Raw genomic sequence first — 115,343 nt, 5'->3', positions numbered from 1 at the left:
CGGCACAACCCGACCCGGTCACACCCTATACTCCCCCTACCACAACCAATGTCATGAAAATTCATTTTTTGCATACTTCTGGTCAATACGATGTATGGGGCTTACATTTGTGGGGTAGTGCAATTTCAGCAGAAACCGCGACAACATGGCAAAGCCCTCGCCCATTGACACGTGTTGAAAACGACTATGCGGTATATGAAGTGCCGTTTGTTGATGGCAGCGAATTTTTCAACTTTATTGTTCATTTTGGTGATATCAAAAGCCCGGCTTTTGATTTACGTGTTATTCCTGATAACTTCGGGACGGAAGTGTGGGTAGTACAAGATACCGCTATCAATATTAATGGTGTGAATGCCGAACCATTCGCTGATGAAACCATCGCGAGATCGGCCTTTGCTGAAGTACAAGCACGTTCAGGCAATGCAATCGCAGTTATCGATATGAGTCCTGTCAGTGTGTCAGTACCAACTAACGAATTAGCTGATAACTGGCAAGACAACGCCAATTTTATGGAGATTTATGTCCGCGGTTATAAAGACTCTGACGGTGATGGGATAGGTGATATTAATGGATTAATTGAGCAACTCGATTACCTAGACACATTAGGTATCACCGGATTATGGCTCATGCCAATCATGGAAAGTTCAGACAATGACCATGGGTATGAAACCCAAGATTATCGTAGTATTGAATCTGACTATGGGACGTTGGCAGATTTTGACCGTCTGATCAGCGAAGCCAATCGTCGAGGTATTGCGATCGTGATTGATTATCTGATCAACCACACCAGTTTTTTAAATCCCGTCTTTTTAGATGCCAGTTCCAGTCCCAACCACCCATTACGTGATTGGTTTATTTGGCGTGACACTATACCAACTAACTGGTCTTTATGGGGGAACAATCCTTGGCGCACTGGTGTGGGCGGCAACTTTTATGGTGCGTTTACCTCACGTATGCCTGATTTTAATTTATTAAACCCACAGGTCATCGAGTTCCATCAAAATAACCTCGCGTTTTGGTTGAATCGCGGTGTGGATGGTTTCCGTTTTGATGCGGTCGGGGTATTAGTCGAAAATGGGCCTGATGGCTTAGAAGATCAGCCACAAAATCATCCCGTCATGCGAGCGATGCGCGATATCATCACACAATACCCTAAAGCTTATATGGTGTGTGAAGCGCCAAGCGGATTTGCCACTTTCGCGCTAGATAGTTCGTGTGGCAAAGCTTTTCACTTTAGTGCCGGTCATGCAATCTTAGACAGTGTTAAGCAAGGCCGCAGCAATCACACATTAATCAATGTCATTAATGACACAAACTTAGCCAATATGCCGCTGATTTTAGCCAATCATGATTTTTTTGCCGGTAACCGAGTGGCCAATCAATTGAATCAAAACCCTCAACAAACCCGCCTAGCGGCCGCTGGTTACCTGTTGCTATCTGCTAATCCATTTACTTATTATGGCGAAGAAATTGGTATGCTAGCAGGCGCCAACTTACAAGCGGATGCTTCATTGCGCACCCCAATGAGTTGGACCAATGATGCCGTGAATGCTGGGTTTAGCGTGAGTAACACGCTATTTAGAAGTCTCTCAGCGAACGCGACCACCAATAATGTCGCTGCTCAAATTGCAGATAACGATAGTCTTTATTACTTCTACCAAGACCTATATCGGTTGCGCCAAGCATATCCCGTACTCGCAAAGGGGGTAAAACAGGTATTAAGTACAGTCAATGAACCGGTATTAATCTGGGAGTCGGTGTTGAATAACGAGCGTGTCGTCGTCGCGCTAAATTTATCAGCAGACTCTGTTACCAGCAGCGTAAATCAACAGCTCACTGACACGTCATTTAGCCTGGTATGGTCAAAAGAGGTGTCGAACGAGTCGTCTACATTAAGTGATAATGCAGGTGAGTTAACGCTTACCTTGTCGGCATATGATGTGCAGGTCTGGCAGTTTGCAGAATCGACCGATTAAGGGCGCAGACACATGTCGTGACCTCGCACGCATTACCCATGCAAAATGCATGCAAGACGGGAAGATCGTTGCTTGTGGCTAGACGAAGTTCAATAGTAGACGGTATGCTTATTCGACTTGCGCTAAATTACCTTTGCTTTCTAGCCATACTTTGCGATCGCCAGAGCGTTTCTTCGCAAGTAGCATATCCATCAATTCAAGCATTTGCTCAGCATCACCGACTGTCAGCTGGACTAAACGACGCGTATTAGGATCCATTGTTGTTTCACGCAGTTGTAGTGGGTTCATTTCCCCTAACCCTTTAAAGCGTTGTACGTTTACTTTTCCGCGTTTATTCTCTGCTTCAATACGATCCAAAATACCCTGCTTTTCACTTTCGTCCAGCGCATAATAAACCTCTTTACCAATATCAATACGAAACAGTGGTGGCATAGCCACATACACATGTCCCTGCTCTACCAAGGTACGGAAGTGCTTCACGAATAACGCACACAACAAGGTAGCAATGTGCAAACCATCGGAATCGGCATCCGCTAAGATACATATTTTACCGTAGCGTAAGCCAGATAAATCTTCACTATCAGGATCAATACCTAGCGCCACTGAGATATCATGAATTTCTTGTGACGCGAGCACTTGAGAAGAATCAACTTCCCATGAATTAAGAATCTTTCCACGCAGTGGCATTATCGCTTGAATTTCACGATCTCGAGCTTGTTTCGCGGAACCACCAGCAGAATCCCCCTCAACCAAAAACAACTCCGAACGGCTATTATCTTGAGAAGAACAATCGGTCAGTTTACCGGGTAGCGCAGGTCCTTGAGTGACTTTCTTACGCGCCACTTTTTTGGTCTGTCGTAAGCGTTTTTGCGCATTATTAATACACATCTCAGCCAATAATTCAGCAATATCAGTATGTTGATTTAGCCATAAACTAAACGCATCTTTAACAATACCTGATACAAACGCAGCCGCTTGACGAGAGGATAAGCGCTCTTTAGTTTGTCCAGCAAATTGAGGATCTTGCATTTTGGTCGAGAGAATATAACTACAACGATCCCAAATATCATCAGGGCTAAGTTTCACACCACGCGGTAACAGATTTCTAAACTCACAAAACTCACGCATGGATTCTAACAGTCCTTGACGCAAGCCGTTTACGTGTGTACCACCTTGCGCTGTAGGGATGAGGTTCACATAAGACTCGGTGACCATATCGCCACCTTCCGGTAGCCACATCACCGCCCAATCAGCGGCTTCATGATTACCTGAATATGCACCTACAAACGGCTCATCTGTAGGTAACGTTTCAAATTCTTTGACGGAATCATAGAGATAATCACGCAAACCATCTTCGTAATACCATTCTGTCGTTTCTTTGCTAATTTTATTATCAAAGCGAATGCGTAATCCTGGACATAACACCGCTTTGGCGCGTAACACATGCAGTAACTGGCGTACTGAGAAATTGCCCGAATCAAAATAACTCGCATCAGGCCAGAAATGGACGCTAGTGCCAGTATTACGTTTTCCACACGTATCAATCACGGCAAGCTCCGAAATCTTATCGCCATTGGCAAACACAATTTGATGGACTTGGGCATCGCGACGAATAGTCACTTCAACACGCTTGGACAAGGCATTAACCACGGAGATACCAACACCGTGTAACCCACCAGAAAACTCATAATTTTTATTAGAAAATTTACCACCGGCATGGAGTTTGGTCATGATCAATTCTACGCCAGAGATCTTCTCTTCTGGGTGAATATCCACCGGCATACCACGACCATCATCAATCACTTCTAATGATTGGTCATCATGTAAAATGACTTTAATTGAAGATGCATGACCTGCCAGGGCTTCATCAACTGAGTTATCGATGACTTCTTGGCTTAAATGGTTCGGTCGTGTGGTGTCGGTATACATCCCTGGGCGACGTTTAACAGGATCCAACCCGTTAAGGACTTCAATGGCATCTGAATTATATTGTTCTGACATGAATACTTGCGCCTTGGTGGTGTTACTCAAGTGCCCGCATCATTAACTTGGCTGGCTCAGGTAACGTATTTATTATCATTTGATATTACCAAGTACGGTGCTATTGAGCAAACCTTTCACATGCCAGAAACGCACAAATATTAGGTAGCGCATTCGAAAATCCTTGAAAGCTGTGATCGCCTCCTTGGGTGATCCGCAAATCACTGTCAGCATAGAGTGTTTCAGCCAGACGATAATCGAGCACTTCATCTTCGGTTTCTAACCATACTTGATATTGGTCAGTGCGCTGAATTGTAGGCATATATAACGCTTTTATCGCATGGACATCGGTATCCGATAACGTAAATGCTTGTTTTGTGTAAGGATTAATATGTTCACCTAAATAGTTGGGGAACAAGATATGTGGTGCCACCGCAGGATTAATTAACACGCCTTTAGGTTTGTAATTCGGCGCGCTGATATTTTCTAATAAGTGAGTCGTTAAAAACCCGCCCATTGAACTACCTATCACACCCAGAAAACGCTCACCGTAAGCATTTTGTAGTGCACTGAAGCGCTGTGATGCTTGCTCAACCGCTTCGCTAGGCACGCCAGATAATTGCGGAGAATGCATTTGTACATGCGGAAAATGTTGAGCTAAATAGGTACGCATTTGTTGTGCTTTAGCAGACATGGGTGAGCTTAAGAAACCATGTAAATATAGTATGTGCGCTTGTGGTGCAAAACTCATGAGTTATGTGCCGTCATTTTATTTTGATACGCAATACAAAATTGTAACCACTCAGATAAGAACACATTCACCATAAACTTTTCATTTTTCTGGTGCATATGTAAGTTGGGATATTCGTAACTAGCCTTTAAATTACCCACATGTTGACAGCTGATCACCTCAGCTGACTTAGCATCATGGTATAACCGTACTGTCATTGCAGGTTTCAAAAAATTCGGTAACGATTCAGCAATCTGCTTAACGTCGACTGTCGTGGTATAACGGGCACAATCGGTGATCTCAATGGAGTAACTGAGTAACTCTTCGACACAAAAATGATAGGTCATGTCTTGGGTATCACAATCAGGTAATAAGCGCATAAACCGCGCATAATTGTGATCGCCTAAAGCTAACAAGCTTGGTAAATGGGGGACATATTTTTTCTTGTGTATCGTATGATCGTTCACGGTTTATTGCCAACTATCTAAAATCTGTTGTTTGTGTAAAAAGAAATACTGCAACGCAATAATAGCAGCTGCGTTGTCAATGCGTCCGTTGGCTAACCATGCTTTTGCTTGTTTTTCAGCAACGCGGTGCACTAGTATATCTTCTGATTCATGCTCAACCCCATGAATGCCTTGTGCTTTAGTTGCATCAGTATGTGCAATATAGATGTGTAACCGTTCGGTGGTGCCACCTGGACTAGACAAATAACTGCATGCTTTAGTTAAATGTTGCAACTCGATACCGGCTTCTTCTTGAGCCTCTTTATGACATACATCCTCAGGGGTGTAACCGTCATCTATCATACCGGCTATCACCTCAATCAACCAAGGTGAATCTGATGTTGCCATCGCACCCAAGCGAAACTGTTCTATTAATACAAACTCTTGGGTATTCGGATCATAAGGTAATAACGCCACCGCATGACCGCGCTCAAACATTTCTCGCGTCACCTCACCAGACCAACCGCCAGCAAACAGTTTATGTTTGAGTTTATATTGCACCATTTTAAAGAAACCGTCGTATAATGGTGTGGTGGTCACCACTTCCACGTCTTGGTTGTTAAACTGTGGTTTGATTGACATAGTTTTCCTAGAGAAATTACATTCTGTTACACATAACCGCTACTCGTTACGTGATAACTATTTATGTATGCGGTTGAATTTCTTACACTCTACTATATTTGATTCATTTTAACTGATTGAAAGGCAGCAATATGAAAAAAACACTGTTAAGTGTCATCATAAGCATAGGATTTACCGGTTCGCTTTATGCGCAAGATCTTACCACGATTTACCAACAAGCCCTTGATAAAGATCCTGTAGTTAACCGCGCAAAAGCCTTGCGTGATGTATCACTTGAGGGCGTGACCTTAGCACGCGCGCCATTATTACCTCAAGTTTCCGGCTCAATTGGTTATTCTATGTCGGACACGAATGATGTCGATACTGATACCCTTAATTACCGCGTCGGTTTATCGATGTCACTTTATGACCACGCCAAGTGGGTTGGTATGGACCGTGCAGAGAAAGTTGCACAACAAGCCGAAGCTTCTTATTCCGCCACCCTACAAGATCTTATCGTCCGTGTCGTCGATGCCTATTTGAATATTTTACGTGCCAAAGATAATGTTGAATTTGTGCAAGCAGAAAAACGAGCTATCGAACGTCAGTTAGAACAAACTAAACAACGCTTTGAAGTGGGTTTGATCGCGATTACTGATGTCCATGAAGCGCAAGCAAACTTTGATACAACCATTGCCCAAGAAATCCGTGCGCAAAACACATTAGAGCTTCGTAAAGAACAACTGCGTGAAATTACTGGTTTGTATTACCAAGAAGTAAACGTCTTAAATACAGAGACATTTGCCGCTCAAGCTCCTGCCCCACAGAATGTAGAAGAGTGGCTAGACTTAGCACAGATGAATAACCTAGATTTACAAGCCCAGCAGTTTGCCGTGGATATTGCTAAAGATGATATCAGTGCCAATCAAGCGAGTCATTTACCCACGTTAGGTTTATCCGGTTCTATGTCACGTTCTGATTTTGATACTAATGGTATTGACAGTGATTCAGATTCGAGCAGCTTAGGTATTACTCTCAATGTGCCTATTTATTCGGGTGGTGCAACATCAGCACGAACTGAACAATCTCGCTCACGATTTGTCGCAGAAAGTGAAACACTAGAACAAATCTACCGCGGCACGGTAAGAAGTGTCCGTAACTCATTCAACAATATTGGTGCCAACATCTCTACCATTAACGCATTTGAACAAGCTGTAGTTTCTGCTGAATCAGCATTACGCGCTACTGAAGAAGGCTTTGATGTAGGTATTCGCACGATTGTCGATGTCCTGAACTCAACACGAAACCTGTTCAATGCGCGTAAAAATCTGGCTAATGCACGCTATGATTTTATTACTGCAGTCATTAATCTTAAGCGGGCTGCTGGGACACTGACAGTGGCAGATATTGAAGCGCTAAATAAAGGGTTAAAACCCGCACAATGATTAATGCGTAGATATTGTAAGAAGAGCTCATGGCGCGTAAATGTCATTGAGCTCTTTTTTTATGAATGATGTCGACTCACATTGGGTACTAGTACGAAAATAGCCCCACACATAACTAATTAGGTTTTAGTTTCCCGACGATTAGCCACAATTAGCGCCTTAATCTCTGCTATTTCACTTTGCAGCTCATCAATTTGGGCGTGAAGCTCTGCATTGACTTCTCGATTAGAGATATCTTGTTTTTCAGGGTCAGCGGCTAGTTCTCTTTCGCGTGCCTCACGCTGTTCTTGCTCCATGACGTTAATGACGATCCCGATGACCATGTTTAAAAACGCAAATGCCGTCAAGAATATAAAGGTCATGTAATAAATCCAAGAGAACCCATAAACTGCTTGTGTCTCATACATCACGTCGGTCCAATCTTCAAATGTCATGACCCTAAATAAAGTCAGCATTGAAATCGCAATATTCCCCCACAACACTTCATTTATTGGTGCAAATAAATAACTGCCTATTGCAGCGTAAATATAGAAAATGATAAACATTAACAACACGACATAACCCATCTGCGGCATCGCTTTGAGTAATGAATTAATCAGCACTCGCAGTTCAGGGATTATCGATATCATTCGTAAGACACGGAACACTCGAATTAAACGGGCGAGTAATGCCATTTCCGATTCGTTGATCGGGATCAAACTAATCACCACAACGAGTGTGTCAAAAATATTCCAACCCGATTTGAAGAAGTCTTTTTTGCGAGGTTCTGCTATAAATCGAATCAGGATCTCAAAGAGGAAAAAGATCGTAATGGCCCGGTCCATAATCTTGGTGACGAATACCGCAGAATCCGAAAGTGGGAATGTTTTCGCACCTATCTCAAGTGCTGAGATAATAATAACGGTAATGACAACAATTTCAAAAACACGATTATGACGTAAGCGTGATAGTGCAGAGACAATATTAGAGTACATATTTATTGATTAAAAAAGACCAAATTCTGAAATGTATTGTACATGCATTCTTCCATTCTGCACACGATAAGCGACACCTTTAGGGCGAGTTAAAACATACATGATGAATGACTCTCAGAATAGGTCATTTGATTATCCAAACTTATATTTTCTTTTGCCAAAACTCAGCGACACCTGCACCAGGCGCTAATTCATAAGGTACAAATCCCATATCCGTATAGGCTTTGCGAGCAGGTGCATTATTTTGTAATACTTCTAACGTGACTTTACAAGCACCTCGAGACTGAGCCACTTGTTCGACTTCTGCTAATAGGGCTTTACCAATACCTTGATAGCGGTGACTGTCTATCACAACTAAGTCATGTACGTTGACCAATTCACGCGCTGCAAACGTTGAAAACCCCACAAAGCAATTTGCTAAACCTATCGGGACGTCAGCATCCCATGCAATGATACTAAACGCGTCATCGCGCTCTGCTAACAGTTCAGGGAGTGCATATAGGATCGCATCTGCAATAGGGGTATTGCCCCCCATAGGATCGGTCGCATATGCATTCATTAGCAAACACAATGCATTAGCATCCGTCTTGGTTGAAAAATCAGCTTGTCTGTAGGTAATCATTGGATAATTCCTATGTTGTAATGAGTAACTTGACGCTAACTGTACCATCATAAATATGTGTACATCAGCAAACTTCTACCAATATGAATTACACTACCATATTGAAGCTCAAGCAGTAGGCACAAATAGGACACAATATTGATGGTGAAATAAGCCTATGCATATTTTATTTCATTCAAAGCCACCTTTGATGGTTAAATTTTGAACAATTTATCTCTGACTGTGGGTTGGAACATGATGTCAGTAAATCATTTAAATAGCCCGAATCGATATTATCGTTGTGACATTTACATATTATATCATTGTACATTTTACATACATCTATCATCAGATTAACAGCGAGTCTGTGATATACATTTAACATGCCCATAACAAATTACATGACATAAAAGATAGGTGTAATTTAGCCAGTCACACCATGAATAAAATGCTATTCATCCATCACTCCCAAGAAATATCATAAGTTAAATGGTATAAACGGACATTTACCCTTATAATTGGGTTTTAAGTAATATCTTCATCACTTTAATAGGTCATACTGACTCAACAAAGTGCTCTACATCAGGATCCTCCATGACCGATACTGTCAATATGACATTTAAAGACCTCAATCTACCCTCTGAAATTTTACAAGCACTAGAAAAAGTAGGTTACGAAACTCCCTCTCCCATTCAAGCTGAGAGTATACCATTGCTTTTAGAAGGGCATGATTTATTAGGCCAAGCTCAAACCGGTACAGGCAAAACTGCAGCATTCGCATTACCAATGCTAGCAAACATTGATGTAGAGGAAAGTTTCCCGCAGTTATTGGTGTTAGCACCAACGCGTGAATTAGCGATTCAAGTCGCTGAAGCATTCCAAGTATATGCAAGCTTTTCGAAAAAGATTCGTGTTTTACCTATCTACGGTGGTCAGTCATATGACAACCAAATTCGTCAACTAAAACGTGGCGTTCAAGTAGTAGTCGGAACTCCAGGACGTGTGATTGATCACATCCAACGTAAAACATTAAAGCTTGATCGTTTGAAGTTCTTAGTGCTTGATGAAGCCGACGAAATGTTACGTATGGGTTTTATCGATGATGTTGAACTAATTTTGTCGCATTCTCCTAAAGAAAAGCAAACGGCTTTGTTCTCGGCAACAATGCCAGGACCAATCAAAAAAATTACTGAGCGTTATTTACATGAGCCAAAACATGTAAAAATTGCATCAAAAGTATCGACGGCTTCCACGATTCGTCAACGTTACTGCCAAGTTGCCGGCCATCATAAATTAGAAGCTTTAACACGAATTTTAGAAGTCGAACAATTCGACGGTGTGATCGTTTTCGTACGTACAAAAACGGCGACGCTTGAATTAGCCGATAAGTTATCTGCACGCGGTTATGACGTAGAGCCATTAAATGGTGATATTCCACAAAAATCTCGTGAACGTACTGTTGAGCGCCTTAAATCTGGTAGCATCGATATCCTCATTGCGACCGACGTTGTTGCACGTGGTCTTGATGTTGAACGTGTTTCGCACGTCATTAACTTTGATATTCCTTACGATACTGAATCCTATGTACACCGCATTGGTCGTACTGGTCGTGCTGGCCGTCAGGGTGATGCAATCTTATTTATTTCACATCGCGAAAAACGTTTGTTATTCCAAATTGAAAAAACCACCAAACAATCAATTGAGCAGATGCCTATTCCAAGCATCTCAGAAATGAATGAATCACGTTTAGTGCGTTTTAAAGAGTCAGTGGTTGAAGCAATTGAAGATGACTCAATTCAATCTTTGATCCCTATTATTGAAATGATTAAAGCAGAAACAGAAGCTGATCCTGAAGTATTAATGGCTGCCCTAGCAAAAATTGCTCAAGGTGATGAACCATTATTACTCAAAGAAGGAGACCGACCTGATCTCAATGCGAAACCTGAGCGTCGTGAACGTAGCGAGCGTGACTTTGGTGGACGTGAGCGTGGTGGACGTGATCGTGGACGCGGTGGTGAAAGAGGCGACCGTGGTGGTCGTGGTGGTGAACGCGGAGAACGTCGTCCTCGTGAACGCACAACTCCAGATGCAGGGATGAAGCGCTTCCGAATTGATGTTGGACATGTACATCATGTTAAGCCAGGTAATATTGTAGGTGCGATTGCGAACGAAGCTGATATCAGCTCTAAGAATATCGGCGCGATTGAAATTTATGACACCTATTCAACAGTCGATTTACCCGCAGGTATGCCAGCAGAAACGCGTGAACAACTTCAAGGGACTCGTGTTGCAGGACAACGCTTGAGTCTTCGAGAATGGTCTGATAAGCCACCTGCACGTGGCAATCGTGAAGGCGGTAAAGGCAGAGATGGCGGTCGTGGTGATGATCGCGGTGCAAATCGTGCTAAACCTAACTTTGCTAAAAAAGAACACCGTAAGGGACCTAAAAAACCACAAGAGTAATCTTGTGGTGTTCATCTAAGTATTCGAGCGCAACACACAGGACTTGCGATAATGCAATATTTCCCAGTATTTATTGATGCAGAACATTTATCTGTACTTATTGTCGGTGCTGGGGAAGTAGGCGCTCGAAAACTTGAACTAATATTAAAAACTCCTGCAAAGGTCACTATTGTCTCTCCTTGGGTCAGTGATACAGTGAAACAACTCGTTGCTCAGCACTCACTCACCTTGCATGAACGTAAATTTGAAGATGCCGACATTTTTACACATAACATGGTCTTTGTAGCCACCGACGATCCTCAAGTAAACCAACATATTCATGATCATGCGACGGCACATAATATTCTTGTGAATGTCGTGGACAACACTCCGCTGTGTAAATTTATTACGCCATCGATTGTTGACCGCTCACCGATCATTATTGCGATGTCTAGTGGTGGGGTTGCACCGGTATTATTACGCTATTTACGACAAAAACTGGAAAGTGTGATTCCCGCGCAAGTTCAACGCTTAGGCCGGTTTTCAGAGAAATTCCGCAGCGAGGTGAAATCACGTTTAGGTAGTGTGACCGAACGCCGTTATTTTTGGGAATCCGTATTAGATGGAGATATTGCTGAGACCGTGATGCAAGGCAATGAAGCTAAAGCAGATATGGACTTTGCTAATGCATTAGATGATTTTACCCAACAAGACAACACTCAAGGTGAGGTTTACTTAGTCGGTGCTGGACCTGGTGATCCTGATTTACTCACATTTCGTGCACTGCGTTTGATGCAAAAAGCGGATATTGTTGTGTATGACAGGCTCGTATCTCCAGCGATTGTCGAACTCGTGCGACGTGATGCAGAAAAAATTTATGTGGGTAAAGCTAAATCAAAGCATACCATCCCTCAAGATGAAATTAATCAGCTGCTTGTAGATAAAGCGCTTGAGGGCAATAGGGTCGTCCGACTTAAAGGCGGAGACCCATTCATCTTTGGACGCGGTGGTGAAGAATTAGAAACACTTGTAGATAAAGGGATCAGTTTTCAAGTGGTCCCTGCGGTGACCGCTGCAAGTGGCGCAGCCTCTTACGCTGGCATACCTCTAACACACCGTGACCACGCTCAATCTGTTGTCTTTGCGACGGGCCATTTACGTGACGATACCATTAATCTAGATTGGCCTGCGTTAGTGCAGAAAAATCAAACTACGGTCTTTTACATGGGCATGACAGGTTTAGGGATTATATGCCGTGAACTGATAGCACATGGTATGTCTCCAAATATGCCGATTGCGATTGTTGCATCTGCGACATTACCTCATCAAAGAGTTGTCATTGGTACATTAACGACTATTGAAGAATTAGTAAAAACAGCAGAAATTAAACCGCCAGCATTGATCATCGTCGGTACCGTGGTCTCTTTACATGACGATTTACATTGGTTTAAGCCACAACTAGATTAATCTTCAAGAACATCAGCAGCATCCAATCTCCATTATATATGTTGTGTCGCCTTTTGATTATATTGGGCTTCGTCCTGCATAGTGCTATGATGGTGTTATCATTTTACGAATTTTACTCAAATGAATTCAGACACGACACTGCGCAGCGCCTTATCCACATATAAAGATAAACGACTCCTCTCTATTTTCTGCCTCGGTATGGCCAGTGGTTTTCCCTGGGTATTGATTGGATCAGCATTAACAGCTTGGCTCAAGGAAGAAGGTTTATCCCGCAGCGCCATCGGTCTATTTGGGGTAATCTTCGTCGCTTATTCTATTAACTTTTTATGGTCACCTCTATTAGACCGCGTACAGCTGCTAAAAATGGGACAACGGCGAAGCTGGATCTTAGTCACTCAACTTTGCATTATCAGCTTATGTCTTGCTATGGGCTTTGTGAGTATGCCTAATCAAATTTATTGGGTTGCTGTTATTGGTTTAGGTATTGCCATAGCTTCAGCAACACAAGATATTGCGATTGATGCGTTTCGTGTTGACACCATTATGCAACATGAAAAGGCAGCTCTTTCAGGTGCTTCTGCCATGGCGACAGCGGGTTGGTGGACAGGCTACGGTGGACTCGGTGCTATTCCGTTTTTCTTGGTGGATTTACCCGGATTTACTTGGCAAACCTTATACTTTGCCATGGCAGGGATCATGGTCTTACTTACCACTACGGTATTTTGGGTCCAAGAGCCTGTAACCCACCGACAATCATTCCAAGCCGATGCAAGTGCTCACTATGCTTCCAGTTTATCCCTCGATACTCAAAAATTATCACATCGAATAGTAAGTTGGCTTGCTGTGTCGTTGATCGAACCTTTTCGTGAATTTTTCCAACGCAACGGCCTCAAGCTTGCATTATCCATTTTACTCTTTATTTTCTTATTCAAAATTGGCGAGGCTTTCTTAGGGCGTATGTCGATTGTATTTTATAAAGAGATCGGGTTTTCTAATGCCCAAATCGGTACTTATTCAAAATTACTCAATTGGTGGGTGACTATTATCTTCGCCGTTATCGGTGGTATGGTGAATATGCGTTATGGCATCTATCGTGGATTAATGGTGGGTGGTATTGCAATGGCATCGAGTAATATTATGTTTTCTTTGATGGCGTTAGCTGGACCAAATACTGCATTGTTTGCTGCCACTGTCTTTGTAGATGGGTTTACCGCAGCGTGGAGTTCAGTGGCTTTAGTTGCCTTTATATCATTGCTATGTAACCAGGCTTTTAGTGCTTCACAATACGCGCTGATGGCTTCTCTAGGCGTCTTTGGCCGTACCTTGTTAGCGTCTAGTAGTGGTGTTATCGTCGATGGTTTACATGGGAATTGGGCGTTGTTCTTTTTATTGACTGCGATTATGGTCATCCCTAGCTTGCTGTTTTTACGAATGATTCGTGACCCTATTATGCAGATGGAAGCGCGTCAGTAATCACTGACGCCCACTTTACTCAATCAACTAAAGAGAGATAGGAGATCATAGCGACTTATCATCGTTTAGATAAGTATTAGCATTATACCGCAAATGGATATTTAATCGGCTCGTGACACTCATATCCTTCCACTTTAAAGTCATCAGTGGTCACCCAAGTTTCAATATCCGCTAATGTTTTTATCTTGGGGTTAATCGTCAGTTTAGGTGCAGGGAACGGTTCACGTTTCAACTGCACATCACGCATCAACTCTAATTGATCTTCATAAATGTGCGCATTTACAATCTTATGATATGCCTTACCAGGTTTATGACCTGTAATCTGAGCCATAAGCGCTAGTAATACAAATACCTGCACCTGATTAAAATTAATCCCTAGAGGGATATCAGCACTGCGTTGGAAACTGTTTAAATATAGCTTCCCACCTAGCAAAGAAAAATGGTGTGTATGCATACACGGACGTAAACACCCGTATTCAAATTCACCTGGATTATAAAATGTGAGGATCTCACCACGTGAATCTATCCCCTTAGATAAGTCATCCACGATACTCTTAAGCTGATCTATTTCACGACCATCAGGTGTCATCCAGCGACGACCTTGAACACCGTAAACTCGGCCCATATCGTCTTCACCTTTACGATGCGGATTATTTAACCATGCGCTATTTTCATTCGCATTCGCATTCCATGTGTTACAGCCAATCGCTCTAAAATCAGCGGCATTATCATAGCCACGTAGATACCCTAGTAACTCAGCAATCGCCGCTTTATAAAAGCTTTTACGCGTCGTCACAAGAGGAAATTCATTATCTGCAACATTGTACTCCAGATCAGCATTGATTAGCGTTAAGCAGCGTTTACCGGTTCTTTCATTGTAAACCCACTCACCTTCATCAATGATCCGTTGACATAAATCTTCATACTGTCGCATATATTAACCCCCTTGTTTACCGCTAGAATAAGCACGCACCATCACAAACACCCCAAGTAAAATCATCGGGATACTCAGCATTTGTCCTTGTGATAGGCCTAATGTATTGAGTCCTAAATGAGCATCTGGTTGACGGAAGTACTCGACAACAAAGCGCTGAATACCATAGCCAACTAAAAATAAGCCGCCCACCGAACCTACTGGTTTAGGACTGCGTGAAAAGAACCAAATTAATGAAAATAACACGACACCCTCTAATGCAAATTGATATAACTGCGAGGGGTGACGAGGTAGACTTTCAGGATCAGTCGATGCAAATATCACCGCCCATGGCACGTCTGTAGTGCGCCCCCACAGTTCGCCATTAATAAAGTTTCCTATACGCCCGGCACCTAGGCCTAAAGGTACCAATGGTGCTACAAAATCCCCCACCGTGAGAAATGATACCTGTTTTTTACGAGCAAATAAGTATATAGCGGTTATGACGCCAAGCAAACCGCCATGAAACGACATACCACCGGTCCAAATCTTGAAAAGATATAAAGGATCATTTAAAAAATATTCAAATTGATAGAAGAACACATAACCCAAACGCCCACCTAAAATGACGCCTAAAAAGCCCCAAAATAATAAATCACTTAAGTCTTCCTCACTCCAGCTTGTTCTTGCTAATCTGGCCTTCGCAATCAAATAAGCGGCAACAAATGCGACCAAATACATCAGCCCATACCAACGCACCGCTAATGGACCAACTGAAAAAATAACCGGATCAATATTTGTAAACACCCAATACTGGGCTTCAGAAATAGACTGCATGTATTATAAGATCCCTATTAACATTCGAATACTTACTAAGACTAGGAATATCGCAAAAATTCGTTTTAACTTTTGAGTATCCATCGTTTGACCCATTTTAGCACCAATTGGTGCAGTAAACACTGAGCTTAATACGATCCCTACCGTAGCAGGTAGATAAACGTACCCCATAGAATATGGAGGTAAATCAGGTAACGACCAACCTGCTATGACAAAGCTAGCCGTACCAAATAGCGCTATGATTAATCCACTGACCGATGCACAACCAATCGCTCTTCGCATATCAATCTGAAAAAACATCATCGCTGGCACTAGTATTGCGCCGCCGCCAATGCCCATCATCGCTGAAATGAATCCAGTTTTGAGTCCTATGAACGATAACAAAGGACGGTTTACACTAAATCTCGATGCGGTTTTCTTCCCAAATATCATATATAAAGCGACGAGTATCACCAATACCGCAAATATACCTTTGAGTAGTTGACCATCAATACTAGTTGCAAATAACCCACCAGCAACCGCCCCAACAGCAATCCCTAACCCGGTGAAGAAAATTGTCTTGAACTCTAAATTACCCAATTGATAGTGAGCGCGTGATGAAGATAGACCGGTTAAGATAATAGTAGAAAGTGATGTGGCAATCGCAATAGTTATTGCATCAAACGGAGTAATACCTAAAAAATAACTTAACAGATACGTCAGTGCCGGCACAACAATTAGACCACCACCAATGCCTAATAAACCAGCACTTAAACCCACCACTGATCCCAACATAATACAAATCAAAAATATACTGACTTCTGGAGCTAACATATAACGAACATACCTCGTTTAAGCACCTGCACGAACCAAACCACCCAGTCCATGCGTTTCAAGAAAGGTGTCGACGTAGGTCTTCACTTCATTGGGATTATCCAACATCATGACATCTGCTAATAATTGTTGGGAATGTTTAAGCTCAATACTGCGTATTACCCAATTAATTTTACGAATATTATGAGCGTTCATACTCAGTTTTTCATAACCCATTGCCATCAACAGTACTGCACCCGCTGGGTCACCAGCGAGCTCACCACAAACCGTGATAGGTCTATTTAATTGATACGCTTGTGTGACAATCTCCTGTAAAACCGCAAGGACAGACGGATGAAAACTATTATACAAGGAAGATACTCGTGGATTATTTCGGTCAACCGCCAATAAATATTGGGTTAAATCGTTACTCCCTACAGAGAAAAAATCTACATGCTCGGCAAATTTAGGAAGCTGATATACGACTGCAGGTACTTCCAACATGATCCCTAATTTTGGCATCATCATAGAGTGTGGATCGTTAGATTCTTCTTTCACTTCAAAGAAGGCCTGTTGTAATAGGCGTTTGGCCTCTTTAACCTCAGAAATTGTCGTGATCATCGGCAACATTATTTGCAGGTTAGTGTAATCTTCACTGGCACGGATCATCGCCCGAGCTTGGACCAAAAATATCTCAGGCTGATCCAGTGTAATACGGATCCCACGCCAGCCTAAAAAAGGGTTATCTTCCACAATAGGCAAATAAGATAAAGGTTTATCACCGCCTACATCTAACGTACGCATAGTAATATCTTTATCAGGACTTGCCTGTAAAATACTACGATAGAGTTCATATTGGGCTTGCTCCGGCGGAAAATGGTCACTTTGCATAAACGGAATTTCAGTTCTAAATAACCCTACGCCTTTGATATTGGTATTATCTGCAAGTTCTTGTTTCACAACTAACCCAGTATTAACATATAGATGCATGTCATGATGATCTAAGGTAATCGAAGGCTCATTACTCAAAGCGTCAATGCGGTCATTAAGGTTTTGTTCTTCTGCAATGAGTTGTTTAAATTCGCGCGCTTGTTGAGGTTCAGGGCTAATCGTAATTGCCCCTGAATAACCATCAATTAGTAATGTTTTTTGATCTAATAAGGACGGCAATATTGAGGCGATCCCCATGATCGCGGGAATACCTAACGCGCGGGCGAGGATCGCAGCATGAGAGTTTTGCGAGCCGTTAATTGAGATGACACCTTGAAGCATATCACTGGGACACTCTGCTAACATCGATGCCGTAATTTCATCCGCGACGAGAATAAACGGCTTGTCAGGAAACTGTCGTGGTTTTTTTGTCGGATTTAAAATATACCCTAAAATACGATTAGATAAATCGATAATATCAACTGCACGTTCTTGCATATAAGGATCTTGCATCGCTTTAAAGCGAGCCGCATAATCCTCGACCACTAGCTTTAAACTTGTCGCTGCATTCCACCCATCTTTGATTCGTTTTTCAACCTCACGACCTAAACTATTTGCATCCAGAAGCTGGTCATACATAGTAAAAATGGCTTTAATATCATCCGGTAATGACTCATCTAACCCTAATGATAACGCCTTCACCTCTGCGCGTGTTATCTCGACCGCATCCCGATAAGCGATGATCTCATATGCTTCGTTTTGATGTCGTCGATTCACTAAAGTACTCAACAACACTTGTTGATTCCAAGTCACCCCGATGCCCATAGCCAGCCCACTTGCACCTGGGACACCATTAACCATTTGCGGCCCCGAGGGTTGCGCCATACTTTCAGATTGAATCAGCTCTCCAAGCATATTTGCATTGGCAATTTCTAACGCGATTTGTGTTGCTAACGTGACCAAAAATGCTTCTTCATCTGGCGAGAAACGGCGCATCTGCGTCTGTTGTATGGTCATGACACCGAGTACTTTACGCTGATAAATAATAGGTGTGCCCAAAAAAGCGTTATAGTTTTCTTCTTTGACTTCGGGATAGTGTTTAAAATGAGGATGTTGATGGACGTTTTCTATATTCAGCGGCTCTTCTCGCTGTCCTACTAAACCAATAACACCTTCATAAAATCCAATACGAACTTTACCAACTGCGCCTTGATCAAGACCGTTAGTCGCAGCCAAAATCAATTGTTGCTTGTCATAATTAGCCAAATAGATAGAGCATGAATCTACTTCCATTGCCTTTTTGACTAACGTCACTAACCGATTCAAAGCGGCATCCAGCTCAGGTGTACGGCTAACTTCTTGTACAATTTGCTTTAAAGTGGTGAGCATCCTAATCCAATCTCCAAGTAATACGTCGATTATTATTGGTTCGGGTTTTTCCGTCTACGTGCTTTGTGACGCCGTGAATGTTTTTTATGGTCTGGTTTATTATTGGATTTTTGTTCCGGCTTTTGTTGTGATCTTAAGCCATTAAAGAGCATCGGCAGTAATTCTTTTAATGCTCGACGATAAACTTCACGCTTAAACGAGACGACATTGCGAATGGGATACCAATAACTGGTCCAACGCCAATCATCAAACTCTGGATGAGAAGAATGCAGTACATCCACATCTTTATCATCACATGTTAGACGTAATAAAAACCATTTCTGTTTTTGTCCAATACACACAGGATGTGTGCCTGAACGGATCAAGCGTTTGGGTAAGCGGTAGCGGATCCAATTACGGGTCACTCCCAATAATTCGACATCCGTAGGCTTAAGTCCTACTTCTTCATGCAATTCACGATACATTGCCTGCTCAGGGTTCTCGCCTTGATCAATTCCCCCTTGTGGAAATTGCCACGAATGTTGGCCGTAACGACGCGCCCAAAACACCTGCCCCTGTTTATTGCAGATAATAATACCGACATTGGCACGGAATCCTTCAGCATCAATCACTTGGAAACCAATTCGGTGAAAATTTAATATGTTGACATTCTTTCACAAACCTCTATCTTTTCCTAGCAATAACTTACACTTATCTAACAAATAAATCATGCCTAAGCTTCCTATCACACCTCCAGAAAATATTTCACACCTACTTGAGCGTGCAGAGCAAATTGCAGGGTTAACTTTAGGGGAATTAGGAGATGCTGCGAATATTCATGTACCTCCTCATTTTAAACAGCATAAAGGCTTTACTGGGCAGTTAATTGAATTGTGGCTTGGGGCCAGTGCTGGGTCTAAACAACAACAAGACTTTCCTGATTTAGGCGTCGAGTTAAAAACTATCCCAATTGATCAAAACGGCAATGTTTTGGAGACCACATATGTTTGTTATGTACATTTGCTGTCGCACATAGCAGAACAATGGGACACTAGCGCGGTGAAAAATAAACTCACCCAAGTGTTATTTATTCCCGTGGTAGGTGAGCGTGACATCCCACCACGAGAGCGGCAACTGGGTATGCCGTTATTTTGGCAACCCAGTGAAGATGAATTGGATATACTGCAACACGACTGGGAAGAGTTAATGGAAAAAATCAGCTTAGGTCACATCGAATCCATTAACGCACGCATGGGGGAAGCCTTGCATATCCGCCCCAAAGCCGCTAATGGAGCAGCGTTAACTGATGCTAGAGGGCTAGACGGACAAATCATCCAAACTCGCCCACGCGGATTTTACTTACGTAAAACCTTCACTCAACAGATAGTGAATCGCGCATTTGGTCGTTAATACTGACTTAAGCGTTAGTGCTTACCAATATATCTCAGCATTTAACGCCACATTGCGCGTCATTTCCATCACATTGAGCAAAGCGTCGGTTTTATCACGTGTCCACGTTAATAAATCTGATTTATCATCCAGATCGGTTTCTTGAAGAATATGTTTGAGTAATGCCAAGGCATTTAGCTCTTCCATCCCCATTGCTAAATCCAGCCAAGGCGCACGAAACCTTTCACGATCTTCATCAAATAGCCCAGCTAACATAAAACCGTTCAACAATGTTTGTCTTAATAAAACTTGTGCAGAAAGATATTGAGGCGCTTTCATGGTTTGATTAGGCATTGCTTGAAGCAAGGTTTGCCAACCTTGTGATAACCATCCATGTGCATGCTCAATAACAGGCGTCTCATAACCATGGGCACTTTCACGCCAAGGACGGTTAAGTAGCAGTGCAGCTGTATCTAATTGGATAGTGGCAGAGGCGGTTGAAAAAATAATATCTTGAGGCGCATGGGCATTCAAGATACCTTCTTTACGACCTTGTAAGTAGCTCATTAACGCCGCGTCTCTGTTTAGACGTTTACTAAATGGACCTTTGCGTGATCGCAGATAACGGATAGCATGGATCTCGTCTTGCCAATGCAACGATTGTAAAAATTTTATCAAATCACGATGTAAGCTTAATAATGCTTTGCACTGTAATACCGGTAAATAGAGTGAAAACACTTGTAACAATAATCGTATCGCCCGCACCATTTCAGTCAGTGCTTGTAACTTGTAAGTCTCAACGTATACCGTTTGATTATGCTGCCAGTGTTTTAACGCATATGCTGCGGCCGTCTCAAACGCTGCTTCCGTGCTGGCTTTTTGATTAATAGGTAAAACATATGCCATTTTTTTAGGCTGTAAAGATTTCCCACTCACCAGTGCATAACCATATGCGGCTTTCGTCAGATTATTCACCCGCACATCACAATGTTGAGCTATGCTATTTGCCAGTTCAAATAATGCATTAGGCAGACCTTTAACCAGTTCTAACTCAATTTCATTAATAGGATGCTGGTCGTTGTCCGTCGCAACTTCTCCTACATCAAACACCACTTCAAACTCATTATCGTCTGCATCAGTAATATGATAGGTCGTGCGATGAAAATGCGTAGTAAATAATGGTGATAACGCCTCTTGAATGCCATTTATATCGAATGTCACTGGCCAAATATCGGCATCAAACAAACGAATATCAACATTCGCCGTTGATAATGGCAGATTATACTCTGGGCGTTGATGTAAACCGCCTACTGTAGAACCTTTCAATTTGAGGGTTTGTTCATGCTCATCATTCGCACTGCGCACTCGCAATCCCATTTTGTGCTGACGCAACAACTGATCTGGCGTATCAAAATATTGATTTTTCAGTGTTTTCTTTGAAACATGCACCTGCCCATTCAAATTTGGCAGGACATGTTCTTCAAACGCTACAAGTGGATCATGCAGCGCTATGAGTTTTAATTCAACTTCCAATGGTGTCTGTGATGGCACAGATGAATCGCGTGTTGGCACACTATTTCCCTAATTACTCATCATCCACCAAAGTCATCAACGAAGTATTCCCGCCTGATGCTGTGGTATCGATGCTGATAGTTTTTTCAGTCACTAATCGTTGTATTAGATTATCATTATATTCAGCTGTGATCACCGGTAATATCGCCCCACTGCGATCGGCAAGCATGGCAGCAATATATGCACTACGATCAGTATTACTATCCACTACGACACCTGCAAGGTCTTCATGTTTTAACAACGCATCGAGGTGACGCAGATTCGCCACCTGAAGTACCGCTTCATTAGTCCCTGTAGCGACTAATTTATCACGAAAGGCTAATGCCTCTGGGTAGAAGATATCCGACACTACTGCTACAACCACATTCCCGGTAGCGAGTGCTGTTACAATCGATAACGTCCAATACTCAAAATTCACATCTTTATCTGCAAAACAAATCAACGTGCCACGCGGCTCATAAGATAGTGCATTGTATTCACCTGTTGGCCCCGGTAGTTCAAGCGGCTTGCTTAGGCGTTTTTCAATATGAATCAACTGATCACGCGCAGCCGCTAACGTATGGTTCAAATCATCCGCGAATTCATCCACTGAATCCACCGTAGAAATTTTGGCTAACAATTGACGTACCATAGAAATACGGTCGTTCAAAGATGTTAAGCGCCACATCGCTTCAACCTCATGTGCTTGTGTCATAAAGTGCTGAGCTTCAGCGGATGCTTTATCATCCGAGACTAATGCAGGATCGATAGCATCAGGTACCTCAACCGTCGGTTTAGGCGTCGCGACCTCTTGCAGTAATCGTGGTAAGTAGTTTGGACCACCGGCTTTAGGACCAGTACCGGATAAGCCTCGACCACCAAAGGGTTGCACACCGACAATCGCACCAATCATATTACGGTTGATATAAACATTACCCGCGCGTGACAAACGGGCTAACTCATAAGCACGCGATTCAATGCGCGTATGGATCCCCATAGTCAGACCAAAACCTGATGAGTTAATTTGTTCCACTAACCCAGCCAAATCATTTCCTTTAAAACGAATGACATGCACCACAGGACCAAACACTTCTTGCTTTAAGACATCAATATGATCAATTTCATATAAACGAGGTGCAAAGAAATGCCCTTGTTCAGGCAAAGTACCCAGTTCACATTCAAACACTAGCGACGCACGTTTTGCATCAATTTGCGTTTGCATATAGTCAACGTGAGCGTTCAATGCATTGAGGGCTTTAGTATCTATGACCGGCCCTACATCGGTTTCTAATTGAGCCGGATTCCCCACATGTAATTCTGATAAGGCACCGGTGATCATGCGGATCACATCATCGGCAATTTTTTCATGGACATACAACACGCGCATTGCCGAACAACGTTGACCAGCAGATTGGAAGCCCGATGCAATCACATCGTCTACAACTTGCTCAGGCAAAGCCGTAGAATCAACGATCATACAGTTTTGACCACCCGTTTCTGCAATTAATGGTACTTGCTCGGCACCGCGTTGAGCGAGGATCTTGGAGATTAATGACCCTGTTTGCGTAGATCCGGTAAACATCACCGCTTTAATGCGATGATCGGGTAATAACGTCTCACCCACACCTTGACCAGGTGCGATGATCAATTCCACCACCCCTTCTGGTAACCCCACCGAAAGCATGAGATTTAAGGCATGTAGAGCAATCAGGCTGGTTTGCTCAGCCGGTTTTGCTAACACCGTATTCCCCGTCGCTAGCGCCGCTACGATTTGTCCCAAAAAGATCGCCAGTGGGAAGTTCCATGGACTAATACATAAAATCACGCCGCGTGGTTGCAGGCGCGCATCTTCAGCTAGTGTTTGTGCTTGGGCCGCATAGTACCGACAAAAATCCACCGCCTCACGAATTTCATCCACGCTATCTTGAGTGACTTTACCCGCTTCTTTGATACACAGCGCAATCAATTCAGGCATATGACGTTCTAACGCATCGGCAATTCGATTGATAATAGCAGCACGTTCGGCCACATCTGTGTTAGACCAATCTGTAAATGCATGTTCAACTAAATCGAGTTTTGCCAGCATTTGCTCTTTAGTTTGATAATTCAATTGCCCGACTAATTCAGCAATATTTGCAGGGTTATAAATAGGCGTTAAGTCATCACCACTGCCTACCACTGGTAAGTTTTCATCAAGCCAGCGATTCATATCTAACTGCATGTGAATCAAGCTTTGCGGATCGTTGATGTCCAGCCCCTTAGAATTAGGACGTTCCTCACCAAACATGGCATATGCAGGGACAATATGAGGGTTCGTTTTGCGCTTTAAGCGTTGTGTACGTTCTACTGGATCAGTCAGTAACGATTCAACCGGTAAGTCAGGATTCACAATGGCATTAACAAATGAGCTGTTTGCGCCATTTTCTAATAGTCGACGCACCAAATAAGCGAGGAGATCTTCATGCTCGCCCACCGGCGCATACACGCGACATTGCACGCCCACTTCAGTGACGACTTGGTCATATAATGAATCTCCCATGCCATGGAGACACTGAAATTCAAAACCGGCATCCCCGTTTTTAATCGTATCGCCGCCAGCAAGTTCAATGATCACCGAAGCTGTATAAGCATTATGCGTCGCAAATTGCGGAAAAATAGTATCGCGGTAATCTAACAGTTTATTGGCACACGCATGATAAGATACATCGGTGGATGATTTACGCGTGAATACCGGAAATTCATCTAGCCCCATTTGCTGAGTGTGTTTAATTTCACTATCCCAATACGCGCCTTTAACCAAACGTACCATTAAGCGACGACCGACAGTCTGAGTGAGCACTCGCAACCATTCAATCACATGAATAGCGCGTTTTTGATAAGCTTGCACGGCTAAACCAAAACCTTCCCAATCGCCTAAATCCGGATCACTAAACACCGCTTCGATAATGTCCAACGAAATGTCTAAGCGTTCTGATTCTTCAGCATCAACAGTCAAACCAATATCATATTGTTTTGCCAGTAAACACAACGCCTTAAGTTTGGGTGGAATTTCTGCTAGTACACGTTCGCTGTGGGTAAATTCATAACGCGGGTGGATCGCAGATAATTTCACTGAAATACCAGGAGATTTTACGGGTCCTTTCCCAGCAGCAGCCTTACCAATCACATGAATCGCAGATTCATAGGATTGATAATAACGGTCTGCATCCGCTTGCGTGCGCGCCCCCTCACCTAACATATCATAGGAATACACATACCCTTGTGATTCTTTGTCTTTGGCCCGTTTCACCGCCGCCTTAATCGTCTCGCCCATGACAAATTGACGCCCCATGACTTTCATGGCGATATTCATCGATTTACGAATGACCGGTTCACCTAAACGGCCTATCGTCTTTTTCAATAAACCAAATTGCGCTTTTTTCTTTTCATCCGCATACTCGACCATGTTTCCAGTAAACAATAAGCCCCATGCAGAGACATTCACAAACAGCGAGTCACTATTACCTAAGTGCGGCGTCCACTCGCCTTGGGATAATTTGTCGCGGATCAGTTCGTCTTGGGTATCTTTATCGGGTACACGTAACAAGGCTTCCGCTAGACACATCAATACAATGCCTTCGGCTGTGGATAAGGAGAATTCATTGAGAAGTGCATCAACACCACCATGACGCTCTTGCTCACGACGAATTTGCAATACCATATTACGCGCACGTTCCCATGCTCGGCTCCGAGCACGCATATTCACTTCCGCTTGAGGCAGGATATGGTCGACCGCTTGATCTTCATCAATTCGATAAAAATCACGGATTTTCTGGCGCAATGGGCATACTGGATTTGCAATGTGAGCGAGCAACATAATCAACCTCTTTTCAAGACATAAATTTTGAATATAACAAAGGCGTGTAATGTATCGCTAAATAAAGACAATGACTAGAATAAATGTTAAGTTTTTATTAACGCTGATGGTATGTTTTCGTTACTCGAGGACTGATCCGGGTAACCAGTTCATAATTAATAGTATTAATATGCGCTGCGACTGTCGTCACACTTAAATTTGCCCCCCATAATTCAACCATATCTCCAATATTTGGCACCTGAGATAAATCCGTCACGTCCACTGTGATCATATCCATCGATACGCGCCCTACTAGAGGAACGGTTTGACCTTGAAGAAACACAGGAGTACCGCTGGGAGCATGACGTGGATAGCCATCTCCGTAACCAATCGCCACGGTCGCAATCATAGAAGGGCGTTGTGCTTGCCAAGTTTGCCCGTAACCTACAGCGTCACCAGGTTGAATCTGACGTAAACCAATGATTGCCGCAGTGAGCGTCATAACAGGTTTTAACACCACATTGGATTGAACTGCACTGGAGCGATTTAATGGTTCAGCCCCATAAAGTGCAATACCTAGCCGATTCCATTGTCCATGAGAATCAGTATCTGCCACAATCGCTGGGGAATTGGCCATAGAGATAGGCAGTTGGTATCGATTTGCTAAGTCATTGAGCTGCGTCAATTGGTGTGCATTCATTGGATTAGATAAATCATCAGCGCACGCAAAATGCCCCATCAATACGGCATTATCTAAATACTCTGAAGGTACCCTACGCAAAGCCGTTTCCAGTTCGTTGGGTGAGAGACCCAAACGATGCAGGCCGGTATCACATTTGAACCACACCGTAGGCTTTGTCTCATCCACTGATAGTGTTGCATCAAACTCAACTAACCAATCAATTTGTTCAGGTTGATGCATGACTAACCAAAGATCATAATCGACTGCAAGCACAATATCCTCTGGAGAGTGTGCACCTTCAAGTACTAAGATAGGTTGTGTCAATCCAGCATCACGACATGCTATCGCTTCGTCAATGAACGCCACCGCAAAGCCATCAGCCACATCGGCTAAGCATTGAGCTATTTTTAACATACCATGTCCATAACCATCTGCTTTAATGACCGCCATCGTTTGACTTTGAGGCGCAGCATTTTTGGCTTGATGATAGTTATGCAACAACGCATTGATATCAATATGGGCGATGGTTTGACGTGGCACTAACAGTCCTTAACAAATGCAATGATGGTAGAAGTCGGCTGACAAATTTCTATAGTAATGCAATGTATAGAAAAAACGCTTATTTTGCCAGTGAATTTGCTGATACTACTCATGTAATCGACTGTAAATTATCACTCCTGAAATGTGTTAATTAATCCTTTTGCCAGCCTTTATCGTAACTAAATTATATTATTTAGGAGTGCAACATGCGCTGGTTAGGAATATTACTCATCATGTCATCACTTTCACATACCGTGTCGGCTAACAATGACCAAACAGCGTTTACATTGGCTCTAGAAGATACTGCACGCTGGTATAGCGTGGATGATTCCGTCATGGGTGGCATCTCCAGAAGCCTATCGGGTGTAATATCAACGGGTGAATTTGCGTTTGTCGGGCAGCTTTCCACAGCCAATAACGGCGGCTTTGCCTCTATTCGTCGGGAACTAACGCTACCTCGTGATTTAGCGCCTGACAGTAAAGTACGTATTAGTGTGCAAGGCGATGGCCGAGCCTATCAACTCCGGTTTCGCACCGCATCACGTATGGATGGCATTGCGTATGCGACGTTTTTCCAAACCGAACCCGACCAAATTCTAGAGTATGAATTTTCGCTAGCAGATTTTAAACCCGTTTGGCGCGGTCGCACCGTCCCCAACCAGCCGGCACTCACTTGGCCAGAAATCGCGCAAATGGGACTGATGCTTACGAGTAAAGATAATGGCGAATTTGTCTTAATCGTTCATGCTATCAGCTGGACAAAATAATTTCTTTATCAACTATTTAGGTTGTTTTACAGGCCAGTTTATAATATTCATTATGATTAAAACTGAATGTTTTGATAACGTCGAGATCTACTTTCCCCGTATGCGCTGCAAATGAACGGCGGTTGATTTGATTAATGAATGTCACTAAAAACGGATAACGTCGTGACATTTGTTCCAGCGCGAACGCAAATATCTGTTCGAATACACCCTGCCCACGCACACTTTTATCAACACAGACTGGCCCATATTGATAAGAGTTGTCGATGGTTAATGTATTTCCTTGGCATGTTGAGTCATCCAAGTGTTCAACCATGTAAGCAAACATCGGCCATTGACACCAAAACTGCCACGACGCAGACATCGCATATGCGACTATTTTGTTGTTATGCTTTGCGATGAACAACCCTTGTTCTATTTGGATCAAATCGCGCAAATGCTGTTCAGTAAATGCCGTAGTGATAAAACCATCGGCTTTATCTTCTTCAGCTATGCTATCGACTTGATATCGATAGTGGAGGGCTAATACCTCAGACACATCTTCAAGTGTCGCGACTTTCAATTCTAGTTGCACTACTGCACACCTTATAAGTTAAGACACTGATTTTGTTTTGAAATGTTACGTCAAAGTAGTCATAGCTACAATGCTGTAGAGAGAAATTTCATTCATTTCTTTGTGAATATGGTGTATGGTCGAGTCCATTATTAGTCAATTAGGTCGCATTGCGAAAACACCTTATGTCATCACGTCATTCACTTATCTCCTTAGCCGTTGTGTTAGGATTAACCGCGTGTTCTCCTGCATCAGAAAGTATCACTGCCACTCAACAGGCCACAGCACAATCCGAAGCAGCACCGATCACCCATGCTGAAATTGTCGCTGAATCGGCAAGATTAAATGCATGGTTTGAAGCCAAGTTCGAAGCAGAACAGCTACAGAGCCCTATCGGATTGACCTATATTGGTCGCAGTGAACGCAAAGGCGAAATTGATGACTTTTCTGCTGAAGCCTATGACAAGAGCATTGCCCGTCAAAAAGCCAATCTAACCGAATTACAAACCCAGTTTGATTATGCAAAATTAGATGCCAATACCCAACTCTCTTATGATTTTTGGGTCTATTTAGCGCAGCAGTCGATTGCTGAGTATGAATATCGTGACAACACTTATGTATTTGATCAAATGTCCTCTATTCATAGTTTCTTTCCACAATTATTGATCGCGTTGCACTCTGTTGAAACAGAACAAGATATACAAGACTATTTGTCCCGCATTAGTGGCAGTGCCAAAGCATTGGATCAATTAATCCACAATTCACAAGCGATTGCAGCAAAAGGTGTTCGTCCTCCTTATTTTGCTTTTGAAGCCGTGATTAACGAATCTCAAAAAATTATTACCGGTGCGCCTTTTACTGCCGGAGAAGACGCTGCTATTTGGGCGGATGCTCAAAGTAAAGTGGCCAAGTTAGTGACCGATGAGTTACTTACTCAAACCGATGCAGACGCTATCCTTACCAAAATAAAAACGGCGCTGGTGACTGAATTTAAACCTGCCTATGAGCGTTTAATTGCTTGGCAGAAAACGGATCAGGTCAACGCTACAAAAACAGCTCAAGGTGTCAGTGCACTACCTAATGGTATCAATTATTATAATGAACGCTTGGCGAACCAAACGACCACGACATTAACAGCGGACGAAATCCATACCATTGGATTATCTGAAGTTGCACGCCTTCGCGCAGCTATGGAAACTGTCAAAGCTGAGTTTGGATTTGCAGGTACATTACAAGAATTTTTTGTCTTTCTTCGTGATACGAAAGACGATGAGCGCTTGTATTATCCCGATACAGACGCCGGTAGACAAGGCTATATTGATGATGCCACAGCTGCCATCGATAAAATAAAAGCAGTCCTACCTGAGTATTTTGGCATCTTACCTAAAGCAGATATGGTAGTGAAACGCGTTGAAGCCTTTCGTGAACAGCCAGGTGCTGCACAACATTATTCTCCTAGCACACCAGATGGATCTCGCCCAGGTGTTTATTATGCCCATTTATCCGATATGACAGCCATGCCAAAGCGTGAACTAGAGGTTATCGCTTATCATGAAGGCTTACCTGGCCATCATATGCAAATCGCCATTTCATTGGAGCTTGAAGGGATCCCAACTTTTAGACAACAATCTTATCTTAATGCCTACGGAGAAGGCTGGGCCTTATATTCAGAATGGTTGGCTAAGGAAATGCCCGGGACTTACCAAGACCCATTATCTGAATTTGGACGTCTAGGTTCAGAGATGTGGCGTGCGATTCGCCTAGTCGTCGATACTGGCTTGCACGCTAAAGGCTGGACAGAAGAAAAAGCAATTGCTTATTTTAAAGAAAACTCCGCCATTACGTCAGAACAAGCCACATCCGAAGTACGTCGATATTTAGTATTACCAGGTCAAGCCACCGGCTACAAGATCGGTATGTTAAAAATTCAAGAACTGCGCCGCCATGCTGAAATGCAACTGGGTAAACGGTTTGATATACGCGCATTCCACGACACGATTTTAGGTGGCGGGGCACTGCCGATGACCATGCTCGAGCGTAAAGTGAATAGCTGGATTGACAGAGTGAAGGCCGGCTAACTAATGAGTGATGTCACCCCGAGCGATTTACAGCAAATTTTATCAGAAAATCGCCACCCTGACTCAATGACAATTGATTGCCAATCGACATTTGATATCTTGAAAACCATCAATATCGCAGATAAAACGGTACCTAATGTCATTGCTGAAATATTACCCGTTATTACTCAAGCGGTGGATCTGATCGTCTCACAATTATCAGCAGGTGGGCGATTAATTTATATTGGTGCTGGTACATCTGGTCGGTTAGGTATTTTAGACGCTGTAGAGTGCCGTCCCACGTTTAGTGTCGACGATGAACTAGTTCAAGGAATTATCGCCGGAGGCGAGCAAGCGCTCACTAATGCTGTGGAAGGAGCTGAGGATAACAGAGCTGCGGCTCAGCATGATCTAGCTCATATACAGTTCTCTCGACACGACGTATTGGTCGGTATTGCCGCCTCTGGACGAACACCTTATGTCATCGGTGCGCTAAATTATGCCAAACAAATTCACGCTCAAACAATCAGTATAAGTTGCAATCCAAACGGTACTATCAATACCTTAGCAGATATTAATATTTGCGCAGCCGTAGGTCCTGAAATTTTAACCGGATCGACTCGAATGAAGGCTGGTACGGCACAAAAGCTTATTCTTAATATGCTCAGTACAGCATCTATGATCAAATTAGGTAAAACCTACACCAATCTCATGGTCGATGTGAATGCGAGTAATGAAAAACTAAAAGCGCGAGCACAGCGTATTGTCATAGAAGCAACGGGATGTGATATCAATACTGCAAAAACCACATTAATAAGTACTCACTATCGAGCAAAGACAGCAATATTATGTATTCTTGCTGATATTGATGCTTCCCGCGCCACCGATTTATTAGCTCAGCACGAGGGTTATCTTCGCCGAGCCTTGGCAAACGTGTAATGCGCCTAGCTCACTGCCCTTTATCTCTGATCTTACTATTCGTGCTATTGTTATTAAATGGATGTGCACAGACGTCAACATCACCATCCAATCAACAAAATATGATGTTAGGGGCCGAACAACTTGAACGCTATCTACCACAATTACAAGGTAAACGCGTCGGCCTGATTGTTAACCAGACATCGGTATTATATCCCAATACTCCGAATTCGATTCATCTTGTCGATGCGTTGCTCCAACATCATATCAACGTCGTTAGCGTTTTTGCACCTGAGCATGGTTTTAGAGGAAACCAAGGCGCAGGCGAGATGATTGAGGATAATATCGATACCACGACTGGCTTACCTATTATTTCTCTATATGGTCAAACCAAAGCACCTACCCAGGCCATGCTTGCTAACATCGATGTATTAGTGTTTGATATCCAAGATGTGGGGGTCCGTTTTTATACTTATATCTCAACCATGCATTATGCGATGGCTGCCGCAGCAAAATATAATGTCGATATGCTGATCTTAGATCGCCCTAATCCCAATGGTCAGTATGTCGCAGGTCCCATTTTAGCACCTGAATTTCGCTCATTTGTCGGGATGCATCCCATCCCTGTTGTACATGGATTAACGGTTGGCGAGTTAGCATTGATGATCAAAGGCGAACACTGGATAGAACATGCTGACAACCTAACACTTAATGTCATCTCCCTCACCAATTACCGTAAAACCGATCCATACCCATTACCGATCCCGCCAAGCCCCAATCTCCCAAATGCATCTTCTGTAAGGTGGTATGCATCGTTATGTTTATTTGAGCCCACTCACATCAGTGTTGGCAGAGGGACTGCTCTTCCTTTTCAAATGTTAGGACATCCAACATTAATATGGCCAGATACATCATTGACCCAAATAGTGCCGCAGAAAGATCCTGTTGCAGCACCCTACCCAAAGTGGGAAAACACCCCTTTAAACGCCTTATTCATCGATGATTTTGAAATACGATCATACTCAGTGACGGGATTTGATTTGCGCCTACTTCATTACGTCTTTTCACTCGCTAGGGCTCAAGGCATTGACCTGATTACCTCGGAAAGTTTTTTTGATAAATTAGCAGGCAGCGACACGTTAAGAAAAGCACTGTTACAGGGTGAGAGTATTGAGCAAATTGAAGCGCGTTGGCAGTCTGGATTAAGCCAGTATCAATCTCAACGTCAACCCTATTTACTTTATCCAGAGTAATAGCTCAATCGTTTACTCTGGATAACAGTCCTTATTGTACAGTAACAGGTAAACGGCCAGGGGCGGAAGTGTCATACAGTAGGTAAGTCACTAATGCCTCAAAACTATCGCTGTTAAAATCCTTAGGTTCAACACGATAGTCATATAGCGCAAATGTCGCATCGGTATTTTTAACATAATGAGCCACTGGATATGGATTTCTTAACGCCACGAACACCGTTTTACTAGATGTTGACGCATGTTGAATAACGTGTGTAATAATCCTTTTTTGAGTCTCAAGACTATTTCTACGCATACGCTGTTGGCGCAACGCAGCTACATCATCCATCCCCCCCATCTCAATGGCACTCACTTGTGGGGATAAATCAGCAGCGATCACCACATCGTATTGCCTTAAGTGCTGTGGCTCTATGCGTCGGTCATCAATCGCTGTTAATGTAGTATTCACGCACGTTAGCTGGGCTGAAGACAATGCTTTATTCAATGCAGTCATCATTCCTTTGCATCTTAATGCATCAGGCATGACCAATAACCACGATGACTTTGTTGCGCTAGCTCGATACTCAGCGAGCACACCGACAGGTCCACTGGTTTGGGTAACGCTGGCGAGGGCTAAATCTCGAGATAACTGGCGCTTTTGGTCGATACTCATCACCTTACGCGATGAAAGAGTGGACAATTGTCGTGGTGAACTGACTAATTTTTGCTTGGTGTTCATGATCCGAGTGTAAGAAGCGAATAACGCCGTAAAATCTCCAGATTTTTCTAACTGCCGCTCAAGCTCATCCATCAAACTAGAAAATGCTTGAATATCCTCAAGGTTTCTAATCGTATAAGGCATCAAGGCAATATCGGCACCTGCATTGAACGTTTCGATGATAGCCTCTTGTGGTGAAAAATACTGAGCGATACCTGCCATATCAAGCGCATCTGTTATCACTATTCCTTTAAATCCCAACGTTCCCCGTAATAAGTCAGTTAAGATCACCGGCGATAATGTTGCTGGACGCACTTGCTCTGTCCCGTTTTTAGCCAATAAGGTCGAATTATCTAATTGTGGGTATTGAATATGTGCGGTCATGACAAAGGCAGGTTCATGTTCCTTGATGATATGCTTAAATGGCGCTATATCTTGCTTCATAATAGTGGGTAAATCATGGTTTACCTGAGGCAAGCCGGTGTGGCTATCTACTACAGTATCACCATGCCCAGGGAAATGCTTTAATGCGGTGAGCACACCTTGAGATTGCATGTGTTGCACCAATGCACCTCCCAATTCACTCACCATCTCAGCTGACTCGCCAAATGAGCGTACATTTATCACTGGATTGCTAGGATTAGCATTCACATCGATACTTGGTGCAAAATTCACATTGATTCCAACGGATGCTAAATCACGCCCAATGTACTCCCCCACCTTTGCTGCATACGCTGTCCCATGCGCATCATATGTTGCGCCAATCGCCATATTTCCGCTATACGCTGGCGAGAAAGCGGTAGGAAGTCTTGCTACACGCCCCCCTTCTTGATCTATCGCAATGAACATGGGTAGCCTAGAGTGTGGACGCAGTTTTTGAATATCGCTAGTGAGCTGTTGTATTTGCGTCACACTTTGTACATTTTCGGAAAATAAGATAACGCCACCGAGTTGATGTTTTTTTATCAAGCTTGCTAATTCATTAGGTAAAGCTGTTACCGGCTCTCGACATGTTAAAGAAGGGGTTTCATCGGCACAAAAATACCGAATATCGATCATGATTTTTTGACCCAGCAACTGAGCTAATGTTGGTAGCCTTAATGGTGCCTCCTCCCCCTTAACTTGGGCACTCATAAAGAGGATTTGCAACAAACAACAGACAAAAACAACATATTTTCTAGCACTAGGCATGGGTTTATCCCCGACACACATTTTAAAATATTTAATTTACTGTATTATCAATACTTCAACACTACAGCATAATAAAAATAAGGAACGACATGGATTGGCTCTCCATTATCCCCCCCATTGTAGCGATCATTATTGTTTTTTGGAAAAAAGAAGTCATTAGTGCTCTTTTAATCGCCTTGGTCACTTCAGAAATATTATTACTTATTTCAGATCCTGAAAGAACACTTTGGCTAGCACCGATGATGACAGTTGATCGCATTGTCGATGTTGCAGGGAGCGGAGGTAACACTCGGATCTTATTATTTTCAGTGTTAGTCGGCGCACTCTTAGCATTAATCCGTGACTCTGGTGGTGTGACCGCGACTGTTCAACGAATTATGGATTTAGGTATTGCCAAAACTCGCCAGCATGTAGGCGCTTTAACGATGTTTACCGGTATTGCAGTGTTTGTCGAATCGAATTTAAGTGTGCTGTCTTCAGGTATTTTAGCGCGTGGTTTATTTGATAAATTCAAGATGAGCCGCGCTCGTCTTGCTTACATCATTGATAGTACCAGTGCGCCGATTTGTATTTTGATTTTACTTAATGGCTGGGGTGCCTTTGTTTTAGGGTTAATTAGCAACTACCAACTGAAAGAGTCTGCAGTGAGTATTTTGTGGGGCAGTGTGTGGTTTAACTTTTATGCCCTATTTACTCTAGCGATTGTGGCATACACTATCATTACCGATAAAGTACACGGCCCCATGCAAATCGAAGAGGATTGGGCCGCCGCTAATACTGGTGAAATTAATATACAAAATTCCCATCCAATTACTGCCAAGGACGAACAGCAGATTCCCTCAAAATCACGCTTCATGTTGTTACCACTCATCACTATGGTGTTATCTATGCTAGGTTTTATGTTTTGGACTGGGAATGGCGATTTGACCCAAGGCAGTGGCAGTCGTTCGGTACTTTATGCCACGACATTGGCGACATTACTGGCATTTATTTTAGTCGTAATACACCGACGTTTTACTCAACGCGAAGCCTTGCGTATCAGTTTTAAAGGGATGGGCGAGTTACTTCCGCTAGTGACCATCGTATTGTTATCTATTAGCTTAGGCGCTAGTTTAAAAGTATTAGGGACAGGTATATTTGTGGCTGGATTGGTCGGTGAATATTTACCGATATTTTTAGTGGTCCCCATGTTGTTTATTGCTGGTGGCATCATGTCATTCACTACTGGCACTTCATGGGGTACGTTTGCTATTTTAATCCCTATTGGGATCCCACTGGTACAGACCTTAGGTTTACAACCGTCGCTTGTGGTTGCCGCGATTTTAAGTGGTGGAATTTTTGGTGATCATTGCTCGCCTATTTCGGATACGACCGCCGTATCCTCTCTTGCAGCGGGTTGTGATCTATTAACCCACGTAAAAACTCAGCTTCCTTACGCGCTGGTAGCTGGTGGCCTTAGTGTGATTGCATTTACCTTAGCCAGCCTAATCACCACAGCATAAGTTTAATCGGATATTTATAATGACTATGACCCAATACATCACTTCAATCGTCTCTTTTTTATTGTTAGTGAGTGCCTCTCTAGCGCCTCAGGCCGCGACGCTCGCAAATAATAATGTCGCGTTGGTAACAACTAAACAAGCACCTATCATCCCCAAAGCGATGGCGGTCGCCGCGCCAGATAGTTACAGCTCAGATGTTGCCATGGATATATTGCAACGTGGCGGCAATGCTATCGATGCTGCGGTTGCTGCACAGTTTGTGTTAGCGGTGACCTTACCTGAAGCGGGTAATATTGGTGGTGGTGGCTTTATGCTGATCCACACTCCTACTAGCAATGATTTTATTGATTATCGTGAAACCGCCCCACTTTCAGCTTCGCGCGATATGTATTTAGACGCACAGGGCAATGCAATAACACGTAAGAGTCTTTATGGTGTTCTGGCTTCAGGCACCCCTGGCACAGTGGCAGGTATGGTCAAAGCGCATGCATTATATGGCTCATTACCATGGAAAGACTTAGTTCAACCAGCAGTCGATTTAGCCCAAAATGGGTTTATCGTCCATCCCAAACTCGGACGCAGCATCAATGAATACATAGAAATGTTAGCGACCCAAAAGATTAATGTAAATTTTGCCCAATATTTTAGTGCGGCTAAAACTGGTGAACGCTTTGTTCAACCTGAACTGGCGCAGACCTTAATAAGGATCCGCGATAAGGGCATGGCGGGCTTTTATGCAGGAAAAACAGCTGACATCATTCACGACTTTATGGCCAGCAATAACGGTTTAATTACGAAACAGGATTTAGCTCAATATCGGGCAAAACAACGTCAGCCCATCGCTACTCAGTGGCGCGAGTTTGAACTTCTGAGCGCACCGCCACCGAGCTCAGGTGGAATAGCTATTACTCAGTGGTTAGCGATGTTTGAACGCTTAAATCCTCGTATCATCAACGCCGATGGCACGACGTCCCCTCGCCTGCCACACAACTCACCAGAGTATGTCCATTTGTTAGCTGAAATAGGCAAACGGGTCTTTGCTGACAGAGCCGAATATCTTGGTGATCCTGATTACGTGACCATCCCTCAACACGCGCTTACTAATGCAGAGTATATTACCGAGCGTGCCAGTGGTGTAAAACGCAGTGGGATCTCAATAACAAAAAATATCAAACCTGGATTGCCTGAATCGGAACAAACGACACACTTTTCTATTTTGGATAAATACGGTAATGCCGTCTCCAATACGACAACGATTAACTTAGGTTTTGGTAATGGTGTCGTGGTTGAGGGAGCTGGATTTTTGCTGAACAACGAAATGGATGATTTTAGTGTGAAAGCCGGTGTGCCTAATTTCTTTGGCGCAGTCGGTGGCACCGCGAATGAAATTCAACCGAATAAACGCATGTTATCTTCCATGTCACCGACGATTGTGTTGCAAGACAACAAAGTGAAAGTAATCACCGGTTCACCAGGTGGCACGACGATCATCTCCAGTGTCTATCAGTCCATCTTACATATTTTAGAATTCGGAATGCGTGCTCAAGAAGCAGTTGATACCCCGCGTTTCCATCACCAGTTATTGCCTGTTAACCAGATCCGTCATCATGTAGGATTACCAGATAAAACCACCAACGCACTAACCGAGATGGGCTACACCCTCAAAGAAAGTCGCTATGGTGATCTACATTTAATTAGTGTGAATGGGGACCGTGTCGAGGCAGCATCAGAAAGCCATGGTCGGGGAAAAGCGCAAGTATTCATGACGCGCTAGTGCTAGATATGTAAACTAAGGGCCCGTTACAAAACGGGTCGCGAGTTACAAATAGAAAGCGAGTTATTGCTTATTAATTATTGATAATTGGCTTATTTGGCAAACAGCGAAGATAAATCTTCAAATGCTTTAAATTCTAAGGCGTTACCAAACGGGTCGAGCAAGAATAGCGTGCTTTGCTCACCGACTTCGCCTTTAAAGCGCGTGTAAGGCTCAACAACAAATTCCACTTTCGCAGCGATGAGTTTATCAGCTAATTCACGCCAGTCAGATAAGTTCAGCACAACACCAAAGTGAGGTACCGGCACAGCATGATTGTCGACGGCATTATAAGCAGGTGCAGATGGCATTTGCGCAACAAGGTGTGTCACGACTTGATGACCGAAGAAATTCCAGTCAATCCATTGGGAAGATTCACGCCCCTTCGCACACCCTAGCAATTCTCCATAAAAAGCGGTGGCTTGGGTTAAACAAGTCACCGGGAATGCTAGATGGAAAGGACGTAATTCGCTCATTATGCGTCGTATGGGTCACGCAGAACAATGGTTTCGACACGGTCTGGACCGGTTGATACGATATCAATCGGTACACCAGTCAACTCTTCTAGACGTTTGATATAGTTTTTCGCAGCTTGCGGTAACTCATCATAAGACTGCACACCAAACGTGTTTTCACTCCAACCTGGCATTGATTCATACACAGGTTCGATAACATCATAACCATCAGCTGCCATTGGCGGTACAGTTGCAATATTGCCGTCTTTGTCTTTATAACCTGTACAAATTTCTAAGGTTTCAAGACCATCTAAAACGTCTAACTTCGTTAAACATAAACCTGTAATTGAGTTAATTTGTACTGCACGCTTCATCACAACTGCATCAAACCAACCAGTACGACGTTTACGACCAGTAGTCGCACCAAATTCATGCCCTTTAACACCTAAGTGTTGGCCAACTTCACAATCCAACTCAGTAGGGAAAGGTCCTGAGCCTACACGGGTGGTATACGCTTTAACAATACCTAAGACATAATCTAGGTTTAACGGACCAAAACCAGCACCGGTAGCGACGCCACCAACCGTTGTATTTGAAGAGGTAACGTAAGGGTAAGTACCATGGTCAATGTCAAGTAATGTCCCTTGAGCACCTTCAAACATAATTTCTTTACCGGCCTTACGCGCTTCATCGAGTAAATCGGTGACATCAACGATCATCGGTTTGAGGACTTTCGCGACTTCCATTGCATCGTTATAAACGCTATCAAAGTCAACAGGGTCGACTTTATAATATTCAGTCAGCATGAAGTTATGATATGCCAGTATCTCTTTCAGCTTTTCAGCAAAATCTTTGGCATTGAATAAATCACCTACACGTAAACCGCGACGCGACACTTTGTCTTCATACGCAGGACCAATGCCGCGACCGGTGGTACCGATAGCTTTATTACCACGTGCAATTTCACGGGCTTGGTCTAATGCAATGTGATATGGAAGGATCAGCGGACACGCTTCAGAAATGACTAAGCGTTCTTTGACTGGAATACCGCGTGCTTCAAGCATGCTCATTTCCGTCATTAGCGCTTCAGGACTTAATACAACACCATTACCGATGACACAGGTGACGTTGTCACGCAGTACGCCAGATGGAATCAAATGTAATACCGTCTTTTCACCATCAATCACTAATGTATGACCGGCGTTATGTCCGCCTTGGTAACGTACTACATACGTTGCACGTTCAGTTAATAAATCAACGATCTTACCTTTACCCTCGTCACCCCATTGAGTGCCGAGCACGACTACGTTCTTTGCCATAATAATCTTGCTGTAAAAAAATAGGCGTGAATAGTAGCAAAAACTCGCTTCAAATTCACGCGTTTGATAAGGCTTTTTTTCTTAACTAGGCGATTAGACTAATAGAGTAAACTATAAACCTTTCTTCTATAACTCGATTTAAGGGGTTCACCATCTGGTAATGCATTGATCATATCTAATAAATGCTTTTTCGCATCACCGAAATTTAAATCAATTTGCACGACACTATAAAGTAATCCAAGGGCTTCTTCTGTTTTGTGTGCTGCGTGTAATGCAACGGCAAGTTCAATACTGATCTGTTTATCTGTGGGGTCAGCATCGTATTGTGCTTGTAATGCTTTTAACTCAGGAGACTCTGCCGCTTGTTCTGCTAACTCGATTTTGCCTTGCAACACCGTATAACGATTATCCTGATCAGCCAATCCGATATTATCTAACAATGCTTTGGCAGCAGAAATTTGCCCTACGTCAATTTGACAATCAGCTAACATGTATTGACAGTCTAGATTCTCAGGCTTAATGGCATAAGCTTGCTGTGCAAAAGGTAAAGCACCTTGTGCATCACCTTCGTTAAGTTTCTCTTGGGCTTGGATAAGTAAAGCATCTTCAGGTTGTGGAAGATGCTTCTCTAGAAAAGCGGTAATCTGTGCGTCTTCTACCATTCCAGCAAACCCATCCACCGGCTGACCATCTTTAACTAACATCACAGTCGGTAAACTTTGGATCCCAAATTGAGAGGCAATTTGTTGTTGCTCATTACAATTCACTTGGGTGTACTGCATCACTTCGCTGTACTTAGCGGTCAGTACCGATAATGATTGAGTGATTTGGCTACATGCTTGACTTTCCGGCACCCAAAACTGGACTAAAATAAATTTTTGCTTGGACTCTTCTAATAAGATTTGCTGGAAATTATCTAAGGTAATCGCAATCGGTGCGTTCATATCTGATGACCTTGGTTGGGAAATTAAATAGTAATATTTTTATAATGGGGCAGTTTACACAGAAAGCAAGTTTCAATAGCGGAATATTGCGCTTTAGCTGAGTTGGTCTTATTATCTTAAAATATTTTTATTCTAGGTAGCATTTTCTATGAAGCAATCGTATAAATCATTCAAAGCATTTTACCCTTACTACCTCCAAGAACATAAAAATCGCCAATGCCGGTTAATGCACTTTATTGGCTCAACATTAGTGCTGCTAGTGTTGATAGCTGTATTAGTCACCCAACAATGGGTATGGCTGTGGTCTTTGCCTTTATTAGGATATGGCTTTGCGTGGGTGGGGCATTTCTTTTTTGAAAAAAATAAACCTGCCACCTTTAGCTATCCGCTATATAGCCTGATAGGCGATTGGGTGATGTATAAAGACATTTGGACCGGTAAGCTTTCTTTATTCAAATAATCATACCATGATTGTTAAAGCGACTGTTCTGCGAATTCTGCAAGACGACTTCTGACGACACCGTCCAAAGTGATGGTTGAACTCCCCTCAAAGTTTTTAAATTTTTCGACTAAGTATGTCAGTCCTGAAGTCACCGCAGATAGGTAATTACTATCAATTTGCGCTAAATTCCCCCCACATATTAATTTAGTGCCCTCACCACAACGAGTGATAATCGTTTTTAATTGTGACGCCGTTAAATTTTGCGATTCATCTAAAATGACAATAGCGTTTTGAATACTCCGACCGCGCATAAAATTGACAGATTTAAATTGAATGTTTGCTTTCTCCATGATGTAAGACATCGAACTTGCAGTACTTTCATCGTGTTTATGTAGCACCTCTAATGAATCCGTAATTGCCGATAGCCATGGGGCCATCTTTTCTTCTTCCGTACCCGGCAAGAAACCAATCGATTCTGCTATTTCGGGAGTAGAACGCGTGACAATAATTTTGTCATACATATTCTTTTCCACCACCATTTCAAGTGCAGCAGCTAAAGCGAGTAAAGTTTTACCACTTCCAGCAGGACCCGTCATCACGACCAAATCAATATGCGGATCGAGTAAGGTATGCAGTGCCATAGCTTGTCCTATATTTTTCGGACGAATGCCCCATGCTTGACGAGACATTAATCGCTCCACACCTAAATCAAGGATTTCAATAAAATCTGAGTCAATACCTTCAACAATTCCCGCAAATGTGCCGTTTTCATCCACTATAAACTCATTAATATAAGCATCTGGCAATACTGATTTTGGTATTCGGTGGATAACATCACGTCCCTCTTGACGACTCTCTACATTACTTACTTGTTCCCAAAAATCACCCTCAAATGTCATAAAACCTTTCGATAGATATTTAATATCGTCTACCAGTTGGTCCGTTCGGTAATCTTCGACTTTCCCCATGCCTGCGCCTTTAGCTTTTAAACGCATATTGATATCTTTAGTGACGAGAATCACTTCATTGTTTGGGTGAGACTGCTGCATATCGAGTGCGACATTGATGATACGGTTGTCGTTTTCATTGCTTGTAAATACTTGTAACTCTTGGGCCATTACTAGGTCAGTATAAATAGACAATCGCCCACGGGGACCATGTTCTCCGCCAGTAACCCCCTCAAGACTGACCCCTTGAGTCATTTGTTCAGGGGTTGCATCTTTTAATACATTTTCCATCGCACGAATAGATATGCGAGCATCCCGTGCAACATCTTTTTTACTATCTTTGATATGGTCCAGTTCTTCTAAAACAGTCATTGGCACAACGACATCATGTTCTTGAAAGGATAAAAAGGCGAGAGGTTCATGTAATAGAATATTCGTATCAAGAACGTAAATTTTGGTAGCACTTGAAGATACTGTCATTTAAAACTCCTTATCTGACCGATAATTTTTTACAAAGTTTTATATTCAATACCTTTACAATAATCCATATAGATTGAAATTACCTGTTTTTTTTCATATTGCTCAGACGTCTACTAGAATTCATGCGATAATTACACTTTATCCTTTTACTCTTGAAATTATTTACCTATATTTTATGAATTTTACCGTTGGTCAACGCTGGCTGAGCTCACAGCAACCCGAACTTGGACTAGGCATTGTTGCTGATGTTCAACTTAGACAAGTCACTATTTATTTCCCTGTTACCCAAGAAGATAAGCACTATTCCATCGATAGTTCACCTTTGATCCGTTTATTATTAGAAAAAGGCGATATTGGCCTCGATGTCGATAAGCAAGAATTTTGTGTACTCGACACGATGGACACCAATGGTCTCATCCAATATCTAGTCGAATATACACACAATAATGAGTCGGTCGTATTAACTGAAACTCAGTTATCACACTTAACGCAAATTAATCAGCCTGAAGATCGCTTATTTACGCTGCAACTAGATAAATACAACTGGTTTGATGCAAGACGTGAGGCGTTTGATGCACGTTTTACGCACCAACAATCGCCTTTATTGGGTTTAAGCGGCGCACGAGTTAGCTTAATTGAACATCAAATTCATATTGCGAATCAAGTAGGTAATCGTTTCGCCCCTCGCGTGTTACTTGCTGACGAAGTGGGTTTAGGTAAAACGATTGAAGCAGCTATGATCATACAAAAACAGCGTCTCAGTGGTCGTGCTACTCGCATTTTAATTATTGTCCCTGAAACCTTGATCCATCAATGGTTAGTCGAGATGCATAGAAGGGTTAATGTACCCTGTGCAGTATTTGATGCTAGTCGTGTTGAAGCCTTACTCGAAGATGGCATGAACCCATTTGATGCAGAGCAAATCGTCTTAATTAGTATCGATACCTTAGTGACGGAGCCTAAGATTAATGCTTGGGCTTTAGCATCATCATGGGATCTAATGGTTGTAGATGAAGCGCATCATTTACATTGGTCAAATGAAACCGTGTCAGATGAATATGCCCTGGTAGAAGGACTGACTCAAATCACACCGGGCGTCTTACTATTGACAGCCACGCCAGATCAACTGGGTCATGAAAGTCATTTTGCACGCTTACGCCTACTCGACCCTGCCCGTTTTACTGACTTTGCTACTTATGAAGCTGAACAGGCTCAATATAAAGTGCTTGCTGAATTAACGGATGCATTGCTAGATGAGCAAAGCACTATGTCTCTTGTTGCAGAGCTAGCTGAGACTGAAGCGACAATCAGTAATGAATTACAAACACATGTCGCCTCTATCTATACAGATATCGATGTTGAATATCTTGCGACCACATCACATCAATCGATGATCAATCATCTCATTGATCGCCATGGCACCGGTCGGATGTTTTTTAGAAACACTCGACAATCTATCGCAGGGTTGAATGAGCGGATTTTACATGCCTATCCATTAGCGTTACCAGAAGAATGGCAAACATTAGATTGTCCTCGATCACATACCTGTTTTATTCATGAGTTACCCGCATTACATTCAAGTTGGTTATACGATGATCCTCGCGTAGATTGGTTACTGGAATATTTAGAAGATACCACGAATAAGACTTTACTTATTTGTCGCTCCCAACGGACTGTGTTGCAACTTGCTGAATTTATTAAGAAACTGACGGGTCAACATTTACCTGTCTTTCATGAAAACATGAGTATTATTGAACGAGACCGTGCTGCACATTATTTTTCCGATCCGGAAAACAGTGCACCCTTATTATTATGCAGCGAAATTGGTTCAGAGGGGCGTAATTTCCAATTTGCGCAGCATTTAATCTTATTTGATTTACCTGCACATCCGGATTTATTAGAGCAACGCATAGGTCGACTTGATCGTATTGGCCAATCACAAACGGTGAACATCCATGTCCCGTATGTTGAACATACCGGTCAAGCCACCTTGTTTAAGCTGTATCATGAGGGTCTAAATAGTTTTAATCAGACCTGTGCCATTGGGGCAAAAGTGTTTGCAACGCTAGACCACAAGATTCAAAGTGCCTTAGCAGAACCTACCGAAATTAATGATGTGATAATCCAAGCAGCAGCTCTAGCATCTCAGTTTAATGAAGAACGCCAACAAGGCCGTGATAAGCTGTTAGAAATCAGTGCTAGCGGTAAAGGTACAATAGAATCATTAGTCGACGCATTGAATGCGCCAGAACTAGCGCATAGCGTAGAAAGTTTCATGCACTTAATCTGTGACGCGCTAGGCATTGCGCATATTGTTAATGACGCACATAGCTTTATTTTACAACCCACTGATCAATTAGCACATGCTATTCCTAGCTTACCTGATGAAGGATTAACGATTACCTATCGTCGTGATGTCGCTACTGCAAGAGAAGAGCTGAGCTTTATTAGCTGGGATCATCCACTGATACATGAAGCTATCGACATTATCACCAGTGAAGTGAACGGCAAAGCATCATTAAGCTTTATGAGTAACACCGCTTTACCTGCGGGTGCATTTTTTGTTGAGTGTTTATACATCTTGCAAGCCAATACAGATAACACGACAGGATTTAACCCTTATTTGCCTCAGACACCAGTTCTGATCCAGCTCGATAGTCAAGGTAACTCGATGAATAATGTGTCGGTTGAGTTAACTAAGGTTGACCGTAAACTCAGCCAAAAACTAGTTCCCGCACTCGCCAAACCAATTAAACTGGTCCTAGCAAAAGCGGAAGCCTTAGCCCAAGAGCGGGTAGCATCGGTAAAAGAAGCAGCGCATGAATTCATCCACACACAACTCGGCGCGGAAATTACTCGGTTGACCGAATTGCAAAAAGTGAATCCAAGTATTAGTGACATTGAAATTGCGCATATGCAAAGTACATTAGAGCAAGCTCAAACAAGAATTCAAGAAGCGACGTTATATTTAGATGCGATCCGAGTCGTGATCAATAACCCCAAAAAGTGATAATCAATCAACATGGCTATTTTAAACTATCAACCACCCACTGATCCCTTTCTTGATATATTGCATCAAGATGAGGACATTATTGTCTTAGCTAAACCACCTGGTTTGCTCAGTGTCCGTGGGCGAGCTGCGAACCACCAAGATAGTTTACAAAAACGTGTGACGGACGTGTATCCCAATGCCCGTATTGTGCATCGCTTAGATATGGCTACCTCTGGGATCATCGTCATGGCGATGCATAAATCGGCCAATCAGCATTTAAGTGCTCAGTTCGCAGAGCGTAAAACTCAAAAACGCTACTTTGCACGAGTTTTGGGCCAGATGTCAGTCAGCGAAGGGGAGATCACAGCACCTTTAATTGTAGATTGGCCAAATCGCCCTAAACAAAAAGTCTGCTATGAAACGGGTAAGAAAAGTTTAACGCACTTTAAAGTGGTTGAAGTGGGTGAAAAAACGACCCTCGTTGAATTACACCCTGTGACGGGACGATCGCATCAGTTGCGTGTACATTTACTGTCTATCGGTCACCCAATATTAGGTGACCGTTTATATACTGAAGCTTATACCCGTGAGGGAGTCACTCGATTATGGCTACATGCTGCTGAGCTGGGATTTTACCATCCCACTACTATGCAATGGATGCAGTTTGCTATTGAGCATCCATTTGCAATTGAACCGCAATTAATCGGCCTTTAGGCTCATCAGTTAGCACATAAACCACATTACTTGAACTGACTTGTACATCACGAATACGTGCGTTTAACTCATTCAGCAATTCCGTCTGTTTCACGACATTATCGCCTTCCATTTCTAAATAGCGTAAATGTCTGAATTTTAATGAGCCTATCAAAATGTCATCATTAAAAAATGCCATACCACTGGGCGCAATAGAAGGCACCCAATATGTTAAAGGCCGCTCTAATCCTGGCGCTTCAGTCTGATCAGTGATAATGGTACCGTTATAATTCACCCCATAAGTGATGGTTGGCCAACCATAATTGGCACCTACTTTAAGGCGATTTAATTCATCACCACCTTTTGGTCCATGCTCATGTGCCCACATGACTTTTTCAGTAGGATGCCACACGATCCCTTGCACATTTCGATGACCAATAGAATAGACTTCTGGTACCTTTGAATCTAGAAACGCATTTTCAGGATGTGGAGTGCCATCAGGTAACACACGTATCACTTTGCCATAATGATTATCAAGGTCTTGAGTTAACTCTTTACCGGCACCGCGGTCACCGAGTGTGATAAACAACGATTTATCATCTGTAAATGCTAAACGACACCCAAAATGAAAACCTGAATTCACCTTAGGCTGCGCGGTAAAGATATTCGTGACATCACTTAATTCATTACCGCTAAGCGTAGCTGAATAGACCTCTGAACCAGTTTTACCTTCATCATCAGCTCTAACTAAGCATACATAAATTTTATTATTTTGAGCAAAATCAGGATCCAAAGTGACGCCTAATACTCCACCTTGACGTTCTGCAACGACACTCGGCAGTCCGGTTAGACGGGTGACGTTACCCGTGGCTGTAATTTTAGCTATCGAGCCTGTTTTTTCGGTCACAAGAAATTCGCCACGTGGCAGAAGAGCAAGCGACCACGGACTAGAGAGATCAGTTGCTATGACGGTTTGTGCCGTAATGGACTGCGCGAATACATTGTTGCTACCAGTCATCAGCGAGAAACTCATGACAAAAAAGGCCACAGCCACAACTTTGCTTGAACTCAACATAATATTTTCCTTTAAGTATTGAACTAATCTATACGTAAAAGATGTCATTTAGATTAATGTTTCATCCCTGAGCTGTGCATGGATACTACAGGAAAGTTGACAGTTTGTGCCGGCATATTATCAAACGTTAAAGTTAACGCTATTTGCTTACCTTCACTTAATTCTGTTTGTAACCCTACAAACATAATATGGAAACCACCCGGTGCAAACGTGACTGTACTTTGCGCATCAATCGTCACACCACCTGACACTTCTTCCATTTTCATTACATCGCCATCCATTGTCATGGTGTGTAATTGAATATCATTCGCCACCATTGTCAATGAACTCACTGAAGTTAGTGTTGTAGTAGTTTCTGTAGGATTCGTGATCGTCATATACGCAGCGCCGGTTTTCGCCTGACTATAAGCAGCACGGATTTTAGCATCTGATATCATTAACGTATCCGGTAATGATGGGGTGCAAGCTGATAAGACACAGATTGCAATCATAGTACTCAATAATTTTAACATGTCATAACTCCGATTTATTGTTTAGCTAATTTACTGGCTTGGGTCAATAACCGCGGAAAATGTTGCATAGGTAAAAATTCACCGAGCTGCTCGAATTTTTTACCCAGATCAGCATAACTATTAGCAGTGACATTGATATGTCCCATTTTACGCTTTTCACGGACTTCTTTTCCATACCAGTGCAGATGCACACCTGGGATCCCTATTAGATTTTTTGAAAATGAACTTACGCCAATGATATTGACCATCGCACTGATTTTATCGGCATGAGAATCACCTAATGGTAAGCCACAAATAGCACGAAGATGATTCTCGAACTGGCAGGTATCAGCCCCCTGCATAGACCAATGTCCGGAATTATGTACTCGCGGCGCTAACTCATTAACTAATAGGTCATCTCCTACTTGGAACAACTCTACTGCTAATGTACCGACATATTCCATTTGAGAAGCTAATGCTGCAAAAATACTTTCTGCTTTTTGTTGTAAAGTATCATTTAACTCAGGTGCTGGGGCGATCGAAACATGCAATTGACCTTCAAAATGCGTATTTTGAGCCAACGGATATAGTGCGACATTACCTTCGCTATCAACACTTCCTACTAATGATAACTCTCGATCAAATGGACACATTTTTTCAGCGATAATTGGCACTTTTTCTAAATCTAAATGATTAAATACAGTAATGAGTTCGTCTAAATCACTTTGTTGACTCACACGCCATTGCCCATAACCATCATAGCCATCACGGCTTGACTTCAAAATAATTTTGTCACCTAAGCGTTCCGTGATCCCATCAAGTTGAGCAACATTTGTGATAATTTCGTGTTCACAGTTTGGAATATTAGCCAATGCTAAAAGTTGTTTTTCACGGACACGGTCTGCACCCACGAGAATCGATCGCATATTTGGGGCTAACTTACCTGACTGTTCCGCCTGTTCAAGAAGTGCTTCAGGCACATGCTCAAACTCGACGGTTAATACGTCGGCATTAGCGATGGCATCGTCTAAAGATATTTTCAAATTACGTTTTGTAACAGGATTCACAATTTTATTCGTCGCCACATCGACCGCCTGAATATTAATATTCAAGGGACTACCGGCTAAATACATCATTCGAGCAAGTTGACCGGAACCATATACCAACACATTCATAATTAAAGCTCTAATTGACCGTTACTAAGCACGGTGTCCGTTTGAGTTTGACGAAAATCAATGATCGCTTGAGCGACCTTAGGTTCCTGAAGTGCAACGATTTGAGCTGCTAATAAACCTGCGTTTGCCGCTCCTGCTTCACCAATGGCAAGTGTACCAACAGCGACACCTTTAGGCATTTGTACAATCGATAGTAAAGAATCAATTCCATTTAACTGACTGGAACGGACGGGACAGCCTAAAACAGGAATATGAGTGTGAGCAGCTATCATTCCAGGTAAATGAGCAGCACCACCTGCACCCGCAATAATCACGCTATAACCTTCAGTATGAGCAGTCTGAGCAAATGAAGTTAATAATTCAGGAGTGCGGTGTGCAGAAACAACTTGCGCATGAAATTCAACACCGAGCTGTTGTAACATCTCTGCAGCCAGTTTCATCGTAGGCCAATCAGATGTAGACCCCATTACAATTGCAACTTTTGCCATTTTATACTCTCTTTACTGCGACTAGTCCGACATAACCAAATTATTTAATTTAATGCCGTGGAAACCGGCTATTATACCTTAATTTAACTATAATGAAATAACGTTATCCAACCGCGTTAGATTAAAGCGAAGCTGTAGGTTTCCCATTAATAAGTATTTACTTTTTTGATTATCACTATATAGTAGAAATCTATGAATTCATTAACGTTTAGATTACTAGAAGTCTTCAAGCAAGTTATTGAAACAGGGTCTATTACCGCCGCATCTGCAGCGTTAAAACTTTCTCAACCTACAGTTTCATTACAACTCAAAAAATTGTCAGAAATTTATAATATGACTTTGCTTGAGACTCATCATGGTACCCTTCGTCTGACTGAAGCAGGCACGGCTGTATACAACTGTGCAAATGAAATAATGCAGTCACAAAAAGTGTTAGAATCTCATATAGATTCACTAAAAATGCAACAGACTAGCGCGTTTAAATTAGCGGTAGTGTCCACTGCTAAATATCTAATCACGCCAATCCTAAAACCATTTTGTTTAGAAAACCCAGGTGTGAATGTTCAGCTTAAAGTGGGCAACACAGAGCAAATAACACAACGCTTAGCTGAAAATAAAGATGACTTATATATTTTCTCATCTGTGCCAGAACTCAACAACATCACATCAACCCCTTTTATGGATAACCAGCTCAAATTGGTTGGCCCAATGGATTACAATGGTCCCAATCATTGTCACTTAAGTGAACTTAAAGAACAAAAATTCTTGGTCAGGGAAAAAGGTTCTGCCACACATAAGGTGTTAGTGGATTATTGTGTACAAAATAATATTACATTATCTAACATTATGCTGATTGAAAGTAATGAAGCGATACAACTTGCGGTGTCTTCAGGATTAGGTGTCGCCGTTCTGTCTCAAGCAACATTAAGTCAACAGACGAATGCTATGGTAAAAGAATTAAATATTGTTGATTTCCCTATTGTTAACCAATGGCATTCAGTCACCCTCAAAAACAGACCACAATCAGATATTAGTAACAAATTTACATATCACTTGTTAAATCACGGCCAACTAGCTTCAGTGTCTTAATAGCAGCAATTACCACATCGGATAATTGCTACTCAATGACATTAGTGTACTTATGGCTGTTCTTGATTAAATAATGTATCAACAGTTAAGTTGGTCAAAAGAGCCACTCCTAATTTCATTCCTTCATCCTGTACGACGAACTCCGGAGTATGGTGAGCAGGGGCTTGTGCTTCAGTGATATCAGGTGAGCGACCACCTACCCATAAATACACACCTGGCACTTCCTTTTGAAAAAACGAAAAATCTTCAGCTCCGGTCACCGGTTTAGAATAGACGACATTATCTTCTCCAGCGGTTCGCGTCAGCGTCGGTAAGACTTGTTTCATTAAGGCATGATCGTTAAAAGTGATTGGATAATGGTAATCTAATGGTAACGTTATTTCTGCTTCTGCGCGCATACTTTGCGCTATCGCATGGACCTTACGAGGTAGAGCTTCATAAATGTGATCACGTGCTTTTTCATTTAATGTCCGAATTGTACCCACTAATTCGACTTCATTAGGAATGATATTAGAACGATTCCCGCCATTTATAGCGCCTATGGTAATAACCGCTGCGTCATCAAGTAACTGTAATTCACGACTCACTATAGTTTGTAAACTCATAATAGTTTGGGCGGCAGTCGTAATAGGATCAACACTTAACCATGGGTAAGCGCCATGCGCTTGTTTGCCTTTGATGACAATTTTAAACGGATCTACTGCAGCCATGATCCCACCTTCACGCCATAATACTTTTCCAACTGGGGTTGCTGCTGAGATATGTAACCCAAAAATAGCATCTACATCAGGATTCTTTAAGACACCCTCTTTTACCATGATTTCAGCCCCACCGACTTCCCCTTCAGGCGAACCCTCTTCAGCCGGTTGAAAGATGAACTTAACTTGACCAACCAAATCATCTTGCATATCCGTTAGAATTTTGGCGGCTCCCATGAGCATTGCCATATGAGTATCATGGCCGCAGGCGTGCATCACCGGAACATCCTTACCATTAAATTTGCCACGCTGGACAGATTTAAATGGTAAATCACTGCTTTCTTCGATTGGCAAAGCATCCATATCAGCGCGAAGTGCAACGACGGGTCCAGGTTTGCCTGTATCCAATAACCCCACGACACCCGTTTTAGCTATCCCTGTTTGTACTTGCAACCCTAGAGAACGTAAATATTGTTCAATATACGCGGCTGTTTTAAATTCGCGATTCGATAATTCCGGAAACTCATGAAAATGATGACGCCACTGAATGACCTGAGCTTCAACCTCATCTACTTTTTGATTAATAACAGTAGTTTGTGGTTTTGCATGGCCTGGCAATGAGAAACTCAGTGATGAGACACTCAATACTGTTACAACCCCTATAAACCTACAAACTTGTCGTGAAAATGACTGTATCTTCATGATGTTTCCCATATGTTATTGTGCTTCTATAAGTTTGACAGTGTAAGTTGGTTATATAGAAGAAAGCAAAAAATAAGTAAAAAAAAACCATGTCTACACCAAAATGAGGACATGGTTTATATTCATTTGTATAAGAATTAAGTACGTTGGCGCTTCATTGCATCAAAGAATTCATCATTCGTCTTCGTCATCGATAAACGGCTAATTAAAAATTCCATCGCATCAATTTCTGTCATTTCATGAACAATTTTACGTAAAATCCACATTTGCTGAAGTTCTTTTTGGTTCGTCAACAATTCTTCTCGACGCGTGCCGGAACGGTTGTAATCGATGGCTGGGAATACCCGCTTTTCAGCAATCTTACGATTCAAATGTAGCTCCATATTACCCGTGCCTTTAAACTCTTCATAGATAACCTCATCCATTTTAGAGCCTGTATCAATTAACGCGGTTGCAATAATGGTTAAACTACCACCTTCTTCAACATTACGCGCAGCACCAAAGAAACGCTTCGGTTTGTGCAATGCGTTAGCGTCTACACCCCCTGTAAGCACTTTACCCGATGATGGGATGACGGTGTTATAAGCACGCGCTAGTCGAGTAATTGAATCGAGTAAAATGACCACGTCTTTCTTATGTTCAACTAAACGCTTCGCCTTTTCAATGACCATTTCGGCAACTTGAACATGACGACTCGCAGGTTCATCAAAGGTTGATGCAATAACTTCACCTTGGACCAGACGCTGCATTTCCGTAACTTCTTCAGGGCGTTCATCAATCAGTAGTACCATCAACTGGCAATCAGGATGGTTCGCTGCAATCGATTGAGCAATATTTTGCAGTAATAAGGTTTTACCCGCTTTTGGGGGGGCAACAATCAAACCACGCTGACCTTTACCGATAGGAGATGCTAAATCTAATACACGTGCTGTGATATCTTCAGTACTACCGTTACCACGTTCCATACGAAGACGTTCATTCGCATGTAATGGCGTTAAGTTTTCAAAAAGGATTTTATTACGTGAGTTTTCTGGTTTATCAAAATTGACTTCACGTATTTTTAATAAGGCAAAATAACGTTCAGAGTCTTTTGGTGGGCGTATTTTTCCCGATATTGAGTCACCAGTGCGTAAATTAAAACGTCGAATCTGACTAGGAGACACATATATATCATCAGGACCCGCTAAGTATGAAGAATCAGCCGAGCGTAAAAAACCAAAGCCGTCTTGAAGAATTTCTAATACACCATCGCCAAAAATATCTTCTCCACTTTTAGCGTGAGCTTTCAATATAGAGAAAATAATATCTTGTTTGCGGGCGCGGGCGAGGTTTTCTAGTCCCATCTCGCTAGACAATGCGACGAGTTCAGAGATGGGTTTATTTTTTAATTCGGTTAAATTCATAGTGGGATCTTTAAGCATTCGCTTTGATTAAATAATGATATTTGAGATTAATTGCACAGTACAGGCATTGAGGATGTTACTGTGGAGTCGTGACACAGAGATGTGTATTAAGTTAACGTTAGCACTAAATTGGGGTTAGGTAAAGGATTCTTGCGTTTAAATGTTATAGGCTGTTAATTTTTATATCATTAACAGCCTATACATGAATTACAGGTTTTCCTGTAAGAACTCTTCTAGTTGTGCTTTTGATAATGCACCAACTTTAGTTCCAGCAACGTTGCCATCTTTGAATAATAATAATGTTGGAATACCGCGGATACCGAATTTTTTCGGTGTTTCACTGAACTCATCTACATTTAACTTACCAATTTTGACTTTTCCTTCGTAAGTATCTGCAATTTCAGATAAGATAGGGGCAATCATTTTACATGGACCGCACCATTCGGCCCAGAAATCAACTAAAACGGGACCTTCAGCATTTAGAACGTCGGCTTCGAATTTATCATCAGATAATGTGATAATCTTGTCGCTCATTTTATTCTCCAAGTTGGTAAAACTTCTAATTTGTTTACCATAGTGTTATATAAAAGTAGTTTTTAATGCAAGCACTGAACATATATTAATGCAAACAACTCACTTAACAGATACTCGATTTTCGGATTTAAAGATCCATCAATCAATCATAGATGCTCTAAACGAAGCAAACTTCGAATATTGTACACCCATTCAAGCATTAAGTCTGCCACCTCTTATCGATGAACTTGATATTGCGGGACAGGCTCAAACAGGAACAGGAAAAACCATTGCCTTTTTAGTCGCTACTTTTCATTATTTGCTAACGCATAAAAATAGTGAAAAAGGGCCAAAGGCGATGATTATGGCGCCTACTCGCGAGCTTGCTGTTCAGATTTATAACGATGCAGAGCTGTTAAGTAAACACACTGGTTTGACCCTAGGTTTGATATATGGGGGCGAAGGTTATGAAGATCAACGTCAAACATTAACAAACGGTGTCGATATTATTATCGGTACGACAGGCCGGATTTTAGATTACTACAAACAAGGAATTTTTTCGCTCAATCATCTACAGGTGGCGGTACTTGACGAAGCCGATCGGATGTTTGATTTAGGTTTTATCAAAGATATTAGATATTTATTTAGACGTATGCCTAATGCAACCGAACGTTTAAGTATGCTGTTCTCTGCGACCTTAAGTTATCGTGTACAAGAACTTGCTTACGAGCATATGAATAATCCGACTCATGTACAAATTGAGCCTGAAAAGAAAACCGCAACTCGTGTTCAAGAAGAGCTATTTTATCCATCCGATGATGATAAAATTCGATTATTATTAACTTTACTTGAAAACGAATGGCCAGAAAAAGCCGTTGTTTTTGCTAATACGAAATTTAGTTGTGAAACTGTCGCGGCTTGGTTGATGGCCGATGGTCATCGTGTCGGATTACTCAGTGGAGATGTACCTCAGAAAAAACGTATGTCAATCATGGAGGGATTCGCCAAAGGGAAGCTCGATATTCTTGTCGCCACCGATGTAGCAGCGCGTGGTTTACATATTGAAAAAGTCACTCACGTATTTAATTTTGACCTCCCTGACGATGCTGAGGATTATGTACATCGAATTGGTCGAACCGGCCGTGCAGGTAAAAGCGGACATGCCATCAGTTTTGCATGCGAAAAATACGCCTTGAACCTACCTGAAATTGAAGCGTATATTGAACACTCAATACCCGTTACAGATTACGACAGTGGCGCCTTACTTACGGATTTAACGCCACCTAAATTTGTCAGCAGAAAACGCCAAGGTTCTGGCCATACAAGAAACAATAATAATAATAATAAAAGTAAAAACTATGCAAGACCCAATCGAAACAACCAACGCTAACATGACACATCAAGATTTGACCACCCTAAACACAAAAGGTGATTATTATGCGGCGGTCGATCTTGGCTCAAACAGCTTTCATCTTGTGGTAGTTCATGTTATCCACGGGAACGTTCAAATTGTATCTAAAGTTAAACAAAAAGTGCGTTTAGCCGCCGGTCTAGATGCTCATAATCACCTTGACCAACTCGCAATTGAGCGAGGTTGGCAATGTCTCACCAGGTTTGCCGATCGATTACAAAATATCCCTAAAGAAAATATTAAGATTGTCGCTACTGCTACTTTACGTCTAGCAACGAACGCAGAAGATTTTGTACGGGAAGCTGAAACCATTCTTAAGCATAAATTGCATATCATCAGTGGTGAAGAAGAAGCGGCAGAGATCTATCGCGGTGTCGCATATACCTCTACAACATCAGGCAATACGTTAGTGATTGATATCGGAGGCGCTAGTACTGAAGTCGTTGTTGGCCGAGATATGCAGCCGTTGCACGTTCACTCCTTTAATATGGGCTGTGTCACTTTTATGCAGCACTATTTTGAACATGGTCATCTAACTGAAGATAATTTTAACTTAGCAATTAATGCGGCAAAAACTGAAATCGAACAACACGTACATGCGTTTAAATGTTTCGATTGGCAACAAGCATTAGGGGCATCGGGTACTCCCCAAGCGATTACCGATATTTTGATCCAACAAGGGATCCGGGATGAAATTAAATTAAATTACCTTTATCAACTTAAGTCGCAGTGTATTGAGGCTTTGCATATCGATGCACTGAACATTGATGGTCTTGCGGAATCTCGTCGTGTTATCTTTCCGTCTGGCTTAGCGATTCTTATCGCATTATTTGAATCATTAAATATTCAAACAATGAATATTGCAGGTGGCGCTTTACGTGAAGGGATTATCTATGGGATGTTGGATAATCAAACGTTAACCGATCGTCGGTCACAGACTATTCATGCCTGTATACTCAAATATCATATCGATGAACAACAAGCAGAATCAGTCACCACGACAGCAATCGAGCTGTTCAAACAAATTAATCAACGTCTCGCTGACACTATTTTAGATGGACAAAATATTCTCTATGCTGCCGCGATGTTGCATGAAATTGGATTACATATCGAGTTTAAAGAGCAACACTTGCATGGTGCTTATATTTTAAGATATATCGATCTACCTGGTTATACGAAATTACAAAAACAATGTATTTCAGATTTAGTTAAATATCATCGCTCAGATATCCCTGAAGATGCATTACAGGACTATCCTAAAGAAGTACGTACGAACATGTTACAGCTATTAAGAGTATTGCGTCTAGCGGTCGTGCTTAATATAAAACGCACCCAAGATAAAAGCATTTACAACATTGCTCACATTCAAATCAGTGAAGATGCAGAGACACCAGTATGGAATGTATCTATTGAAAAATGCTGGATAGCAGAAAACAAGTTAGTTGAAACTGAACTGGCAAATGAGACTTGGCTGATGCACAAAGCAAAACAAACTTTGAATTTAGTGCAATACTAACAACTCAAGGCTGTTTTGCTTATGGCTGCTGCAATAATTTAGCAGCTTCGATGGCAAAGTAAGTTAATATGCCATCGGCACCGGCTCGTTTAAAACTGATCAAGCTTTCTAATATTACAGCCTCTTTATTAAGCCAGCCGTTCGCAAACGCGGCTTGATGCATGGCATATTCTCCACTGACTTGGTAAGCAAAAGTGGGCGCTTGTAACTCTGTTTTGACACGTCTGACAATATCTAAATACGGCATCCCAGGTTTGACCATCACCATATCAGCGCCTTCCGCTAAATCCAACGCCACTTCTTTTAACGCCTCATCTGAATTCGCAGGGTCCATTTGATACGTATACTTATTGCCACCTTTAATATTACCTGCAGAGCCAACTGCATCGCGAAAAGGGCCGTAATAACTAGACGCATATTTAGCCGAATATGCCATGATGCAAGTGTTCACATAACCATGCGCCTCTAAAGCACGTCGAATTAAACCGACTCTGCCATCCATCATATCTGATGGGCCAATAATATCAGCACCAGCCTGTGCATGAGACAGCGCTTGTTTCACCAACACTTCGCATGTTATATCATTAAGCACATAGCCTTGATCATCAATAATGCCATCTTGCCCATGCGTGGTGAACGGGTCTAACGCAACATCCGTCATCACGATTAATTCAGGGAAGCGTTGTTTTACAGCTCTTACTGCAGTTTGCGCCAAGCCTTCAGGGTTATAAGCTTCTTCTGCTAACAACGATTTATGCGTATCCGGTGTCACTGGAAAAATAGCAATAGTAGGAATACCTAAAGCAACGACCTCTTCCAGTTTTTCCAGTAGGGTATCAACACTGTAACGATACACATCGGGCATCGACTCTACTGCTTCAATTTGATTATGCCCAGGAAGAACAAACATAGGGTAAATAAAATCTTTCACCGACAAATGCGTCTCACTGACCATCTTACGTACACCAGAAGTAGCACGTAAACGACGAGGGCGAACAAGCGGGTATTGGTGGTATGAATCTGACATATTATTTATTTAATCCGTTTAACAGACAGTTGGCGATTACTATCTTCAGCTGACATATAAATCGCACCAAACACACCTTTTTCAAACGTCACGACCTGCCCGACGGATAATCTTGCGCGGTCTTCTATGCGCACCTGCTTCCAGACCTGTCCATTATTTAATGTAATCGTTTTATAATTATTCCGATCACTTTTAATGGCCGTGATGACTGCCTGCATAGTATCCGTAGTGACGATTTCTTGACCAAATGATTCGGTCGCCTTATTCACGCTAGATTCAACGGTATGTGGTGTCACAGGTGTCGATGTATTCATTGCCGTAGAAGGTTTGACACTCGAAGTAACTTGTTTAGGTATGGTCACATCACTATAGTCATTTAAGTTAGCATGAATGCGATCAAAACAAACTAATCGTTTCAGGCTATTTTTCTGCGCCCCACAGGCTGATATCGCATCAGCGACAGACTGAGTTTGCGCATGTACAGCCATGCCACAACACAGAATGAACGTCATGATTAAATATGAAACAAGTCGCTGAGTGTGATGATGAATATTGATACGCATAGAAATTCTCTCTTATTGTTATTCCGATTGAGTGCTTTGTTCAGATGCATTGTGTGGCTTGCTATAAATACTACCAATAATGATCCCAACTTCATACAGGAACCACATTGGGATCGCTAATAGCACTTGAGATATGACGTCTGGTGGCGTTAATAACATCCCGACAACAAATGCACCCACTACGACGTAAGGCCGTTTTTGCCGCAATTGTTGTACCGTGGTGATACCTGTCCAACACAATAAAATAATCGCTATTGGGATCTCAAATGCAACGCCAAACGCAAAAAATATTGTCAATACAAAGCTTAAATAACTACTAATGTCGGTGCTTACAACAACCCCTTCTGGCGCAAAGCTAGTTAAAAAGCCAAAGGCGACAGGGAATAACACGAAATACGCGAATGCCATGCCGGCATAAAATAAAATAGAGCTTGAAAACAATAAAGGAGCAATGAGTTTCTTTTCATTACGATATAACGCTGGCGCAATAAATGCCCATATATGATAAAGGATATAAGGGATCGCGATAAAGAAAGCAACAACAAGCGTTAATTTAAAAGGGGCTAGGAAAGGCGACGCAACATCAGTTGCAATCATACTTGCTCCGTCAGGAAGCGCGTTAAGTAAGGGGCGAGCAAGTAAGTGATAAATATCTTGAGCAAACGGTGATAGGCAAACAAAAATCAACAACACACTCACTAACATGCTAAGTAAACGACTACGAAGTTCTATAAGATGTGTAATAAGACCGCTTTGCGATGCCATGTGTTAGTTATCTTTTTTATAAGGTTGCTGGACTGAAGCAGCGGCTTCTTTTAGTTCATCCACGCTGGATTGTAAATCAGGATCTAATTCAGAAAAGCCTTTCTCTTCGGCTTTTCTAAGATTCTCGTGAAGTTCATGAATGCGTAATTGCTCTTCCACTTCATTTTTAAATCCATTGGCTGTTTGCTTAACACCACGTACTACTTTCATCGTGCTGCGAATAGCGCTCGGCAAACGTTCAGGTCCGAGAATAACGAGTGCCATTACCCCGATTACTAATAATTCCCAAAAGCCAATATCAAACATGAGTTAGTCTTTTTTCACTTCCTGAGTGGATGAGATTGTGACGCTTTCATCCGCTTTTTCATTAATTTGCTCGGGTGAGAAATCAGCGTCTTTTTGAGTGGTGCCATCGTCATTGACCGCTTTTTTAAAACCTTTTAGCGCTCCCCCCAAATCAGCCCCGATATTTTTTAACTTACCTGTCCCAAACAATAAAATCACGATCAACGCAATTAACAGTAAGCTCCAAATACTAATACCACCCATAATTTATTCCTTTTACACTTGATGATTTGTTTATCTTTGTGAATAACCTTATACTCGATTAAGTAGTATAAAATAAACGGGGTTAGATTACATTCGATAAATAATGTATCAACCGCATTAATTACACTTTGTAAGTAGGGACATGAAAATTATTCGTATCTATTTTTTCATTTATGCCTTTTCCTGCTTATTTTTATCAAGTTATGCCTCTGCGACTTTACACTCTGCAGAACAAAAAAACGATAATGTGACAGCGACAGCGTCTATTCCCAATGAACAGATTTGGGTCGACCGCTGGCAGCGTCAACTCACCCAAACATTTAACCTTCAAGCGCAAACTATTGATGGTTGGTTTATTGATGCGCCTTCCACGTCTAGTGATGCAGGGGCTTCTGGAAAAATTCGCTTAGGTTGGGAGCCAAGAACACGCAACCTTGGTGAGTTTGATACCCGCTTTAAAATTAAATTATCACTTCCCTCTCTCACCAACAAAGTCGATTTGCTGCTAAGTGATGATGAAGATGAAGCCACCGAAGACCAGATAAAAGTCAGTCGTGAAATTGAAAATAGGTCACAGTCCACTACCCTTGCACTGCGTTTTTATAGCCCTAGATTTAAGAATGTTAGTTACCGTTTGGGTGTAGGGCGACGCGACCAAGTATTTGCTCGCGCTACGTATCGTAATATTCATTCTTTTAACCAACAAACTAACTTACTCTACGACACCCAAGTGAATTACTATAATCGTGACTACTTAGGTGTCGAGGTAGGCGCTTCATTATTATATGAACATGATGGCCAAAAACTTGATAAATTGAAACATCGCTTCTACTACTCAGATAAACGTGATGAATTGAGATGGCATACAGAAACACAGCGCTACTATCGACTAGATCTGCAATCCACATTGGTATACACCTTGTTTGTACAAGGTACGACACAACCTAACGCGCATACAGAACAAGTCTTTTTAGGCGCTAAATTACGCAGTAACCCAATGCGTAAGTGGTTATTTTTTGAAATTGAACCATTTGTGGCATGGCTCGATAAAGAAGATTTTGAACCCTCTTATGGCATCGCTCTTCGTTTTGAAGCCTTCTATGGTGAAGGCGCTCACTATCAGTTTTAGTCTTTTGAGATAATGTTTGATATCGATTTAACCCACAATATCGCACCTAAAACAAAAGCAGTAGATGCGTAATAAATTGGCATATCATTCAATACAAATAAAACCCCAATTACACATCCCGTTGAGCCTAACATACCATATAACGTGGATTTTTGGTGAGTCACTTGTTGTGCTTTTAGTGCTTCGTGGTGCTGTCGTTGTAGTTCTGGTAACGCTTTAAGTTGATTCAACGTATTAAATACTAGATCTGGCATATCGGGTAATTTTTCAGCCCAAAACGGCGCGTTGTTTTTCACTTTAGTATATAACGCTTTAAAACCAATTTGTTCGTTCATCCAGTTTTCTAAAAATGGTTTCGCTGTAGACCATAAGTCAAGCTGGGGATATAAGTGACGACCTAAGCCTTCAATATAAAGCAGAGTTTTTTGTAATAGCACCAGCTGTGGCTGAACAACCATATTAAAACGCCGTGCTGTATTAAAAAGTTGTAGCAAAACATGACCAAAGGAAATTTCATCTAGGGGTTTTTGAAAAATAGGATCGCACACAGCGCGAATTGCCATTTCTAAATCGTCAACGTTAGTATTTGAAGGCACCCAACCAGAATCCACATGCAATTCAGCTACCTTACGATAATCTCGATTAAAGAAGGCAATGAAATTTGCAGCCAAATAATGTTTATCTTCAGCATTTAATGTGCCGACTATACCGTAATCAATCCCAATATAGTGGGGATCATCAGGCGTTTCTTTACTAACAAAAATATTGCCTGGGTGCATATCTGCATGGAAAAAGCTATCTCGAAACACTTGGGTAAAAAAGACTTCAACCCCTCGCTCCGCGAGTTTTTTCATGTTCGTACCTTGGGCCTTTAAAGCCTCAATATCGGACACAGGGATCCCATAAATTCGCTCAATCACAATAACATCATGAGTACAATAATCAGTGTAAAAATGCGGCACAAATAAGGCGTTTGACTCGGCAAAATTATGCTTTATCGCCATACCATTAGTCGCTTCACGGACTAAATCCAACTCGTCAAAAATGGTTTTTTGATATTCTTCAACCACCTCAACAGGCCGCATCCGCTTACCATCTGGCAACCACTTTTGTACCACCGCAGCAATACTCCGTAGTAACTCAACATCAGACTCAATGATTGGTTTAATACCTGGACGAATGACTTTTATCACAACGTCATCACCACTTTCTTTGAGCCTCGCTGTGTGGACTTGCGCAATCGACGCTGACGCTAAAGGAACGGGATCAAAATCAGTAAATAAGTCATCAATACGCTTAATTTTCAACGAATCTAAAATGGTCTGTTCTGCGATTTTGCCATCAAAAGGGACAACATTATCTTGTAAAATAGCTAATTCGTCGGCGATATCCGCAGGAATTAAATCGCGTCGGGTTGATAACATTTGACCAAATTTAATAAAAACAGGGCCTAACGATTCCAATGCCAAACGTGCTCGTTCACCTCGCGATTTATCTTGATGACGATTACGTAACCAAAATACAGCGTGCCTACCCGTTCTAGCATACCAAGGGATCCAATGTGGAGGGATTAAATCATCTAATCCAAATTGTAAAATAACTTTAGCTATTTGATAAAAACGCCTAGAGGCCATATTATTTTACATCCTGCTGTTGTGCTTGTTGTGCTTGTTCTAATCGTTGAATGCGTGCTGTGAGTCTGTCACACCAATAACGGGTATCCGTCACCTCATCACTAAAATGTGCTAGCGCAAGTGGTGATGCAACCAGCCGCTTTTCTTCAATCAATGCTTCGCCCACTGTAACTTCTACATGTTGCTTCAAGTACGCCACATAATTTTTAATTGAGTTAGCTCCTCCCATCAAAGTGTGGGCAGGTACATCACCCAATTTATGGGTCAACATTTCTGTGAGATCGATATCAAGATTATTTGCCAGCGCACTCACATTTTGAGCAACAGCTAAATCTCCTTCAATATCAAGCTTATCTTCTTTGATCAAGCGCGTAAGTTGATTCGCGTTACGCATTTCTGATAATGCTGAGATATGTATCGTTAAGTGGCAATCACAAATATCCGCTGCCACTTCAATCTCATTTTGAGGGAGTGTTTCTGGAATACTAATATCAATGCGTGAATCACTAAAATACAAATGAACTGTCAAATGCATAGGCAAAAGAGTGATGCCTAAGGACCTGCCTGCTAAGGGCGCCAAATAGGTCTGATAGTCATTATCCCATCGCATCAACTCATTAGCACTTAACTCAGCAGCGCCTGATAATAACTGAGTGATGGGCATTAATATTTAAATCCACGGTGCAATGCCACTATACCACCGGTTAAATTAGTATAAGACGTACCTTCAAAACCAGCTGTTTGCATCATTTGTTCTAAAGTATCTTGATCAGGATGCATACGGATGGACTCGGCTAAATAACGATATGAATCTTCATCATCTGCAATGAGTTTGCCCATTTTAGGTAATAAATGAAATGAATAAGTATCGTAGATCTTTTCTAATGCTGAAGAGGTTGGCTTTGAAAATTCAAGCACTAATAAACGACCACCCGGTTTAAGTACACGATAAATTGATGCCAATGCATTTTCTTTATGTGTCACATTACGTAAACCAAACGCCATTGTAACAATATCAAAATGATTATCTGGAAATGGTAGGGCTTCTGCATTTGCTTCGACATACTTGATGTTGTCGACTAATCCCATATCACGTAGTTTATCTTTACCTACTTCTAACATCGACGGATTAATATCAGATAGGGTCACTGAACCGGTGGGTCCCACAATACGAGAAAACTTTGCCGTTAAGTCACCTGTACCCCCCGCTAAGTCTAGAATTTGTTGTCCTTTTCTAGCACCTGAACAATCAATCGTATAACGTTTCCAAATACGATGGATCCCCATCGACATCACATCATTCATAATATCGTATTTCGCCGCCACAGAATGAAATACGTCTGCAACTAAGGATTCTTTCTGTTCGGTATCAACCTGAGTAAAACCAAAATGAGTTTTACTTCCTGCGACTGAAGCAGGTTGAGTTTCGGAAGTTGCGTTATTGTCAGACATTAAAGGTATCCCACATTGTCAGGTAAAAACAAAAAGCTGATTACATAATGTGAAAAAATACGAAAATATGCACGTATAATCGCGCAATTTTGAAAGGTAAGTCAGCTACAATTTATTGTTAAATAGTACACAAAAGCCCATTTGAAATAAAGGCATTTAAATGTTTGCTTATCCATCTACAATGACCTGATAGTGAAAATAAAAGCGGATCAGATGAGACCATTTAACAATGTATAAGAAATACTGTTATGCAAATGATCTGAAACTAGGTATACACTCTATTATGTTTATCATCAATTTATCGGCGATATCGAGTTATTTATGGAAAAATTCAGTGCTATTTATGCCCGAGCAGTAAAACGTAAAGGTAGTGAAGCTATGCTGCAATCTCTGCTTACTGCACCTAAAACTCACAGACAATTAGTCAACACCGATAGCAGTCGGGTACTGGCAGAAATGACTAAGAAAGTCTTTCAATCTGGTTTTGTGTGGCGCGTAGTTCGCCAAAAATGGCCGCATTTTGAAGAAGTATTTTGGGACTTTAATATCGAAAAGATCCTGATGATGCCAGATGAAATGCTGGAGAAAAAAGCGACCGATCCTAAAATCATCCGGAATTTATCCAAAGTAATGACGATTCGCGCTAATGCCTCGATGTTGCATGATATTGCAGTAGAATACGGTAGCGTAGGGCAATGGCTCGCGGATTGGCCAGAAGAGGATATCATTGGATTGTGGGCATATTTAAAACAACATGGTGCGCGGCTTGGAGGTAATACTGGCCCTTATGCGCTCAGAGCAATAGGCAAAGATACATTCCTGCTATCGCGCGATGTGGAAGGGTATTTTCGAGCGCATAAGCTCATTGATGGTGGACTAACGTCTAAACGGAGTCTTACCACCATCCAACAGACATTTAATCAATGGCGTAAAGAGTCAGGGTTATCCTTACAAGAAATTAGCATGACTATTGCTTACGCCACCGGCGATAATGCTGTGGGTATGGCTTAATCCGACTCACTCGGCCACGCCATAGCCCATGGCACATAACTCATGTGCTTAAGCAGCAATACCACTGTGACGTAATAAAGCATCGACTGACGGTTCACGTCCTTTGAAATCGACAAACAATGCCATGGGTTCTTTACTGCCACCCATTTGCAAAATACTCTCTAAGAAACGACGTCCCGTTTTCGCATCAAAGATCCCATTTTCTTCAAATGAAGCGAAGGCGTCTGAAGATAATACTTCCGCCCATTTATAACTGTAATATCCAGCAGCATAACCGCCGGCAAAAATATGTCCAAAACTATTTTGGAAACGGTTAAACTCTGGTGGTGTTAATACCGAAATCTCTTTTCTGACCTCATTTAAAAACGCCTGCACATCGACACTTTCAGTTTGCATGTGTAACGTGAAATCAAATAAGCTAAATTCTATTTGACGCAGCATCTGCATTGCCGATTGGAAGTTTTTTGCCGCCAGCATTTTATCTAGCAGCGCCTTAGGGAGTGGCTCACCAGTGTCTACATGCCCAGAAATAAATTGTAACGCCTCCGGCTGCCAACACCAGTTTTCTAAAAACTGACTAGGTAATTCGACCGCATCCCAAGCAACCCCGTTAATGCCTGACACCCCTGAGACCTCTATCTTCGTCAACATATGGTGAATACCATGACCAAACTCATGAAACAAGGTCACCACTTCATCATGCGTAAAGCATGCAGGTTTACCATCCACCGGCCCAGAGAAATTGCATGTCAAATACGCCACAGGATGCTGAAGGCTCCCATCGACTTTACGACGCTTGACGCGACATTCGTCCATCCATGCACCGCCACGTTTCTTAGCTCGCGCATATAAGTCTAAGTAAAAACTGCCGCGATACTCATCATCACTATCCACAATATCAAAGAAACGCACATCACTATGCCAAGTATCCACATCCTTTCTTTCAGTAATCTTTAAACCATAAAGACGCGATACCACTTCAAACAACCCAGGAACGACATGTGTTTCAGGAAAGTAAGGACGTAGCTGTTCATCACTAATCGCATACTTCTCTTGCTTAAGTTTTTCAGAGTAATAGCCAATATCCCAAGCTTGTAACTCAGTACGACCATAATGCTCAGCTGCAAAAGCGTTAACTTCGGCTAGGTCGGCTTGTGCCTGAGGTTTTGATTGGCGTGCCAAATCATGTAAAAACGATTGAACTTGGTCAGTAGATTCGGCCATTTTTGTCGCAATAGAACGCTGTGCATAATGCTCAAAGCCCAATAAATTTGCGATCTTAGTGCGTAAAGATAAAGTTTCTTCAATGATCGCAGTATTATCAAAATCACCACCATATGGCCCCATTTCAGAAGCGCGCGTCACGTAAGCACGATACATTTCTTCTCGCAATTCGCGATTATCTGCATAACTCATAATGGGTAAATAACTGGGGATATCAAGCGTAAATAACCAACCTGCCAAGTCATTTTGGCTCGCTAATTGTGCCGCAGCGGCTTTGGCTGAATCGGGTAATCCCGCAAGCATCTTTTCATCGGTAATATGCTTTTTAAATGCCATTGTTGCATCGAGTACTTGATTAGAAAAGGTCGATGATAGCTCAGACAAACGCGCTTGGATCTTGCCATACTCCGTTTTTTTCTGCGCATCTAACGCGATACCGGATAGGGTAAAGTCTCGCAACGTGTTGGTGATCATTTTTTGCTGTGCCATATCTAAGTTGGCAAACTCATCTGATTCACTTAAGGTCTGATAAAGCTTAAATAATCCTTCATGTTGACCTACCCAAGTGCCGTATTCAGATAATAACGGTAAACAAGCATCATGAGCTTCACGCCATTCATCGTTACTAAGTACTGAATTCATGTGTGATACCGGTGACCACAAATTACTTAATTGTGTATCAACTTCATCTATCTCTAAAAACACACCAGCATAACTAGCGTCTTGTCTCTCAACAACCGCTTCAATTGCAGCTTTACAATCGTTAATTGCAGCGGTGATAACAGCCACAATATCAGTTGCTTGGATGGCGGAAAAATTGGGTAAACCATCATCAGTAAACCAAGTCGCAGCGACAGAAGAAGACATAAATATTCCTTAAATACGAAAAACAAAATAATTGCTATATACCCTATTTAAGGTTATTTCATTAAAACTCAATGCCAAGTCAATGATTTGAGGTTGCTTCATTTTATAAAATCATTGCGTAATTGTGCTTTTGCCGCGGAATACCCATTGGATTTTTTATCATTTTACGCCACACTACGTCATGATTGTTTCAATGAATATTGATTAGCGTACGTACTTAGTCATACATAACGCTTTTTCCCTGTGATAAATAAATTAAGGATTTATATGCACACATTTGATTATATTTGTATTGGTGGTGGTAGTGGTGGTATTGCTTCTGCGAACCGTGCTGCAAAGCATGGTAAAAATGTCGCTTTGATTGAAGCGAAAGCCATCGGCGGCACCTGTGTCAATGTGGGCTGTGTTCCGAAAAAAGCGATGTGGTTTGGTGCCCAAGTAGCCGAAGCCATTCATCGTTATGCACCGGACTATGGATTTGATGTCAAAGTGAATGCGTTTAGTTGGCCAACATTAGTCGCTTCGCGCGAAGCTTATATTGAACGAATTCACCAATCTTATGATCGCGTTTTGGGAAATAATGGGATCACAGTGATTAACGGTTTTGCTAAATTTATCGATAATAACGTCCTCGAAGTGAACGGTGAGCAATATAGCGCACCACATATCAGTATTGCGACCGGTGGTTACCCAATCATTCCTGAAATTGAAGGCGGAGATTTAGGGATCACTTCTGATGGTTTCTTCGACTTATTAGAACAACCCAAACGTGCTGTTGTTGTAGGAGCAGGTTACATCGGTGTGGAACTGGCTGGCGTATTACATTCATTAGGCACCGACACCACACTCGTTGTCCGCAAAGAAAAGCCGCTACGTAATTTTGATGATACGATCAGTGATACCTTGGTAGATATTATGGCCGAAGAAGGACCTAAACTCATTAATCATGCTGAGGTCACTAAAGTCATTAAGCAGAATGATAATAGTTTACTGGTCAGCCTCTCCAATGGTGATAATATCGAGACTGATACACTGATTTGGGCTATTGGTCGTGCACCAGCAAATGACAACATTGGTCTAGAACATACCGATATCAAACTGGACGAGCGCGGCTACATCGTGGTCGATGAATATCAAAATACCACGGCACAAGGGATATATGCCTTAGGTGATAACATTGGCAAAATTGATTTAACGCCCGTTGCCGTTAAAGCAGGACGATTATTATCAGAACGTTTATTTAACGGGCAGACTAATGCAAAAATGGATTATACGTTAATTCCAACTGTCGTATTCTCTCATCCACCGATTGGCACAATGGGTTTAACCGAAGCAGAAGCAATAGCTGAGCATGGCAAAGACAATGTTAAAGTCTATAATTCAAGCTTTGGCGCCATGTATACCGCGGTGACGCGTCATCGCCAAGCGACGACAATGAAACTCATTTGTGCTGGTGAAAATGAAAAAGTCGTTGGTATTCATGGCATTGGACATGGAATGGATGAAATTTTACAGGGCTTTGGTGTCGCTTTAAAAATGGGTGCAACGAAAGCTGATTTTGATGCATGTGTCGCCATTCACCCCACTAGCGGTGAAGAGTTCGTTACGTTAACCTAAAATAAATAGTCGAGGCCGTTATTTGGCCTCTACTTATTTAGAAAAATAATAATTACTACCTATAGGATACTTCTCATGGAGCTTTCTACTAACCCAATCATTCGTTTTATCGAGCGTGCTGGTCAAAAAATTCCCGACCCTATCCTCATTTTTATTTATTTCTTTGTTTTTGCATTTATCCTGACTGCAGTGATTGGTGGTCTTACTTTTGAAACGACTGCCGCTGATGGTTCGACTATCACCCATACGATTAAAAATATGGCTCATTCCGAACACATCGTATGGCTGTTTGACAATGCTTTAGTTGCTAATTGGCTCGCATTTGGCGGTGGTGTGCTAGGGGTTATTTTAATCGTGATGCTAGGCGTCGGCGTAGCCGAATATTCTGGCTTATTTGGGACCTTAATCAAAAAAATGGGCACCAGGATCAGTCAGCGTTTTTTAGTCCCCTCTTTAGTCTTTTTAGGCATTATGAGCTCTATCGCCACCGATGCTGGATATTTAATTTTGATCCCTTTAGCCGGCTTATTATTTGCTGGTTTAGGTAAAAACCCATTAATTGGTATGGCAGCTGCATTTGCGGGCGTATCGGCAGGCTTTAGTGCTAACTTGATCCCCGCGACACCTATTGATGTCATCATCGGTATGAATGCAAAATTATTTGCCGAAAGCCAAGGCGTGCCATTCTCCAACGCTGCCGGTGAAGCACTCACACCCGCCACTATGCACTATTTTTTCATTCTTGTGTCCACATTCTTACTGGTCGGTTTAGGTACTTGGGTCACCAATAAGTTTGTCGCACCGCGTCTTGAAAATGATGAATTCGAGCTGCCTGAAAATATCAATTTATCTGATTTTTCTATCAGTGAAGCTGAATCAAAAGGTTTAAAAGCTGCCGGTATTGGTTTTGTATTGGCTTTATTGGTATTAATTTTGATGGCAATAGGACCGCTTGCGAGCTTTGAAAATGAAGCGGGCAAAACAGTCACGCCATTTACTGATAATATTATATTGTTGATTACCTTTGTTTTTGTCGTGATCGGTGCAGCATATGGTTTTGCCGCGGGCACCTTTAATAACTTAATGGATGTCATCAAAGCGATGATAAAACAATCCAATACCATGGGTTACATAATGGTATTGACCTTCTTTTGTTATAACTTTTTAGGATTGTTGGGTTATTCTGGATTAGGTACTTACATTACTTATTTAGGTGCTAGCTTCCTCGAAGCATTAGGTCTACAACAATTCCCTGTGTTATTAATTATTGGTTTTATCTTAACAACATCATTAATTAATTTATTCGTCGGTGGGCTGACATCAAAGTGGATGTTACTCGGCCCTATTTTTGTCCCAATGCTATATCAAGTAAATCCTGCGATGACACCCGATCTGGTTGCTGCCGCCTATCGCGTTGCCGATTCATCTACCAACATTATCACTCCAATGATGGTCTATTCAGGTGTTATTTTAGCATTTATGCGCAAATATAAGCCAAGTTTGACCTTTGGTGATCTGATTATCATGATGTTACCTTATTCGGTGGTATTCTTATTTTTCTGGTCACTATTATTAATTGGATTTTTCACATTTAACATTCCATTAGGGTTTTAGTTTTACTCAATGGCTTGTGACGTATAATGTGTAAAGCGAACGATGAACCAGGTATTGAGTCATCAATTTTGTTCATCATTCGCCCTCTGTGACTCCCTTTCACATTAGTGTATAGTCTGATGTGATATTACTGCTATGGAATAATAACAATGAATAATTTCCCACAGCGTTTGCGTATGAATTTTTTAAGCAGCGCACTTGTACTCTCCAGTGCCTTATTAACACATACGGCATTCGCATCAACGACTGATAATACCTCATCTACTGACTCTGAAACGGTAACAACAGAGAAACGTTTTGCCGATTGGGATGTGTTGAACCCTGCTTTTCCATTAAATGAAATCAATGTAAAAAGTAACGAACTCACCTGGGCAAGTTTAGATGTCACACCGGATGGCAAGCACATCGTCTTTGATACCTTAGGTGATATTTTTATCAGTAGTATTGAAGGGGGTGACGCTCAGCCATTGACCCAAGATTTTGCTTGGAACATTCACCCCGCAGTAAGCCCTAATGGTAAACAAATCGCGTTTATTTCAGATCGTGATGGATTATCCAATGTTTGGGTCATGAATAGAGACGGAACTGAACTGCGCCAAGTGACAAAAGAAAAGAACAACATCATCCATGCCCCCAAATGGAGCCCCGATGGTGAGTATATACTGGTCACTAAAGGCATTATGTCTAGTCGCAGTATTCCTGCTGGTGAAATCTGGATGTACCATCATACTGGCGGTACCGGATTAGCCATAAAAAAACGTGTCAATGGGCTTAAGGATCAAAAGAATATCGCCGATCCTGCTTTCTCTCATGATGGCCAATATATTTACTTCACCCAAGATATTACGGGCGGTTTTCGCTTCAATTACAACCGTGACCCATTAACATCCATTTTTGCGATTACGCGTATTAACCGTGAAAATGGCGAAGAGGAGCGTTTTATATCAGGCACTGGTGGCGCAGTTGTGCCTACACCTTCTCCTGACGGTCGTTATGTCGCATTCATTCGTCGTATTCAAGAGAAAACCGCATTGTTTTTGAAGGACTTAGAAACGGGATCCGAGCGTGCTATTTACCATGATTTAGAACGTGATATGCAGGAAGGTTTTGGTAGCGAGGGGTATTTCAGTTATTTCGATTGGACCCCAGATAGCCAAGAACTGGTTTTTTGGACCGCGGGTAAAATTCATCGTCTCAACATTAATGACCAATCCTTAAACACCTTAAATATTAATCTAAATAGTAATCTTAAATACGCTGATGCGGTGCGCTTTGACGTTAATGTAGCACCGGATAATTTTGACACTAAAATGCTACGCTGGTCACAAAAATCACCTGACGGTAAAAAAGCATTATTCCAAGCCTTAGGTAAACTCTACATTCGTGATCTACAGTCAGGCAAAACTAAGCGCCTGACCAAACAAAATGAGCATGATGAATACTATCCTCGTTATGCTAACGATGGTAAATCAATTGTTTACACCACGTGGCATGACCAAAAACTCGGGGCGGTTCGCATCGTTTCTGCCAAAGGCGGTAAAGGTGACATTATCACTTCACAACCGGGTCATTATGTTGAGCCAGCATTTTCACCTGATGGTAAAAAAGTGACGTATCGTAAATTCACCGGTGGCTATTTACTCGACCCTGCCTACTCAATTGAGCCTGGCTTGTATGTACTTGATCTCGACACTAAAGCCACAACTCGTATCAGTAAACAAGGGATGCAACCACATTTCTCTGGCGCTAATGATCGTGTCTATTTCACTGAATATGTCTCAGGCACCCCTTACAGTGAGACGCAGTTATCCAGTGTGAATTTAGCTGGTGAAGACAAACGCACTCACTTATATGGGGCGGATAAAGTCAGTGAGTACCGACTATCACATGATAATAAATGGGTCGCATTTGTGTATCAATACAACACCTATGTGGTGCCATTTGTAGAAAATGGTCAGAAAATTACCATCAGTCCAACAATGACTTCCTTACCGGTCACACAAATCTCGGCTCGTGCAGGGGAATATCTAAACTGGGCGCCGGATAATGACAGCCTAACCTGGTTCCATGGTCCCTATTTATTTGAGCAATCTTTAGCAGAAGCGTTCGCATTTGTGGAAGGCGGCAGTGAAGAAAATGCTGCTCCTATTACAGAAGGATTATCACTATCGTTTACCCAAAAGAGTAAAAAAGCGACCGGATATACGGCGATTGTTGGTGGTAATGTAGTGACGATGCGCGATGCCAACGAGAAACAAGAAGTTATCGAAAATGGTGTGGTACTAATCAATGGTAATGTCATTGAAGCGGTTGGTCCGATGAATGGGATTACGATACCTGAAGGTGCATTAGTCATCGATGCTCAAGGTAAAACGGTAATACCCGGTCTAGTGGATACGCATGACCATGGTTCGCAAGGACGTAATGAGATCATTCCGCAACAAAACTGGTCACAATTTTCCAAGCTAGCGTTTGGTGTGACTACCATCCATGACCCGTCTAATGATACGACTGAGATGTTCGCGGCTGCTGAATTGCAACGCGCAGGGTTACGCATTGGTCCTCGCTTATACTCCACCGGCACAATTTTATATGGTGCTGAGGGCTTAGGTTACAAGGCGATTATTAATGATTTCGAAGACGCTTATTTCCATGTACAACGCTTAAAAGATGTCGGTGCGATTTCAGTCAAATCCTATAACCAACCGCGCCGTGATCAACGTCAATGGGTTCTACAAGCCGCTAGAGAACTAGACATGATGGTAGTGCCAGAAGGTGGTGGTAAATTACAGCAGAATCTATCGATGCTCGTTGATGGCCATACAGGTTTAGAGCATTCGTTACCCATCGCTAGAGGGTATGACGATCTGACTCAATTATGGGGGGCGACTAAATTTGGCTACACGCCAACATTTGTCGTGTCTTATGGTGGATTAATGGGTGAAGAATATTGGTATGACAGAACCAATGTGTGGGAAAATGAACGTTTATTACGTTATACCCCACATACTATTTTGGACCGCCGCTCTATTCGCCGTCCAACGGCACCCGATAATCAATATAATCATATTGAAGTGGCGACCTATGCCAAGACCTTGAGAGACAACGGAGTGGGTGTACATATTGGCGCCCACGGTCAACGTGAAGGGCTTGCTGCTCATTGGGAGTTATGGATGATGGAACAAGGTGGCTTTACGCCTTGGGAAGCATTACGTGGCGGTACGATTGATGGCGCCCGTCATTTAGGTATGGATAAGCAAATTGGTAGTATTGAAGTTGGCAAGATTGCCGATTTAGCGATTATTGACGGGGATGTCTTAGCTGACTTGAAACGCAGTGAATATGTGACGCATACGGTAATTAATGGGCGCGTATTTGAAGCAGCGACAATGAAGGAATTAGGGACTGATAACGTGCCAGCTCCATTCTTCTTTACGGATCAAAATAACCAGTTCTTACCAGAGGCTACAAAACGCCAAATCGATGCCAAAGCTGAAAAGTATCACTGGGTACATTAAGTTATATTTATCTAATATGAATAGCACGCATTGGACTTCTAACGAAGACACCAATGCGTGATTTTTTGGTCTTTTAAAAATGATTCGGCACCTGCACCTTGTAACAGTGCTAGCGTAGCTAGCAAACCAGCTTGGGTGCAATTTTCACCTGCGACAGTGACCGAACGCGGTGCATCCATTACTGGGTAGCCCGTGTGTGGTGATAACACATGGCCATAGCGAACACCATCTTTTAATAAGTAACGTTTTGCGTCACCACTCGTCGCAAGTCCGCCTTGAGCAATTTTGACCATCATCTGAGTCTGTTCTTCTGGATTAGGATGTTCGATACCCACTTGCCAATAAGGTAACGTTTTTCTAGGCTGTGTCACGCTGATATCTCCGCCAAAGTTTATCAATACAGAAAAATCCGGCAGTTGCTGACGAGCAATTTGAATACATTTATCGACCGCATATTCTTTACCAATGCCACCCAAATCCAAGGCAAACCCGGGTAATAAATGAATGTATTTTTCATTTAAGGTAACATGATGCCAACCTATACAGGCCAAACATGCATCAATCACTGATTGGGAAGGAAGGTTGTCACTACCATCAAATTGCCATACTTTACCTAAGATACCACTAGTAATATCAAAGCGTCCTTGACTTAATTCGTAACAAGTATTGGCTAAGTTAAGCAACTCAAATGTTTCGGAGTCAATCTCAACTCGTCTTCCTCGTGCATGGTTAATTTCATAGATAATATTATCATCTCGATAACGTGAATATTTATCTTCTATTCGCCATGCTTCCTCAGCAATTGCCGAAACCAGTTTATACGCCTCATCCCATAAAGAATGACGTGGCGATATATCACTGCTCTCGGCAATATCGATTAATACCTCACAAGGCGATGCCATTGCTTGAAAGTAACCGCAAAGATGGTCTTGGCGTTGCTCTATATTAATCTCACGAGTCAATGTGCTACTCATACTTATCACTTACTAGATGGGTACATTTTAAAATTGATAATTAAATTGTACCATCATTGCTTTCACACTTGGATATAAGTCTAAATCAGCAAGTTGGCCTGGCTCATCAAATCCTGCGTTCTTAGGGTTTTGCTGATAGTATTCCATGCGAACAGCCCAAGCATCACCATTATCTAACTGCTGACCATATTTAAGTCCGACAGTATATGCATCCATATCACCTAATCGATAATCCGCACTCGCAAAGGTTGGTAAAGGGCTATCATCCAGTATAAAAGGTTGATAAAACTCTGCAGCCGTTTGCTTATAAATTCGAATATGTGGCTGTAAATAACTATTATCTGTGATATTAAATCGTAATCTTGATTCTAACGTGTGCGAAGTAATATCCCAATCATCGGTAGCATACCGATATGAGATATCAAACACGCCTGAATCCATTGCATACTTTGTTTGCCAGTAAACATTATGTTTGGTCCGTTGATCAGGGCGAGATTCAAACAGAGTTTGTTGGGTTTGACCCAGGTCATTGACGACTGACACAAGTTTGTATGGGTCATTTAAATAGCCGTCTGACACCGATACCCCATAATTTAACTGCATAATAGTGCGGCGGTTGATAATTTGGGTAAGTCCCAATAGTACATCTACCGTATCTTTATTTTGAGTACCGTTTCTATCTGGATAGGCATTATCATGATCATCGTCATGGTCATCATCGTAGTCATCATCATGATCATCATCGTAGTCATCACCAATATAAGTCGGTATAGGCATAACACCAAGTCGTTCAGGCGTACCTCCAACTGGATCAATTTGATCAAATTGATAAGAGAGCCCCAAAGACAATGTCGTATTTTTTTGATCAAAATCTTGCGCTAATGAACCATTCATACCTAAGGATAAATAGTCATATTCTTTAGAAGCATGCACGCCAGCAGAACCACGAAGGTTATCGCCTAAAGGCTGAGTCCATTGTGCGTTTAGCTGTACTCTAGAGTCTCTAAATGTATCATCTAGTGGTAATTCACCCGCGGCAACTGCATACCCCCCATGCCCAGATGGACGTGAAAATGTTTGTACGGTATCTTGAGGAACAGCTCCAGTTGCAGATGCACCCGTTAACCCATCGTACGTCAGTTTGCCATTAAAAATGTGGTCATCGCCAAAATCTTTCGTGGCACTGATCACGCCTTCAACTAAACTGACACGATCAGTTTCACCGTAATATAAGATCGCAGTATCAAAGCGCCATTCATTATCAACACTTTCATTTGCTAACGCCGGTGTCGAACCTAATAATGTACATGTGGCTAATGCTAAAGAGGCTGCTATATTCGTTGATGAGTTATCTAATTGCATCCACAACCTCCACCAGCAAAGGCTCTACCACCGGAAGTGGCTTCTTTAGAAAAGTAAATATGATCATCGAGTCCTAAATCAACGCCCTCAGCATTTAATGCCATTTCTTCTTTGGCCAAAAGATCACGTTCCCAAGGCTGCACACCTAAACTAGCACAGCCAATTGCTTGGGATGCTAAGAGCCCTATACATAGTAATTTATTTATTTTTTTCATGGTAAATACCTCTTTTATAAAGATGGAACTTCATTTATCAACGCCACAATGCTCTGTTCATATTGAGTTTGTTTTGCTTTAAAAAATCCCACATGGGTTAACCGTACTTGGCCGGTTTTATCTATGACATAACTACTGGGCATACCGATAACATCATATGCTTTCGCTATGTCGCCACTAGGGTTATATTCAATATGGAAGTTTGCAGGAAGTTTAGCTAAAAACGCTTCTGCTAATTTAGGGTCTTGATCAAGGTTAATGGCAAGGATCACCAGGTCATCAGCATACTTTGCCTGCATTTGGTTCATCCAAGGAAATGAGCGACGACAGGGTACACACCAAGATGCCCAAAAATCGACATATACGACTTTACCGCGCAATTGTGATAATTGCGTGATGTCAGTTGCTTGAGTAGTTTGATTAGTGAATGAAAAGGCTGATTTAAAGTTAATCGATGGTGCTGGATAATCCACAGTTTTAGCATGTGCCATTTGCTGGAAGGAGAACCCGAACAAACACACTAAAAAAGATAAAAATAAAGAACGTAATAGGTACATAATCACACTGATATAAAATTAAGATAGTGTGATAATACGACCTGAAAATTAAACGATGCTTAAGTAAAGAAAATTTTACTTAGAATGTCCACTCTAAGCCTGCCCGTAAAGTGTGATCTTTTTTATTGCCGTTAACACCTTTTATAAATGCCAATTCCCACTTGAGATGTTGTTTTGGACTAAACTTGGCAACTCCCATAAAACCTGGACCAATCCCTTGAAAATCTCGGTCACTATAAATTTCAAGCGCAGGTTGAAATGCCGGTGTAAACAAATACCGATATTGCATTCTAAATTCAGCTTCTAATACATTATTAGTATCCGCTCCAAACGTTTGTTTGGTAATGAGATTCGTTGCTAAAATAGTTCGCCCCCATTGTTTTTCATTAATAAGGCCAAGGCTTGCTTGATATTGATCTTGATGATGGTCTTTTGCGATTTCTAACAACACAGCAGTATCAGCCCAATATTGTCCTTGTTGCCCAATCATCCAACGTACTTCAATCTCGTATGCAGCGATTCCAAATTGGTCATTATTATCGCGTTTACCTAGCATAAAACCTTGCACTAGAAAGCCTTCAGCTAACGCATGCCCATAGCCAATGCGTTGGAGTAGTTCATTCCCGCTCGGCGCGTTACGCGAAACTAAACGCCATTCCACGTTTTTCTCTAAAGGTAGAATATTCGGTTTATACACTCTATCCACCACTCCAGTTGCATGGCCTTGTGAAAGGGTGACAAAACTCAATAACAGGATGGATAGCCAATAAGATCCGATGGGTAGCATACCTTTCATATTTGCTCCTTTGAGCCTGAAAAAATGTGAATGTAACACCCGTAAACGCCGACGCTGATAGCTAAACTATACAATATTAATCCAGTAATACTGACACTCGCGTGCAAACCAAAGATGTTATAGAGTAAGATCCCAAGAATTGATGCTTGATTCACCCACTCACTAAGGTCTAATACAGGTAGCAACCATGCTCCCCATAATATTTGGACCAACCAATGCTCAATCGATAGTAATTGGCCAGCAATAAATAAAACAAAAAGACACATCAACCAAGCAGAACGCTTAAGCACGAAGACGCCGATTAAAAACCACGTCATTGATAAGGCTAGACTAATGAGGAGACCCACCCCAGTGCCTGTCAATATCACTAATGCTTGACTCTGTAAGTGAAAAAATGCGCTATACAAATAAGTGATATGTGACATTAACAAAGGGAATTGCAAACAGATTAACGCACTTAATAATAGCCACTGTGAATGATCTTTATTTTGTCCCAAATAAAAAAAACGCCATGTAAAGTATACAAATCCAAGTAATGATAAAATGAAAATGGCTTCCCAATTTTGACTTAATAAGAATGATGGAAATACACCTATAATAATAGCGATACTACAAATCAATCCGACAGATACTGACACCCAACGTCGCTTTAAACCTTTAAGTTCAGGGACTAAAATATATAGAAAACTGATAAACCAACAAATCGGTAACCACGCATTGATAGCGTTAAGTATGCTACTGCTCAACATCGGTTTCCCCTTCTTTTGGCAGTGCTTGGTAACTATTTTCAGACACCACTTTAATTACCCCTCTGGCAGTATGTGGGTGGTATTCCCCCATAAAATCATATTGACCGACAGCCAGTTTTGGTAAAAATATCGTCACCGTTTGTTGTGGAAAGATCAGTTTTTCACGATTTAATATGAAACTATCAAATTGCTCTGGTGCCTCATCCTGATTCGTAATCAACAATTGGATGGGTGTTTTTTCAGGTACAACCACTTCACTGGGATAGAATAAATGAGCTTTAATCTCGATATGCTTAACAATTAACGGCGAAAAGCTGTGACCTCTCAACGGAAAAAGTAAACAACATAACGCCATTAAATATACTGTTATTCTCATGCAGATAAGCCTGCGAATACTGGTAAGGAAATATTCACTGATACCCCGCCTAGACTGTCACTCTGCATAAAAGTAATCGTACCTTCATGCAGTGCAACAATTTGCTTAACCAATGCCAGTCCCAAGCCCGCACCTTGTATATGATGATGCTCAGGGGCTCGATAAAAACGTTGGCTCATCATACTCAATGTACTTGAACTTGGGCATGTTCCTTCATTATCGATGCGTAACATCAAGCTTTTAGAAGCTTCATCAAGACTTAACCACAACATCACTTTGCCACCTACCGGCGCATATTTATGCGCATTACTCAGCACATTGCCTAATAATGATGAAAACAACTCACTTTCTGAAATGTACATAAAATCCGACGGCAGATCGCATACTAATTCAATGCTTTGTTCTTTTGCCATGAAACTTGAATAATGATCACTAATGACTTCTTGGGTCAAGGCTTCAATAGGAATAGACTGCCAGATAACCTGGTGATGTTCAGGATGGGTTTGAGAAAGTAATAAAAGTTGATTAACAATACGAGTCAACCTAGCGACTTCATTCTTTTGCGTATCAATACGACCATGATAATCCTTAGGGATTTCGTTGAGTGAATTTTGTAAGGACAATGCTAAGATACTTAAAGGTGTTCGAAGCTCATGTGCCACATTCCCACTAAAACTTTTTTCACGAGACATTCCCTGTTCGACCTCATTAAGTAACCGATTAATGGTAGCGACCACGGGGTTTAATTCGGCATAATCATGATCTAGTTCAATGGGTTGCAACGCCTGAGAAGAGCGTTTCGCTAGTAATTTTGTTAGTTGTTGCATCGGCCTCAAACCGAACTTGACAGACCCGATGATCAAAATTACCAGAATGGGTAATGCGATCAGTAATGGCCAAATAGAAGAAGCAATAAATTGATCCGTCTGGAGACCTCGTACAGATAATGAATATCCAACTATGACTTGTCTATCATTGGCTTCAAGCATAAAAACCCGCCAACGGTCATCAAGAAAATTGACATCCATAAAACCCGGTACTTGGCTCACCGGATAAGTAGGACTATTCTGTGTATGAAATAATAACTGTGTGTCTTGCCAAATTTGAATAGTTAAAAAACCATTATCTGCTGTTGATAATAACGCTTGTGAGTCAAATGAGCTTGAATCCAATGGTATTTGAATTAAGCTGTGTGCTACGGATTGTAACTCACCATCATACAACTGCTGAGTATTCAATACTAATTGTCGATAACCGCCTAAGACGGCCACCGTTACGACTAAGATCACACTGGAAAGCAGTAAAAATGTAATTAAGCGTTGAAGGGAATGCATTTAGGTCGCTGACTCTGATTTAGGAATACAATAGCCAACACCACGTATGTTGGTAATAAAATGTTCTGGTAATTTTTTTCTTAAATTATGAACATGTACTTCAATGGCATTACTCGATACCTCATGTCCCCATTCATAGAGCATACTTTCTAATTGCGCTTTTGATACGATTCGATTAGCACGCTCCATTAAAGCACGCAGCACCATAAATTCTTTGCGCCGTAATTGAATCATTGTGTCATTTACGGTGACTAGCATTGAATCGATATTTAAAGAGACTTGACTGATTTCTATGGTGGAGCTCATCACCGTACCTAAACGACGTTGCAGCACTCTTAATCTAGCCAGTAATTCCTCTAGAGCAAATGGTTTAGGCAAGTAATCGTCAGCACCAGCATCCAATCCATTAATCTTATCTGAAAGCTGTCCACGCGCAGTGAGAACCAATATAGGAATCGCTAATTGCAAAGAACGAATTTTTTTTATGACGTCTAAGCCATCTATATCCGGTAAACCTAAATCTAAAATTATAATATCAACATCACCGTTCTGTGCTGCAATAATGGCTTGTTTACCGTGGCCTAAATGCGATACAGCGTACTGTGCTTGTCGTAACGATTGGCAAATTTCATTGGCCAAGGCAATTTCATCTTCTACTAATAAGATATGCATAAAGGACTTTTTGATTGAGTATAATTAAAAAATATCATGCTTAACTTAACACAAACTTAAAGAGCATAGGAAATAGATATGCTCTCCTTTGGTCTAGTTTTTCTAATGAATTACATTTCATCTTTATAAAAACAATATAAATATCATACACATAGTGCAGCACTTTATTTGAGTTTTGATTTAACAATTCATATTTATCAATTTTAATTGGCGAAATATTATTTTTTATCTAACATTAATATTGAAAAAAAGAAGTGTGTTACAGAATTTCTTAAATACTTTTATAAAATATATAGAGTGATTAAAAAATCCACATGTTGTCGCCTTCTATTTTTACAATTGATTTTACTGACAATTAAAAAGGATTATTTATATGCAAAAAGAGTTACATTGTTTATCGCCGAGAGAATTTCAAGTCGCAAACCACATAACAAAGGGAATGACCAACCGAGCGATTGGCGATACGCTTTTTATTAGTGAAAGAACGGTTAAGTTTCATGCCGCTAATATCTACAAAAAACTTAATTTGAAAAATAGGGCAGGATTAATTTCTGGATACGTATCGGAAATGCAACGTATCGAAAAACTTAAGCTCAGCATACATTAAATAAATATAATTTTTGTTAATGAGCATTGATTTAGTGTTCATTTCTAAGCGTTATATTTATGAGTGTGGTGTTATCAATATTAGTCGTTAATATTGATAACACCTATTAGTTTTAAATCAATTAAAGTATATATCGACTTAAATCTTCATTATCCACTAACAGTTCTAAGTGACGATTAACATAATCTTTATCAACCTCTATCGCTTCACCTTGTTTCTCAGAGGCATCATAAGATATATCTTCCATCAAACGCTCCATTACGGTATGCAAACGACGTGCACCAATATTCTCCGTACGCTCATTCACTTGCCATGCTGCTTCAGCAATACGTTGAATACCATCTTGGGTAAAGTTAACACTAACGCCTTCCGTGCCAAGTAATGCCACATACTGCTCTGTTAATGAAGCGTGGGGTTCCGTTAAAATGCGTACGAAATCTTTGACTTCTAAGGCCTGTAATTCTACTCGGATAGGTAATCGCCCTTGTAATTCAGGAATTAAGTCAGAAGGCTTACTCATCTGAAACGCACCCGACGTAATAAACAGAATATGGTCCGTTTTCACCATGCCATGTTTAGTGGATACCGTCGAACCTTCAACTAAAGGTAACAAATCACGCTGAACACCTTCACGAGAAACATCTGCACTAGAGTTGCCTTCTCGTTTACAAATCTTATCGATTTCATCAATAAAGACAATACCGTTTTGTTCTAGTGATTCAATTGCCTCTTGTTTTAAATCTTCTTGATTAACTAATTTAGCCGCTTCTTCTTCCACTAAATATTTAAAAGCGTCTTTAATCGGTAGTGTTTTCTTTTTCGACTGGTTGCCTGACAAATTTTGGAACATACCTTGCAACTGGTTCGTCATATCCTCCATACCAGGAGGTGCCATGATTTCAACACCCACTTGCGGCATTGCTATATCAATTTCAATTTCTTTATCGTCTAACTTACCTTCACGTAGTTTTTTACGAAAAGCTTGGCGTGTAGACTTGTTATCTGTTTCCTGGTTATCGCCAAAAATATCTTTCGGTGGTGGTATTAATACATCTAAAATACGCTCTTCGGCAGCTTCTTCTGCTCGAAACTTCACCTTAGCAGTAGCTTGTTCTTTGGTCATCTTTACCGCGATGTCGGCTAAATCACGGATGATCGTTTCAACTTCCTTACCCACATAACCCACTTCGGTAAATTTAGTTGCTTCAACTTTTATAAAAGGCGCGTTGGCTAATTTAGCTAAACGACGTGCTATTTCAGTTTTTCCCACCCCAGTAGGACCGATCATTAAGATATTCTTAGGAGTGACTTCTTGGCGTAAATCTTCTGATAACTGCATTCTACGCCAGCGATTTCTTAGGGCAATCGACACCGCTCGCTTGGCGTCTTGCTGACCAATAATATGAGAGTCCAATTCATGAACAATTTCTCTGGGAGTCATAGCTGACATAAATATTTCCTTTGCGCTGGATGTAGGCTAGTAGTCGAGTGTTTCGACTGTCTGCGAGTGATTGGTATAAACACAGATATCGCCAGCAATCGTTAGTGATTTCGTGGCAATATCTTGAGCTGATAATTGAGTATTATCTAATAGTGCAGTGGCGGCAGATTGAGCAAAAGGCCCACCAGAACCAATAGCAATCAGATCTTTTTCAGGCTGAATCACATCACCATTTCCGGTTATTACTAATGAGGCGGTGTGATCGGCTACTGCTAGTAATGCTTCTAACTTGCGTAACATACGATCAGTACGCCAGTCCTTAGCAAGCTCCACTGCAGCTCTCGTTAGATGCCCCTGGTGCATTTCAAGTTTACTCTCAAAACGCTCAAATAATGTAAATGCATCGGCGGTCCCACCTGCAAAGCCAGCCAAGACTTTATCATGATATAAGCGACGCACTTTTTTAGCATTCCCTTTCATCACAGTATTGCCCAATGAGACTTGCCCATCTCCAGCCATTACAACTTGGTTACCACGTCGTACTGATACAATAGTAGTCACAAGAATTCCTTATTTATATAACGCACTAAAATGTGCCGAATAAGTAATATGTGGGGTAAGAATTTATAAATTTCAAGGGAAAGGCTAAGGGAAATCTGACTATAGATTCCAAAGCCAGATTTCACAAGTATTAATCTTTTGACGTTGCAATACGTGACGATCGCGTTCGGCATCACGTTTGGATTCATAGGGTCCTAATATGACTCGATACCAACCTGATTGGGTTCCTCTAATTTGCGGTTCTAACCCAACGAATGCCATGGTAGCTCGCATCGAATCAGCCTGTTCAAATATTTTAAATGAACCGCATTGCATTAAATATAATTTATCCGAAGTTGCCACTTCAGCATCGACTTCAACCTCGTAACCTGGAAGCGTCTTAATGAACTCCCATTCTTCTTCCGGAAGCTCCGGTAAAGGATCGACCTCATCAATATTCGATGTGACCGTTATCTCTTTTTGCTCATTTGTCGGTTGAATACCATCATCTTTAATAGAATATAAAAAATAAGCAAAACCGGCTAATACCAAAATCGCTAGAGCAATTTTAAGCTTTGTAAAAACACCCGAAGCACCCTTTGATTTTGGTTTTGTACGACGTGTAGACCCGGTTGATTTTTTACGAGGTGCAGGCTTACGTTTGATATAATCTTTCTGAGCCATAGGGCGAATGATACCTAAAATGGAATAATCTGGTTTATTGTAGTAATTTGCTTAATTAAAATCTATATTATCTACATCAATAGACCATCGAACACGTAACTTGTTCGCATATTTCGCATAATCATCAATAATCGTATCCAATACCTTTTGGCGTAAATTCCTGTACGGACTCTGAATAATTAACATATAGCGATGTCGAGTTTGTTTTTTCTCAATCAGACAGGGCACAGGCCCTATTGTTGAAATATTCTGCATATTGGTTAATAAGTGACGGGCAAACTGTAATAATTGCGTCGCTCTTTGGGGTGACTCGTCTTCTGCGCGCAAAATAACTTGATAAGTAAACGGTGGTAAAGCAGCTTGCTCCCGCTCGTGAAGTGCAAAACGTGCAAAATGGCCATACCCATTATTGACCAGATCCTGTAACAGGGGGTGGCCAGGTTGTGTCGTTTGTAAAAAGGTTTCCCCTGGCTTGTCTGCTCGGCCGGCACGACCAGATATTTGGGTAATTAATTGAGCCAATTTCTCAGGCGCACGAAAATCAGCACTAAATAATGCGCCATCTACATCCATAATCACCACACAAGTCACATGGGCAAAATGATGACCTTTAGCTAATATTTGTGTCCCTAATAATATCTGATGCTTACGCTGATTAACGGCCTCAATGGTCTGAGATAACGTATGTTTGCCACGCATTGAGTCGGAATCGATGCGAATAGTGGAATATTGAGGAAATAACTCATTTAGCCCTTGCTCAAGTTGCTCGGTTCCTATCCCTTGCGTAATCAGTTCTGAGGCCCCACAAACACTGCAATGATGAGGCGCACTGGCTTGGGCTAAGCATTGATGACAGACCATGCGAGATTGTGTTTTATGGTAGGTCATGGGCTTATCACATGCATGACAATCTTCTACGTGCCCACAACTTGAACATACTACCGCCGGTGCAAAACCTCTACGGTTAATAAAAAGTAATACCTGATTTCCTTGAGATAAATGCGACTGCATTACATCAAGGGTGGCTGGTGCTAAACCATAGTGAAGAGGTTGTTGGCAAATATCGATGAGATGCACTGGTGCCACAGTCGCATTACCTGCCCGTTGTTCTAATTTAAAATGCTGAAATTTTCCTGTAAGGGCGCGATGCAGACTCTCCAGTACGGGTGTCGCCGTACCTAGTACAATAGGAATACCCTGCTTCTGAGCTAGCATAATCGCTAGATCACGAGCGTGGTAACGGAGTCCGTCTTGTTGCTTAAATGAGTCATCATGTTCCTCATCGATAATGATCATTCCAAGTTCTGGCAGTGGGGTGAAAATTGCAGAACGTGTACCAATCACAATCCCGATTTGATTCAAACGAGCCTGTTGCCAAACCACTAAACGTTCTGTGTCGGTTAGCCCTGAATGCAAGACACCTACAGTGATGCCGAAACGCGATTCAAAACGCGATACCGTTTGTGGAGTCAAACCAATTTCAGGCACCAGAATCAATACTTGTTGACGTTGTTGTAGCACTTTATTAATGACTTGCAAGTACACTTCTGTTTTACCACTGCCGGTGATCCCTTCAATCAAAAAACAGCTAAACTGGTTTAATTGCGCACTTATCCCACTTATCGCCACAGACTGTTCAACGTTAGCAGGTAGCTCTGCTATATGTGCAAAGTGCTCCGCCCCTACTCGATCAAACCAACACCCAGATGTCAGCTGATGCTGCGATTCAATTAAGATCTCTTTTTTAATTAACGCATTAATTAAAGCGCTACTAAAATGCTGTTTCACTTCATCCTTGGTGAGACTATCGACAGTGCCAGACTGTGTTTTTGCTGCCACAAAACAAGCTAGCGCAAATTGTTTTGGTGCTCTTTTTAAATGAATAAATGGAACGGTCTGAGTAATATCATTACCAGGGACATTGATAGCTTGTAATGTTGGGCTCAACGCTAATACATTGATTAGAGTCGGCTGACTGGATTGCGGTTTACGTAACGCATTAGGTAAAGCTGTTTGTACCACCTCACCTAGTGGGTGCTGATAATAACTGGCTAACCAATGCAATAAACTCAACCAAGACTGAGATAACATCGGTGTATCATCTAACACGGCATCAATCGGTTTATATTTGTTTGGGTCACCTTGCTGTTCAAGAGGTATTTCATCAATAGAATTCACACACCCGACGACGACCCCGACTAAAGGACGGTTAGCAAAGCTCACTTGCACTCTCACCCCTAACTCTACGGGTTGAGCATAAGTGTAATTGAACGTTTTGCGCAGTGGGACAGGTACCGCAATTGCCAATATCGCCATAGGTTGAATTGATATTCTGTTTTTAGTAGTTAAAACACGATTATACTTGATCATTTAAGGAAGTTACATTATTATGCGCGTCCATTTTGCGAGCTACTGCACGTGCGGTAGGTCATGTTAATTATTGCGTATGGTGTGCAACTTCGGGTTGTATAGCGATGCGGCCTACATTTAAAGGTATCCCATGAAAGAAGGTATTCACCCTAAGTACGAAGAAATTACTGCAACATGTTCTTGTGGTAATGAAATGAAAATTCGCTCTACTGTCGGTAAAGATTTAAACCTAGACGTATGTTCAGCATGTCACCCGTTCTATACTGGTAAGCAACGTAACGTTGATACTGGTGGTCGTGTTGATCGCTTTAACAAGCGTTTTGGTGCACTTAGCAAAAAATAATACTAATTTGCTGCTAGCAGCTCATCTAGTTATCATCAAAAAGCGCTCATTCAGCGCTTTTTTTATGTCTATAAATAAATCAGATGTGTATTTAATTTCTGCTGTGTTACATTAGGATTATTGCTAATAAAAACAATCATAAAGCAAATAAATAGAGGTACCTTTAACTCCCTACAGATCAAGGAAATGCACGAAATATGTCTGATTTTCGTCAACAAGCGTTAGACTATCACGCCCTGCCTAAACCAGGAAAGATTAGTGTCGAACTGACTACTCCAGCCGCTACTGTCAAAGATTTAGCATTAGCTTATAGCCCTGGCGTTGCCGAACCTGTTCGTGAAATTGCTGATGACCCAGCTAATGCTTATAAGTATACCGCCAAAGGAAATATGGTCGCTGTCATTTCTAATGGCACCGCTATATTAGGCTTGGGTAATTTGGGACCTCTCGCATCAAAACCAGTAATGGAGGGCAAAGCCCTTTTATTCAAACGCTTTGCCGGTCTTGATTCTATCGATATCGAAGTATCTCACCGCACCACTGAAGAGTTTATCAATACTGTAGCTAATATCGCCGATACCTTTGGTGGCATTAACCTTGAGGATATCAAAGCACCTGAATGTTTTGAAATTGAGAGAGAATTACAAAAGCGCTGTAAGATCCCTATTTTCCATGATGACCAGCACGGCACCGCGATTGTAACCGCTGCAGGGATGCTCAATGCATTAGAAATACAAGGTAAAGATATCAAAGATGTCCGGATTGTTTGTATGGGCGCTGGCGCTGCTGCAATCGCATGTATGGAGTTACTGATTAAATGTGGTGCACAGCGTGAAAAAATTTACATGCTAGATCGCAATGGTGTTATCCATACACGTCGTGAATCATTAACTGAACATAAAGCCGCTTTTGCTAATAATACCGACAAACGGACTTTAGAAGATGTCATGGATGGGGCTGATGTATTTGTAGGAGTATCTGGTCCGGACGTATTACCGCCAGAAACCTTAGCGTTGATGGGACCTAACCCTATCGTATTTGCTTGTTCTAATCCCGACCCAGAAATTAAACCCGAGTTAGCGATGGCGACTCGCGATGATTTGATTATGGCCACAGGTCGTTCTGATTATCCAAATCAGGTGAATAACGTACTGTGCTTTCCGTTTATATTCCGTGGTGCATTAGACGTGCGTGCGAGTGCCATCAATGATGAAATGAAAGTGGCTGCAGTAGAAGCCATTAGAAGTATCTCAAAGGAGCCGGTGCCGGAAGAAGTATTGGCCGCTGCTGGTGTAGATAAGCTGATATTTGGTCGAGACTATATTATTCCTAAACCCATGGACCCACGTTTGTGTGCACGTATTGCTAAAGCGGTCGGGCAAGCAGCCATCGATTCAGGTGTTGCCTATCTTACAGCCTTACCTGAAGGTTATATGGAAGGTTAAGTCTCATGACTTAACCTATTACTCCTCATCTGGGGTTTGGTTAGATGCTTCAAGTTCTGCTTCAAGCCCCATTTCTTCCATCAGTTGTCTAACCGACTCTGGTATTCGGTTCTTATTCCCTTTCTTTAAATCGTTATCATTGGGTAACGGCTGTCCTGTAAAAGCATGTAAAAACGCTTCACACAACAATTCTGAATTCGTCGCATGGCGTAAATTATTCACCTGCCTGCGCGTACGCTCATCTGTCAATACCTTTAGAACATTGATCGGAATAGACACAGTCACTTTTTTTACTTGTTCACTTTTTTTGCCATGCTCTGCATAGGGATGAATATATTTACCATTCCACTGGGCCATTGTGACTACCTCAAACGTTGAACTTTTTATTATATTTTTATGCTATAGATTATTAGTAGAACTTCACATATTAATGCTTGACGGCTCCCCTAATATTACGTAGTTTAGACGTCTAAACGTCTATTGTACACTTTTTTATCTGAGGTATATCCATGGTTTCTTACGCCCAAGGCGTCGATTCATTAAATCAATCGCTGTCAGAATTACGTGATATTAACGTATCCTTTGAATTTTTCCCTCCTAACAGTGACAAAATGGAATCAATGCTATGGAAGTCTGTTGAGCGCTTAGCCCCATTAAAACCTGAATACATGTCTGTGACATATGGTGCAAATAGTGGAGAGCGAGATAAAACTCATGGCGTCGTAAAACGCATTCAGCATGATTTAGGTGTCCCTGCAGTACCGCATCTCACTTGCGTAGATGCTTCCAAAGAAGAGTTGATAGAGATCGCTAAAGAATATTGGAATAACGGTATTCGACGTATTGTCGCACTTCGTGGGGACTTACCACCAGGTATGGATAAACCAGACATGTATGCCAGTGACTTAGTCACAATTCTTAAAGATGTTGCAGATTTTGATATTTCAGTAGCCGCTTATCCTGAAAAGCACCCTGAAGCACCGAATGATCAATTTGATTTATTAAACTTAAAACGTAAAGCTGAAGCAGGCGCAAATGAAGCAATAACACAATTCTTTTTTGATACCTCGCACTATTTACGTTTTCGTGATCGTGCTGCTGCTGCAGGCATTGATATAGACATCGTGCCAGGTATCCTGCCGGTGACTAATTACCAAACATTAGTTAAATTTGCAGGCTTTACTAACGTACATGTTCCTAATTGGTTACATAAAATGTATGATGGTTTAGATGAAAATGATCAAACTACTAGAAACTTATTAGCGGCCAACATCGCAATGGATCAAGTGAAGGTCCTCGCTCGCGAAGGTGTTAAACATTTTCACTTTTATACACTTAACCGTAGCGAGTTGAGCTACGCCATTTGTCATATGCTAGGACTGCGTGCATGATAGAAACTTATCGCCAATGGATGGCGGCTATAAAAGAACAAGTACTTCCACAACTACCAGCATTAGGTAAATATTTCCTAGCTCGATGCGCAAACGATAAGGTGACAGTGTCGGCTGGTCACCTTGCTTATGTTTCACTGTTATCACTTGTACCATTTATCATGGTATTTTTTACTATGTTATCAGCATTTCCAGCTTTTGCAGAAATTCGTCTTGCACTCGAAAGCTTTATATTTAATAACTTTGTACCTACTTCAGGTGACGTGTTACAAAAATATATAAGTGAGTTTGTTGGCAATGCTTCGGGAATGGGAGCCGTTGGGATTGCGTCTTTGATGGTTGTAGCGCTACTGTTGATTATGAATATCGACAAAACGCTTAACACTATATGGCGTACTCCAGAAGCTCGTCCTAGAATGTTTACTTTTGCTGTCTATTGGATGGTTATCACCCTAGGCCCTATTATGATGGGTTCAAGTATATTAGTCAGTTCTTATTTACTTGGTTTTGCTAGTTATGCTGAAGAATACACACCAGGCCTGGGCACATTATTATTAAAAATGGTACCAAGTGTGACTGCAACTTTTGGCTTTTTAATATTATATATGCTCGTACCCAATACTCGAGTTAAATTTTCTCATGCACTCTGTGGTGCAATATTAGCGACATTTTTATTTGAACTATCAAAAAAAGGATTTGCTTTTTATGTCGCCAGTTTTCCATCATACCAAGTTATTTATGGGGCGCTCGCCGTCATCCCTATTTTATTTGTGTGGGTTTACTTATCATGGATTGTGGTATTGGTAGGAGCAGAGTTTACCTGCTCCATCGATGAAGTACTTAATCCAGATATCAATGATAAAAATATTAACCCTTCATCGATGCAATAAAGCGGTCGGACTGTTTAATGGCCGCATTCATTTCATCAATTAAACTACCCACATCCGATTGAATTGAAGATAGTTCTCCTTGTAACGCTCCTACAGCATTAGCATTAAGGTTGTGTTTAAGATATAAAACATTGTTTTGCAATGCATTAAGTACAGGAGGCATACTGCTTTCCACTTTTCGCATAGCGCGTAACATCGCTTTATATTGAGCCTTAGTATCATGTAGCTTACGTTGACTATCTCGTTTTAAATTAGGGTTAGTATAAAGCGCTAATTCGGCTTGCCACTCTTCAAATAGTGCATCAGCTACACTTTGCACTTTACTGATCCTAGCACTGACATCATCAGCTGCCGTTTGGGCATCATCAAATTGACTACTTAAGGTGTGATAGACTGACTCAAGTTCACCTCCATCAAAGTTTATCAATGCGCTAAACTCTGCTAACGCAGAGGCAAATTCCGCTTGAGCTTCTGTTTGCGAGTCTCGTGCATCTTCTACTCGGTCAACTAATATATCTCGCTTCTCGACGCCAAGCTTTTCCCAAGCACTATAATAAACACTTTGGCAGCTTGACAGAGATAAAGTTAATAGTAGAAAAACTGATCTAAATGTAATGGACATAGCAACTCCTTTTGCAAATCTCTATTCCAATATTGGATGTCTATTTAACCCATGTAAGTAAAGATTGATTGTTAAAATGCGCGATAACGCGCTGCACTTATAATTGACCATAGATGAGCAATAGCGCCTACCGGCCATAAAAATATGAATATAACAGTGGCAGCGAGCCCATAACAGACACCCGCAACGACAAAAAAGAGTATTGCTGCAAGTACACGTCCTTGCACAAGCTGCCCTAAACCCGGAATGAAAAAACTACAAATAGCGGCAAGAACGTTTCCACCAGAACCTTGTTGTGACATTATTTTTCTCTAATAATAATTTATTTAAATTACGACCCTACACATATAAACTAGTTCATAAATTATATAAATACAATGTTATTCGTCGAGGGTCATTGATGATAGGTCTTATTCAACGCGTTTCTCAGGCATCCGTTTCCGTTAATCAAGAAGTGATTAGCGAAATCAGCGCTGGTGGGTTATTATTATTAGGAATTGAAGCGCAAGACACCCCCTCTCATGCTCAAAAACTGGCTAAAAAGCTATTAAATTTTAGAATGTTTAATGATGATTTGGGCAAAATGAATCTTAATATTGAACAGGCTCAAGGCGCTTTGCTAATTGTCTCTCAATTTACATTAGTTGCAGATACTCAAAAAGGTAACCGCCCTGGCTTTTCTAAAGGGGCATCCCATGAACATGGGTTAACGATGTATAATGCTTTCATCGATGAGGTAAAACAACAAACACAGTTACCTGATTCGCATATCGCTACCGGACAATTTGGTGCAGATATGCAAGTAGCATTAATAAATGATGGGCCAGTCACTTTCACACTGACCGTTTAGCACTCGCTCGACATGAGCGATTAATAGGATTATTACGCTTTGTATAAAATAATAAAACCCACTACTGAGCAAGAGTTAGCTGCCTATTTTCATTTTCGTTGGCAAATCTTAAAAGCACCATTCAACTTCCCTGAAGGATCTGAAAAAGATGAGTATGAGCTAGTTGCAGAGCATCGTATGATCGTTAATGTAAATAACGATATTATGGCGATTGGGAGAGTGCATTTTAATACTGCTGAAGAGGTACAAATACGTCATATCGCAGTCGCATTTGAAGCTCATGGAAAAGGGTATGGCAGTCTTATAGTGGCGACTTTAGAAAAGGTGGCGATTGAACAAGGTGCTATCCGAGCTGTCACCAATAGCCTTGAAAGCTCTCGTGCATTTTTTGAAATCTGTGGTTATACCAAATTTTCTGCTCCCGAAGCTTTGCGTAAACTGAATCGTATTCACATGTTAAAGAAACTAAGTGCGCAACAGTTTTTGATTCATCCTAAGTGGTGTCAAGAATTACAGTCTACATGGGAAAATACTATTCCCATTTCAGATCAAATGGGTATTAAGATTCATCAATATTCTGGGACTACACTGGAAGTAAGGGCTTCATTAAATAAAAATATTAACTTACATGGCACTATGTTTGCCGGGAGTATATTTTCTTTAGGTACATTAGCTGGTTGGGGAATGATATTCCTAGAACTCAAACGTAAGAAGCTCGAAGGTGAAATCGTATTAGGCGATGGTAATATCCATTACCATAAACCCATTACTATGCAGCCCAGAGCTCAAGTACACATCGAACACTATGAATGTGATTATCAAGCACTAAATAATGGCAATAAAATGCGGGTCGATTTGACTGTTAATATCCTGGACGGTGACACGCCCGTTGCTGAGTTTAAGGGCGCTTATTGGGTATTACCGCAAAAAAAAACCACTGACTAAGCAGTGGTTCTTTTAATATTATGCTTCTATAGCCTACGACATTGCGGCTTGAATTTTCTTCATCGCATTCTTTTCTATCTGTCTCACACGTTCAGCAGACACTTCATACTTAGCGGCTAAGTCTTGTAATGTCATTTTATTATCATTTAACCAGCGAGTTTCGATAATATACTGACTACGTTCATCAAGTGTCTTAATCGCAGAGTAAAGGCGTGCAGAGGCGTTACTATCATAATCAGCATTAATAACAGCAGCTTCAACGTTTTCAGATTTATCTTCTAAATACTGAGCTGGCGAAAAATTACTGTTATCGTCACCATCGTCACTAGACAAATCAAAAGCAGTGTCTTGGCTTCCCATACGGGCTTCCATTTGCAGCACTTCCTTTTCACTTACACCAAGTTCTTCAGCGACCTTCTGTACTTCTTTATGGGTGAACCACCCTAGACGTTTTTTAGACTTACGTAAGTTAAAAAATAACTTCCGTTGCGCCTTTGTCGTGGCAACTTTTACGATGCGCCAATTTTTTAATACAAACTCGTGTATTTCAGCTTTGATCCAATGGACAGCAAAAGAAACCAAACGGACACCCACGTTAGGGTCGAAGCGCTTCACCGCCTTCATTAATCCTATGTTTCCTTCTTGCACTAAATCAGCTTGAGCTAGACCATAGCCTGAATAAGACTTTGCTATATGTACAACAAAACGTAAATGTGACATAACTAATTCACGTGCTGCAGTGAGATCACCTTCATTAAATAAGCGTTCCGCTAATGACTTTTCTTCATCAGCAGACAGCATCGGTATATTGCTTACCGATTGAATGTAGCTCTCTATACTACCGCTTTGAGGAATCGTTAATGCCATTTGCATGGATTTACTCATCAAATAAAACTCCGTTATTTAATATATCTCTCTTAATATACCAAAGTGAATCGATAAATGCGACATGCACACTTAATTATTTAGTTTAAACATATATAGATTAAATTCACTACTCATTAGTATGGGGATTAGAGCAAAAAGTTCAATATCTTATCTAGCTCGGTTCAATTTCTTTGATATGCTTTTGTACTGATATCAACGATCCAATGAGACCTAACGTAATCGAAATCATTAGAATTATACCCAAAGCCGAACCATCTAACCCACTAATAGTAAACGACGTACGGTATAATCCAGCCAGGTTTTCAACACCTGATTGGATCCACCACAGTAAAAATGCAACTAACATCCAAGCTAAAAATCCACCTAAAATTCCGTACCAAAAACCGGTGTATAAAAAAGGAAATCGAATGAAGTTATCGGTCGCACCAACCAGTTTCATTACTGCAATTGCCTCTCGCTGAGATAAGATATTTAAACGAATCGTATTACCAATAATTAAAACCACTGAAACGCATAGTAATATCGCGACAATCCACACAATATCTTTGGCAATAGAAACAATTGCATACAACTTTTCTAACCATTCAATATCCAATTTACCAAAGTCTACGATGGATTGTTGTTCTAATTCCGATAACAATTGACGAGCGGCTTCTGGACGCAAATACTCTGGCTTAGGTGTAATTAATAACACATAAGGTAATGGGTTGGCGTCTAAATAGGCAAGCGCATCACCTAGCCCCGATAATGTTTCAAATTCTTCTAACGCGAGATCAGGCGAGATTAATCGGGCGTCATCAATTTTATTTTTCATTGCACTAACACCGCTTAGCAATTTTTGTGCTTGCTTTGCAGTGGTGTTTGCTTGTAAATATAATGAAATCTCACCCGCATCTTCCCAGCCTGCGGTGACTTTTTCGGTGTTTTTAACCATCAAATACAAAGTGCTAGGTAATGTAATACTCAGCCCCAACACACCAATTGTCATAATCGTAGCGAGGGGGGAACGCCATAACTCACCTAAACTCGCCAACGCTTGACGTATATGGTTAATGATGCCCATCAACAAACGTTGAAAAAGACTGACCCTGCGAGATGCGCTACTGCTGTTACGGCCGGTAAATAATAAACTCATGAGGTGTACTTCGGTGGTAATTTAGTGACAGGAGCGGCGTAAGGATCATGTGAATCCATTATGGGGTTAACTGATTCAGCCAACCCATCATCTATCATACGCCCTTCTTTAATCGTTAGAGAGCGATATTTCATCCGCGCAATTAAGCCTAAATCATGGGTAGCTATAAATACACACACACCTGCTTGATTGAAATCTTCGAATAATCGCATAATCTCCATCGACAATTTAGGATCAAGGTTACCCGTTGGCTCATCAGCTAGTAATAGTGGTGGACGATTAACTACTGCTCTAGCAATACCCACTCGTTGCTGCTCGCCACCAGAAAGCGCTAATGGGAGTTGCTGGATTTTGTGTAACAACCCGACCATATCCAGTGCAGCAGACACACGTTTTTGAATTTGTTTACGTGAGTAGCCTTCTATCACCAGAGGAAGAGCGACATTGTCAAAAACAGTTTTATCCATCAGTAATTGATGAGATTGAAAAATCATACCTATATCTCTGCGGATGTAGGGTACTTGATTCAATTTGATATTGTTAAGGTTATGACCATTAATCAACACATTCCCTACACTAGGACGTTCCATCAATGAAATGAGCTTAAGGATCGTACTTTTGCCCGCACCGGAATGACCAGTTAAAAATGCCATTTCACCTGGTTCAATATGAAAATCTACCTGCTGTAGTGCTTGTTGACCACCGGGGTAGGTTTTACTCACTCGATCAAATTTAATCATAATTAGCTATTTCGTGGGTTCGAATAATGCGTCAATAAATTCTGTGGCTTGAAACGGACGCAAATCGTCAATTGCTTCACCCACACCAATATATCGCACTGGAATTGAAAACTGATCAGCGATTGAAAAAATCACACCACCTTTAGCCGTGCCATCAAGTTTACTAAGAGTGATACCCGTTAAACCTACTGCATCGTGAAATAACTTCGCTTGGCTGATGGCGTTTTGTCCCGTACCAGCATCAATAGTGAGCATAATTTCATGCGGGGCATCTGGATTAATCTTGCGAATAACACGCACGACTTTTTCTAGCTCTTGCATTAAATAATCTTTGTTTTGTAATCGTCCAGCAGTGTCTGCAATCAACACATCTATATTTTTCGCTTGAGCCGATTGAATGGCATCATAAAGGACTGAAGCACTATCTGCACCGGTATGTTGTGCGACGACTGGAATATCATTTCTTTCACCCCAAACTTGCAGCTGCTCAACCGCTGCGGCTCTAAAGGTATCGCCAGCAGCTAGCATCACTTTTTTACCATCTTGTTGAAATTGTTTTGCCATCTTACCAATAGTGGTAGTCTTACCGACCCCATTTACGCCAACCATTAATATGACGAACGGCCCCTTTTTTCCCTCAGGAACTACGGGAATTAACGGTGCTTCAATATTCGTTAAAAGCTCACCCATGTATGCCTTGAGCTCACCTAATAAGGCCTCACCATTTTTTAGCGTACTTCGCTTAGTGCTTTGTGTTAGATGTTCGATTATATTTTGAGTCGTATCCATACCGACATCAGCCACTAGCAATTGGGTTTCGAGATCCTCATATAATTCATCATCAATACTACGTCCCACAAATAGATCTGCGATACCAGAGCCAATACTTTCTTTCGTACGTGATAACTTGGCAGCTAACGAACTAAAAAACGAAGGTTTAGGATCAGGCGAAGGCTCGGGTGAAGGCTCGGGTGAAGGCTCGGGCGAAGACTCTATATTTTGCAGTGCGTCAACGTTTGATTCGTCCGCATGCTCAGCTTGCACATCTACCTGTTCTGGCGATGTGATTTGCGATGATTTGGGTTGTTTCTTTTTAAATAAATTAAACATACAACAAAGACTTTTTAAGCGTAGTCAAATAATTATTGTTATCATACCATTAACTTAGCTCAAAAATTAACAAAGATGCGTCACAACAAACAAAAAAATCCCAAGGCAACCGGCCGTATTCGGATCATCGCTGGGCAGTTCCGTGGGCGCCAATTACCCGTTTTAGATTCGCCGGGTCTTAGGCCAACCACTGATCGTACCAAAGAAACACTATTTAATTGGTTAATGCAAAATGTCCATGATGCCATTTGTCTTGATGGGTTTGCTGGCAGTGGGAGTTTAGGATTTGAAGCGCTATCGCGTGGAGCTAAGCATGTGTATTTTGTTGAGAAGACCTCACAAGCATCTCTACAAATCACCCATAACGCCGCTGGTTTAGGCTGCGCTCAAAATATCACTTCTTATCATAGCGAATTTTCACAAGCTTTACAGAACATAAAACAAAATGAAAGTGAACACTCACTACCTATCAATATTTTATTTCTCGACCCCCCATTCGGTGAAGGCCTGTTGATCCCCAGTTTATGCGCCTGTGTGAACCATCAGATACTGGCTACAGATGCCTTAATCTACCTAGAACATGAATCTGCAGTGACGTTAATGCACATTAATCAGGCTTTAAACAACTTATCACAGCCTTATCATCTAAAGCCCATTAAGCAGCATGTAACAGGTGCATTTCATTATGGTCTGTATCAATTACTCCGACGTTAATTCAATCCCTAATGTCGTGATGCCGGTTTCTCGGGTCATATCGTATAAGGCTTTCATCCCTGCAGCATCAAGTGAGTGAGTAGTTACATACTCTAAAACATGCTGTTGATATTGAATTTCAAACTCCATCAACGGATGCGCTTTAAGTGCCTTAGATAATGCAAAATGAGCATTATCTTGAGTTTCAGGATCATCAATCGCTAATACTCTATCGTTTTGCTCGCTAAACTCAGTGGCTAATAACATGGCTTCAATACCGCCTTGAGCAAGTTTACTGATTATTACAGCGGCATCGTCTTGTTCGTGTTGAATGAGTCGCAACACTGACGCTAAACCAATACAAGCGTCCATTGCTGGCAGCACACCAAAGGGAGTATCTGGCCCTATATCTGGTGTCATGGATTCAATTTTTTCTAATTGGACACCATAATTAAATTTCGCTTTATGATTAATTAAATAATCCCATAACAATCCTAAGACCTTATGCGCAAGTGGCCCTAATTCATTTGAGACTGAGGCTTCAGCTAATGCTGCATTTTCTGCAGGAGCAATAAGTTCGTCATATAAGACAACATGAGGTACCATTCTTGTCAGCACTGCGACACTGAATGCTAGGCTTTGTTTTGCAGATAATGCTCGAATTTGAGCAAACGTCGATAATGGTGATTTTGGCACAATAGCCCCTTTTAATTTGTGTACATACGCAAGTAAGCACTTACACCGTCTAACAATAATTGGATTGAAAGCATGATCAATATCATGCCCATAAGCCGCTCAACAGCAGAGAGACCTTTTTGTCCCAACAGCTTATGCAATGGCCCTGAAAATAAAAGTATACAGGCTGATAATGCCCATGCACCAATAAGTGCCAGCGTCCAATCAATAATACGCGTCGGCGCCTGATTAGATAATAAAATCAATGCCGCCATCGATGACGGTCCAGCAATCATAGGAATGGCTAATGGTACAATAAACGGTTCTTCACCTGCAGGCAGGTTCATTACCCCTCCGGGTGTCGGAAAAATCATTTTAATGGCGATCAAAAATAAAATAATCCCACCAGCAATGCTCACCGTTTCTTGCTTAATATTCAAAAATGCTAAAATGGCATCACCTGAATATAAAAATACCAACAGTATCATCAGAGAAAAGATCAACTCACGCGCTAAAATAAAGAGTCGACGCTTAGGCTCAAAAGGCTTTAATACTGACATTACAATGGGTAAATTACCCAATGGATCCATGATCAAAAACAGCATAATCGCAGCGGATAACGTATCCATATTAATAGAGTAGCTCGGCGATACTCAGCACACCCATGCCGGTTGCGCCAGCTGGTTTTAACGCTGAAGCGTTGCGCTGGTATGCACCAGCTAGATCAAGGTGTAGCCAAGGCATATCCGGTGTCACAAAACGAGCTAGGAAACCAGCTGCGTTGGACGCACCACCGGCACCACCGCCTTTTTGTGGTCGAGAATTTGCCGTATCGGCAAATGGAGATGGACACATTTCTGAATGCCATGGCTCTAGTGGTAACTGCCAAAACGGTTCAGCATGTTTTTGACCAATCAGACTTAACTTGTGCGCTAATTCAGTTTGCGGTGTGAATATCGCATTATAATCAGTGCCTACCGCCATGACTGCAGCACCAGTTAATGTGGCTGCATCGATAATCATACCCGGTTGTGCTTCGCACGCCGCCATTAAACCATCAGCAAGCACTAACCGACCTTCTGCATCTGTGTTGACAATTTCAACTGTCAGCCCGTTTTTATAAGTAATCACATCACCTAGCTTATAAGCATGACCCGATATAAGATTTTCTGCACAACATAAGTATAAGCGAATACGTTTTTGGGATTGTTGCATAATGGCTAAACTTAGCGCCGCACTGACCGTCGCAGCGCCCCCCATATCACACTTCATGTCCAACATACCTTCGCTGGATTTTATGGAGTAACCGCCACTATCAAACGTAATACCTTTACCTACTAAAGCCACAGCAACAGGGGCATCGGGATTCCCCGTTGGGTTATAATCCAATTCTAAGAGAACGGGTGGACGATCACTACCACGCCCGACTTCAAATATCCCATGCCAACCAAACTCAACTAACGCATCACCCACAATATGCTTAGCGCTAATATGCTCAGGTGCTAATCCCTCTAAATGATGTGCAACTTGTTTAGCAAGGCTCTCTGGGGATAAATCTTCAGGAGATTGATTCACTAAATTACGAGCAAACTCTATGGCCATCAACTCTTGATTTAGTTGTTGAGTATTAACAGTACTATCCTGTGTAGACCATTTCACAGAAATATCATCGCGCCCTAGCGCGAGTACAAACACACGTTGTAATAGTCCAGACCACTGACCGACAAACGCGATATGCTCATGGATAAGACTGCTCACAAGACGAGCTGCTTTTTGGGTTTCACGCACGTCATTCGCCCCGGTCAAATGCACCGAGACACCTGTGTCAGACGTCGATATCAAGCTATTAGGGTTAAATGGAGAAGGTGCTGGTGAGGTTGATAATGCGATCGTAAAATTGGACATAAATTTGTGACTCTTTTTATAATAACGATGACGTATACTGTGAAAAGTACATTATAACAAAGAGTATATCATGGCTTCTATGAATGACACACATCAGGAAAAAAGCTTAATTCGCCAATTTCACACTCCACTACTAAAAGGCACTTTGGTCAAACGATACAAGCGTTTTTTTGCTGATGTCACCTTAGATAATGGCGAGCTTATCACTGCACATAATCCCAACACTGGGAAAATGACAGGGTGTGCTGAAACTGGATTTACCGCTTGGGTTCAGCCTAATAAAGATCCTAAACGTAAACTCAAATACACGCTAGAAATGGTACAAAATGAAAACGAAGAGTGGATTGGAGTTAATACTCATCGAGCAAATAGTATTGTTAAAGATGCATTACATCGACGTCTCATCAATGAAATCGGTGATATAGCGTCTATCTCTCCGGAAGTAAAATATGGTGAGGAAAATTCCAAAATCGATTTTCTAATTGACCATACTGATGGCACACAAACTTACCTTGAAGTGAAAAGCGTTACATTAAAAGATCCAACATCCAATAGAGGGTATTTCCCTGACACAGTGTCTACTCGCGCTCATAAACATTGTCGTGAATTAACCCAGTTGAAACAATCCACTAAAGCACGTGCAATTATGCTCTACTTAGTTCAGCACACTGGTATAGAAAGTGTTTCTCCAGCGACCCACATTGATCCTAAATATACAGAGTACGTGAAAATGGCTAAGGAAGTTGGTGTCGAATTTATAGCTTATAACTGCATAATTAACGAAGAAAATATCCATATAAATCAACAATTAATATTTACAGCATAAATAATGGATTGCTTTTTTTAATTTAAGCCCCATATTGTGGTTTTAGAAACAGCTTGTTCAAAAATAGTAGTAAGGAAATGACTAGTATTTTTCAAAGTGTAGTCAAAATATTCAGTCTGTAGAATGACATTTATATGTTGCTATCATGCAAAAATGTCATTATTTAAGGAGGTGGGGCATGCCCACAACAAAAAATAATAAATCATTAGGATTACTTGCCCTTGCAGGCCTAACTGCATACGAGTCTAACGCTGACGAAGAGTATATGAATGAATCTCAAATGGATCATTTTCGTCAAATACTATCCGCGTGGCGCACCCAGTTACGTGAAGAAGTAGACCGTACTGTTACTCATATGAAAGATGATGCTTCCAACTTTCCTGATCCAGTTGACCGAGCTGCTCAAGAAGAAGAGTTTTCGTTAGAATTAAGAACCCGTGATCGCGAGCGTAAGTTAATCAAAAAAATTGAAAAAACATTAAAACGTATCGAAGATGACGATTTTGGATTTTGTGATTCGTGTGGAATTGAAATTGGTATAAAACGTTTAGAAGCACGCCCAACTGCAGATTTGTGCATCGACTGTAAAACCATGGCTGAAATCAAAGAAAAACAAATGCAAGGCTAATATGATGCCTGCGACTCCATATGTTGGGCGGTTTGCGCCGTCCCCATCGGGTCCATTGCATTTAGGCTCTTTGCTTACAGCGTTAACCAGTTATCTTGATGCAAAAGCACATCAGGGCTTATGGTTAGTGCGGATTGAAGATATCGATCCTCCCCGAGAACAGTTAAACGCTGATCGCACTATTATAGATTCACTCAAGGCGCATGGGTTAATCTCCGATAAACCTATCTTGTATCAATCAACTCGCTTGGCACACTATCACTCAGTGATCGAACGTCTATTAGAACAAGATCAAGCTTATCGATGTATTTGTACTCGTGCTCAAATAAAAGCAGCTGGAGGCAAATATCCAGGCACATGTTCCATGACTAAACTTACCACCACACCCAGTGCCGTTCGGTATAGAAACCCGTGTAGCATTACTCAATTTAATGACAGATTCAGTGGTCTAATAACACTATCAGAACATGAATTCGAGCTCGAAGACATCACAATTCAGCGCAAAGATGGCTTATTTGCTTATAATTTAGCGGTAGTATTGGATGATATTGAACAAGGTATTACGCATATTGTGCGTGGTTTCGATTTACTTCCTACGACAATTGCACAGATGAATTTATGGCAATATTTCAGTCCCCAATTACCCGATTATGCCCACACACCTTTATTAGTAAGCAGCCCAGGACAAAAGCTGAGTAAGCAAAACCATGCTAGCGCCATTGACAATCAGCATGCGTTAGACAATGTTTTACTTTGTTTAAGCTTACTTAAGATTTCCATCTCAGAGGCTAGTAAACAGCAAGGCCTATCTGCTGTCCTACAAGAGGCGGTGGCATGTTGGCAACAAGGAATTCACTTTCCCAGTCATGAAATCATTGTTACCTAAGCAGTTTCAGCTTATTATTACAAATATATGTATTTTAGGAGCGTGAGCTATCTTTAAACGCGCAATAACAAAAATAAAAAAAGCAATGTCTACTGACGATACTACGCAAATAACCCTACCACCGATGAAAGTGATCACTCAAAACGAACACAACATTCGCGTTGAAGATATTAGTGTTAACGCGGTTAAGGTATTACGTCGGTTAAATGCTGCTGGATTCGAAGCCTACTTAGTCGGTGGTTGTGTGCGCGATTTATTACTCAATCAGCACCCCAAAGATTTTGATATCGCGACTGACGCCACACCTGAACAAATTAAAGCTCAATTTAAAAATTGCCGAATTATTGGACGTCGCTTTAGATTGGCTCATGTTGTTTTTGGCCGCGAAATCATTGAAGTGGCCACATTCCGTGGTCCCCATATCCAAGATAAAAATACTTCCGATAAATCAAAAAAAGATGGCGAAGGTCAATTAGTCCGAGATAATGTCTTTGGTACACTTGAACAAGACGCCGCACGCCGCGATTTTACGATTAACGCCATGTATTATAATGTGGTGGACGGCACTATCCGAGATTTTGCCGGGGGCATTGATTCGATTGAGGAAAAAACTATTTCATTAATCGGCGATCCTGAAACACGTTATCGTGAAGATCCTGTGCGGATGATACGAGCAGTCCGATTTGCCGCTAAGTTAGATATGACGATCGATGAGGTAAGTGATGAAGCGATCCATAAATTTGCTTATCTTCTAGAAAATATCCCACCGGCTAGATTATTTGAAGAAGTCCTTAAATTATTATTTAGCGGTCAAGGATTAACGACTTACCAGTTATTACTCGAATATGGCTTATTTGATAAACTATTTCCACAAACAGGTCCGTTACTCAAAACGGATAGTCGTGAGCGTAAATTTATTGATCAAGTTATTACTAATACCGATAATCGGATTAATAACGGGCAGCGTGTTACCCCTGCGTTCTTGTATGCTGCAATGTTATGGTACCCTATTGAAGAACACTCTCAAAAACTAGTCATTGAGTCAGGTTTATCACCTGCAGATGCATTTAATATGGCGATGAGTGATGTGTTACATCGTCAATTACAACGGATTATGATCCCCAAACGCTTTAGTATTACGATGCGAGAGATTTGGTCTTTTCAGCACCGTTTATCACGACGTTATGGTCGCCGCGCTTATCAAATGCTTGCTCATCCACGTTTTCGTGCTGCCTATGATTTCCTTCTATTACGAGGTGAAATTGAAGGTGGAGAATTATATGAATTAGCTCAGTGGTGGACCGATTTCCAAGAAGTTGACAGTGATACTCGTAAAAGAATGATTGATGACTTAAGAGCACAATCTGGACCTCGCAACTCTCGCCGACGCAAAAAACCAAAACGTAAGCCTAACTAGGGAATACAACAGTATGGATAAATCTATTGCTGTCGATATTGGCTTTATCGGATTAGGCGCAAACCTTGGCGATCCGGTAGCGACGCTATCCAGCGCGTTATCACAGATTGCCGAGCTCGCTCATGTGGAGCTGCTCGCTTGTTCATCTTTTTATGACTCCGTACCCATGGGACCAAGTGAACAACCTAACTATACCAATGCAGTGTGTAAAATTAGCACAACGTTGGATGGACTGTCACTGCTCAAGCAACTTCAACATATTGAACAAACTCATGGTAGAATTCGAACAGGTGACCATTGGGGCCCCAGAACACTTGACTTAGATTTGTTGATTTTGGGTAACCAAACATACCACACCGACGAATTGACCTTGCCTCATTATGGGATGCAAGGTCGAGAATTTGTGCTGGTACCTATGTTTGAATTACAGCCCGATTTATTAATGCCAGATAATACGCCGATTGCAAAATGGGTCAGTGAATGCGATGTTAGTCAATTACGTCGTATTTCGCTTAACTAACACGCTGTCGCAATAACTAACAGTAGAATCGTCCTATGAAAAAAATAACAACTTCTAGCTTACTTGCAAAAAAACAAGCTGGTGAAAAAATCACAGCTCTCACCGCTTATGACGCTAGCTTTGCTAAGTTATTTGATAGCAAAGGAGTGGATATTATCTTAATCGGTGATTCATTAGGGATGGTTTTAAAAGGCGAACCTGATACGCTTGCCGTCACAGTCGAAGAAATTGCCTATCATACCCGTGCAGTAGCTAGTGGCGTTACCAGCACCTTTGTCATCGCTGATATGCCCTTCATGTCATACGGTACAGAAGTAGACGCAATGCATAATGCCGCACGATTAATGGCAGCCGGCGCGAGTATGGTGAAAGTAGAAGGCGGAGAATGGCTCTGCAGTACCATTCAAAAGCTCACTGAACGTGGCGTCCCCGTGTGTGCTCATCTTGGACTCACCCCTCAGTCTGTGCACGTATTTGGCGGTTTCAAAGTACAAGGGCGTCAACAAGCTCAAGCAGATAAATTATGCACTGACGCTCAACGTTTAGAAGCAGCTGGAGCGCAACTACTCGTATTGGAATGTATTCCACAAGCACTCGCAAAACGCGTATCAGAGCTATTAAGTATTCCAGTTATCGGAATTGGCGCAGGACCTGATACCGACGGCCAGATTCTAGTTATGCATGATATGTTGGGCGTCAGTGCGAACTACATGCCAAAATTTTCTAAAAACTATTTAGCCCAAACCGGAGATCTGCACACCGCCGTTGAAACTTATATAGAAGAAGTCAAACAAGGTGTATTTCCAGGACCCGAGCATTCGTTTGTTCAATAATTTCGCTTTAGAGACATTTAAATTATGCAAACTATATCTACTATTGATGGGCTGCGAGAAATTCGTCGAGAATGGCAACTAGCAGGCAAAAGTATCGGCTTTGTACCGACAATGGGTAACTTACATGCAGGTCATTTATCACTCGTTGAAGCAGCCAAAGAACATGCTGATATTGTCGTGGTGTCGATATTTGTTAATCCGCTGCAGTTTGGCGCAGATGAAGATTTGGATAACTACCCTCGTACGCTGGAAGCAGATAGTGAACATCTAAGTAAACTCGGCGTTGATGTACTGTTTACGCCCTCGGTAGAAGCGATTTACCCACGCGGCCTAGAACAACAAACCTTTGTTGAGGTACCGGGAATTTCCTATATGATATGTGGTGCAAGTCGCCCTGGTCACTTCCGTGGAGTGGCAACAATTGTTAGTAAACTCTTTAACATGGTCCAGCCTAACAGTGCATTTTTTGGCGAAAAGGATTATCAACAAGTCCAAGTCATCAAAGCAATGGTGACTGATTTATCTATGAATCTAAGTGTACATGCCATTCCGACTATGCGTCATAATGATGGGTTAGCCATGAGTTCTCGGAATGGTTATTTGACTGAAGATGAACGTCAAATAGCGCCGATGATTTATCAAACTATTATTCGTATTCGGGAACAAATAGAGTCCGGTCGTCGCGATTTTAATCAACTCATCAATACCGAAAACACACTGCTAGCACAATCAGGTTTTAAACCTGATTATATAGAGATCCGCGATGCTTTTACATTACAGCCAGCGTCTTTTGAAGGGAAAGAGTTAGTCATCTTGATTGCTGCATTTCTAGGTAAAACACGCTTAATTGATAATATCCAAGTTACGCTATAGCGTTATCTTCGCTTTGTAGGTATGACAGTAAAGTAGTGAGCTGTGGTTGGTTTATTGCTATTTCAACCTGCTCATTTAGAATATTTTCCAGATGCCCCACTGTCGTTAGCGGGTTTGCAATCACCACTCTAAATACCGTTAAGCACTCATCTGGGTATGTATTTATCCCGAGGCGGGTTCTAGAGACAAAAGATTTGCCTGCTTCACGCTGCTGTTTTTGAATCGCTTTGGTCAAATTATCTAGGTGCTCATTAATCAAATTAGTTTCACATTGGTCGGACTTAAGAAACGTTTGTACTTGTGCAGGACAATAGCGATAGGTTAATAATGATAATGTCGGTTCGGTAATCAATTCAAAATCGGGGTGTGCCTTGATCATGTCAGCAAACGTATTGGCTTTTTCAATGCTTTGGTCAATTAATAACTGATAACCTGATTTGCCTAATACATGTAATGATGAATAGACCATCATTGCCATACCATTCCTAGAACCTTCTAATGTCGTAGAGCCTAAATCTTTAGATCCTTTACGCAAAATATATTGTGCATGATGTCGTACCGCAGCGGAGGCGGCCGGATCTTTAAATAAGGTCATACCCGCACCCATAGGTACATACATTTGTTTGTGGGCATCGAGAGTCACGGAATCCGCACGTTCAATCCCTTTCAATAAGGATCTATACGTATCTGAGAATAATGTTGCCCCACCCCAAGCAGCATCCACATGAAACCAACACCCTAATTCTTGGGCAACATCTGCCAGTTCATCTAAAGGATCGATATGACCCGTTTCTGTAGTACCTGCTACCCCGACAATGGCTAATAGCTCATTACCTTGGGCTTTATAGGCTTTGCCTAATGCCAATACTTCTTTCGGATCTAGTGTATGGGAGTCGACAGAAGCATGTAAGATATTCGCTCGACCAATACCTAACAAGTCCACAGCTTTTCCTAGTGAATAGTGTCCGCGTTTAGAACAAATCAACCCTAAATTATTTATATCATAAGCTTTATAAGCTGCGGCTAAACCGTCTCTCGATACTCCCTTAAACGTGCCTTTCGGAGCTAACTTAAGGTTTCTAGCGACCCATAATGCAGTTACGTTTGCGACAGTCCCACCGGAACAAAATGCACCAAGTGAATGCGCTGCCGAATGAAGGTGACTGGCATAAAAGGCATCCGTTTGCTCATAAACTAGATTATGCATCATCCCAAGCACTTGGCGCTCTAGTGGGGTGAACGCCTTAGACGTTTCAATTTTAACGAGGTTTTGATTCAGTCCCACTAATAACTTAGCAAGTGATAGATGAAAATATGGCAATGCTGAAGTCATATGCCCGATGAATGTCGGTGCGTAAGTATTGACTGAATTAGTAACCAGTTTTTCTAATAAGTGTTCTGCGTGTGTGGAAACAAATTCTGGTTGTAAAGGTAATTGCGCATTATTGAAATCTTGCTCAATCTCTTCTAAAGAAGTGCGTTTAGCAACAACATGGCGTGACAAAAAGTCAGATAAATTATCTGATAAATGCTGTTCAATTTGACTAAGCGTAGAGTCCTTGTGCTCGGGCATCGTAAAAACCCGAAATAAATGCTCCAAGCTCGCTTCCGCATTACTCACATGCATACCTCAAATGTTGTCTCTTTCGATCCTTGTAGACAAGCACTTTCATCGTGGCTTGATTCTTATGAACTGCGAATCATACTGGTCTGTCAGGTCTTCGTCTATTCTTTTATCCTCGCTTAGGCGCATTTAAGCATATTAATGGCAATATTTTATGACTCACCTTGGATTAGAATTTGTCTTCAAGGTATTGAGGAGCCACAAGTCTGTAGCAGGTTTGTCCACTATTGATGTATTTTTTTTCAAACAACGTTAGCGGCTGAAAATCAACGATCTGCCCATTTATGGCAGTCAACGTAGATGAATGACCTAACTTATTTAGTACAAACTGGCATTCTTCTAAATATAATAGCCAGTTACTGCGTATTTCAAGTACACCGCCTAATGCCATAATATCTAAAAATGATGACGACCCATGCCAACGCTTTTGAACTTGTGTCTTTTTCGGATATGGATTTGGGTACAACAAAAAATGATGAGAGAGTTGTATCTTATGCGCCACAGCCAAACGCCAGAAATCAATCACATCCGCTCTCACTAGAAGATGATTATTTAATCTATTTTCAACCGCTTGAGAGTGATGTAAGTGCTTACCTACACGCTGTTCAGATTTATCAATGCCTATCACTTTAGCATCGGGAAAGCGCTCTGCAAGTGCGATAGTACTCAGCCCTACACCACAGCATGAGTCAAAAATAATATCGCCTTCCCAAGCACCTAACCAAGTAATGACCTGCTCAAATGCTTTTTTCGTGTGTGGTTGTATAGGCTTAAGATTCTCAGTTTGTATATACTTATCAACTAAGTTATCTAATTGCTCATGAATACCCGTTTGATTAGTCTCAACAATACGCGAATTACCGGCGCTCATTAACTACGGATCCCTTGCCCTTTATTTAGTAAATAATAAGCCACACTAAACAAAATAATATTGAATCCAATGATCACTATGATGGAGTGAAAGTATGGTACATCGCCTTCGACGCCTAAAAAGCCATAGCGAAAACCGTTGACCATATACACGATCGGGTTAGCTTTACTGACAGTTTGCCAAAATTCAGGTAGTAGCGATAACGAGTAAAACACCCCGCCTAAATATGTTAACGGAGTAAGAACAAACGTTGGGATCACGGAGATATCATCAAATGTTTTCGCAAAAATACCGTTGATAAGACCGGCTGTCGCAAATAACGTAGCAGTCAATATGAGGGTTAACACCAAAATAAATCCATTAAAAATATGTACATCAACGAAAAACATAGAAACCGTTGTGACGATTACACCGATAATCAGAGCGCGCGCGACGCCACCACCGACAAACCCCATAATAATCACCCATGTAGGCACAGGTGACACCAGCATTTCTTCAATATTACGTTGGAATTTGGCACTAAAAAAAGATGACGATACATTCGAATATGAATTAGTAATAATCGACATCATGATCAAACCCGGGACGATAAACTCCATATATGACACACCGCCCATCTGACCAATACGCTCTCCAATGAGGTTACCAAAAATAACGAAATATAATGACATGGTAATCGCAGGGGGAACTAATGTTTGTACCCAGATACGCATGAAACGAGTACATTCCTTAATCCAAATAGTCTTTAATCCGATGAATACTGGATTACTCATGATTGCACCTCTCGACCTGATTCGACTAACTTCACAAATAACTCTTCTAAACGATTTGCTTTATTACGCATCGACATCACTTGGATCCCTTGCTCAGTTAATTGCGAAAACACATGATTAAGGCCGTCTTCTTTTGCCACTTCTACTTCAATTTCACCTGGTTTTACGGTGTATGAGACATTTTCAATAGTGATATCGGTTTGCTCTGAATCTATATCCAAAACAAACGTTTCCACATTCAATTTTGATAACAGCGCCTTAATAGAAGTATTTTCAACAATAATGCCTTTATCTATGATGGCAATATTGCGACATAGCATTTCAGCTTCTTCTAGGTAATGGGTTGTGAGTATAATCGTCACGCCATCAGCATTGATTTGTTTCAGAAAATCCCACATGCTACGACGAATTTCGATATCAACACCAGCGGTCGGCTCATCTAGGATCAAGAGCTTTGGCTCATGCATCAATGAACGGGCAATCATCAACCGACGCTTCATCCCACCAGACAAGGTACGGGCAGCAGAGTGACGTTTTTCCCATAAATCTAACTGGGTGAGGTATTTTTCGGCACGTTGTTTTGCAATATCACGCGGCACGCCATAATAACCTGCTTGGTTAACGACAATTTGAAGTACTGTTTCAAACTGATTAAAGTTAAATTCTTGGGGTACTAAACCAATACATGATTTAGCTTCAGTAATTTGAGTCGCTAAATCATAGCCAAACACTGAAACTTTGCCGGCAGTTTTGTTTACTAAAGAACTAATAATGCCAATAGTCGTGGATTTGCCTGCGCCATTAGGCCCAAGTAAGGCAAAGAAATCACCTTCTTCTACAGACAATTCAATCCCTTTTAGCGCAGTTACGCCACCTTGATAGGTTTTAGTTAAGCCGGATATCGATAATGCTTCCATTAAAAGATAACTCTCTGATGCTGAAATAATATGATTGTATTTTATCAAGGATTCTTTAAATGCGGGGATTTATTTACAAAAAAACCCAAGGGTATACTTATAAGAAGCTAAGTATGACCACTTGGGTGTGTTCTATGCCTATTAAAATAAGCGTAATATGTGATTAATTAATCATTAAATGTACGGCAATACTGGCTGCATAACCTAAGGCAATCGCCCAGGTCCATTTTAAATGAGCAAAGAAGGTGTAATAGCCGCGCGCTTGGCCCATTAGCGCTACCCCAGCAGCTGAACCAATGGATAATAAACTTCCACCAACACCAGCAGTCAAGGTCACTAACAACCATTGCGTCGCATCCATATCAGGATTCATGGTAAGAACCGCAAACATCACCGGAATGTTATCTACGATAGCAGATAAAATACCGACTAAGATATTAGCGCCCGTGTTACCTAGCTCACCATACATTAGATGAGATACCATACCTAAGTAACCCATAAAGCCTAAACCGCCGACGGCTAAAATAACACCGTAGAAGAAGAACAAAGTATCCCACTCTGCTTGTGCGACTTTTTTGAAGATGTCAAACTCTGGTTGTTCAGCATCACCCGGTGTTGAGTTCGGTAAATGGGCTTCTTTATGGGCAGATTTCTTAAGATAAAACGCATATAGCTTAAGATAGGCAAGACCTGTCATCATACCAAACACAGGGGGTAAGTGTAGGAAGCTATGGAAACTAACAGCTGTTACAATTGTCGCTAAGAATAGCCCAACAATCACTAAGCCACCATGCTTAATCACACTGCCTTCTACTTCATCCAATGGAGTAGGATTACCTTTGGCAACAGCAAAAGACATGATAGTGGCAGGGATAATGTAGTTCACTACCGATGGAATAAATAAGGCGAAGAACTCAGTAAATTCTAAGATACCTTTTTGCCATACCATCAACGTAGTGATATCACCAAATGGACTAAACGCACCGCCGGCATTCGCGCCAACAACAATATTAATACAACCAAGGGCAATAAAATCAGGACGACCTTTACCTACTGCCATGATCACGGCACACATGACCAATGCTGTCGTTAAGTTATCGGCAATAGGTGAAATAAAGAATGCTAAAATTCCCGTTAACCAAAATAAAGCTTTATAGCTGTAGCCTTTCGCAACCAATCGATTACGCAGCTCGTCAAACACACCACGCTCTAACATGGCATTAATATACGTCATTGCAACAAGTAAGAAGAAAAATAACTCGGCATATTCAAGGAAGTTATGACGAATTCCATGTTCAACTAGATCTGCTTTATCCATATTACCGTAAACAATGGCAATAATGACCCAAATCAAACCTGCGGCAAGCAAAACCGGTTTTGATTTGGCTAAATGAAGCTGCTCTTCTAATATCACTAATACATAAGCGATTACAAAAATAGCGATAGCAAGAAATCCAGCACTAGAATGCGTCAAATCAATAAGTTCACTTGCGCTAGTAGCAGCAAATAATTGATTTGAAAACAATGCTGAAAAAATGACTAAACATGTTAATAAAATTGGCATCATAGTCCCTTTGAAAGAGTGAATTGCGGCTAGATTACGCCATTGAATTAATGACGGAATTAGACTTTAGTATTCAGGCGGTGATGATATATCCATTCACTCCATTTATAAAGGGATTGAGCTATATTTTTTTACTAAATATTAGACATAGATAAGAACACACTAGTAAACAAAATGTAGCACTTGTTACAATTTCGTAATTAATGTAAATATAAGGATAATGGTAATGCATAACGATAAATTTGTTGATCCTCGCCTACAAGCTAAAGAAGCATTGTTTCAGCAACTGCATATGGCGAGCTTTGATGTCATCATGCATATCAATGCCATTCAAAATGAAGTTCAAGACACTTCTTGCGATATATCGCCGAGTAATGAACATTATTTAGCGTTAGTGAGAAACTATCAGATTACTCTGAAAATGTGTGACGGATTAGAGGCTGAGTTAATCGCCCTGACTGAAGCTACGGGAAAAGTCATAAGCGATCCTGAGTATGCCTTTGCGACCCAAGCGCAAATCTGTGCAGCAGCGGTAAATTGTTTGAATCACTGGCGCATCATCAAGCAAATTCCAGCAGACTTATTGGAGATAGATGAAGTCAGCGCCACCATTAAACAACGCTTTACCGAACATCTAGCGATGTGGGATGGGTATTTTTCTCCACCTCAAACCAGTCATTAATGAGCAATATTGACATGGTAGTCAAACACCCTCGCTATGAGGTAATTTACTTTTTAGCACCTTTTAGTGTGTATTGACGTTGTCGCTGTTGGGCAATGCCAGCAGCAAGCTCACGCATTGATATATCTTGGTCTTTCTCGTCATCAATCTGTACACCTAATATGCTTTCTAATAAGTCTTCAAGGGTTAAAATGCCTTCAAGTCCACCATATTCATCGACAACTAACAAAATATGTACTTTGTTTTTTAAAAATAACTCAAATGTAGATGATAAAGGCATGCTGCTTAGTAACGTTTGCATGTCTTTATTGAATTCACTTAATGGAATATCCGTTTGTTGCCGAGCCTGAGCAAGTAACAAATCATTACGCATGACAAAACCAATCACTTTTTCGGCATCATTATCTTCGTAGATTGGTATTCTTGAAAATCCGGTAATTTCATTTTTTTGAAAAAATTCACCAACCGTCGTTTCCTGTGGAAGCGAAAATACCTTAGTGCGATGGGTCATAGCGCCTCGAATCGTCAACTCATGCATGGACATTAAACTTTTAAGAATATTCGCCTCATGTTTAGCTAGCTGACCTTCTTGACCAGATAATTCTGCCATTGCATGAAGTTCAGAGCGACTTAAGCCTTTTAACGGACTTTCTTCAGTAAACCCCGCTGTCATTTTTTGCGACATTTTGACAAAAGGATACAACACAATGATTAAGTATTTTAGGAAATGCGCCGTAATCGGGGCGAGTTGACGCCAATAAGTCGCACCTAAGGTTTTGGGGATGATTTCAGAAAAAATGAGGATCAATAACGTCAATACGGCAGAGATAACCCCTAAATATGCATCGCCAAACACCCGAGCAGCTTGCGCCCCAGCCCCTGCTGCACCCATAGTATGGGCGATGGTATTTAATGTAAGTATTGCAGATAAAGGTTTATTGATATCATTGGCTTGAGCGGCAAGTAACTTACCTGCTTTTTTGCCATCTTGCTCTAGCATTTGGATATATGCATTGGACACACTTAAAATAACTGCTTCGGCTATCGAGCAAATGAAAGAAAAGCCTAAAGCCACCATGACATAAGTTATAAGTAGTAACATCTTATTAAGTATCATCCATTAATACGGCTAAACAGTATGCTATAAGAAACTATATTTGTCACCTGACTTAAAGGCGAATTACTTAAAATATGAGGATACAAGCATGCAGTATTGGTTAGTAAAAAGTGAGCCTGACGAGTGTGGGATTGATGATTTTCTGCACTCCCCAAAAACATCTATCCCTTGGGATGGTGTTCGTAATTTCCAGGCAAGGAATTTTTTGAAACAAATGGGACTGGGTGATGCGGTTATTCTCTATCATTCAAGTTGTCGGCATATTGGCATTAGTGGTCAGCTTCAAGTGACACGAACGGCATATGATGATCCCTTACAATTTCAATTAGATAGCCCTTATTTTGATGCTAAATCGACGCTTGAGCGTCCACGATGGGTCGCAGTCGATATGGTCTATACTCACAAATTTACTACACTTGTCCCATTAGCAACGCTAAAATTACAGCCAGCATTAAGCGAATGTTATTTATTAACACACAAACGATTATCAGTAATGCCATTAACATTTACAGAATTTACTTTAATGCAAAAGTTAGGTGGATTAACACATTGAAACAAAAAACGCGTCAACGTGACCCAAAATCCTGTCATTTTTGCATGCATTCTACTGAAGTATTATATCGCATCAAAACATTGAAACACCAAGATTGGGTCTTTGCATGCAAGCAGTGCCAATCTCAAATAAAACAAAACGACTCCACCTACCAATACGGTGGAACGTGGAAGCAAAACAAGCGTTAGTTAATAATAACGGGCATTGACAGTCTTGCTTGACGCTTATTATGAGCATTGTAAGAGATAACGGATTGATTATTTATATATTATATGTGAATAATAGAAACTTATACGGAATACATTAAAAGGATTTAATGATGAATAAAATATTATTGTCATCGGTGCTAATTTCATCTCTGCTTAGCGCCTCTACCTATGCTGAATACTCAGTAATGACACCACAATTTTTACCTAAACAATGGTCTATAGGTGCAGGTTTTCAAAACTTGACTGTCACTAACGATATTCAAGATTTAGATTTTACTGGTCATTTAGTTACTGCTCAATATGCTTTTAGCAATCGCGTCGCCGTTAAAACATCCTATCAATTATTAGATTTTGACGATAATTCTGATGTATCTTCACAAAATATAGATATTGCAGCTTACTATGGAAGAGGTTTCCTATCTAATGACAAGTTAAAGTTATATGCTGGTATTGGGTATTTTGCTGATTCATGGGCTAGTGACAATACAGCAGATGACGTTGAATTTTCTGGATTCCTTATCGGTGGCGGTCTTGGTTATAATTGGGAGAGGATGGCGCTTGATTTCATTATCAATGCACGACAAGCTTCAGATTATGGTGAATATATTGAAAGTTCTGGAGGTTCGGGAACTGTCGTTGCAGTCGGTGGATCTTTATCGCTTTCTGTTAGGTTTTAATCATACATAAAATAGCTGATATAAAAAAACCCAGCACAAGGCTGGGTTCTTAATTTTGATAGCTGTGTTAGGTCAGATTAAAAAATCTTCGCTACAACACCCGCACCTACAGTACGGCCACCTTCACGGATTGCGAAGCGTAAACCTTCGTCCATCGCGATTGGTGCAATTAGCTCAACAACAAACTTTAAGTTGTCGCCTGGCATTACCATCTCTACGCCTTCAGGAAGCTCTACAGCACCTGTTACGTCAGTTGTACGGAAGTAGAACTGTGGACGATAGCCTTTGAAGAATGGAGTATGACGGCCACCTTCATCTTTGCTTAGTACGTATACTTCTGCTTCGAATTTAGTATGTGGGTTGATTGAACCTGGCTTCGCTAATACTTGACCACGTTCTACGTCTTCACGCTTAGTACCACGTAAAAGAACACCAACGTTCTCACCTGCACGACCTTCGTCAAGCAACTTACGGAACATTTCAACACCAGTACAAGTCGTCTTAACTGTATCTTGATGTGG

The 115,343-nt window shown here is 41.5% G+C and carries 106 protein-coding genes and 1 pseudogene (1 of these 107 running past the window's edge); 41 read left to right on the top strand and 66 right to left on the bottom strand.

The window, feature by feature from the left end; all coding sequences use genetic code 11:
• Positions 1 to 1,976 carry the 3' portion of an alpha-amylase family glycosyl hydrolase gene (locus G2999_RS09015; RefSeq protein ID WP_198006099.1) on the top strand. Its footprint begins 388 nt before the window's first position, so the window shows 1,976 of its 2,364 coding nt (coding positions 389–2,364); its start codon lies beyond the left edge, outside the window; its stop codon occupies positions 1,974 to 1,976.
• Between the two features lie 108 nt (positions 1,977 to 2,084).
• Here the strand turns inward: G2999_RS09015 and parE are convergent, their stop codons facing one another.
• The 4 genes from parE to nudF form a co-directional block, all read right to left on the bottom strand.
• Positions 2,085 to 3,977 carry a DNA topoisomerase IV subunit B gene (parE, locus tag G2999_RS09010; RefSeq protein ID WP_010180891.1) on the bottom strand — a complete coding sequence of 631 codons (1,893 nt, stop codon included), beginning with the start codon at positions 3,975 to 3,977 and terminating at the stop codon, positions 2,085 to 2,087.
• Between the two features lie 100 nt (positions 3,978 to 4,077).
• Complete coding sequence (locus G2999_RS09005; protein ID WP_010180890.1) at positions 4,078 to 4,707, bottom strand: YqiA/YcfP family alpha/beta fold hydrolase; 630 nt, start codon at positions 4,705 to 4,707, stop codon at positions 4,078 to 4,080.
• Positions 4,704 to 5,153 carry a DUF1249 domain-containing protein gene (locus G2999_RS09000; RefSeq protein WP_010180889.1) on the bottom strand — a complete coding sequence of 150 codons (450 nt, stop codon included), beginning with the start codon at positions 5,151 to 5,153 and terminating at the stop codon, positions 4,704 to 4,706. Before G2999_RS09000 ends, G2999_RS09005 begins: the two co-directional genes overlap by 4 nt.
• Before the next feature lie 3 nt (positions 5,154 to 5,156).
• Positions 5,157 to 5,774 (bottom strand): ADP-ribose diphosphatase, encoded by a 618-nt coding sequence (nudF, locus tag G2999_RS08995; protein ID WP_010180888.1) that lies wholly within the window; start codon positions 5,772 to 5,774, stop codon positions 5,157 to 5,159.
• 131 nt (positions 5,775 to 5,905) lie between these two features.
• On the opposite strand from nudF, the gene tolC reads away from it, so the two are divergent.
• On the top strand, positions 5,906 to 7,198 hold the full coding sequence (gene tolC, locus G2999_RS08990; RefSeq protein ID WP_010180887.1) for an outer membrane channel protein TolC: 1,293 nt from the start codon (positions 5,906 to 5,908) through the stop codon (positions 7,196 to 7,198).
• Positions 7,199 to 7,317: 119 nt separating this feature from the next.
• Here the strand turns inward: tolC and G2999_RS08985 are convergent, their stop codons facing one another.
• Together G2999_RS08985 and G2999_RS08980 are read right to left on the bottom strand one after the other, a co-directional pair.
• Positions 7,318 to 8,172 (bottom strand): ion transporter, encoded by an 855-nt coding sequence (locus G2999_RS08985; protein ID WP_010180886.1) that lies wholly within the window; start codon positions 8,170 to 8,172, stop codon positions 7,318 to 7,320.
• Positions 8,173 to 8,314: 142 nt separating this feature from the next.
• The gene (locus tag G2999_RS08980; RefSeq protein ID WP_010180885.1) at positions 8,315 to 8,794 is read right to left on the bottom strand and encodes an N-acetyltransferase; all 480 of its coding nucleotides are present in this window, start codon (positions 8,792 to 8,794) and stop codon (positions 8,315 to 8,317) included.
• Positions 8,795 to 9,367: 573 nt separating this feature from the next.
• Between G2999_RS08980 and G2999_RS08975 the strand changes: the two genes are divergently transcribed.
• From G2999_RS08975 to G2999_RS08965, 3 genes are all read left to right on the top strand, one after another.
• Entirely contained in the window at positions 9,368 to 11,236 is a 1,869-nt protein-coding gene (locus G2999_RS08975; RefSeq protein ID WP_010180884.1) for a DEAD/DEAH box helicase, read from the top strand.
• Between the two features lie 51 nt (positions 11,237 to 11,287).
• Positions 11,288 to 12,682, top strand: a complete 1,395-nt coding sequence (gene cysG, locus G2999_RS08970) for a siroheme synthase CysG (protein ID WP_010180883.1) — start codon at positions 11,288 to 11,290, stop codon at positions 12,680 to 12,682.
• 120 nt (positions 12,683 to 12,802) lie between these two features.
• Positions 12,803 to 14,155, top strand: a complete 1,353-nt coding sequence (locus G2999_RS08965) for an MFS transporter (protein ID WP_010180882.1) — start codon at positions 12,803 to 12,805, stop codon at positions 14,153 to 14,155.
• A gap of 82 nt (positions 14,156 to 14,237) precedes the next feature.
• On the opposite strand, the gene G2999_RS08960 is transcribed toward G2999_RS08965, so the two are convergent.
• From G2999_RS08960 to rppH, 5 genes are read right to left on the bottom strand one after another with little or no spacing between them, the layout of a single operon-like run.
• Positions 14,238 to 15,089 carry a thymidylate synthase gene (locus G2999_RS08960; RefSeq protein WP_010180881.1) on the bottom strand — a complete coding sequence of 284 codons (852 nt, stop codon included), beginning with the start codon at positions 15,087 to 15,089 and terminating at the stop codon, positions 14,238 to 14,240.
• A 3-nt stretch (positions 15,090 to 15,092) separates the two neighbouring features.
• Entirely contained in the window at positions 15,093 to 15,905 is an 813-nt protein-coding gene (lgt, locus tag G2999_RS08955) for a prolipoprotein diacylglyceryl transferase (protein WP_010180879.1), read from the bottom strand.
• A 3-nt stretch (positions 15,906 to 15,908) separates the two neighbouring features.
• The gene (locus tag G2999_RS08950; protein WP_010180877.1) at positions 15,909 to 16,718 is read right to left on the bottom strand and encodes a sulfite exporter TauE/SafE family protein; all 810 of its coding nucleotides are present in this window, start codon (positions 16,716 to 16,718) and stop codon (positions 15,909 to 15,911) included.
• An 18-nt stretch (positions 16,719 to 16,736) separates the two neighbouring features.
• Positions 16,737 to 19,016, bottom strand: a complete 2,280-nt coding sequence (gene ptsP, locus G2999_RS08945; RefSeq protein ID WP_010180874.1) for a phosphoenolpyruvate--protein phosphotransferase — start codon at positions 19,014 to 19,016, stop codon at positions 16,737 to 16,739.
• A 32-nt stretch (positions 19,017 to 19,048) separates the two neighbouring features.
• Positions 19,049 to 19,627 (bottom strand): RNA pyrophosphohydrolase, encoded by a 579-nt coding sequence (rppH, locus tag G2999_RS08940; protein WP_010180873.1) that lies wholly within the window; start codon positions 19,625 to 19,627, stop codon positions 19,049 to 19,051.
• A gap of 97 nt (positions 19,628 to 19,724) precedes the next feature.
• Between rppH and mutH the strand changes: the two genes are divergently transcribed.
• The gene (mutH, locus tag G2999_RS08935) at positions 19,725 to 20,405 is read left to right on the top strand and encodes a DNA mismatch repair endonuclease MutH (RefSeq protein WP_010180871.1); all 681 of its coding nucleotides are present in this window, start codon (positions 19,725 to 19,727) and stop codon (positions 20,403 to 20,405) included.
• Positions 20,406 to 20,426: 21 nt separating this feature from the next.
• On the opposite strand, the gene G2999_RS08930 is transcribed toward mutH, so the two are convergent.
• The 3 genes from G2999_RS08930 to alr form a co-directional block, all read right to left on the bottom strand.
• A complete protein-coding gene (locus tag G2999_RS08930; protein ID WP_010180869.1) occupies positions 20,427 to 21,956 on the bottom strand; it encodes an inorganic triphosphatase in 1,530 nt (509 codons plus the stop codon).
• Positions 21,957 to 21,969: 13 nt separating this feature from the next.
• A complete protein-coding gene (gene putA, locus G2999_RS08925) occupies positions 21,970 to 25,791 on the bottom strand; it encodes a bifunctional proline dehydrogenase/L-glutamate gamma-semialdehyde dehydrogenase PutA (protein WP_010180867.1) in 3,822 nt (1,273 codons plus the stop codon).
• Positions 25,792 to 25,888: 97 nt separating this feature from the next.
• A complete protein-coding gene (gene alr / locus G2999_RS08920; RefSeq protein ID WP_010180866.1) occupies positions 25,889 to 26,992 on the bottom strand; it encodes an alanine racemase in 1,104 nt (367 codons plus the stop codon).
• Between the two features lie 206 nt (positions 26,993 to 27,198).
• Between alr and G2999_RS12280 the strand changes: the two genes are divergently transcribed.
• The gene (locus G2999_RS12280; RefSeq protein WP_010180863.1) at positions 27,199 to 27,759 is read left to right on the top strand and encodes a CIA30 family protein; all 561 of its coding nucleotides are present in this window, start codon (positions 27,199 to 27,201) and stop codon (positions 27,757 to 27,759) included.
• A 16-nt stretch (positions 27,760 to 27,775) separates the two neighbouring features.
• Here G2999_RS12280 and G2999_RS08910 read toward each other — a convergent pair whose 3' ends face one another.
• Positions 27,776 to 28,330, bottom strand: coding sequence for a GNAT family acetyltransferase (locus G2999_RS08910; protein ID WP_010180862.1), 555 nt, complete (start codon positions 28,328 to 28,330; stop codon positions 27,776 to 27,778).
• 164 nt (positions 28,331 to 28,494) lie between these two features.
• Here G2999_RS08910 and G2999_RS08905 point away from each other — a divergent pair, with 164 nt between their 5' ends.
• The 3 genes from G2999_RS08905 to G2999_RS08895 are packed head-to-tail and all read left to right on the top strand — an operon-like array spanning position 28,495 to position 32,537.
• Positions 28,495 to 30,387, top strand: coding sequence for a DUF885 family protein (locus G2999_RS08905; protein WP_010180860.1), 1,893 nt, complete (start codon positions 28,495 to 28,497; stop codon positions 30,385 to 30,387).
• Positions 30,388 to 30,390: 3 nt separating this feature from the next.
• Complete coding sequence (murQ, locus tag G2999_RS08900) at positions 30,391 to 31,305, top strand: N-acetylmuramic acid 6-phosphate etherase (protein WP_010180858.1); 915 nt, start codon at positions 30,391 to 30,393, stop codon at positions 31,303 to 31,305.
• Positions 31,305 to 32,537: an exo-beta-N-acetylmuramidase NamZ domain-containing protein gene (locus tag G2999_RS08895; RefSeq protein WP_010180856.1), complete on the top strand. Its 1,233-nt coding sequence runs from the start codon at positions 31,305 to 31,307 to the stop codon at positions 32,535 to 32,537. The genes murQ and G2999_RS08895 overlap by 1 nt, the downstream gene beginning before the upstream one ends.
• A gap of 31 nt (positions 32,538 to 32,568) precedes the next feature.
• Here the strand turns inward: G2999_RS08895 and G2999_RS08890 are convergent, their stop codons facing one another.
• Positions 32,569 to 34,425, bottom strand: a complete 1,857-nt coding sequence (locus tag G2999_RS08890; RefSeq protein WP_232222443.1) for a glycoside hydrolase family 3 protein — start codon at positions 34,423 to 34,425, stop codon at positions 32,569 to 32,571.
• A gap of 89 nt (positions 34,426 to 34,514) precedes the next feature.
• Between G2999_RS08890 and G2999_RS08885 the strand changes: the two genes are divergently transcribed.
• Together G2999_RS08885 and ggt are read left to right on the top strand one after the other, a co-directional pair.
• Positions 34,515 to 35,927 carry a Na+/H+ antiporter NhaC family protein gene (locus tag G2999_RS08885; RefSeq protein WP_010180852.1) on the top strand — a complete coding sequence of 471 codons (1,413 nt, stop codon included), beginning with the start codon at positions 34,515 to 34,517 and terminating at the stop codon, positions 35,925 to 35,927.
• Between the two features lie 25 nt (positions 35,928 to 35,952).
• Positions 35,953 to 37,701 carry a gamma-glutamyltransferase gene (gene ggt, locus G2999_RS08880; protein WP_029257484.1) on the top strand — a complete coding sequence of 583 codons (1,749 nt, stop codon included), beginning with the start codon at positions 35,953 to 35,955 and terminating at the stop codon, positions 37,699 to 37,701.
• Between the two features lie 92 nt (positions 37,702 to 37,793).
• On the opposite strand, the gene G2999_RS08875 is transcribed toward ggt, so the two are convergent.
• From G2999_RS08875 to G2999_RS08865, 3 genes are all read right to left on the bottom strand, one after another.
• Entirely contained in the window at positions 37,794 to 38,216 is a 423-nt protein-coding gene (locus G2999_RS08875) for a VOC family protein (protein WP_010180849.1), read from the bottom strand.
• Positions 38,216 to 39,514 (bottom strand): adenylosuccinate synthase, encoded by a 1,299-nt coding sequence (locus tag G2999_RS08870; RefSeq protein WP_010180847.1) that lies wholly within the window; start codon positions 39,512 to 39,514, stop codon positions 38,216 to 38,218. The genes G2999_RS08875 and G2999_RS08870 overlap by 1 nt, the downstream gene beginning before the upstream one ends.
• Before the next feature lie 98 nt (positions 39,515 to 39,612).
• On the bottom strand, positions 39,613 to 40,458 hold the full coding sequence (locus tag G2999_RS08865) for a tetratricopeptide repeat protein (protein ID WP_010180845.1): 846 nt from the start codon (positions 40,456 to 40,458) through the stop codon (positions 39,613 to 39,615).
• 148 nt (positions 40,459 to 40,606) lie between these two features.
• On the opposite strand from G2999_RS08865, the gene G2999_RS08860 reads away from it, so the two are divergent.
• Entirely contained in the window at positions 40,607 to 40,918 is a 312-nt protein-coding gene (locus G2999_RS08860) for a DUF962 domain-containing protein (protein WP_010180844.1), read from the top strand.
• A 14-nt stretch (positions 40,919 to 40,932) separates the two neighbouring features.
• Here the strand turns inward: G2999_RS08860 and G2999_RS08855 are convergent, their stop codons facing one another.
• A complete protein-coding gene (locus tag G2999_RS08855; RefSeq protein WP_010180842.1) occupies positions 40,933 to 42,327 on the bottom strand; it encodes a PhoH family protein in 1,395 nt (464 codons plus the stop codon).
• A 175-nt stretch (positions 42,328 to 42,502) separates the two neighbouring features.
• On the opposite strand from G2999_RS08855, the gene rapA reads away from it, so the two are divergent.
• Both rapA and G2999_RS08845 read left to right on the top strand, forming a co-directional pair.
• Positions 42,503 to 45,337 (top strand): RNA polymerase-associated protein RapA, encoded by a 2,835-nt coding sequence (gene rapA, locus G2999_RS08850; RefSeq protein WP_010180841.1) that lies wholly within the window; start codon positions 42,503 to 42,505, stop codon positions 45,335 to 45,337.
• Between the two features lie 12 nt (positions 45,338 to 45,349).
• Positions 45,350 to 46,033 carry an RluA family pseudouridine synthase gene (locus tag G2999_RS08845; protein ID WP_010180840.1) on the top strand — a complete coding sequence of 228 codons (684 nt, stop codon included), beginning with the start codon at positions 45,350 to 45,352 and terminating at the stop codon, positions 46,031 to 46,033.
• Here G2999_RS08845 and G2999_RS08840 read toward each other — a convergent pair.
• The 4 genes from G2999_RS08840 to purE are packed head-to-tail and all read right to left on the bottom strand — an operon-like array spanning position 45,987 to position 49,241.
• Positions 45,987 to 47,087 (bottom strand): PQQ-dependent sugar dehydrogenase, encoded by a 1,101-nt coding sequence (locus G2999_RS08840; RefSeq protein ID WP_010180838.1) that lies wholly within the window; start codon positions 47,085 to 47,087, stop codon positions 45,987 to 45,989. The genes G2999_RS08845 and G2999_RS08840 overlap by 47 nt on opposite strands.
• 53 nt (positions 47,088 to 47,140) lie before the next feature.
• Positions 47,141 to 47,599, bottom strand: a complete 459-nt coding sequence (locus G2999_RS08835; RefSeq protein ID WP_010180835.1) for a copper chaperone PCu(A)C — start codon at positions 47,597 to 47,599, stop codon at positions 47,141 to 47,143.
• A gap of 14 nt (positions 47,600 to 47,613) precedes the next feature.
• Complete coding sequence (locus G2999_RS08830) at positions 47,614 to 48,753, bottom strand: 5-(carboxyamino)imidazole ribonucleotide synthase (protein ID WP_010180833.1); 1,140 nt, start codon at positions 48,751 to 48,753, stop codon at positions 47,614 to 47,616.
• A 2-nt stretch (positions 48,754 to 48,755) separates the two neighbouring features.
• Positions 48,756 to 49,241 (bottom strand): 5-(carboxyamino)imidazole ribonucleotide mutase, encoded by a 486-nt coding sequence (gene purE / locus G2999_RS08825; protein WP_010180831.1) that lies wholly within the window; start codon positions 49,239 to 49,241, stop codon positions 48,756 to 48,758.
• A gap of 192 nt (positions 49,242 to 49,433) precedes the next feature.
• On the opposite strand from purE, the gene G2999_RS08820 reads away from it, so the two are divergent.
• A complete protein-coding gene (locus tag G2999_RS08820; protein WP_010180830.1) occupies positions 49,434 to 50,330 on the top strand; it encodes a LysR family transcriptional regulator in 897 nt (298 codons plus the stop codon).
• 50 nt (positions 50,331 to 50,380) lie between these two features.
• Here the strand turns inward: G2999_RS08820 and G2999_RS08815 are convergent, their stop codons facing one another.
• The 3 genes from G2999_RS08815 to trxA form a co-directional block, all read right to left on the bottom strand.
• Complete coding sequence (locus G2999_RS08815; RefSeq protein WP_010180828.1) at positions 50,381 to 51,646, bottom strand: amidohydrolase; 1,266 nt, start codon at positions 51,644 to 51,646, stop codon at positions 50,381 to 50,383.
• A gap of 221 nt (positions 51,647 to 51,867) precedes the next feature.
• On the bottom strand, positions 51,868 to 53,133 hold the full coding sequence (rho, locus tag G2999_RS08810) for a transcription termination factor Rho (RefSeq protein WP_010180826.1): 1,266 nt from the start codon (positions 53,131 to 53,133) through the stop codon (positions 51,868 to 51,870).
• A 207-nt stretch (positions 53,134 to 53,340) separates the two neighbouring features.
• Complete coding sequence (gene trxA / locus G2999_RS08805) at positions 53,341 to 53,667, bottom strand: thioredoxin TrxA (RefSeq protein ID WP_010180824.1); 327 nt, start codon at positions 53,665 to 53,667, stop codon at positions 53,341 to 53,343.
• A gap of 88 nt (positions 53,668 to 53,755) precedes the next feature.
• Between trxA and rhlB the strand changes: the two genes are divergently transcribed.
• On the top strand, positions 53,756 to 55,036 hold the full coding sequence (gene rhlB, locus G2999_RS08800) for an ATP-dependent RNA helicase RhlB (RefSeq protein WP_010180822.1): 1,281 nt from the start codon (positions 53,756 to 53,758) through the stop codon (positions 55,034 to 55,036).
• A gap of 1 nt (position 55,037) precedes the next feature.
• A complete protein-coding gene (locus G2999_RS08795; protein WP_050751043.1) occupies positions 55,038 to 56,573 on the top strand; it encodes a guanosine-3',5'-bis(diphosphate) 3'-pyrophosphohydrolase in 1,536 nt (511 codons plus the stop codon).
• Positions 56,574 to 56,592: 19 nt separating this feature from the next.
• Here the strand turns inward: G2999_RS08795 and hemB are convergent, their stop codons facing one another.
• Genes hemB through tatA form a run of 5 tightly spaced genes read right to left on the bottom strand, consistent with a single transcriptional unit; the run spans position 56,593 to position 59,477 of the window.
• On the bottom strand, positions 56,593 to 57,600 hold the full coding sequence (gene hemB, locus G2999_RS08790; protein WP_010180818.1) for a porphobilinogen synthase: 1,008 nt from the start codon (positions 57,598 to 57,600) through the stop codon (positions 56,593 to 56,595).
• Between the two features lie 5 nt (positions 57,601 to 57,605).
• Complete coding sequence (locus G2999_RS08785) at positions 57,606 to 58,163, bottom strand: hypothetical protein (protein ID WP_010180817.1); 558 nt, start codon at positions 58,161 to 58,163, stop codon at positions 57,606 to 57,608.
• Between the two features lie 18 nt (positions 58,164 to 58,181).
• Positions 58,182 to 58,928 carry a twin-arginine translocase subunit TatC gene (tatC, locus tag G2999_RS08780; protein ID WP_010180815.1) on the bottom strand — a complete coding sequence of 249 codons (747 nt, stop codon included), beginning with the start codon at positions 58,926 to 58,928 and terminating at the stop codon, positions 58,182 to 58,184.
• 3 nt (positions 58,929 to 58,931) lie between these two features.
• A complete protein-coding gene (gene tatB / locus G2999_RS08775; RefSeq protein WP_010180813.1) occupies positions 58,932 to 59,234 on the bottom strand; it encodes a Sec-independent protein translocase protein TatB in 303 nt (100 codons plus the stop codon).
• Positions 59,235 to 59,237: 3 nt separating this feature from the next.
• Positions 59,238 to 59,477 (bottom strand): twin-arginine translocase TatA/TatE family subunit, encoded by a 240-nt coding sequence (gene tatA / locus G2999_RS08770; protein ID WP_010180811.1) that lies wholly within the window; start codon positions 59,475 to 59,477, stop codon positions 59,238 to 59,240.
• Between the two features lie 142 nt (positions 59,478 to 59,619).
• On the opposite strand from tatA, the gene G2999_RS12275 reads away from it, so the two are divergent.
• On the top strand, positions 59,620 to 60,606 hold the full coding sequence (locus G2999_RS12275; RefSeq protein ID WP_010180809.1) for a hypothetical protein: 987 nt from the start codon (positions 59,620 to 59,622) through the stop codon (positions 60,604 to 60,606).
• Here G2999_RS12275 and ubiB read toward each other — a convergent pair.
• From ubiB to ubiE, 3 genes are read right to left on the bottom strand one after another with little or no spacing between them, the layout of a single operon-like run.
• Positions 60,603 to 62,240 carry a ubiquinone biosynthesis regulatory protein kinase UbiB gene (gene ubiB / locus G2999_RS08760; RefSeq protein ID WP_010180807.1) on the bottom strand — a complete coding sequence of 546 codons (1,638 nt, stop codon included), beginning with the start codon at positions 62,238 to 62,240 and terminating at the stop codon, positions 60,603 to 60,605. The genes G2999_RS12275 and ubiB overlap by 4 nt on opposite strands.
• Before the next feature lies 1 nt (position 62,241).
• A complete protein-coding gene (locus G2999_RS08755; protein ID WP_010180804.1) occupies positions 62,242 to 62,904 on the bottom strand; it encodes an SCP2 domain-containing protein in 663 nt (220 codons plus the stop codon).
• Positions 62,904 to 63,692 carry a bifunctional demethylmenaquinone methyltransferase/2-methoxy-6-polyprenyl-1,4-benzoquinol methylase UbiE gene (ubiE, locus tag G2999_RS08750; RefSeq protein WP_010180803.1) on the bottom strand — a complete coding sequence of 263 codons (789 nt, stop codon included), beginning with the start codon at positions 63,690 to 63,692 and terminating at the stop codon, positions 62,904 to 62,906. The genes G2999_RS08755 and ubiE overlap by 1 nt, the downstream gene beginning before the upstream one ends.
• A 321-nt stretch (positions 63,693 to 64,013) precedes the next feature.
• On the opposite strand from ubiE, the gene G2999_RS08745 reads away from it, so the two are divergent.
• Complete coding sequence (locus G2999_RS08745; RefSeq protein WP_010180801.1) at positions 64,014 to 64,703, top strand: DNA-3-methyladenine glycosylase I; 690 nt, start codon at positions 64,014 to 64,016, stop codon at positions 64,701 to 64,703.
• Between the two features lie 48 nt (positions 64,704 to 64,751).
• Here G2999_RS08745 and prlC read toward each other — a convergent pair whose 3' ends face one another.
• Complete coding sequence (gene prlC, locus G2999_RS08740; protein WP_010180799.1) at positions 64,752 to 66,794, bottom strand: oligopeptidase A; 2,043 nt, start codon at positions 66,792 to 66,794, stop codon at positions 64,752 to 64,754.
• Positions 66,795 to 67,061: 267 nt separating this feature from the next.
• Here prlC and gorA point away from each other — a divergent pair, with 267 nt between their 5' ends.
• The 3 genes from gorA to G2999_RS08725 all read left to right on the top strand — a co-directional run bounded on the left by gorA (position 67,062) and on the right by G2999_RS08725 (position 73,543).
• Complete coding sequence (gene gorA / locus G2999_RS08735) at positions 67,062 to 68,411, top strand: glutathione-disulfide reductase (RefSeq protein WP_010180797.1); 1,350 nt, start codon at positions 67,062 to 67,064, stop codon at positions 68,409 to 68,411.
• Between the two features lie 75 nt (positions 68,412 to 68,486).
• The gene (locus tag G2999_RS08730; protein ID WP_010180795.1) at positions 68,487 to 70,025 is read left to right on the top strand and encodes an AbgT family transporter; all 1,539 of its coding nucleotides are present in this window, start codon (positions 68,487 to 68,489) and stop codon (positions 70,023 to 70,025) included.
• A 149-nt stretch (positions 70,026 to 70,174) separates the two neighbouring features.
• A complete protein-coding gene (locus G2999_RS08725) occupies positions 70,175 to 73,543 on the top strand; it encodes an amidohydrolase family protein (protein WP_010180793.1) in 3,369 nt (1,122 codons plus the stop codon).
• A gap of 38 nt (positions 73,544 to 73,581) precedes the next feature.
• On the opposite strand, the gene G2999_RS08720 is transcribed toward G2999_RS08725, so the two are convergent.
• The 9 genes from G2999_RS08720 to G2999_RS08680 all read right to left on the bottom strand — a co-directional run bounded on the left by G2999_RS08720 (position 73,582) and on the right by G2999_RS08680 (position 80,578).
• Complete coding sequence (locus G2999_RS08720; RefSeq protein WP_010180790.1) at positions 73,582 to 74,517, bottom strand: FAD:protein FMN transferase; 936 nt, start codon at positions 74,515 to 74,517, stop codon at positions 73,582 to 73,584.
• 27 nt (positions 74,518 to 74,544) lie between these two features.
• The gene (locus G2999_RS08715) at positions 74,545 to 75,879 is read right to left on the bottom strand and encodes a DUF3570 domain-containing protein (RefSeq protein ID WP_010180788.1); all 1,335 of its coding nucleotides are present in this window, start codon (positions 75,877 to 75,879) and stop codon (positions 74,545 to 74,547) included.
• Positions 75,870 to 76,094, bottom strand: coding sequence for a DUF4266 domain-containing protein (locus G2999_RS08710; RefSeq protein WP_010180785.1), 225 nt, complete (start codon positions 76,092 to 76,094; stop codon positions 75,870 to 75,872). The genes G2999_RS08715 and G2999_RS08710 overlap by 10 nt, the downstream gene beginning before the upstream one ends.
• Before the next feature lie 14 nt (positions 76,095 to 76,108).
• Entirely contained in the window at positions 76,109 to 76,585 is a 477-nt protein-coding gene (locus tag G2999_RS08705) for a redoxin family protein (RefSeq protein ID WP_010180784.1), read from the bottom strand.
• 145 nt (positions 76,586 to 76,730) lie between these two features.
• A complete protein-coding gene (locus tag G2999_RS08700) occupies positions 76,731 to 77,447 on the bottom strand; it encodes a hypothetical protein (protein WP_010180782.1) in 717 nt (238 codons plus the stop codon).
• Entirely contained in the window at positions 77,444 to 78,196 is a 753-nt protein-coding gene (locus tag G2999_RS08695; protein ID WP_010180780.1) for a hypothetical protein, read from the bottom strand. The genes G2999_RS08700 and G2999_RS08695 overlap by 4 nt, the downstream gene beginning before the upstream one ends.
• Positions 78,183 to 78,572 (bottom strand): cupredoxin domain-containing protein, encoded by a 390-nt coding sequence (locus G2999_RS12270; protein ID WP_010180778.1) that lies wholly within the window; start codon positions 78,570 to 78,572, stop codon positions 78,183 to 78,185. The genes G2999_RS08695 and G2999_RS12270 overlap by 14 nt, the downstream gene beginning before the upstream one ends.
• On the bottom strand, positions 78,569 to 79,906 hold the full coding sequence (locus G2999_RS08685) for an ATP-binding protein (RefSeq protein ID WP_010180776.1): 1,338 nt from the start codon (positions 79,904 to 79,906) through the stop codon (positions 78,569 to 78,571). Before G2999_RS08685 ends, G2999_RS12270 begins: the two co-directional genes overlap by 4 nt.
• The gene (locus tag G2999_RS08680; protein ID WP_010180774.1) at positions 79,907 to 80,578 is read right to left on the bottom strand and encodes a response regulator transcription factor; all 672 of its coding nucleotides are present in this window, start codon (positions 80,576 to 80,578) and stop codon (positions 79,907 to 79,909) included.
• A gap of 373 nt (positions 80,579 to 80,951) precedes the next feature.
• Here G2999_RS08680 and G2999_RS12265 point away from each other — a divergent pair, with 373 nt between their 5' ends.
• Positions 80,952 to 81,185 (top strand): response regulator transcription factor, encoded by a 234-nt coding sequence (locus tag G2999_RS12265; RefSeq protein ID WP_010180772.1) that lies wholly within the window; start codon positions 80,952 to 80,954, stop codon positions 81,183 to 81,185.
• Between the two features lie 121 nt (positions 81,186 to 81,306).
• On the opposite strand, the gene hslU is transcribed toward G2999_RS12265, so the two are convergent.
• From hslU to G2999_RS08655, 4 genes are all read right to left on the bottom strand, one after another.
• Positions 81,307 to 82,635, bottom strand: coding sequence for an HslU--HslV peptidase ATPase subunit (gene hslU / locus G2999_RS08670; protein WP_010180771.1), 1,329 nt, complete (start codon positions 82,633 to 82,635; stop codon positions 81,307 to 81,309).
• Positions 82,636 to 82,662: 27 nt separating this feature from the next.
• The gene (gene hslV, locus G2999_RS08665; RefSeq protein WP_010180768.1) at positions 82,663 to 83,187 is read right to left on the bottom strand and encodes an ATP-dependent protease subunit HslV; all 525 of its coding nucleotides are present in this window, start codon (positions 83,185 to 83,187) and stop codon (positions 82,663 to 82,665) included.
• 99 nt (positions 83,188 to 83,286) lie between these two features.
• Positions 83,287 to 83,850, bottom strand: a complete 564-nt coding sequence (locus G2999_RS08660) for an SPOR domain-containing protein (protein ID WP_010180766.1) — start codon at positions 83,848 to 83,850, stop codon at positions 83,287 to 83,289.
• A 51-nt stretch (positions 83,851 to 83,901) separates the two neighbouring features.
• On the bottom strand, positions 83,902 to 86,166 hold the full coding sequence (locus tag G2999_RS08655) for a primosomal protein N' (protein ID WP_029257478.1): 2,265 nt from the start codon (positions 86,164 to 86,166) through the stop codon (positions 83,902 to 83,904).
• A gap of 184 nt (positions 86,167 to 86,350) precedes the next feature.
• Here G2999_RS08655 and rpmE point away from each other — a divergent pair, with 184 nt between their 5' ends.
• Together rpmE and G2999_RS08645 are read left to right on the top strand one after the other, a co-directional pair.
• Positions 86,351 to 86,563 (top strand): 50S ribosomal protein L31, encoded by a 213-nt coding sequence (gene rpmE, locus G2999_RS08650; protein ID WP_010180763.1) that lies wholly within the window; start codon positions 86,351 to 86,353, stop codon positions 86,561 to 86,563.
• Between the two features lie 197 nt (positions 86,564 to 86,760).
• Complete coding sequence (locus G2999_RS08645; RefSeq protein WP_010180761.1) at positions 86,761 to 88,008, top strand: malic enzyme-like NAD(P)-binding protein; 1,248 nt, start codon at positions 86,761 to 86,763, stop codon at positions 88,006 to 88,008.
• A gap of 18 nt (positions 88,009 to 88,026) precedes the next feature.
• On the opposite strand, the gene metJ is transcribed toward G2999_RS08645, so the two are convergent.
• Positions 88,027 to 88,365: a met regulon transcriptional regulator MetJ gene (gene metJ, locus G2999_RS08640; protein WP_010180758.1), complete on the bottom strand. Its 339-nt coding sequence runs from the start codon at positions 88,363 to 88,365 to the stop codon at positions 88,027 to 88,029.
• A 152-nt stretch (positions 88,366 to 88,517) separates the two neighbouring features.
• Here metJ and metF point away from each other — a divergent pair, with 152 nt between their 5' ends.
• Both metF and G2999_RS08630 read left to right on the top strand, forming a co-directional pair.
• Positions 88,518 to 89,399 carry a methylenetetrahydrofolate reductase gene (metF, locus tag G2999_RS08635; RefSeq protein ID WP_010180757.1) on the top strand — a complete coding sequence of 294 codons (882 nt, stop codon included), beginning with the start codon at positions 88,518 to 88,520 and terminating at the stop codon, positions 89,397 to 89,399.
• On the top strand, positions 89,396 to 90,289 hold the full coding sequence (locus G2999_RS08630) for a virulence factor BrkB family protein (RefSeq protein ID WP_010180755.1): 894 nt from the start codon (positions 89,396 to 89,398) through the stop codon (positions 90,287 to 90,289). The genes metF and G2999_RS08630 overlap by 4 nt, the downstream gene beginning before the upstream one ends.
• Here G2999_RS08630 and G2999_RS08625 read toward each other — a convergent pair.
• Entirely contained in the window at positions 90,267 to 90,911 is a 645-nt protein-coding gene (locus G2999_RS08625) for a DUF2959 domain-containing protein (protein WP_010180753.1), read from the bottom strand. The two genes, G2999_RS08630 and G2999_RS08625, sit on opposite strands and share 23 nt — an antisense overlap.
• Positions 90,912 to 90,982: 71 nt before the next feature.
• Positions 90,983 to 91,213 (bottom strand): hypothetical protein, encoded by a 231-nt coding sequence (locus G2999_RS08620; RefSeq protein ID WP_010180751.1) that lies wholly within the window; start codon positions 91,211 to 91,213, stop codon positions 90,983 to 90,985.
• A gap of 98 nt (positions 91,214 to 91,311) precedes the next feature.
• On the opposite strand from G2999_RS08620, the gene dtd reads away from it, so the two are divergent.
• Together dtd and G2999_RS08610 are read left to right on the top strand one after the other, a co-directional pair.
• A complete protein-coding gene (dtd, locus tag G2999_RS08615) occupies positions 91,312 to 91,761 on the top strand; it encodes a D-aminoacyl-tRNA deacylase (protein WP_029257477.1) in 450 nt (149 codons plus the stop codon).
• A 39-nt stretch (positions 91,762 to 91,800) separates the two neighbouring features.
• A complete protein-coding gene (locus tag G2999_RS08610) occupies positions 91,801 to 92,706 on the top strand; it encodes a bifunctional GNAT family N-acetyltransferase/hotdog fold thioesterase (protein WP_010180747.1) in 906 nt (301 codons plus the stop codon).
• A gap of 33 nt (positions 92,707 to 92,739) precedes the next feature.
• Here the strand turns inward: G2999_RS08610 and rpoH are convergent, their stop codons facing one another.
• The 4 genes and pseudogenes from rpoH to ftsY form a co-directional block, all read right to left on the bottom strand.
• The gene (gene rpoH / locus G2999_RS08605) at positions 92,740 to 93,591 is read right to left on the bottom strand and encodes an RNA polymerase sigma factor RpoH (protein ID WP_010180745.1); all 852 of its coding nucleotides are present in this window, start codon (positions 93,589 to 93,591) and stop codon (positions 92,740 to 92,742) included.
• Between the two features lie 154 nt (positions 93,592 to 93,745).
• Positions 93,746 to 94,729: a permease-like cell division protein FtsX gene (ftsX, locus tag G2999_RS08600; protein ID WP_010180743.1), complete on the bottom strand. Its 984-nt coding sequence runs from the start codon at positions 94,727 to 94,729 to the stop codon at positions 93,746 to 93,748.
• Entirely contained in the window at positions 94,726 to 95,469 is a 744-nt protein-coding gene (ftsE, locus tag G2999_RS08595) for a cell division ATP-binding protein FtsE (protein WP_010180741.1), read from the bottom strand. Before ftsE ends, ftsX begins: the two co-directional genes overlap by 4 nt.
• A 6-nt stretch (positions 95,470 to 95,475) precedes the next feature.
• Positions 95,476 to 96,411 (bottom strand): annotated as a pseudogene (gene ftsY, locus G2999_RS12260) (signal recognition particle-docking protein FtsY); the annotation flags it as partial.
• Positions 96,412 to 96,654: 243 nt separating this feature from the next.
• Between ftsY and rsmD the strand changes: the two are divergent.
• A complete protein-coding gene (gene rsmD, locus G2999_RS08585) occupies positions 96,655 to 97,293 on the top strand; it encodes a 16S rRNA (guanine(966)-N(2))-methyltransferase RsmD (RefSeq protein WP_010180738.1) in 639 nt (212 codons plus the stop codon).
• Here the strand turns inward: rsmD and G2999_RS08580 are convergent.
• From G2999_RS08580 to pepB, 3 genes are read right to left on the bottom strand one after another with little or no spacing between them, the layout of a single operon-like run.
• Complete coding sequence (locus tag G2999_RS08580; protein ID WP_010180736.1) at positions 97,279 to 97,968, bottom strand: DUF416 family protein; 690 nt, start codon at positions 97,966 to 97,968, stop codon at positions 97,279 to 97,281. The genes rsmD and G2999_RS08580 overlap by 15 nt on opposite strands.
• Positions 97,969 to 97,979: 11 nt before the next feature.
• Positions 97,980 to 98,576: a YhgN family NAAT transporter gene (locus G2999_RS08575; RefSeq protein ID WP_010180734.1), complete on the bottom strand. Its 597-nt coding sequence runs from the start codon at positions 98,574 to 98,576 to the stop codon at positions 97,980 to 97,982.
• A gap of 1 nt (position 98,577) precedes the next feature.
• Positions 98,578 to 99,852: an aminopeptidase PepB gene (gene pepB, locus G2999_RS08570; RefSeq protein WP_010180732.1), complete on the bottom strand. Its 1,275-nt coding sequence runs from the start codon at positions 99,850 to 99,852 to the stop codon at positions 98,578 to 98,580.
• 70 nt (positions 99,853 to 99,922) lie between these two features.
• On the opposite strand from pepB, the gene sfsA reads away from it, so the two are divergent.
• From sfsA to panC, 7 genes are all read left to right on the top strand, one after another.
• Positions 99,923 to 100,678 (top strand): DNA/RNA nuclease SfsA, encoded by a 756-nt coding sequence (sfsA, locus tag G2999_RS08565; protein WP_010180730.1) that lies wholly within the window; start codon positions 99,923 to 99,925, stop codon positions 100,676 to 100,678.
• Positions 100,679 to 100,856: 178 nt separating this feature from the next.
• The gene (gene dksA, locus G2999_RS08560; protein ID WP_010180728.1) at positions 100,857 to 101,306 is read left to right on the top strand and encodes an RNA polymerase-binding protein DksA; all 450 of its coding nucleotides are present in this window, start codon (positions 100,857 to 100,859) and stop codon (positions 101,304 to 101,306) included.
• A gap of 4 nt (positions 101,307 to 101,310) precedes the next feature.
• A complete protein-coding gene (gene gluQRS / locus G2999_RS08555; protein WP_010180726.1) occupies positions 101,311 to 102,192 on the top strand; it encodes a tRNA glutamyl-Q(34) synthetase GluQRS in 882 nt (293 codons plus the stop codon).
• Positions 102,193 to 102,277: 85 nt separating this feature from the next.
• Positions 102,278 to 103,609 (top strand): polynucleotide adenylyltransferase PcnB, encoded by a 1,332-nt coding sequence (gene pcnB, locus G2999_RS08550; protein WP_010180725.1) that lies wholly within the window; start codon positions 102,278 to 102,280, stop codon positions 103,607 to 103,609.
• Between the two features lie 13 nt (positions 103,610 to 103,622).
• A complete protein-coding gene (gene folK / locus G2999_RS08545) occupies positions 103,623 to 104,129 on the top strand; it encodes a 2-amino-4-hydroxy-6-hydroxymethyldihydropteridine diphosphokinase (protein WP_010180723.1) in 507 nt (168 codons plus the stop codon).
• A gap of 35 nt (positions 104,130 to 104,164) precedes the next feature.
• The gene (gene panB, locus G2999_RS08540) at positions 104,165 to 104,962 is read left to right on the top strand and encodes a 3-methyl-2-oxobutanoate hydroxymethyltransferase (protein WP_010180721.1); all 798 of its coding nucleotides are present in this window, start codon (positions 104,165 to 104,167) and stop codon (positions 104,960 to 104,962) included.
• A 24-nt stretch (positions 104,963 to 104,986) separates the two neighbouring features.
• On the top strand, positions 104,987 to 105,835 hold the full coding sequence (panC, locus tag G2999_RS08535; protein WP_010180719.1) for a pantoate--beta-alanine ligase: 849 nt from the start codon (positions 104,987 to 104,989) through the stop codon (positions 105,833 to 105,835).
• On the opposite strand, the gene panP is transcribed toward panC, so the two are convergent.
• The 5 genes from panP to nhaD all read right to left on the bottom strand — a co-directional run bounded on the left by panP (position 105,825) and on the right by nhaD (position 111,584).
• Positions 105,825 to 107,456 (bottom strand): pyridoxal-dependent aspartate 1-decarboxylase PanP, encoded by a 1,632-nt coding sequence (gene panP / locus G2999_RS08530; RefSeq protein ID WP_029257474.1) that lies wholly within the window; start codon positions 107,454 to 107,456, stop codon positions 105,825 to 105,827. The genes panC and panP overlap by 11 nt on opposite strands.
• A gap of 172 nt (positions 107,457 to 107,628) precedes the next feature.
• Positions 107,629 to 108,330: a tRNA (guanosine(46)-N(7))-methyltransferase TrmB gene (locus G2999_RS08525; protein WP_010180715.1), complete on the bottom strand. Its 702-nt coding sequence runs from the start codon at positions 108,328 to 108,330 to the stop codon at positions 107,629 to 107,631.
• Entirely contained in the window at positions 108,330 to 109,103 is a 774-nt protein-coding gene (locus G2999_RS08520; protein WP_029257473.1) for an ABC transporter permease, read from the bottom strand. Before G2999_RS08520 ends, G2999_RS08525 begins: the two co-directional genes overlap by 1 nt.
• Entirely contained in the window at positions 109,100 to 110,020 is a 921-nt protein-coding gene (locus tag G2999_RS08515; protein ID WP_010180710.1) for an ABC transporter ATP-binding protein, read from the bottom strand. Before G2999_RS08515 ends, G2999_RS08520 begins: the two co-directional genes overlap by 4 nt.
• A 163-nt stretch (positions 110,021 to 110,183) precedes the next feature.
• Positions 110,184 to 111,584, bottom strand: coding sequence for a sodium:proton antiporter NhaD (gene nhaD, locus G2999_RS08510; protein WP_010180708.1), 1,401 nt, complete (start codon positions 111,582 to 111,584; stop codon positions 110,184 to 110,186).
• A gap of 226 nt (positions 111,585 to 111,810) precedes the next feature.
• Between nhaD and G2999_RS12255 the strand changes: the two genes are divergently transcribed.
• Complete coding sequence (locus G2999_RS12255; RefSeq protein WP_010180707.1) at positions 111,811 to 112,266, top strand: hypothetical protein; 456 nt, start codon at positions 111,811 to 111,813, stop codon at positions 112,264 to 112,266.
• A 46-nt stretch (positions 112,267 to 112,312) separates the two neighbouring features.
• On the opposite strand, the gene G2999_RS08500 is transcribed toward G2999_RS12255, so the two are convergent.
• On the bottom strand, positions 112,313 to 113,368 hold the full coding sequence (locus G2999_RS08500) for a CNNM domain-containing protein (RefSeq protein WP_010180705.1): 1,056 nt from the start codon (positions 113,366 to 113,368) through the stop codon (positions 112,313 to 112,315).
• 103 nt (positions 113,369 to 113,471) lie between these two features.
• Here G2999_RS08500 and G2999_RS08495 point away from each other — a divergent pair, with 103 nt between their 5' ends.
• Complete coding sequence (locus tag G2999_RS08495; protein WP_010180703.1) at positions 113,472 to 113,936, top strand: EVE domain-containing protein; 465 nt, start codon at positions 113,472 to 113,474, stop codon at positions 113,934 to 113,936.
• Positions 113,937 to 114,255: 319 nt separating this feature from the next.
• Positions 114,256 to 114,822 carry an outer membrane beta-barrel protein gene (locus G2999_RS08490; RefSeq protein WP_010180701.1) on the top strand — a complete coding sequence of 189 codons (567 nt, stop codon included), beginning with the start codon at positions 114,256 to 114,258 and terminating at the stop codon, positions 114,820 to 114,822.
• 77 nt (positions 114,823 to 114,899) lie between these two features.
• On the opposite strand, the gene G2999_RS08485 is transcribed toward G2999_RS08490, so the two are convergent.
• Positions 114,900 to 115,343, bottom strand: a 444-nt coding sequence (locus tag G2999_RS08485; RefSeq protein WP_010180700.1) for an EF-Tu/IF-2/RF-3 family GTPase, incomplete at its 5' end; no start/stop codon positions are given.

Source organism: Glaciecola sp. HTCC2999, from assembly GCF_000155775.1.
GTDB lineage: Bacteria > Pseudomonadota > Gammaproteobacteria > Enterobacterales > Alteromonadaceae > Opacimonas.
This window is presented reverse-complemented; position numbering and strand designations above follow the sequence as displayed.

Bases quoted from the DNA above. Each gene is read 5' to 3' on its own strand.
- G2999_RS12270 (WP_010180778.1), bottom strand. From the start codon at position 78,572: ATGAGAATAACAGTATATTTAATGGCGTTATGTTGTTTACTTTTTCCG.
- G2999_RS12280 (WP_010180863.1), top strand. From the start codon at position 27,199: ATGCGCTGGTTAGGAATATTACTCATCATGTCATCACTTTCACATACC.
- sfsA (WP_010180730.1), top strand. From the start codon at position 99,923: ATGGCTTCTATGAATGACACACATCAGGAAAAAAGCTTAATTCGCCAA.
- tatC (WP_010180815.1), bottom strand. From the start codon at position 58,928: ATGGCATCGCAAAGCGGTCTTATTACACATCTTATAGAACTTCGTAGT.
- G2999_RS08500 (WP_010180705.1), bottom strand. From the start codon at position 113,368: ATGTTACTACTTATAACTTATGTCATGGTGGCTTTAGGCTTTTCTTTC.
- G2999_RS08655 (WP_029257478.1), bottom strand. From the start codon at position 86,166: ATGGCGATATTGGCAATTGCGGTACCTGTCCCACTGCGCAAAACGTTC.
- G2999_RS08680 (WP_010180774.1), bottom strand. From the start codon at position 80,578: ATGCATATCTTATTAGTAGAAGATGAAATTGCCTTGGCCAATGAAATT.
- G2999_RS08645 (WP_010180761.1), top strand. From the start codon at position 86,761: ATGTCTGATTTTCGTCAACAAGCGTTAGACTATCACGCCCTGCCTAAA.
- rho (WP_010180826.1), bottom strand. From the start codon at position 53,133: ATGAATTTAACCGAATTAAAAAATAAACCCATCTCTGAACTCGTCGCA.
- rhlB (WP_010180822.1), top strand. From the start codon at position 53,756: ATGCAAACAACTCACTTAACAGATACTCGATTTTCGGATTTAAAGATC.
- G2999_RS08835 (WP_010180835.1), bottom strand. From the start codon at position 47,599: ATGTTAAAATTATTGAGTACTATGATTGCAATCTGTGTCTTATCAGCT.
- rapA (WP_010180841.1), top strand. From the start codon at position 42,503: ATGAATTTTACCGTTGGTCAACGCTGGCTGAGCTCACAGCAACCCGAA.
- lgt (WP_010180879.1), bottom strand. From the start codon at position 15,905: ATGCAGTCTATTTCTGAAGCCCAGTATTGGGTGTTTACAAATATTGAT.
- tatB (WP_010180813.1), bottom strand. From the start codon at position 59,234: ATGTTTGATATTGGCTTTTGGGAATTATTAGTAATCGGGGTAATGGCA.
- G2999_RS08620 (WP_010180751.1), bottom strand. From the start codon at position 91,213: ATGTCACAACAAGGTTCTGGTGGAAACGTTCTTGCCGCTATTTGTAGT.
- G2999_RS08855 (WP_010180842.1), bottom strand. From the start codon at position 42,327: ATGACAGTATCTTCAAGTGCTACCAAAATTTACGTTCTTGATACGAAT.
- G2999_RS08685 (WP_010180776.1), bottom strand. From the start codon at position 79,906: ATGCATTCCCTTCAACGCTTAATTACATTTTTACTGCTTTCCAGTGTG.
- G2999_RS08725 (WP_010180793.1), top strand. From the start codon at position 70,175: ATGAATAATTTCCCACAGCGTTTGCGTATGAATTTTTTAAGCAGCGCA.
- murQ (WP_010180858.1), top strand. From the start codon at position 30,391: ATGAGTGATGTCACCCCGAGCGATTTACAGCAAATTTTATCAGAAAAT.
- G2999_RS08820 (WP_010180830.1), top strand. From the start codon at position 49,434: ATGAATTCATTAACGTTTAGATTACTAGAAGTCTTCAAGCAAGTTATT.
- cysG (WP_010180883.1), top strand. From the start codon at position 11,288: ATGCAATATTTCCCAGTATTTATTGATGCAGAACATTTATCTGTACTT.
- G2999_RS08745 (WP_010180801.1), top strand. From the start codon at position 64,014: ATGGAAAAATTCAGTGCTATTTATGCCCGAGCAGTAAAACGTAAAGGT.
- G2999_RS08710 (WP_010180785.1), bottom strand. From the start codon at position 76,094: ATGAAAAAAATAAATAAATTACTATGTATAGGGCTCTTAGCATCCCAA.
- gluQRS (WP_010180726.1), top strand. From the start codon at position 101,311: ATGCCTGCGACTCCATATGTTGGGCGGTTTGCGCCGTCCCCATCGGGT.
- G2999_RS12265 (WP_010180772.1), top strand. From the start codon at position 80,952: ATGCAAAAAGAGTTACATTGTTTATCGCCGAGAGAATTTCAAGTCGCA.
- pepB (WP_010180732.1), bottom strand. From the start codon at position 99,852: ATGTCCAATTTTACGATCGCATTATCAACCTCACCAGCACCTTCTCCA.
- G2999_RS08965 (WP_010180882.1), top strand. From the start codon at position 12,803: ATGAATTCAGACACGACACTGCGCAGCGCCTTATCCACATATAAAGAT.
- G2999_RS08905 (WP_010180860.1), top strand. From the start codon at position 28,495: ATGTCATCACGTCATTCACTTATCTCCTTAGCCGTTGTGTTAGGATTA.
- mutH (WP_010180871.1), top strand. From the start codon at position 19,725: ATGCCTAAGCTTCCTATCACACCTCCAGAAAATATTTCACACCTACTT.
- G2999_RS08845 (WP_010180840.1), top strand. From the start codon at position 45,350: ATGGCTATTTTAAACTATCAACCACCCACTGATCCCTTTCTTGATATA.
- G2999_RS08520 (WP_029257473.1), bottom strand. From the start codon at position 109,103: ATGAGTAATCCAGTATTCATCGGATTAAAGACTATTTGGATTAAGGAA.
- G2999_RS08875 (WP_010180849.1), bottom strand. From the start codon at position 38,216: ATGAGCGAATTACGTCCTTTCCATCTAGCATTCCCGGTGACTTGTTTA.
- dtd (WP_029257477.1), top strand. From the start codon at position 91,312: ATGATAGGTCTTATTCAACGCGTTTCTCAGGCATCCGTTTCCGTTAAT.
- pcnB (WP_010180725.1), top strand. From the start codon at position 102,278: ATGTCTACTGACGATACTACGCAAATAACCCTACCACCGATGAAAGTG.
- G2999_RS08885 (WP_010180852.1), top strand. From the start codon at position 34,515: ATGGATTGGCTCTCCATTATCCCCCCCATTGTAGCGATCATTATTGTT.
- G2999_RS08980 (WP_010180885.1), bottom strand. From the start codon at position 8,794: ATGATTACCTACAGACAAGCTGATTTTTCAACCAAGACGGATGCTAAT.
- tolC (WP_010180887.1), top strand. From the start codon at position 5,906: ATGAAAAAAACACTGTTAAGTGTCATCATAAGCATAGGATTTACCGGT.
- G2999_RS08950 (WP_010180877.1), bottom strand. From the start codon at position 16,718: ATGTTAGCTCCAGAAGTCAGTATATTTTTGATTTGTATTATGTTGGGA.
- G2999_RS08525 (WP_010180715.1), bottom strand. From the start codon at position 108,330: ATGAGCGCCGGTAATTCGCGTATTGTTGAGACTAATCAAACGGGTATT.
- ubiB (WP_010180807.1), bottom strand. From the start codon at position 62,240: ATGGCCTCTAGGCGTTTTTATCAAATAGCTAAAGTTATTTTACAATTT.
- G2999_RS08700 (WP_010180782.1), bottom strand. From the start codon at position 77,447: ATGAAAGGTATGCTACCCATCGGATCTTATTGGCTATCCATCCTGTTA.
- G2999_RS08515 (WP_010180710.1), bottom strand. From the start codon at position 110,020: ATGGAAGCATTATCGATATCCGGCTTAACTAAAACCTATCAAGGTGGC.
- G2999_RS08730 (WP_010180795.1), top strand. From the start codon at position 68,487: ATGGAGCTTTCTACTAACCCAATCATTCGTTTTATCGAGCGTGCTGGT.
- G2999_RS08575 (WP_010180734.1), bottom strand. From the start codon at position 98,576: ATGGATACGTTATCCGCTGCGATTATGCTGTTTTTGATCATGGATCCA.
- G2999_RS08705 (WP_010180784.1), bottom strand. From the start codon at position 76,585: ATGGCACATGCTAAAACTGTGGATTATCCAGCACCATCGATTAACTTT.
- trxA (WP_010180824.1), bottom strand. From the start codon at position 53,667: ATGAGCGACAAGATTATCACATTATCTGATGATAAATTCGAAGCCGAC.
- G2999_RS08495 (WP_010180703.1), top strand. From the start codon at position 113,472: ATGCAGTATTGGTTAGTAAAAAGTGAGCCTGACGAGTGTGGGATTGAT.
- putA (WP_010180867.1), bottom strand. From the start codon at position 25,791: ATGTTGCTCGCTCACATTGCAAATCCAGTATGCCCATTGCGCCAGAAA.
- ptsP (WP_010180874.1), bottom strand. From the start codon at position 19,016: ATGCTCACCACTTTAAAGCAAATTGTACAAGAAGTTAGCCGTACACCT.
- G2999_RS08975 (WP_010180884.1), top strand. From the start codon at position 9,368: ATGACCGATACTGTCAATATGACATTTAAAGACCTCAATCTACCCTCT.
- hslU (WP_010180771.1), bottom strand. From the start codon at position 82,635: ATGTCAGCTATGACTCCCAGAGAAATTGTTCATGAATTGGACTCTCAT.
- metF (WP_010180757.1), top strand. From the start codon at position 88,518: ATGGTTTCTTACGCCCAAGGCGTCGATTCATTAAATCAATCGCTGTCA.
- G2999_RS08660 (WP_010180766.1), bottom strand. From the start codon at position 83,850: ATGGCTCAGAAAGATTATATCAAACGTAAGCCTGCACCTCGTAAAAAA.
- purE (WP_010180831.1), bottom strand. From the start codon at position 49,241: ATGGCAAAAGTTGCAATTGTAATGGGGTCTACATCTGATTGGCCTACG.
- G2999_RS08895 (WP_010180856.1), top strand. From the start codon at position 31,305: ATGCGCCTAGCTCACTGCCCTTTATCTCTGATCTTACTATTCGTGCTA.
- G2999_RS08715 (WP_010180788.1), bottom strand. From the start codon at position 75,879: ATGCAATTAGATAACTCATCAACGAATATAGCAGCCTCTTTAGCATTA.
- G2999_RS12255 (WP_010180707.1), top strand. From the start codon at position 111,811: ATGCATAACGATAAATTTGTTGATCCTCGCCTACAAGCTAAAGAAGCA.
- metJ (WP_010180758.1), bottom strand. From the start codon at position 88,365: ATGGCCCAGTGGAATGGTAAATATATTCATCCCTATGCAGAGCATGGC.
- ggt (WP_029257484.1), top strand. From the start codon at position 35,953: ATGACCCAATACATCACTTCAATCGTCTCTTTTTTATTGTTAGTGAGT.
- panC (WP_010180719.1), top strand. From the start codon at position 104,987: ATGCAAACTATATCTACTATTGATGGGCTGCGAGAAATTCGTCGAGAA.
- nudF (WP_010180888.1), bottom strand. From the start codon at position 5,774: ATGTCAATCAAACCACAGTTTAACAACCAAGACGTGGAAGTGGTGACC.
- G2999_RS08490 (WP_010180701.1), top strand. From the start codon at position 114,256: ATGAATAAAATATTATTGTCATCGGTGCTAATTTCATCTCTGCTTAGC.
- G2999_RS08865 (WP_010180845.1), bottom strand. From the start codon at position 40,458: ATGAACGCACCGATTGCGATTACCTTAGATAATTTCCAGCAAATCTTA.
- G2999_RS08630 (WP_010180755.1), top strand. From the start codon at position 89,396: ATGATAGAAACTTATCGCCAATGGATGGCGGCTATAAAAGAACAAGTA.
- G2999_RS08890 (WP_232222443.1), bottom strand. From the start codon at position 34,425: ATGCCTAGTGCTAGAAAATATGTTGTTTTTGTCTGTTGTTTGTTGCAA.
- folK (WP_010180723.1), top strand. From the start codon at position 103,623: ATGGATAAATCTATTGCTGTCGATATTGGCTTTATCGGATTAGGCGCA.
- nhaD (WP_010180708.1), bottom strand. From the start codon at position 111,584: ATGCCAATTTTATTAACATGTTTAGTCATTTTTTCAGCATTGTTTTCA.
- G2999_RS08625 (WP_010180753.1), bottom strand. From the start codon at position 90,911: ATGTCCATTACATTTAGATCAGTTTTTCTACTATTAACTTTATCTCTG.
- gorA (WP_010180797.1), top strand. From the start codon at position 67,062: ATGCACACATTTGATTATATTTGTATTGGTGGTGGTAGTGGTGGTATT.
- rpmE (WP_010180763.1), top strand. From the start codon at position 86,351: ATGAAAGAAGGTATTCACCCTAAGTACGAAGAAATTACTGCAACATGT.
- G2999_RS08960 (WP_010180881.1), bottom strand. From the start codon at position 15,089: ATGCGACAGTATGAAGATTTATGTCAACGGATCATTGATGAAGGTGAG.
- ubiE (WP_010180803.1), bottom strand. From the start codon at position 63,692: ATGTCTGACAATAACGCAACTTCCGAAACTCAACCTGCTTCAGTCGCA.
- G2999_RS12275 (WP_010180809.1), top strand. From the start codon at position 59,620: ATGAAAATTATTCGTATCTATTTTTTCATTTATGCCTTTTCCTGCTTA.
- G2999_RS08985 (WP_010180886.1), bottom strand. From the start codon at position 8,172: ATGTACTCTAATATTGTCTCTGCACTATCACGCTTACGTCATAATCGT.
- G2999_RS08860 (WP_010180844.1), top strand. From the start codon at position 40,607: ATGAAGCAATCGTATAAATCATTCAAAGCATTTTACCCTTACTACCTC.
- ftsE (WP_010180741.1), bottom strand. From the start codon at position 95,469: ATGATTAAATTTGATCGAGTGAGTAAAACCTACCCCGGTGGTCAACAA.
- G2999_RS09005 (WP_010180890.1), bottom strand. From the start codon at position 4,707: ATGAGTTTTGCACCACAAGCGCACATACTATATTTACATGGTTTCTTA.
- G2999_RS08840 (WP_010180838.1), bottom strand. From the start codon at position 47,087: ATGTTGAGTTCAAGCAAAGTTGTGGCTGTGGCCTTTTTTGTCATGAGT.
- G2999_RS08785 (WP_010180817.1), bottom strand. From the start codon at position 58,163: ATGCGTATCAATATTCATCATCACACTCAGCGACTTGTTTCATATTTA.
- rpoH (WP_010180745.1), bottom strand. From the start codon at position 93,591: ATGAGTAAATCCATGCAAATGGCATTAACGATTCCTCAAAGCGGTAGT.
- G2999_RS08795 (WP_050751043.1), top strand. From the start codon at position 55,038: ATGACACATCAAGATTTGACCACCCTAAACACAAAAGGTGATTATTAT.
- G2999_RS08755 (WP_010180804.1), bottom strand. From the start codon at position 62,904: ATGCCCATCACTCAGTTATTATCAGGCGCTGCTGAGTTAAGTGCTAAT.
- G2999_RS08695 (WP_010180780.1), bottom strand. From the start codon at position 78,196: ATGTTGAGCAGTAGCATACTTAACGCTATCAATGCGTGGTTACCGATT.
- hemB (WP_010180818.1), bottom strand. From the start codon at position 57,600: ATGTCAGATTCATACCACCAATACCCGCTTGTTCGCCCTCGTCGTTTA.
- G2999_RS08870 (WP_010180847.1), bottom strand. From the start codon at position 39,514: ATGGCAAAGAACGTAGTCGTGCTCGGCACTCAATGGGGTGACGAGGGT.
- G2999_RS08720 (WP_010180790.1), bottom strand. From the start codon at position 74,517: ATGAGTAGCACATTGACTCGTGAGATTAATATAGAGCAACGCCAAGAC.
- rsmD (WP_010180738.1), top strand. From the start codon at position 96,655: ATGCGTCACAACAAACAAAAAAATCCCAAGGCAACCGGCCGTATTCGG.
- dksA (WP_010180728.1), top strand. From the start codon at position 100,857: ATGCCCACAACAAAAAATAATAAATCATTAGGATTACTTGCCCTTGCA.
- parE (WP_010180891.1), bottom strand. From the start codon at position 3,977: ATGTCAGAACAATATAATTCAGATGCCATTGAAGTCCTTAACGGGTTG.
- tatA (WP_010180811.1), bottom strand. From the start codon at position 59,477: ATGGGTGGTATTAGTATTTGGAGCTTACTGTTAATTGCGTTGATCGTG.
- prlC (WP_010180799.1), bottom strand. From the start codon at position 66,794: ATGTCTTCTTCTGTCGCTGCGACTTGGTTTACTGATGATGGTTTACCC.
- ftsX (WP_010180743.1), bottom strand. From the start codon at position 94,729: ATGAGTTTATTATTTACCGGCCGTAACAGCAGTAGCGCATCTCGCAGG.
- G2999_RS08830 (WP_010180833.1), bottom strand. From the start codon at position 48,753: ATGAATGTGTTGGTATATGGTTCCGGTCAACTTGCTCGAATGATGTAT.
- panB (WP_010180721.1), top strand. From the start codon at position 104,165: ATGAAAAAAATAACAACTTCTAGCTTACTTGCAAAAAAACAAGCTGGT.